Raw genomic sequence first — 115,343 nt, forward strand, 5'->3', positions numbered from 1 at the left:
CACCCAACCGCGTCCCACCAAGACGCCCCGCCCCAACCGCGTCCCACCAACCCCGCGCCACCAACCCCGCGCCACCAACCCCGCCCGGGCCTATGTGCTGTTGTGCGGTCGGGCGGTGTGCGGCGGGGCGTACGTGGTGTTGCGCGGCTGGGTGAATGCAACGACGCCTCGGTGGTTGGCCGGGGGCATACGTGCGGTGGGGCGGCGTGCGGTGGGCGTACGTGGTCGTGTGGCCGGATGTACGTGGTGTTGTGGGAGATGGGGGGAGTGGGGCGACGGCTAGGTGGGGTCGGTGGGTAGAGGAGGCGGCCGTGCTGTGAGCGGGTCGGTGCGGATGTGATGGAAGCGGCTGGGCGTGTGCGTCGTGGAGTGCGGGGGACTGGCGGGGTCGATGTTCCGCGGGCATGCGGCCGAGGCGGAACGCAGTGGTGCTTCCCGGTGGATGTGACTCGTGGGTAACATCGGGGGATGGGTAGTCAGGTGTTGGGGTTGTGGGAGCGGTTGCGGGGCGTACCGGGTGGCGTGTGGGTGTTTTCTTTGGGGTTCGCCTGGAAGGCGCCGTACTTTCGGTCGGTTCGGCCTCGGTTTGTGCAGGTGGGGGCGAACTATGCGGCGTTGACCCTGCGGAAGCGGCGGGCGGTGCTGAATCATCTTGGGACCGTGCATGCGATTGCCGTGTGCAACGGGTTGGAGGCGGCGATGGGGGCGCTGGCGGAGGCGACGGTGCCGGCCGGGAAACGATGGTTGCCGAAGGGGATGGAGGTTTCGTACCTGGCCAAGTCGACTTCGGATCTCCTCTGTACGGCGGAGACCGATCCGGGCGCGTGGGAGGGCGGTCCGGATGTGCCGGTACGGGTGCGGGCGACGCGCGACGACGGCACGGTCGTGGTCGAGGGCACCATCCACCTCTGGGTGACCGACAAGAAGTAGGTGACCCAGAGGCGGGCCGAGAGTCCGCGCACGGTTCACCTGCCTGATCTACAACAGCTGGGCGTCCAACGAGCGCAGGACAGCGCGCCGCGCGCGTCGGCTCAGGGGCCGGCCCCTCGGTTGATTGGTTGGCCCCTGAGAATCTCGCGGCCAAACCCACCAGCTCGGGGGCTGGCCCCTCAGACGTCGCAGGACCGGGGCGGGACGGGACGGCGCGGAGCGGGACGGAGCGGGGCGGGACGGCGCGGGGCGGCGCGGTGTGGGGCGGCGCGGTGCGGGACGGCGCGGTGCGGGACGGCGCGGGGCGGCGTGGGGCGGAGCGGGGCGGTGCGGGGCGGTGCGGCGCGGGGCGGCGTGGGGCGGGACGGCGCGGGGCGGTGCGGCGCGGGCGTTGGCTCAGGGGTCGGCCCCTCGGTTGATGGGTTGGCCCCTGAGAATCTTGCGGCCGAACCCACCAGCTCGGGGGTTGGCCCCTCAGACGTCGCAGGACCAGGGCGGGACGGGACGGAGCGGGACGGGACGGAGCAGGACGGGACGGCGCGGGGCGGAGCGGGGCGGTGCGGGGCGGTGCGGCGCGGGCGTTGGCTGAGGGGTCGGCCCCTCGGTTGATGGGTTGGCCCCTGAGAATCTTGCGGCCGAACCCACCAGCTCGGGGGTTGGCCCCTCAGACGTCGCAGGACCAGGGCGGGACGGGACGGAGCGGCGCGAGACGGCGCGGGACGGCGCCGCGCGGGCGTCGGCTGAGGGGCCGGCCCTTCAGTTGATGGGTTGGCCCCTGAGAATCTCGCGGCCAAACCCACCAGCTCGGGGGCTGGCCCCTCAGATGGCGCAGGACCGGGACGGGATGGCGCGGCGCGGCGCGGGTGTGTGGGTGGGCGGCGAGTGCCAGGCGCTGGGTGGTGGCGTGGGGTGGGTGGTTGGGGGTGGGTTGTCTGGGGAGGGCTGGGTTGGGTGGTGGGTGGTTGGGGTAATTGGGCGGCGGGGGTGGGGTGGGGACGTAGGGTCTGGGGGTGACTGGGTTGCGGGTGGTGGATGTTGTTGCGGAGCAGTTGGATGCTGTGTGGGAGGTTCGGGGTCGGTCGTTTGGGCCGGGTGGGGACCGGGAGGAGTGGCAGAAGAACGCGCGTCCGTTCATAGAGGACGGGCGGTTCCTCGGAGTGGTTGATGGGGATCAACTGGTTGCTGCCGCGCGGATCTGGCCGTTTGAGCAGTGGTGGCACGGGCGGCGCGTACCGATGGGTGGTGTGGCCGGTGTTGTGGTCGCGCCGGAGTACCGGGGGCGGGGTGTCGGCAGTCTGCTGATGCGGGGCGTACTGGACCGCTGCGCCGACAAGGGGTACCCGCTGACAGCGCTCTACCCGGCGACGACTGTGCTGTACCGGCATCTGGGGTACGAGTTCGCCGGCAACAGGTACAAGTACACCTTCGAAGCGGCTGATCTGCGGACGCTCGGTGGCAAGAATGTGCCGGTACGGAAGGCGACGAAGGCCGATGCGCAGCTGCTGATGGATCTGGCCGGCCAGTCGCATCAGGCGCGCCGGTCGAGCGGGCCGTTGATTTGGCCGTTGAGTGAGATCGAGTCGTGGCTGGACGACGCGGACAACTTCGCGTACGTGGCCGATGATGGGTTCGTGGTTTACAACTGGTCCGACGGCAACCTGGCGGTGGACGAGCTGATCGCCGGGTCCGAGGAGACCGCTCGCGCGCTGTGGGCGACGGTCGGGTCGGGGGCGTCGATCGCGAAGAGCGTGCATGCGTACTGTGCGCCGTTCGATCCGATTCATCTGACGGCCGAGCATGAGGCGGAGGCGGATACGCGGATCAACCGGTGGATGCTCCGGCTGGTCGACGCTCCGGCCGCGATCGCGGGGCGTGGATTCCCGGCGGGGGTGTCGGCGGAGATCAACCTGCGCATCGACGATCCTGAGCTGCCGAAGAACACCGGCGACTGGCGGCTCTCGGTCGCCGACGGCGCCGGGCGACTCACTCCCGCAGAGTCGTCGGCGAGCACCGCGCGGCTCACCCCAGCAGAGCTGTCGGCGAACACCGCGCGGCTCACGCCAGCAGAGTCGCCTGCGAACACCGCTCGGCCGACGCCGGGCGACCCGTCCGGCGACCCGATCCGCCTTGGGCCACGCGGCCTCGCGGCCTTGTACGCCAGTACGCCAATGGCCACCCTCCGCAGCGCAGGCCTCGCCACCGGCGGCGCATCCGCGCTCGAGTCCGGCACAGCTGCGCGCGGCGCAGGCGCCGTCGGCGCATCCTCTGCCCCGGGCGAAGCAGCAGTGGCCGGAGGCGCGGGCGATGCGGCCGTGCACGCGGGTGGTCCGCAAGCGGCCGCGATTGCGGGTGGGGCGGGAGCGGTCGTGCAGGCGGGTGGCGTGGACGCGGTGCTGGATGGGGTGTTCGGGGGAGCCGAGCCGTACGTGCTCGACTACTTCTGAGCCGCACCCGCGCGACGGCTTCTGAGGCGTACGCCCGCATCTACTTCCCAGGCGTACGTCCACGGCAACTTCTGAGCCGTACGCAGCGACGCCTGCTGTGGTGTCCGGGCTGGACAGCTTCCGGGCCGGTGTGTCGATTTCTGTCCGGGTGTGGCCTCCGACTAGGGTTGTCGAACAAACGTTCGGAGGTGGTCCATGCGGGTGCTCGGCGTCGACCCGGGACTGACTCGGTGTGGCCTCGGGGTGGTCGAGGGGACGCCGGGGAAGCCGCCGGCGCTGGTTGCCGTGGGCGTGATCCGGACGCCGGCCGAGCTGGACGTATCGAAGCGGCTGGTCCGGATCGAGGCCGAGCTGGAGGAGTGGATCGAGCGGCATCAGCCGGACGCGGTCGCGGTCGAGCGGGTGTTCGCGCAGCACAACGTGCGGACGGTGATGGGTACGGCGCAGGCGTCCGGGGTGGCGATGGTGGTTGCCGCGCGGCGCGGGTTGCCGGTGGCGCTGCATACGCCGAGTGAGGTGAAGGCGGCGGTCACCGGGTCCGGGCGGGCGGACAAGGAGCAGGTGACGACGATGGTCACCCGGATTCTGCGGCTGAGCGAGCGGCCGACGCCGGCTGACGCGGCGGATGCGCTGGCGCTCGCGATCTGTCATGTTTGGCGCGGTGCTGTGACCAGCAAGCTGCAGCAGGCCGCCGCGAGCCGGTCCAACCTGGAAGCCGCCGCCGAAGCACAGTCCCGTCTGCAGGTCGCACGCCTTAGAGCCGCAGTCGCCGCCCAGCAAGGAAAACGATGAGCACCGGGCAACGCACCGCCTGCACGCCAAAAGCCGAAGAGGGACGGCAGGCGGCGGGGGATGCCGCGGGTTGGGGCAGTGGTGGGTTTGGTTTTGAAGGGTTTGGTGGTTGGTGATGATCGCGTTCGTGCGGGGGCCGGTGGCGGCTGTCGGGGTCGACAGTGCTGTGGTCGAGGTCGGCGGGGTCGGGCTGCTGGTGTACTGCGATCCGGGCACGCTGGCCGGGCTGCGGCCGGGGCAGGAGGCCCGGATTTCCACCTCGATGGTGGTCCGTGAGGATTCCCTGACGCTGTACGGGTTCGCCGACGACGACGCCAAGCAGACCTTCGAGCTGCTGCAGACTGCCTCGGGTGTGGGTCCGAAGCTGGCTCAGGCAGCCCTCGCGGTGCTGAGTCCGGACCAGCTGCGGCACGCGGTCGCGACAGAGGATCTCGCCGTGCTGGTGAAGGTCCCGGGCATCGGTAAGAAGGGTGCGCAGCGGATCGTGCTCGAGCTGAAGGACAGGATCGGCGCGCCGTCCAAGACGGTGACGGGCCGGCCGCTGCAGGCGCAGGAGGCCTGGCGGGATCAGGTGCAGGCTGGGTTGGTCGGCCTCGGCTGGTCCGCACGGGACGCGGAGGACGCGGTCACCGCGGTCTCGCCACTCGCCGCCGACAACCCCAACCCGTCAGTACCCGACCTGCTCCGCGCCGCCCTCCGCGTGCTCTCCAAGGCGTAATCGATGGAAGACAACGTACGGCCGCTGGTTTCCGCGGATGCCGTCGACCTCGAGGAACGAAAGATCGAGTCCGCGCTGCGCCCGCGTACGCTCTCCGAATTCGGCGGGCAGCGGCGGGTCAGCGAGCAGCTCGAGCTGGTACTGCACGCGGCCCGCGGCCGGAACCGTACGCCTGACCATGTGCTGCTCTCCGGCCCGCCCGGGCTCGGGAAGACGACGCTCGCGATGATCATCGCCGCCGAGATGTCCGCGCCGCTGCGCGTGACCAGCGGCCCGGCGATCCAGCACGCGGGTGACCTGGCCGCGATCCTGTCGGGGCTGAGCGAGGGCGAAGTGCTGTTCCTGGACGAGATCCACCGGATGTCTCGGCCGGCCGAAGAGCTGCTGTACATGGCGATGGAGGACTTCCGGGTCGACGTGATCGTCGGCAAGGGGCCGGGCGCGACCGCGATTCCGCTGGAGATTCCGCCGTTCACGCTGGTCGGCGCGACCACCCGGGCCGGGCTGCTGCCGGGTCCGCTGCGGGACCGGTTCGGGTTCACCGGGCATCTGGAGTTCTACGAGGCGGCCGAGCTGGAGAAGATCGTGAACCGGTCGGCGGCGCTGCTGGAGGTCGACATCACCGCGGAAGGCGCGACCGAGATCGCGTCCCGTTCCCGCGGTACGCCCCGGATCGCGAACCGGCTGCTCCGCCGGGTCCGCGACTACGCCGAGGTCCGCGCGGACGGAATCATCACGCTCGCGCTGTCGAAGGCGGCCCTGGATCTCTACGAGGTCGACAAGATGGGCTTGGACCGGCTCGACCGGTCGGTGCTGGATGCGCTTTGCCGGCGGTTCGGCGGTGGTCCGGTCGGTCTTTCCACGCTCGCGGTTGCGGTCGGCGAAGAACGTGAGACCGTGGAGGAGGTGGCCGAACCGTTCCTGGTCCGGTCGGGCTATCTGGCGCGTACGCCGCGCGGCCGCGTCGCGACGCCCGCCGCCTGGCGGCACATCGGCCTCAAGGTACCGAAGGGCGCGACCTTCGCGGACACGCTCTTCGAGACCGACGAGGACTGAAACGCCGGCCAGGACCAACCGGCCAGGACCGAATCGGCCGGAACCGAAGAAGTTTCGACCGCAACTGAACAGCGGAGCGCCGGGAACGACTGCCGGTGCCGGTACGTAGACACTGAGTACACCTTGAGTCGCCCCGCATTGACACCGCGTGGCGAGTAACGCAAACGTGACCCGGTGTCATGAGGCACTTGTTGCCGCTCAGGGTTAGACTCCCCGGTGGCCTGACCTGCAGGTCATTCCGCTGCGACCTGCGCGCTTCAGCAGAGCGTGCCGGACGCCCGTACACCCGACCCGACGAAGGATTTTGAGACCCGATGCAACTCCTCGCCGTACCGATGGCCTCCTCCGGGGGTGGCGGCATCACGCTGCTGCTGCCGCTGATCCTGATCGTCGGAATGATTTGGTTCATGAGCCGCACGCAGCGCAAGCAGCGTGACCGGCAGGCAAAGACGGTCGCCGCGCTCACCCCGGGTACCAAGGTGATCACCACCAGCGGGATGGTCGGCATCGTCGAAGAGACCGACGACGAGTACGTGACGCTGGAGATCTCCGACGGCGTGCTGATCCAGGTCGTCAAGGCCGCGATCGGCCGGGTGATCCCGGAAGAGGACACCGCCGACGAGGTCACCGCTGCCGAGGCCACCCCGGCCGCCGCCGACGACGCCGACCAGGCTGACCACGCTGCCGGCAAGCCGGAGGCCGAGAAGGTCGACGTCCCGGACACGGCGCGCGACCAGGCCGCGGAGAAGGCGGACGGCAAGGTGCAGGACGCGCCGAAGCTGCCGCCGACGCACACCGAGAACTGATTTCCGTCCCAACGGCCTGCGGCGCGATGTTCGGCGTCCTGTGATGATCCGAAGCCTGTGATGATCCAGTGACGGTGTGGCGCGCCCAGAAGTACAAAGGTTGAAACTGACGTGGCAACGAGTTCACCCACCCGCCCCGGGCGGAGCCTGATCGCCTTGGCGGTGGTCGTGGTCCTGCTGTTCGGGATCATGGCGCTGACCAAGACCTGGAAGCCCAAGCTCGGCCTGGACCTGCGGGGTGGTACCACCATCACGCTGACCGCCAGCACGCTCGACGGCAGCGGGAAGGTGACCGCCGACCAGCTGAACGAGGCCAAGAACATCATCGGCCAGCGGGTCAACGGTGCCGGTGTCGCGGAGTCCGACATCACCACCTCCGGTGGAACCCACATCAATGTGGCGGTCCCCGGTGCCACGAAGGAATCCCTGGTGGATCAGGTCGGCCAGACCGCCCTGCTCTACTTCCGGATCGTCTACAGCGCGGACCAGGTCGCCCCGGCGCCGACGCCGAGCACGACCCCGAAGCCCAGTACGACCCCGAAGGCCAGTACGACGCCGAAGCCGAGTGCCACGGTCAAGCCCGGCACTCCGAGCAGCACGCCGAAGGGCCGGGCCTGGAGCAGCGTGCTCGCCGCCGCGACGCCGACGCCGACTCCGAGCGCCACGCCGAAGCCCAGCACCACGCCGAAGCCCAGCACGCCGGCCGCGACGCCAAGCACGCCGGCCACGGACGGCGATCCGCTGAAGTACACGCCGGATGCCGCCACGCAGGCCGGGTTCGCGGCGTTCAAGTGCGGTGACAAGCAGAGCGACGCTCCGGACAAGCCGCTGTTCTCCTGCGACCGGAACAAGCAGTACAAGTACCTGCTCGGCCCGGCGATCATGGCCGGTACGGACCTGTCCGACGCCAGCGCCGCGATCCCGCAGAACGGCCTGCAGTGGCAGGTCAACCTGAAGTTCACCGGTGCCGGTGGCGACAAGTTCCTGAAGGCCACCACCGCGATCTCGCAGCGCGGCCAGGGCCAGAACCTGTTCGCGATCGTGCTGGACGGCGAGACCATCTCGACCCCGAGCGTGAACAACCCGATCCCGGGCGGTCAGGCCGAGATCACCGGTACGTTCACCGAGGCCGAGGCCCGCGACCTGGCGAACGTGCTGAAGTACGGTTCGCTGCCGGTCAAGTTCGACATCTCCTCGGTGGAGACGGTGTCGGCGCAGCTCGGTGGCGACCAGCTGTCCGCGGGCATCTGGGCCGGCCTGATCGGCCTCGGCCTGGTGGTGCTGTTCTGCTTCCTGTACTACCGCGGCCTCGGCCTGGTCGTCGTCCTGTCCCTCGGCGCCGCCGGTGTCCTGACCGGGGCGCTGGTGATCCTGCTCGGCAAGGCGATCGGGTTCACCCTGACGCTGGCCGGTATCGCCGGCCTGATCGTTGCCGTCGGCATCACCGCGGACTCGTTCATCATCTACTTCGAACGGCTCCGGGACGAAGTGCGGGAGGGCCGCAGTCTGCGCTCCTCGGTGGAGACCGGCTGGGCCCGCGCCAAGCACACCATCATCGCGGCCGACTCGATCTCGCTGCTCGCCGCGATCGTCCTGTACGTGCTGGCGATCGGCAGCGTCCGTGGCTTCGCGTTCACGCTCGGCCTGACCACGCTGATCGACCTGGTGGTGGTCTTCCTGTTCACCAAGCCGGTGGTCACGCTGCTGGCCCGGACCGACTTCTTCGGCCACGGACACAAGCTGTCCGGTCTCGATCCCGAGCATCTCGGCGTCGAACGCCTGCCCGGGCAGACGAAACCGTCGGCCCGGCCGGTGCGGAAGCCGAAGACGCCGTCGACGCGCAAGCCGGTGGGAGGCGAGATCTGATGTCGAAGCTCGGACAGATCGGTGCCAAGCTGCACCGCGGTGAGGTCTCCTACGACTTCATCGGTCACCGCAAGTTCTGGTTCGGCCTCTCGATCGCGCTGGTCGTGATCTCGCTGGGCGGCCTGTTCGCCCGCGGCCTGGCGCTCGGTATCGAGTTCCGCGGCGGCGTCGAGTACGAGGCGAAGACCCAGGTCACCGACGCCACCGTGCAGAACTTCGGCGATGTGGTGAAGGCGACCAACGCCAAGGGCCTCGGCGACCCGGTCGTGACCACGATCAACAACGACAAGGTCCGGATTCAGACCAAGCCGCTGGACCAGAACGACATCGGCCGGGTCCGGGACGCGATCGCCAAGCAGGCCGGCGTACCGTCCGATCAGGTGACGTCCCAGCAGATCGGGGCGTCCTGGGGCCAGCAGATCGCCGACAAGGCGATCGTCGCGCTGATCGTGTTCCTGGTCCTGGTGTTCGCGGTGATCTGGCTGTACTTCCGGGAGGCGAAAGCCTCGATGGCGGCGATCATCGCGCTGATCCACGACGTCACGATCACCGTCGGGGTGTACGCGCTGATCGGCTTCGACGTGACGCCCGCGACCGTGATCGGCGTCCTGACGATTCTCGGTTACTCCCTGTACGACACCGTGGTCGTGTTCGACAAGGTCCGCGAGAACACTCGCGGTATCACCGGGTCGAACCGGTTCACGTACTCGGACGCCACCAACCTGGCCGTGAACCAGACGGTGGTCCGGTCGATCAACACCACGGTCACCGCGCTGCTTCCGGTCGGCGCGATTCTGGTCGTCGGTACGGTCGTGCTCGGTACCGGCCCGCTGAAGGACCTTTCGCTGGCACTGTTCGTCGGTATCGCCGTCGGTGCGTACTCGTCGATCTTCATCGCCCCGTCGCTGCTCGCGGTCTTCAAGGAGCGCGAGCCGGGCATGCAGGCGCTGAGCAAGCGGGTGGCCTCGAAGAAGGCGCAGGCAGCTGCCGCCGCGGCCGCTCCGGCGGCGGTTGCGACCGCCGGCGCCGCGTCCCGTACCGCGGTCCAGGACACGCCGCGGAAGGCGGAGCGGGCCACTGGCTCGGTGCCGACGCCGTCGTCGCGGCCGATGAAGGCGACCGCGGCCGGACGCCCGCAGCCCACCCGCAAGCCGCGCTCGAAGCGCGGTAAGTGATGCGGACGCTGGAGCAGGTCCTCACCGACGGCATCCGGGACATTCCGGACTACCCGAAGCCGGGGGTGGTGTTCAAGGACATCACCCCGCTGCTGGCCGACCACACCGGGTTCACCCAGGTGGTGGAGGCGCTGGCGGCGTTCGGCAAGGACGACGACGGGAACCCGGTCGTCGACAAGGTGGTCGGGATCGAGGCGCGCGGGTTCATCCTGGCCGCCCCGGTCGCGCTCGCGCTCGGCGCCGGGTTCGTGCCGGTACGAAAGAAAGGCAAGTTGCCGGCGGCGACGTACGAGGAGTCGTACGCGCTGGAGTACGGCGAGGCAACGATCGAAGTACACCAGGACGCGTTCGTACCCGGTGATCGCGTGCTGGTCATCGACGACGTACTCGCCACCGGTGGCACCGTCGAGGCGTGCCTGCGGCTGATCCGCCGCTGCGACGCCAAGGTGCTCGGCACCGCGGTTCTGCTCGAGTTGTCGTTCCTGCCGGGACGTGAGCGCCTGCAGGGCGAGGAAGTCAGCTCTCTCCTCACCGTCTGAGTCACCCTTCACCAGCTGAGACACCGGATCCGGCCGCGTCAGACCGACGCGGCCGGATCGTTGCCTTCCGGTAAGTATTTTCCGAACAGGCCGTGACGTTTCGTTGACCCGGCGTGTTATCCACAGGTGGGTCTGCCGCGTTGGGCGCGGGCCTCTAGACTGGTGGTCTGTCGGCGGAGGGACACAACGTGGGCGAAGACCCGGCGATGACTTCAGCGGTACCAAATGCAGTACCGCCGGAGCCTCCGCGCGCGCCGTCACCGGTGCGCCCGGCGCCCGTGTCGTCGCCGCCCCCCGGCCAGCAACCGCCACGGATCGCTCCGGCCCGGGTCCGCGCCCGGCTGGCCCGCCTCGGCGGCACCCGGCATCCGAACCGGGCACCGATGCTCGAACCGCTGTTCCGGGTGGTCCGCGCGACCCACCCGAAGGCCGATCTCGGCATGATCGAGCGGGCGTACCGGACGGCGGAGAAGTACCACACCGGCCAGATGCGCAAGAGCGGTGACGCGTACATTACGCATCCGCTCGCCGTCGCCACCATCCTGGCCGAGCTCGGTATGACCGCGACCACGCTCTGCGCGGCGCTGCTGCACGACACGGTCGAGGACACGCCGTACACGGTCGAGGATCTGACCCGTGACTTCGGCGAAGAGATCGCGATGCTGGTCGACGGTGTCACCAAGCTGGACAAGGTCCGGTACGGCGAGTCCGCGCAGGCCGAGACCATCCGCAAGATGGTGGTCGCGATGTCTAAGGACATCCGGGTCCTGGTGATCAAGCTGTCCGACCGGCTGCACAACATGCGTACGCTCGGCTCGCTCCGGCAGGAGAAGCAGGAGCGGATCGCCCGCGAGACGCTGGAGATCTACGCCCCGCTGGCGCACCGGCTGGGTATGAACACGATCAAGTGGGAGCTCGAGGACCTGGCGTTCTCGACCTTGCACCCAAAGGTGTACGACGAGATCGTCCGCCTGGTCGCCGAGCGCGCGCCGTCCCGGGACGAGTACCTGGCGACGGTGATCGACCAGGTCCACGAGGACCTGCGCTCGGCGAAGGTGAAGGCCACCGTCACCGGCCGGCCGAAGCACTACTACTCGATCTACCAGAAGATGATCGTCCGCGGCCGCGAGTTCGGCGACATCTACGACCTGGTCGGCATCCGGGTCCTGGTCGAGTCGGTCCGGGACTGCTACGCCGCCCTCGGCATCATGCACGCGCGCTGGAACCCGGTCCCGGGCCGGTTCAAGGACTACATCGCGATGCCGAAGTTCAACATGTACCAGTCGCTGCACACCACGGTGATCGGTCCGCAGGGCAAGCCGGTCGAGCTGCAGATCCGCTCGTTCTCGATGCACCGCCGGGCCGAGTACGGGATCGCCGCGCACTGGAAGTACAAGGAGGACCCGACCTCCGCGGTGCCGGCCACGCCGAGCACCGACATCGGCGGGCCGAACGACATGCCCTGGGTGCGGCAGCTCGTCGACTGGCAGCGCGAGACGTCGGACCCGTCCGAGTTCCTGGACTCGCTGCGCTTCGAGATCAACAACGCCGAGGTGTACGTGTTCACGCCGCGCGGTGACGTGATGTCACTGCCGGTGGGATCGTCGCCGGTCGACTTCGCGTATGCGGTGCACACCGAGGTCGGGCACCGCTGTATCGGCGCCCGGGTGAACGGGCGGCTGGTGCCGCTGGAGAGCACGCTCGAGAACGGTGACGTCGTCGAGGTGTTCACCTCGAAGGCGCAGGGCGCGGGGCCGTCGCGCGACTGGCTGACGTTCGTCAAGAGCCCGCGGGCGCGGAACAAGATCAAGCACTGGTTCTCCAAGGAGCGCCGGGACGAGGCGATCGAGCACGGCAAGGACGCGATCGCGAAGCAGCTCCGCAAGGAGGGCCTGCCGCTGCAGCGGCTGCTGTCGCACGAAACGCTGACCGCAGTGGCGAACTCGCTGCGCTACCCGGACGTCACCGGTCTGTATGCCGCCGTTGGCGAGCAGCATGTGAGCGCGCAGGCGGTCGTACGCCGATTGATCGAGACGTACGGTGGCGAGGAAGGCGCGGCCGAGGACCTGGCCGAAGGCTTGCGGCTGCCGCAGTCGCGCGAGCGGCGGAAGCGGACCGCGCGCGGCGACGCCGGGGTGATCGTCAAGGGCGCGACCGACGTGCTCTCGAAGCTGGCCCGGTGCTGTACTCCGGTGCCTGGTGACGAGATCATCGGCTGGATCACCCGGGGCGCGGGCGTCTCCGTACACCGGGCGGACTGCGCCAACGTGGAGAACCTGAAGACCCAGCCGGAGCGGATCGTCGAGGTCGAGTGGGCGCCTACTGCTCAATCGGTGTTCTTGGTGGCTATCCAGGTCGAGGCGCTGGATCGGGCGCGGTTGCTGTCCGATATCACGCGAGTGTTGTCGGACTACCACGTGAATATTTTGTCGGCGGCGCTGACTACTACGCGGGACCGGATTGCGAAGTCTCGGTTTACGTTTGAGATGGGCGATCCGACGCATCTGGGTCATGTGTTGAAGGCCGTGCGGTCGGTGGAGGGCGTGTTCGACGTTTACCGGGTGACGCAGTAGGTTCGCTCGCTGGTTGGGCGGGGTGCTCGGTGCGGTACCTCCGTCCGCGTTTGGGCGGGCGGGGGAGACTGCGGGTATGGGTGGTTTCGGGCGACGGGTGTTGTTGATCGGTGGTGCTGGGGCGCTGGCGGGATGTGGTGCTTCCAGCGGCCACACTTCAACGCCTTCACCTTCTAGGGCGCCGGGCAGTTCGCCGGACTTCTCACCCTCGCCCTCACCGGTCTCCTCACCCTCGGCGTCTGCGTCCTCGGCACCTTCCACGTCCGCGCCGGCTGTTGCTTTGCCTGCGGTCCGGGCGTGGACTCCCGGTGCGGGTGAGATCGAGCCGGAGGCGAAGGCGGTTGCCGTCGCGGCGGTGGTGAAGCTGCTGCATCCGGCCGGTACGCGGGCCGCGGTCGACGTGATCGACGCCCAGTACGGCGGCATCCTGACCGACACGGCCAGCGTGCTCGTACCGTGCCGCGTCTACACCATCTCCGGCGGCAAGCTGATGACCGGCGGCACCACAGTCGACGTACGCCTCAGCAAATCCAACGGCACTTGGCGAGTCACCGCACTGCACCCGGCCCAGCCCGGCAAGGCGATCACCGGACTGTCGACCGCGGCCCGGCAGGTGCTGAGCAGCGGGCAGATCACCCTCCCGCCCGCCTCAGCCGCCGACATCCGCTCCGGCCAGGTCCACGACAGCGTCCTGACCACGATGCTGGAACTCGCCAAGACGTACCGAATCGGCATCAGCGTGATCCGCTCCGGCCATCCGCTCGACGTCTTCGGCACGACCCGCCCGAGCGATCACCCGCGCGGCCGAGCCTTCGACACCTGGCAAATCAACGGCCATCCGGTGGTGTCGCCAACGACTTCTCGATCGCTTGTCACCGGCTACATGCGTGCGGCCGAATCCATTGGTTCGTACAACGTTGGCGGCCCCTATCAGTTGAGCGGCGCCGCGTTCTTCTCCGACCGTACGCATCACGACCACGTACACGCCGGCTTCCGCAGCTAGTCCCATTCCCAAGCGAGGCCGATCGTCCCGGCGGTGGCGGCGGGCTCGATCAGGTGGGCGCGGTTGTCCGGGGTGAGCAACAGTTCGCGGTGTACGAGGTTGGGGCCGCCGCTGTGGCGACGGCGTAGTTCATGGACGCGGACCGGGAGCGCCGTACGCTCGAACTGCACCTCCAGTACGTAGTGCATGCCGCCCCATTCGCTGAACCGTTGATAGTCGGTGGACGGCAGGCCGGTACGGTCCTCGATCTCGTAATGCACGACCGCGGTTTCACCGATCGCGAGCACCCGGTCGAGGAGCAGTTCGCCGAGCAGCGCGCCGGCTTCGGGGGAGCGGGCGATCCGGCCGGTACGGCATCCGCTCAGCGCCCGCAGGGTGAATCCTTCGGCATCGGAGCCGGGTTCGCCTTGGTGCGCGATGATCAGCCGATCGACCGGTTGGACGGCGACCACGCTCTGGATCACGCGCCGCCGGTACGCGCTCCGGTCCGCACCGAGACAGACCTCCTCCAGTACGGTGACGTTGCGCAGCCGGCCGTGGGCGTCGCGGCGGAGCCGGTCGAGCATCCGGGTGAGCGCCTCGGCGTAGTGCACAACCGCGTACGGCTGTGGTGCCGTGCTCGGCTCGCCGCGATGCAGCGGAATCCGTACCGTCAGCCAGCCGGTGGGCAGCCGGAGCAGCTCCTCCAGCGCGGTGATGATGGCCAGCGAGTCCTCGCGGGGGATTCGCCGGCCGCTCTGCCAGGTGCTGAGGGTCGCGACGCCGACGTGCAGGCCGCGGTCGGCGAGGTGCGTACGAAGACGGCTCAGCGCCAGCCCACGCTGGGCGATCGCCTGCCGCAACGCGTCCGCGAACGACGCATCCGGGGTGACTTCGGGGGCTGAGGGTGCTGAGGCTCGGGTCATGGGCGGACTCCTTTGGGGCAGTGTAAACATTCACAGCACTGTCCGGCACTGGTTCGTCACGCGCTGTTCACGGTCCGTCGACGTTCACAACCGGCCGTACGCCCCGGGTCAGGCGCTTGCCGCCGCGTACCGGCGTCCTGACGATGGACTCCGCCCAACTCTCCGCTCGAAGGAGGACCCATGCGAAGGCTCCGCCCCAGCCGCCCGCGCCGCCCACTCTGGTCGTTGCTGATGGCCACAATCCTCGGCCTGGCGACGCTCGCGCCACTCGCCCCGACGGCCTCGGCCGCACCCGGCAGCTGGTACCTGAACGTCACCGGCCAGGCCCAGCAGAAGACGAACTGGTGCTGGGCAGCCACCGGCAACAGCATCGCCGCGTACTACGGCCGCTCGTACTCGCAGAACCAGTTCTGCAACCTGGCGTTCGGGTACAACACGAATGCGACTTGTCCGAACAATCAGGCTTCGCTCGCCAATGACCAGCGCGCGTTCGGCGCGATCGGGATCAGTACCGGGAACTACGTTTCGTCCACGCTCAGCTTCAGCACCATCGTCACCGAAATCGCGGCCGGGCGACCGGTGATGACGCGGATCGGGTGGAGCTCGGGTGGCGGTCACATGATGGACATCATCGGGTACGACTCGTCCGATTCCACCATCGAGTACTACAACCCGTGGCCGGACGACTCCCGCTACAACTACTCGACGTACAACTGGTACCGCTCGAACTCCCAGTTCACCTGGACGCACTCCCTCTACCGGATAGGAGCCTGACATGCCCACCCGCAAACCGCTCCGTCCCACCGAGCTCCGGCCCGTGGCGCTCCGGTCCACCGAGCTCTGGTCCGCGGCGCTCCGGTCCACCGTGCTCCGGCCGAGGCTGTCCCGGGTCCGTCCGAAGAACGTCTTGTTCCGACGGGCGGCTGTCGTGACCGGCGTCCTCGCGGCGGCGCTCACCCTCACCTTCGCCGCCGCGGCCCCCGCCAACGCCGCCGGCCCGAACCCGATCTCCCCGACCGAGTTGTCAAAGGCAACAAACGCCGCTTACTCCGGCGCCGCGATCACCCTGCTGGGCAAGGTCCCCACGGACTCCGGCGCCGCCGCCACCCGGACCGCCAAACCAGGCCCGGTGACAGTTGCCCAAGACACCCACCCGATCTACGCCCTCAACCCAGCCTTCATCCGCGACCCCGAGGCACCAGTAGCAACCTTCTGGTACGCCGCCACCTCAGCCACCAAGTCCGGCCGCCCCCTGACGATCTTCACCGTCCCCGACCAAGCCGGCACCTGGCACCCGGTCAACGTGGCCTCCGGCAACACCGAATCCCGCATGACCAAAGCGGCCCAAGGCACCCTCGTCTTCACCGAACCCCAGATCGGCGCCTGGTACGCCCTGACCCGCACCCAAGTCCGCCCCCTCAACCCCGCCGCCGTGAACGCAACCGGCCCCAACCCCATCTCGATCGCCACCTACCAAGACCTCGTCCACACCCGCTACTCCGACAAACTCCCCAACACCCCCTACAACACCCAAGGCCTAGCCGGCGGCTACACCCCCACCCACCCCACCACCACCTCCGAAACCTCCGCCGCCACATCTGCCGAAACGTCCACCTCCACCGCCGGCACCGCCCCCTCCGCGTCCCTTGCCAACCCGGCCCCCTCCAACCCCGCCCTCCCACTAACCGCAGCCGCCCTCACCCTCGCCACCACCACCCTCATCCTCATCCGCCGCCGCAAACCCACCCACCCCTAACCGCACCCCACGTACTACCCGTCGTGGTACCGAACGACGGGTAGTACACCCGCAAACGCCACCCCCACCCGCCCCTGCCACGCTCAGCCGCCCGGGCTCGGGCCTACCACTACCCGTCCTTCGGTACCGCACCACCGCAGCAGGCGATTGGTGTACGTAACGACAGGTAGTACACCTGCGTACGACGTACGCGCAGCCCACCGCCAGCCTCAGGTGTACTAGGTCCACCCGAGTACCACCTGTCCTTCGGCGCATGTCCCGAGCTCAAGGCGCACCGGCTGGGTGGTTGGTGGTTACCAGCGGCGGGGGAGGCGGGGGTGTTGGCAGAGGAAGGCGCCTACGGCTAGTTCCAGGGCGGGGTAGGAGCCCCAGAGGTCTGGGCGGTGGACTTGGATGATGTGCCAGCCGAGGGAGTCGAGTTCGGTGCGGCGGGTTTCGTCGCGGAGTTGCTGGCGCGTGGAGGAGTGCCACTGGTCACTGTCGTACTCCAGCCCGAGCCGGCGCCCGTCCACGGGGCGATCCGGGTACCCGAGATCCAGGTGATACACCCGCCCCTTCCCCTCGACACGAACCTGCAGCTCGGGGCGGGGGAAACCGGCGTCGATCAGGCGGAGGCGCATCCAGGACTCAGCCGGTGACGCGGCCCTGCGGTCGGCCCAGCGGAGCACGTCCTGGCCCTGGCCGTAGCCGGGTCGGCCCTCGTACGCGGCGGAGGCGGCGCGGAGCGCCCAGCGGTCGGCCTTGCCGGAGCGGAGGAACGCGTCGACGGCGGACAGGGCGAACGGTCGTGGCAGGCACATCGCGAGCTCGACCGCGGTGGCGATCGGGCTGGTCACCCGGAGGCCTTGCACCTTCACCGTGTCGACCGATCGCTGCGTCCACTGGGGCTCGACCAGTCCGGTGGGTCCGAGGACGGTCGTGTCGAGCCCGTGCAGCCAGGCGGCGGCCGGTCCGCACACGACCGCGTCCGGCGGTACCACGAGCTCCATCGCCTCGGCTCGCAGCTCGGGCGAGTCCGGTACGCGTACGTCGACGTACACGCCCTTCATGATCTGCCGGATGTCTCCCTGGGCCAGCAGCCACTTGAGCTTGCCTCGAACCTGCTTGGCGCGGAACGGCAGGCCGCAGAAGAAGTACGGGAAGTCGGCGGGGAGCATCTCGACATGATGGACCCAACAAGCCGGATCGTGCCGACGGTTATCCACAGGTGCGCGGGCCGCACGCGACGCCGACCCACGTGCGGTCGTCCAACCAGCTGAACCAACCAGCTGAACCAACCAGCTGAACCAACCAGCTGAACCAACCGGCTGAACCAACCAGCTGATCCGACCGGCTGGAGTCGGTTAGATGGGGGTCAGCTGAAGTCGTTGAGGGCGTTTTGGGCTTGGGTTAGCCATTCTCGGCGGGCGGCGATGGCCTCCCGTGCTTCGGTGGCTTTGCGGGTGTTGCCCTGGGACTCGTACTTGGTGGCTTGTTTTTCCAGGTCTGCGATCAGGGACTGGAGTTGTTTGACGGTGGCTTCGGCGCGGGCGCGGGCTTCGGGGTTGCTGCGGTTCCAGACTTCGTCCTCGGCGGACTTGACGGCTTGTTCGACGGCGCGCAGGCGGCTGTCGATGGCGCGCATCGAGTCGCGCGGGACCTTGCCGATCTGGTCCCAGCGGTCCAGGTAGTCGCGGAGCTGGTCGCGGGCCGCCTTGGCGTCGGTGACCGGGAGGATGCCCTCGATCTCGACCAGGAGCGCTTCCTTGGCCTGCAGGTTCTCGACCTGTTCGGCGTTCTCCTCGGCCTGGACGGCGTCGCGGGCGCCGAAGAACAGGTCCTGCGCGGCCCGGAAGCGCGCCCAGAGCTTGTCGTCGACTTCGCGCGGCGCGGGGCCGGCGGCCTTCCACTGCCGCATCAGGTCCCGGAAGCGGCCAGAGGTCGGACCCCAGTCGTTGGACGAGGCGAGCGTCTCCGCCTCGGCTGCGAGCCGCTCCTTCACGACCGCGGCCTCCTCACGCTTGGAGGAGAGCTCGGCGAAATGCTGCTTGCGGTGCCGCGTGTACGTCGTCCGCGCCGACGAGAACCGGTGCCACAGCTCGTCATCGGATGACTTGTCCAGCCGGGGAAGGGCCTTCCACTCGTCGAGCAGTTCGCGCAAACGAGTAACACCGTGCCGCCAGTCCGTACCGGCCGCGATCGTCTCGGCCTCGGTGGCGATCTTGGTTTTCGCGGAGCGGGCTTCCTCGACCTTCGCGGCGCGTTCGGCCTTGCGGCGTTCGCGCTGCTGCGCGACCAGCGGGGACAGCGCCTCGAGCCGGCCGCGGAGGCCGTCCAGGTCGCCGACCGCCTGCGCGTCCTCGAGGGCGCTGCTGACCTTCTTCACCGCGGCGCGGGCGTCGTCCGGCGAGACCGTGCCGGCCTGGACGCGCTGCTCCAGCAGCTCCACCTCGAAGGCCAGCGCGTCGTACCGGCGGGTGTAGAAGGCGAGCGCCTCCTCGGGGTTCGCGTCCGGCCACTGGCCGACCGCCCGTTCACCGTCCTTCGTCCGTACGAAGACCGTTCCGTCCTCGGCTACCCGGCCCCAGTTCTCTCCGGCCACAACTCGCCCCTTCCGGCGGTATGCACTGCGCTCATGCCCATTCTGGTCAGTCCCCGGTCCAACCGCGCGAACAGGGCCTGTCCGGGCGCGTCGAGCCAGTATCTCGACGCTCAGCCTTTCATCCTCGCCTCCTGGCGCGCTGCGCGTCGCTCGGCGGGCACAGCGCCGCGTTGGAGGACGAGGCACGGAGAAACCCACTCCGAGCCTCGTCCTCCGCCTTGCGCTGCACTCCGCCGAGCAACTGCTCGCAGCTGCCAGGAGGCGAGGATCAAAGGCCTATCCCTGAACAATCACAAACTCCCAGCTCAGGCGCAACGGTGTTGCGTCACAATCCGGTTCGTTCTCACCGTACGCAGACCGGTAGCCTTGGTGGGTCCCGAACCGTTCCAGGAAGGTCTGTCGTGCTCATCGCCGGGTTCCCCGCGGGGTCGTGGGGTACGAACTGCTACGTCGTCGCCACCGGCCAGGGCGCGGAATGCCTCGTCATCGACCCCGGAATGGACGCTGCCCCGGGGGTCGAGCAGGTGGTCCGGGAGAACAAGCTGAAACCGGTCGCGGTGCTGCTCACGCACGGTCACATCGACCACATGTTCTCGGTGCTCCCGGTCTGCGGTACGTACGACGCGACCGCCTGGATTCACCCGGACGACCGGCACTTGCTGGCCGATCCGATGGCCGGGATCAGCCCGGAGACGGCCCGGATGCTGCTCGGTGGCAAGCACGAGTTCGCCGAGCCGGACGACGTCGCCGAGCTGACCGACGGGCAGCGCGTCCAGCTCGCGGGCCTGGACTTCACCGTCGACCACACCCCCGGGCACACCAAGGGTTCGGTCACGTTCACCACGCCGTACGACGGGCCGGAGGACGTACCGGCTGTGCTGTTCTCCGGGGACGTGTTGTTCGCCGGGTCGATCGGCCGGACGGATCTGCCTGGCGGCGATCATCCGGCGATGCTGCATACGTTGGCCACCAAGATCCTGCCGATGCGCGACGAGATCGTCGTCCTGCCGGGTCATGGTGGCCAGACCACGATCGGCCGGGAAAAGGCGACCAACCCCTACTTGCAGGACCTGGAGATACAGAACATATGAGCAAGGCCAAATGAGTAAGATCAGCCCATTGAGTGGGTTCCCCGAATTCCTGCCGAGTGAGCGGATCGTCGAGCTGGCGTTCCTGGACACCATCCGGGAGACGTTCGAGCTGCACGGTTTCGCGTCCGTCGAGACCCGTGCGGTCGAGCCGGTCGAGCGGCTGTCCAATCAGGGCGAGGACGCCGACAAGGAGATCTACGGCGTACGCCGGCTGGCCGCGAACGCCGACGAGGACGCGGCCCTCGGACTGCACTTCGACCTGACCGTGCCGTTCGCCCGGTACGTGCTGGAGAACAGCGGCAAGCTGGTCTTCCCGTTCCGGCGGTACCAGATCCAGAAGGTGTGGCGGGGTGAGCGGCCGCAGGAGGGCCGGTACCGCGAGTTCACCCAGGCGGACATCGACATCATCGACAGTGGCGAGCTGCCGTTCCACTACGAGGTCGAGCTGCCGCTGGTGATCGCGGACGCGTTCCGCAAGCTGCCGATCCCGGCGTTCCGGATTCAGGTGAATACGCGGCAGATCCCGGAAGGCTTCTATCGCGGCCTGGGCATCGAGGACATCGTCGGTACGCTCCGGATCGTCGACAAGCTGGACAAGATCGGCCCGGACAAGGTCACTGACCTGCTCACCGCGTCCGGACTGTCGGCAGAGACCGCGAAGCAGGTGCTGCGGCTGGCCGAGATCTCCAGCACGGACGCGTCGTTCGCGGATCAGGTGCGCGCGCTGGGCGTCCAGCACGACGTACTCGACGAGGGTCTCGAGCGGTTGTCGCAGATCATGACAGCGGCCAACGAGCACGCGCCGGGGCTGCTGGTGGCGGATCTGAAGATCGCCCGCGGTCTCGACTACTACACGGGTACGGTCTATGAAACGCAGCTGATCGGCGACGAGGGGTACGGGTCGATCTGCTCCGGCGGACGGTACGACTCGCTCGCGTCGGACGGCAAGACCACGTACCCCGGGGTCGGGATCTCGATCGGCGTGTCGCGGCTCGTGCACCGGTTGATCAGCAAGGGCCTGGTGAGCGCGAGCCGGCGGACGCCGACCGCCGTCCTGATCGCGCTGAACACCGAAGACGACCGGGCCGAGGCGATGCGGACCGCGATCCAGCTCCGCGGCCGGGGGATTCCGGTCGAGGTGGCGCCGGCGGCGGCGAAGTTCGGGAAGCAGATCAAGTTCGCCGATCGGCGCGGGATTCCGTTCGTCTGGTTCAGTACCGGGAACGGCGCCGAAGTGAAGGACATCCGGAGTGGTGAGCAGGTGCCGGCCGATGCCGCGACCTGGGCGCCGCCCGCCGAAGACGTACGACCGAGCATCATCGAAGAGGAGAAGTCGTGATCCGTAACCGTTCCGCAGGAACGCTCCGCGCATCCCACGCCGGCGAGACCGTGATCCTGGCGGGCTGGGTGGCGCGGCGGCGCGATCACGGCGGCGTGGCGTTCATCGACCTGCGCGACTCCAGCGGCACCGTCCAGGTCGTGATCCGGGACGAGGAGGCCGCGAGCGGGCTGCGGTCGGAGTACTGCCTGAAGATCGTCGGCGAGGTCTCCCCGCGCCCGGAGGGCAACGCGAACCCGAACCTGCCGACCGGCGAGATCGAGATCATCGCCAGCGAGGTCGAGGTACTGAACGAGGCCGCGCCGCTGCCGTTCCCGGTCGAGGAGCACCACGCGACGCCGGTGAACGAGGAGATCCGGCTCAAGTACCGGTACCTGGACCTGCGCCGGCAGGGCCCGGGTGCGGCGATCCGGCTGCGCAGCGAGGTGAACAAGGCGGCCCGGGACGTACTGGCGAAGCACGACTTCGTCGAGATCGAGACGCCGACGCTGACCCGTTCGACGCCGGAAGGCGCCCGCGACTTCCTGGTCCCGGCCCGCCTGCAGCCGGGCAGCTGGTACGCGCTGCCGCAGTCGCCGCAGTTGTTCAAGCAGCTGCTGATGGTGGCCGGCATGGAGCGGTACTACCAGATCGCGCGCTGCTACCGGGACGAGGACTTCCGCGCCGACCGGCAGCCGGAGTTCACCCAGCTCGACATCGAGATGAGCTTCGTCGACCAGGACGACATCATCGCGCTCGCCGAGGAGATCCTGGCCGGGCTGTGGAAGCTCGTCGGGTACGAGGTGCAGACGCCGATTCCGCGGATGACCTACGGCGAGGCGATGGCCCGGTTCGGGTCCGACAAGCCGGATCTCCGGATGGGCCTCGAGCTGGTCGAGTGCACCGAGTACTTCAAGAACACGCCGTTCCGGGTGTTCCAGGCGCCGTACGTCGGCGCGGTCGTGATGCCGGGCGGCGCCGACCAGCCGCGGAAGCAGCTGGACGCGTGGCAGGACTGGGCGAAGCAGCGTGGTGCTCGCGGTCTGGCCTATGTCCTCGTGGGGCAGGACGGCGAGCTGGCCGGCCCGGTCGCCAAGAACCTGTCCGAGGAAGAGCGCGCCGGGATCGCCGATCACGTCGGCGCGAAGCCGGGCGACTGCATCTTCTTCGCCGCCGGTCCGGTCAAGTCGTCGCGGGCGCTGCTCGGCGCGGCCCGGCTGGAGATCGGCCGTCGCGGTGGGCTGCTCGACGAGTCGGCTTGGTCGTTCGTGTGGGTCGTGGACGCGCCGCTGTTCGAGCCGGCCGACGAAGCCACAGCGGCCGGGGATGTCGCAGTCGGTTCCGGCGCCTGGACCGCCGTACACCATGCGTTCACGTCGCCGAAGCCGGATTCGCTGGAGACGTTCGACACCGACCCGGGCTCGGCGCTGGCGTACGCGTACGACATCGTCTGCAACGGCAACGAGATCGGTGGCGGGTCGATCCGTATCCACCGCGAGGACGTGCAGAAGCGGGTCTTCAAGGTGATGGGCCTGACCGACGAGGAGGCGACCGAGAAGTTCGGCTTCCTGCTCGACGCGTTCAAGTTCGGCGCGCCGCCGCACGGTGGGATCGCGTTCGGCTGGGACCGGATCACCGCGCTGCTGGCCGGGACCGAGTCGATCCGGGACGTGATCGCGTTCCCGAAGTCGGGCGGTGGGTTCGACCCGCTGACCGCGGCGCCGGCCCCGATCACGGCGGCCCAGCGCAAGGAAGCCGGCGTGGACGCGAAGCCGGAGAAGAAGGGCGAGTAGCAGCTTTTTGGCCGATTGCCGTACATCGCTGGATGTACGGCAATCGGTCGCGCGCCTGACGACAAGAGACTGTTCGGTCACTTAGCGTCATGAGGTGACTTCTTCGAATCGTCCGCGGGTCCTGCTGGTTGTTCTGGGTGCGATCGTCGCTCCGGTGGCTGGTCTGCTCGCGATGCTGCTGATGGCAGCCGTGGTGCCGGTGCCTGTGGTGTTCCTGGGCGCCGGTTTGTTGGTGCTGTTCCTGGTCGGCTGGGGGATGGCTCGGCTCGGGCGGTTGCGCGCTGCGGTGCTCTTCGCGGCCGGGTGGTCGGTGGCGTTGGCGCTCGTGTTCTCGTTGGTGTTCCTGCGTCCGTTCCCCGCTCAGCCGGTGGCGGCGGTGCCTGCTGGGGTGGCGTTTTGGTCATTGCCGGACGGGACGCGGCTGGCGTACGTACACAGTCCGGCTACGGGCGGTGTACGGCAGCCGGTTCCGGTGGTCTTTTTGCATGGTGGGCCTGGTACGCCGCATGAGGGGTTGCCGTACGGCACGAAAGAGCTGAACGCGGCTGGGTATGACGTGTACGGGTACGACCAGATCGGTGCCGGACGGTCCACTCGGTTGAAGGACGTCACCAAGTACACGGTGGCACGCAATGTGGCCGATCTGGAGGCGGTGCGGACTGCTATCAAGGCGGATCGGATCATTGTGATCGGGCAGTCCTGGGGTGGGTCGCTGGCGGCGCAGTACTTGGCTGCGCATCCGGATCGGGTTGAGAAGGTGGCGTTCACTTCGCCGGGGGAGATTTGGCCGAAGGCGCATCCGGAGACCGAGGTTTCGCCGTGGAATCGGCTGACCGGGGCGGACAAGAAGCGGTACGACTCGTTGGTGTCGGCGCCGCGGTTCTTGTTCCAGGCGGTCTTGCTGGGCCTCAATCCGCGGGCGGCGCATGCGGTGGTGGGGGATGCGGAGGCGGATTCGCGGTTGCATGAGATCGCGTTGACGGGGCGGGGGTTGGGTGGGTGCGCGGGCGGTCCGGAGGGTACGGGGCACAACAATCCGCAGGGGTTCTATACGAATCAGCTGACGAATGCGGATTTCGATCAGATTGCCGATCCGCGGCCGGTGCTTCGTACGCTCAAGACGCCGGCGCTGGTGTTGCGGGCGGAGTGTGACTACGTACCGTGGGTGGATACCCGGGAATACCGCGACACGTTGCCTGGAGCAACGATGGTGTACATCCCGGGGGCTGGGCACGGGATCACTGGGCAGGCTGGTCCGGCGTACTTGAACGCGATCATGCGCTTCCTGGCGGGGCAACCGCTGACCGCCTACAAGGGCGAGGCTGACCCGGCCGGCTGAGCACGCCGTCGGATCGGTACCGAAGGACGGGTAGTGGTGCGGCCGGCAGCCGCCGAACGCGGGTGCCGCACGCTCAAGGTCGTGCAGAGGTGGGGACGACTACCCGTTCTTCGGTTCGCGGTGGCGCCGGCGGTTGGGGTCGGCCAGGCCGGCTTGGTGGCCGAGGATTGCCAGTTGGACTCGGTCGCGGGCCGACAGCTTGGTGAGGATGCGGCTGACGTGGGTTTTGGCGGTGCCGAGGCTGATGTGCAGGTCGGTGGCCAGCTCGGCGTTGGTGCGGCCGCGGGCGACGAGGGCCAGGACTTCGCGTTCGCGGTCGGTCAGGCCGGCTAGTAGGCGTTCCGTGGCTGGGTCGGTGCGGGGTGCGCCGGGTGGGGTCCAGGTGGTGGCGATCCGGCGGGCGATACTCGGGGCGAGCAGTGCGTCGCCGGCCGCCGCGGTACGGATTGCTTGCAGGAGTGCGGGTGCTTCGAAGTCCTTCAGCAAGTACCCGCTGGCGCCGGACCGGAGCGCGATCATCACCGAGTCATCGGTGTCGTAGCCGGTCAGCACGATGATCTTCGTACCGACGAGTGCGGGGTCGGCTGTGATCGCTCGGGTCGCCGTCAGTCCTTCACCGCCGGGCATGCGGATGTCCATCAAAACCACATCCGGCCGAAGCTCCCGCGCCAACCGCACCCCCGAAGGCCCATCCGCCGCCTCCCCAACTACTTCAAGATCTCCCTCCGCCGAAACGAGCGCGCGCAACCCACTTCGCACCAACTCCTGATCATCAACAACCAAAACCCCGATCACAAACCCTCCACCCCCAGCACCATCCTTCCGCCCAGACCGGTCCGCTGGTTTGGGACAGTCGCGCGTACGCGGAAGCCGCCGCTCGGTCCGGCACCGAGCTCCAACCTGCCGTCCACCAGCGCAAGCCGCTCCCGCATCCCGCGCAACCCATGCCCACCAGCACTCAACCTGTCAGCATCGGGTCCGGTGCCGTTGTCGGTGATTGTCAGGTCGAGTGACTCCGGCTGCCACGTCAGCTCGACCTGCACGGAGCTGGCCTGGGCGTGGCGGCGGGTGTTGGTCAGGGCTTCTTGGGTTATGCGGTAGAGGGTGACGGCGATCAGGGGATCGCAGGCGCGGGGTTTGCCGGTGACGTGGTACGTGGCGGGTGGGCCGTCGACAGTGCTGGATTCCACCAGGGCGGGTAGATCGTCCAGACCTGGCATCGGGCCAGTTTCCTCGCTTCGGAGTACGCCGAGCAGTTCCCGGATCTCCCGCGACGCCCCAGCACCCGCAGTACGGATCCGCTGCAGCGCCGCCCGCGCGTCGTCCGGCTGACTGTCGAACAACTGCAGCCCGACCATCGCCTGCATCGACACCGCCTCGATCGACTGGGTGATCACATCATGCAGATCACGCGCGATCGCCAGCCGTTCCTCGGTCACTCGTCGCTCGATCGCCTGCGCGCGAGCGGTACGCTCCGCCTCCGCCCGCGCGTTCATCGCCGTACGACGGAATGCGAGCGCCCGCCCAATCGTGAATGCCAGGACCAGCCACCCGATCGTTCCGACCAGATCACTCCCGGCCCGAGTCGTCACGGCCGCGATGACGAACGCCGGAAGCGCAGCAAGCGCCGTCCAGCCGATCGCCCGCAGCCGCAGGTCCAGCGCGCCAACGGTGCCCACGGCAACAGCAAATGACAGCAGGAACGGACCGTCCAGCAGGGGAGTGATCGGCAACAACTGGCCGGCAGCGCCGAGCAGACCGATCAGCCCGGTCACGGGCAGCGGTGCGTACCGGCGCCACACCAGCGGCACACTCACGATCACGGCGTACGCGACGGCTGCCAACTGCTCGCCGGTCGACGCGGAATGCCCGCGCAACGTGACAACGCCGACCAGCGCGACGAACCCGGCGAGGCCGGCGTCAACGAGTCGGTGTTTCGCCATGACGATCCCGAGTGTACGACGGCCGCCGCGCCGGAGCGGCTGTGAAACGGCAAAGGAAAGGGTTGAGGTCTTCGAGTGTTTGGAGGAAACTGGCGGCGTTGTGGAAATGCTTGGTTAGGTTTTCACGACAACCGCCCCCTCCTACCGCCCCAGGAGTTGTTCGATGCGTCGTTTTCTGACAGCTGTGCTCGCCTGCCTAGGCATCACCGCGACCGCTCTGGTCGCCACACCCGCGTACGCGACCGGTTTCAGCACGTACGGCAGCGGCGTCAACGTCCGCTCCGACGCGTACCTGTCGTCCGCGGTCGTTCGTACGCTCAGTGGACCCACCTCGATCGACGTCGACTGCCAGAAGCACGGCGACCGGGTCAGCAACTCGGACGGAACCAGCGAGTGGTGGGCGCACGTGCCCGCGCTCGGCGGCTACGTGACCGTCGTGTACATCTCGGTGCCCGAGGACAAGCTCCCCGGCGTCCCCGAGTGCGGTACCGACAACCCGCCGCCGGCCGACGGCGACATCACGCTGGCCGACGTCCAGGCCATGTTCGGTACGCGGATCGCGAACCCGTCCATTGTCGAGACCGGGCTCCCGTCGCTGAACCAGGCGATGCGGGACGCGAACATCAACACCCCGTACCGCAAGGCCGCCTTCCTCGCCACGCTGGTGCACGAGTCGCGGCTGGAGTACAACATCCGCGAGATCGGCGACACCCGGCTGTACGGCGGCCGCGGGTACATCCAGCTCACCGGTGACTTCAACTACGGCCCGGCCGGTCAGTACTTCGGCATCGACCTGCTCGGCAACCCGGATCTCGCGATGTCGCTGCAGTGGAGCGCACCGATCGCCCGCTGGTACTGGACAGTTGCCCGCAACATCAACCCGTACGCGGACAATCTGGACATGGGCCGGGTGAACGCGGCAATCGGCTACCCGGCCGGCGCGGAGGACCAGCGGCGCTGCGACTCGTTCAAGAACGCGATCCGCTACCTGACCGGGTCGGTTCCGTCCGGTGTGATCTGCACTCGCCCGTCGCCGCTGAAGGGTGACACCAGCAAGCTCACCCGCACCCAGTTCGACGCGCTCGCCAAGAACGGCGGGGGTCTGGGCTAGCCCCTTGTAGGAGGGTTTCGCGGCGGAGGCGGGAGCTTTTTGCCCTGTCTTTGCCGAGAAACCCTCCTAGCTTCGATCAGGTGGTCGGTGTGGCGACGACCCAGGTTTGGTCGGGGGTCAGGTACGCGGTGCGGTGCAGGCCGGCTTCGGCCAGTTGACGGGCCAGCTGATCCTCGGTGAGATTCTGGGTGAGGATGTGCTGCGACCAGGACTTGCCGCCGACGGTGTGGGTGAGAGTCGCGGACTGGCGGCCGTCGGGGAACTCCTCGAGGTCGGAGATCACCATCGTGCCGCGGTCGCTCGTCATCACGACCGGTCCGCGCAGCATGCCCGGAGTCTGCTGCTGCAGGATGACCGAACCACCGGGGCGTACGTGGTAGGCGCACGTTTGCAGTAAGCGCAGCCGCTCCGCGTCGTCGGCGACGTTGATCAGGTACGACATCATCAGCACAAGATCGAACCGCCGCTCCAACCGAAGCTCCCCAATCGTCGAACAGACCGTCTCAATGCCCGCCGCCCCGCCGGGCGGCTCGGCCGGCAGTGAGGCGGCTGGTGTCTCGGCGGGCGTCGAGGTGGCTGGTGTCTCGGCCGGCAGTGAGGCGGCTGGTGTCTCGGCCGGCGTCGAGGTGGCTGGTGACTTGGCGGGCGTCGAGGTGGCTGGTGTCTCGGCGGGCGTCGAGGTGGCTGGTGACTGGACCGGCGGCAACGGGGCTGGTGACTCGGCCGGCGTCGAGGTGCCTGGTGACTGGGCCTGCGGCGACGTGGCTGGTGACTGGGCCGGCGTCGAGGTGGCTGGTGACTCCGCGGTTGGTGACTGCGCGGTTGGACCGGTGGGCGGTTGTGTGGGTGGAGGCCCGGAGGATGGTTCGCGGACTCGGGCGATCATGTCGGGGGACTCGTCGACCGCGACCACGTGGTGGCCGAGTGCGGCCAGTGCGCGGGTGATCCGGCCGGTGCCGCAGCCGAGTTCGAGCACGGTGCTGCCTGGATCGATTGCCCCGTTGATCAGTTCGTCCTCGCCGTGCACCGGCGTGACCTCGTACAACTCGACCGCGCTGCCGTCCGGCGTGTGCGGTCCCGGTCCACTGCCACCCTGTCCGACTCTCATCTCTCCACCCTCGCTGGAGCCCCACCCCGCGCCGATTCTTTCGGCTCAGACCGAATGTCCGCGCGATCAGACAGAAGGTCCGAGCGATCACGTCGAATGTCCGCGCGATCAGACCGACGGTGGCGTGATCAGACCGAATGTCCGAGTAGCCAGACCGAAGGTCCGGGCGATCACGTCGAATGTCCGCGCGATCAGGCCGACGGTGGCGTGATCAGGCCGACGGTCCGGTGACGAGTGTGACTGTTCCGTCGATCGTCGTCGCGAGCTCTGCCGCCGACTGGCCGGCGCGCTCGCGGACCCGGAGCCCGAGCACGAGCGTGAACACCAGGTCCGCCACCTGCTCGACGTCCAGGCCGGCCGCAAGCTCGCCCGTACGCCGCCCGCGATCCAGCAGCGCCGTCAGCGCTTCGCGGGTGGTGCTGAACGCGGCGCCGACCCGCTCGCTCACCCCCGCGTCGGCGGTGCCTAGCTCGGTCGCCGAGTTCACCACCAGGCAGCCGCGCCCGTCCACGTGGCTGACGGTCCACACCAGCCAGTCGCGCAGTACCTCCGCGACCGGGCCGTCGGCGCCGAGCCGTTCCGCGGCCTCGGCCGACCGACACCCGGTCGGCCAGCCGCTGGACGGCCCGCCCTTCATCCCCGGCTCCGCATGCTCCGTCTCGCGGTAGTGATCGAGCGCGCGCAGGAACAGCGAATGCTTGTCCGTGAACGTGCGATACAGACTGCTCGACGTCAGCTCCAGCTCACTCCCGAGATCCCGCACCGAGGTCGCGTTGTACCCGCGCCGCCAGAACACCCCGGCCAACACCACCCCGTTTGAGGGGCCGACCCCTCAGCCAACGGGTTGACCCCCAAGAACCCCCCGGCCAAACCCACCACCTCAGGGGCCAACCCCTCAGCATGCGCAGTACCGGCCCGGGTCGGCGCGGCGCGGGCATCGTTTGAGGGGTCGGCCCCTCGGTTGATGGGTTGGCCCCTGAGAATCTCGCGGCCAAACCCACCAGCTCGGGGGTTGGCCCCTCAGACGTCGCAGGACCGGGGTGGGGACGGCGCGAGACGGCCGTTATCTTCGGTGGGGTCGGCGCCGCCAACGTCTTCGGCGTACCGCTCGGCACCGTGGTTGGCAACTGGGTCGGCTGGCGGGCTGCCTTCGCCGGGCTCGGGGGTCTTGTCCTGCTGACGTTGCTCGCCTTGCGGCCCCGGCGCCGGCGGCGTTCACCGGCTGATGATGGTGCTGCCGCGGCTGGTCGCCGATGAGCCGATTGCGGTCCGCAAGCTGGCTCGCCAGTTCGGCATCCCGGGCGTACGCGTCGGCATCCTTGTCACGGTCCTGGTCGTGACGGGGCATTTCACGGCGTACACCTTCGTGAGCCCGGTGCTGCAGGATCTCAGCGGTGTCGACGAAAAGCTGGTCGGCCCACTGCTGTTCGGCTTCGGTATCGCCGGTCTGACCGGCTACTTCATCGCGCCGTGGGGGCTCGCCCGGGGCGTACGCGCGACCGTCGCCGTGATCGTCATCGCACTGGCGGCGATCCTGCTCACCTTCCCCTGGCTCGGAACCGGGGCGGCCGGCGGGATCACGCTGTTGATCCTGTGGGGACTCGTGTACGGCGGGGTGTCGGTCAGCTTGCAGACGTGGATGATCCGGGCCGCGCCGCGAGCCGTCGAGGCGGTGTCCACGCTCTGGGTGGCGATGTTCAACCTGGCGATCGGGATCGGCGCCTTCGGCGGCGGCCTCGTGGTCGACGCGCTGCCGCTGCGGGGCGTACTGCTGGCGGCCGCGTTCTTGTCCTCCTGGCCGGCGGGACGGTCGCAGTCGCGCGAGTCAGGTTCTAAGCTCGCAGCATGGGTGGCATCGTCGTGCCGGTGGAGTTGTTGCCGCGGTTGCGGCTGGCACGAGATGTTGCTGACCGCAACTATGCCGGGCCGCTCGACCTGGCCGGGCTGGCGGCGACCGCCGGGGTGTCCAAGTACCACTTCCTGCGCTGTTTCGCGGCGACATACGGCGAGACGCCGATGCAGTACGTCACCCGCCGCCGGATCGAGCGTGCGACGGACCTGCTCCGCGCGACGAACCTGACGGTGACGGAAGTGTGCACGCTGGTCGGGTACAGCAGCCTGGGTTCGTTCTCGCAGCGGTTCACCGAGCTGGTCGGGATGCCGCCGACCGAGTACCAGCGGACGCAGACCGGCGCGCGGATCCCGGGCTGCTTCGTGTTCATGCTCGGTCTGAACTCCGCAATTCCGGAGAAGCCGCCGGCCGATCCGGACCGCTAGCGTCGGTACGACCGACGATCTGGAGGAACTGTGATCACCAACATCAGCCTGTTGAGTGTCTTCGTGACCGACATCGACGAGGCGAAGGCGTTCTACACCGAGAAGCTCGGGTTCGTGCTGAAGGACGACATCCACCTGCCCGGGTACCGCTGGTGCACGGTGTACCACTCGAGCCACCCGGAGCTGGAGCTCCAGCTCGCGCTGCCCGGCCCGCCGCTGGACGAAGAGTCGGCGGACGCGGTGCGGCGGATGATGGCGAAGGGCAATCTGCACGGGTTCGGGATCGCGACCGACGACTGCCGGAAGACGTTCGCCGAGCTGAGCGCGAAGGGCGTCGAGTTCATCCAGGAGCCGTCCGACCGTCCGTACGGGGTGGAGGCAGTGCTCCGCGACAACTCCGGCAACTGGCTGGTCCTGGTCGAACAGAAGAAGTACAGCGCCGGCGACTTCTCCTGACGCGGTGGGTGGGCGGCGGGTGGTGGGGGTGTACGGCATGCTTGGCGGATGCAGATTTCTGTCGATCCGGTCGGGCTGACGCCGCCGTACGAGCAGGTGCGTTCGCAGATCGAGACCCTGATCCGGACCGGCGAGCTGGCCCGCGGCACCCGCCTGCCCACCGTCCGCCAGCTCTCCCTGGACCTCGGCCTGGCCGTGAACACGGTCGCCCGCGCGTACAAGGAACTCGAAGCCGACCACCTGATCGAAACCCGCGGCCGCAACGGCACCTTCGTCCTCGCCTCCCGCAGCCGGGTGGACGACGAGCCTTCCCAGTCAGCCGCGGCCGCGCTCGCCCAGGCCGCGCACCGCGCCGAACTCTCCCTCGCCGAAGCCACCGAACTCCTCCGCCGCGCCTGGTAGCTGCTTGTATCAACCGCATGTGGACATGACTCCGCGGAAGTAGCAGGTGTTCGTTGGGGGCGCCGGTGTACTAGGGGGAGTTATGGCTGACAGCATGACTGTGTTGCGGAAGGCCGGGCCGCCGGGGGTGAAGCGGAACATCGCGGTGCTGGGGGACGGGTTCACCGCGGTGGATCAGGTCGCGTACAACAACTGGGTGCAGACGACGCTGATCGACGGCGTCTTCGGGCACGACTACTTCAGTGAGGACGCGTCCGCGTACAACATCTACCGGGTGAACCTGGAGTCGGTGGACTCAGGCGTGAGCACCCGGACGTACGACGAGCACGGTACGCCGACCGATCCGTCCGACGACACGATCTCGGCGCAGACGGTTCACGACACCGCGCTGGGGATGATCTTCAGCGGGTCCTGGGCGCACTGCTGGCTGGAGTACGGCACCGACACCGAGACACGGATCCAGGCCGCGCTGAACAAGTGGGTGCCGGACTGGAACGAGTTGCTGGTCGTACTGAACAACCCGAACTACGGCGGTTGTGGTGGCGGCGGCCGGGCGCACGTACCGATGGGTGTGAACTGGACCGTGATCGCCCACGAGTTCGGTCACGGGATCGGCGGTTTCGCGGACGAGTACTCGGCCGGTGGGGCGTACAGCGGCAGTGAACAGGGCTGGATCAACCTGACCACGATCACCGACCGCGCGACCACCAAGTGGGCGAACCTGATCGCCCCGTCGACCCCGCTGCCGACCGGTACCGGCTCCGCCGCGAACTACAACAACGGACCGCGGCCGGCGGACTGGAACAGCAACACCGACGTCGGGCTGTTCGAGGGCGGCGGCACGCTGAACACCGGCATCTACCGGCCGGTCGAGAACTGCCGGATGAACGGCAACACACCGCCGTACTGCCCGGTCTGCTACACGTCCATCAAGACCGCGCGGGACCACGAGACCGGTCACCACTTCCGCAACGCGTACGCGGGGCGCTTCTACGGCACCGGTCACAGCGACCTGCTGCTCCACCACGGCACGTCGATCCAGCTGTTCCGTGCGGACGGGACGGCGCTGGAGCACACGTACAGCGCGGTCGAACGGGTGCCGGGGTCGTGGCAGTTCATGCCGAACGACCAGGTGTATGTCGGCGACTTCGACGGTGACGGTACGGACGAGGTGGCGATCTTCAACGGCGTGGACTGGGTGATGCCGTACCTCGGGTTGCTGAAGTCGGACGGCGCCGGCGGTCTGCGGCTGGTCGCGCGGTACGACGGGGACATCCCGGGCTGGGGCGGTTTTGCTGCCCATGACCGGTTCTTGGTCGCTGATGTGAACGGTGACGGGCGCGACGACCTGGTCGTGGTGAACACCGATGACTGGTCGATGCCGTACGTCGGTTTGCTGCGCTCGACCGGGAACGGGTTCTGGGTGAGTCAGCGGTATGACGGTGACATTCCGGGCTGGGGTGGATTGGCGCGGCACGACGAATTCTTCGTCGGTGATTTGACCGGCAACGGCAGCGATGATCTGGTCATCTTCAACGGTGACGATTGGGCGATGGCGTACGTCGGATTGTTCCGCGCCGGGTCGTCCGGTTATTCGATGATGCATCGGTATGACGGCGATATCCCGGGCTGGGGCGGACTTGCACAGCACGACCGGTTGATTCTCGGTGATTTCGACGGGGACGGGAAATGCGATGTGTTCGTCTTCAACGGGGACGACTGGGCGATGGCGTACCTGGGGATGTTCCGGTCGACCGGGTCGGCGTTGGCGTACGTGCACCGGCATGATGGTGATGTGCCTGGATGGGACGGTTTGGGGCGTCACGATCAGTTCTTCGCGGCTGACATCGACGGCACCGGACGGTGCGATCTTTGGGCCTGGAACGACCAGGATTGGGCGACCGAGTACCTGGGGCGGATGCTCAGTTCCGGGGTTGCGCTGAAGGCGGATTACGTCGGTGACTGGGTGGGCGAATGGAACCTGGGATCGGTGGATCGGTTCGAGCCGGCGCGGCTGACCGGGCGGCGCGGGCGGCCGCAGTTGTTCGTACACAACACCGATTGGTTCGGCGTGATCGACGGGCGGCGGGGGATTATGTTGGATCGCATCTACTACCGCTGGATTCACAACTACCGCTACGGCCGGAACTGGTAAGGGGGCCCGACAATGAAACAACCCAAAGGCAGCAAACGAGACCAGCGCATCACCCCGGACCGCCGGCCGTCCAAACCCCCAGCAGGCGAAACCCGCCGCCGACACGCGGCAGTCCCACCACACGCTGGGCGGGTCAAAGCAGATCCTTCACGACCGGAGCAGTCCGGCGCGGGACGGGCGGAGGGTGCGGGCACGGAGCGTGCGATCCGTCGTGAGCCGGGACGGGCCGCGAAACCCGCCTTCGACCCCAAGGCGGCGGCGTCGGCGCGACCAGGCGAGCATCGGGCCGAGCAGCAGGCCGGAGCGGCGGCCGGACAATCCCCGCAGGAGCGGGCCGGTGCGGCGGCTGGACAATCCCCGCAGGAGCAGGCCGGTGCGGGGGCCGCACAATCCCCGCAGGAGCGGGCCGGTGCGGCGGCTGGGCAGCCGCCGGTTGGCGGTTGGGGGGATCAGGTGGCGGTTGAGTCGGGGCGTAGTGGGGTGGCGGGGGAGCAGTATGTGCGGTTGCGGATTCGGGTGCGTGGGGATCGGTTGACTGTGCTGGACAGTCATCTGGTGGACGGTCCGCTTGCGCAGACGGCTGCCTTCCAGGGCGCGAACGCGTATGAGGTCACGTACCAGGACCGCCTGCTCCACGCAGGTACCGTTGCCGACCCGAACACCCAGCGCTCCTTCCCCAACCCGCAAGGACCGGCCGAGCAGCAAGGGCACAACGTCACCCCACGCGAGGTGTACGAGTTCATCGCGCGCGTGCCGGCGGCCGACGTCACTCCGGACACGCGGACGGGAATCCGCGTCCGCCTGCACCAGATCCAGGAACCGACCACGACGGACCGCCTCGGCGCCGCCCCGCTGGCCGCGCAGTTCGAGGGCCGGATCACCCCGGTCGCCGAACTCGTCGGCCTGCCGGAGTCCGCGCTCCCCGAGGCGATCGACGCCCGCGGCGGCCGCACCGGCACCGGCCGCTGACCCGCCGCCGACCAGCTGCCGACCAGCTGCCGACCAGCTGCCGACCAGCTGCCGACCAGCCGCGGACCAGCTGCCGAGCGGCCGATGGTCCGCCGCTGACGGGCCGCCGGCCGCCGACCGGCCGCCGACCCGCCGCTGACCGGCCGCCGACCCGCCGCTGACCGGAGCTGCGTTCACCTGATGGTGACCGTGAACAGGTGAGCACTTGTTCATGGTCACCAGCGGGTGTGCACGCCCCACCGGAAACGATTCCAGAAAGTCGTCACCCGGACGCGACGAGCTATGTACACACTGTCGCCGCGTTGCTACATTCCCCGCAGATTTGACATCGATGTCAACCTCAGGGAGTGGTCACGATGGTTTCGAGACGGACGTTCCTGGCGGGCAGCGGTGCGGCGACGGTGGGTGGGTTCGGGCTGGTACCGGGCCGCGCGACCGAGGCGCAGGCTGCGGTTTCATCGACGTCCGGCAGCCCCGCTCGGCTGCTGCCGGTGTTCAACCGCCCACGACACCTGGACTACGGCGACGTCAGCAAACTCAGCGGGGGAGACCAGACCTTGCTGACAACGTTGCAAGGCGTCGTCAACCGTACTGAGCCGGAGCTGTACTTCATCTACGACACCGGGACCACCAGCGTCCCGGACGCCAAATGGCTGGCCGACATGCGCCTGCCGACCAAGCTGTACAAGAACCCGCTCGACCTGGTCGCCAAGTACCGGAACCGGATCCGCGGCGCGATCGTCCACGATCCGGCCGTACCGGACTCGCTGAACGTCGCGACCACCCTGGCCGGCCTGGAGAACGCGGTCGTCGCGGACGCGGATCAGGCCAAGGCGCACGGTCTGAGGATCGTGAAGGACCTGCGCGGGATGTTCGACGACGATCGCGTGAAGACGTACCGGTGGCAGCTGGACAACCTGTTCCCGCGTGTCACCAAGCAACTGCTGGCGGGTCTGCCACCGACTCGCGTGGTCGACGTGGAGAACGTCCAGTGGCTGGAGATCGCCCGCGAGACCAAACAGATCCGCGACTCGTCCAACCGCGGCACGTACAACCTGGACGTTTCCGCCAAGCTCGGCAAGGAGGCTGTGTACGTACGGTTCGCGGACTCGTTCGCCGACGACGGATGGGGTGCGTCGGTACGGCACGTGGTGGTGACCGCTAACGGTACCGAGTTCGCCCGCTTCGAGCCGAACAGTCCGGAAGAGGAGCCGTACCTCTTCGACGGATCGCACTCCTCGATCGGCGGTGAGGCCAACCGGTTCGCCGACGGCGGCAACTACTGGATCTACCGCTTCCAACCACCCGCTGGTACTACCTCCCTGGTCGTCACCGTGGAGATGTGGAACCAGTACCTGGTGTCCGCTACCGACACCGCACCGACCCGGATCGAGCCGTTCGCGTACTTCCGGGACTACGTGGTCGCCACCAAGGCCATGGTCAGCTGGTTGCCACCTGGTGGTGCTACCGGTGACCTGTTGATCGAGCACTTCACGAAGTACCCGACGCTGGCCCCGTACATGGGCTGGTTCGCGAACGACGTCTCTGGTGAGTGGGATGGCGTGGACCTGGCTTCGAAGGGCGGCTCGCCAGTAGTAGCGGCCGACTTCTACATGAACGGCACTGTGCACGCCGGCTTCACCGCACCGATCTCCGACAAGCCGCGTCCGATCAAGCGGATCAGCAAGCCACAGAACAAGGTGTACCTCACGCTGACGTTCGGGGAGGGCGACAACATCCAGTACTGTCAGCGGCGGCTGCGGGACATCTGGGATGACCCGAAGCGCGGCCTGGTACCCACCAACTGGACGATCAGCCCACTGCTGGCCGAGACAGGTCCTGGTCTGTACAGCCACTTCCAGCGGACTGCTACGGCCAACGACCTGCTGGTCTGTGGACCGTCCGGTGGCGGCTACACGTACCCGGCGTCGTGGAAGGCGAGTGAATTGACGCAGTACCTCAAGATGACCGGTGGATTCATGCAGCGGACCGGACTGGACGTGGTGTACGCGTACAGCGGCCGCCAGAACGACCAGTGGGTGCTGCTGTCGACGGAGATCGCCGAGGGGTACGCCAAGTACACACCGACCAAGGGGATCATGCAGACGTGGGACGGCGACCCACTGACAACCCGCCAGGGCGGTATCCCCGTGACTGGTGGCTGGGGCGCACCCGGTAAGGCTGCGGAGTTCAAAGCCGCACTGGACCAGCGGATAGCCGGCTGGGACGGTGCGAGCCCGCTGTTCATCTCCGGACTGATCGGTGCGTGGTCGTGGACGCCGTCCGACATGGCTGAGCTCGGGGCACTGCTGAGCGGTCCGTACGAGCTGGTGCTGGCTAACGCGTTCTACGACCTGCTCAACCGCGTACTGGCGTAAAGAGGTTGCGGTGGTGGAGCAGGATGAGCAGATGACCCCCGACGAACTGCTCGACGTGTTCCACCGCCGCATCCGCCTGCCGGACGCTGATGCGATCCCAGGGTGGAAACAGGAGCATGTCGGCCTGGTGCATCGGTCGTACGTGGAAGGTGGCGAAGGCGCCGGGTTCGTCGAGACACCACGTGGTCTCGGCGCTGATCCGGATGCGGTCATCGCGCAGGAGCTCGCGTTCTTCCGGGAGCGCGGTCTGCCGTTCGAGTGGAAGACGTACGCGTACGACGAGCCGCACGACCTGGGTGAGCGGCTTCTCCAGGCTGGGTTCAGTAAAGGGGACCCGGAGACGCTGATCCTCGGTGAGGTGGACCGCATCCTGGAGCGCCCGTACGCACTGCCGTCGAAGGTGCGGCTGCGTGAGGTGGAGGGGCCGGACGACTACCACCGGATCGGCGTACTGACTGACACGCTCTGGAACAACGGCCTGGAGCGGATCGTGGAGCGGCTGGCGGGCGAGGCACGGATGTTCCCGGACCGGTTGTCCGTCTTCCTGGTCGAGGACGCGCTGAAGGGACCGGACGGGCTGGCGTTGTCGGCGGCGTGGGTCCGGTTCCACCCCGGCACCGGGTTCGCCAGTCTGTGGGGCGGCGGGACGCTGCCGGAGTGGCGGCGGCAGGGCCTGTACAGCGCGCTGCTCGTCCACCGCGCCCGGCTCGCGAAGGACCGCGGCTACGAGTTCCTCCGCGTCGACGCCTCCGAAGACTCCCGCCCGATCCTGCAAAAACTCGGCCTGCACGCTGTTACAACCACGACTCCGTATGAGTGGACACCCTGACCTGACCTGCGGAACGACACACGAAGGCTGTACGTTGCCTGCATCATGGCCCTGAAAATCGCTTCCCGCTTCCGCCGGCTGCTGCAGCGCCCCGGCTCGATCGATCTCGGCCCGTACGAGCGGCTCACCCAGCTGGTCGGCGAGGCGGAGGAATCCGTCCAGTCCCTGAGCGACGAAGAGCTCACCGAGGCGGTCGCGGAGCTGCGCACCACCGGCGGCCTGCACGAGGACGAGCAGATCGAGTTCCTCGCGCTCGCCCGGGACGCTGGCAAGCGGGCCATCGGCGAGCGGGCGTTCGACGGCCAGGTCGTCGGTGCGCTGGCGATGCTGCAGGGCCGGATCGTCGAGATGGCGACCGGTGAGGGCAAGACGCTGGCCGGTGCGATCGCCGCCGCCGGGTACGCCGTCGGTGGCCGCAAGGTGCACGTACTCGCGGTGAACGACTACCTCGCCAAGCGCGACGCCGAGTGGATGGGCCCGGTGTACGAGCTGCTCGGCGTCACGGTCGGCCATGTCGGCCAGGCGTCGACGCCGGAAGAGCGGCGCACCGCGTACCAGGCCGACGTCTGCTACGTAGCGGTGAACGAGATCGGCTTCGACGTGCTCCGGGACCGGCTCGTCACGGATGTGGCCGACCGGGTCACCGTGGAAGCCGACGTGGCGCTGGTCGACGAAGCGGATTCGGTGCTCATCGACGAGGCCCGCGTCCCGATGGTGCTCGCCGGTGCGACCCGGTCCGAGGCGCTCGATGACGACGTGGTGCAGCTGGTGCGTACGCTCCGGGCCGGCGTCGACTACGAGATCGACGGCGACGGGCGCACCGTCGCACTGACCGACAAGGGCACCGACAAGGTCGAGGCGGCGCTCGACGGGATCAACCTGTACGACGACGAGAACCTGGACCGCCTCACTCAGGTCAACGTCGCGCTGCACGCCGAGGTGCTGCTGCGCAAGGACGTCGACTACCTGGTCCGCGACGGCAAGGTCAGCCTGATCAACAACAACCGCGGCCGGGTCGCCAAGCTGCAGCGCTGGCCGGACGGTCTGCAGGCCGCGGTCGAGGCGAAGGAAGCGGTTCCGGTCAGCGACTCCGGTGAGGTGCTGGACAGCATCACCGTGCAGGCGCTGATCAAGCGGTACAAGTCGCTGTGTGGCATGACCGGTACGGCAGTGGTGGTCGGTGAGTCGCTCGCGGAGTTCTACGAGGTCGATGTCGCGGTCGTGCCGCCGAACAAGCCGAACATCCGCAAGGACGACGAGGACCGGTTGTACCTGACCGTCGCGCAGAAGAACGAGGCGCTGGTCAAGCACATCGGTGTCGTCCACGAAACCGGCCGGCCGATCCTGATCGGTACACACAGTGTCGAGGAGTCGGAGCAGCTGAGCGATCTGCTGCAGGCGGCCGGGATCGAGCACGTGGTGCTGAACGCAAAGAACGATGCCGAAGAGGCGGCGATCATCGCGGAAGCCGGCGTACCCGGGACGGTGACCGTGTCGACGCAGATGGCCGGGCGTGGTACCGACATCCGGCTCGGCGGCAAGGACGAGACGCACGACAAGGAGAAGGCGCTCGAGCTCGGCGGGCTGTACGTGATCGGCACCGGTCTGCACGCTTCGCGGCGGCTCGACGACCAGCTCCGCGGTCGCGCCGGGCGGCAGGGTGACCCGGGCGGCTCGCTGTTCTTCGCGTCGCTCGCCGACGACCTGGTCACGCGGTACTCGGTGTCGTCCGGTCTGCGGCCGCATCCTGATGACACCGGGCGGCTGACCGACCGGAAGTCGATCGCGATGCTCGAGCATGCGCAGCGGGTGGCCGATGGCGCCAACGCCGAGCTGCACCGTACGACCTGGCAGTACAACCGGTTGACCGGGCAGCAGCGCGCGATTCTGCTCGAGACGCGCGAGAAGGTACTGACCGAGGATCTGGCCGCGACTGAGCTGGCCGAGCGGGCGAAGGAGCGGTACGACGAACTGGTCGACGAGGTCGGCGAGGACGTCGTCCAGAGCGCGGCGCGGCGGATCGCGCTCGGGCATCTGGATCGGCGGTGGACCGATCACCTCGCGTACCTGGCTGATCTGCGTGAGGGGATTCACCTCCGGTCGCTCGCCGGTGGGATCGTGCACTTGAAGCCGATCGACGAGTTCAACAAGTCGGCGATCGCTTCGTTCGAGACGCTGATCGAGGACGCCTGGAAGGACGCGGCCGAGACGTTCACGGACGCGGAGATCACCGCCGACGGTCTGGACGAGGAGGCCAGCGGGATTCCGCGGCCGACCGCGACCTGGACGTACCTGGTCAACGACAACCCCTTCGGCACCGAAGCCGACCGAATCCTCGGCCGCCTCCGGAACGCGATCAAGCCCGGCTCGGGAGCCGAGCCGGAGGAGATCCTCGCCGAGGAGTTCGACGAGGACGACCTCCCGGAAGAGCTCCGCGACGCGGACGACCTTCCCGAGGAACTGCGCGACGCGGACGAGAGCGGCTCCGGCGACGACGACCTTCCCGACGAGCTGCGCGACGCGGACGACAAGCCCAAGCGGTAGGGCCTGGGGATTCGACTTTGGTCTAGGGGTGCACGGCCGTCGGCCCGATGCCGGTCGGCGCCCGGTCGCGGGAGGCTCGGGGCATGCCTCGAACGAACCGTGGTCCCTGGTTGCTGATCGTCGACATCGGCGTACCGCTGGCGCTCTTCTACGGGCTCCGGGCACTCGGCGCGAGTGATCTGGTCGCACTGCTCGCCGGGATCATCCCGGGACTGATCAGTTCGGGGATCTCGCTGGTTCGCGAACGCCGTACCGATCTCGTCGGCATGGCCGTCATCCTCAGCATGGTGGGCAGTTCCGTGGTCGCGGTGATCGGCGGCGACGCGCGGTTGCTGCTCGTACGCAACGCCTGGATCAGCCTCCCGTTCGCCGGCATCACGTTGTGGTCACTGCGGCACCCGCGACCCATCTGCTACACCGTCACCCAAGCGATGATGCCGCGCCGGGCGGCCGTGATGGACGAGCTGTGGGAGACGAACCCCAGCTTCCGGCACGCGTGGAAGTGGATCACGATCTACTGGGGGATCGCGTCGATCGCGGATGCGGTCATCCGGGTCGTGCTGGCGTACACGCTGCCGATCTCGATCGTCCCCGCGACCGACCCGATCATCACGGTGCTGACCATCCTCGTACTGCAGATCCCGACCCAGGTGCTGCTCCGGCGAACCGGCACCTGGCACCAGGTCTTCGGCCCCCGCCGCCCAACCATGGCCTAGGGGTTGGCCCCTCGGGTGAAGGGTTGCCCCCTGAAAATCCGAGTGGTCAACCCTTCCGTTCAGGGGTCAACCCGCTTGGTTGCGGCGGGCGACTTTCCGGAAACAATCTGCCGCCGGGTTCCGCGAAGGTGCGGTTGGGCGCGGGTTCGTTAGTGTCGGTGGGGGTGGTTAGGCTGCTGGGGTGAGTGACGGGTTGTTCGATCTGCCGGGGGCGCCGGCGCCGTCCCGCGGTGGCGGGAGTCTGGCCGACATGGATCACACGGCGGCGCCGCTCGCCGTGCGGATGCGGCCGCGTGGGCTGGACGAGCTGGTCGGGCAGCAGCATCTGCTCGCGCCCGGGTCGCCGCTGCGTCGGCTGGTCGAGGGCGATCAGCCGATGTCGCTGCTGCTGTGGGGCCCGCCTGGGACGGGCAAGACGACGATCGCGGCCGTGGTTTCGCACCAGACGAACCGGAAGTTCGTCGAGCTGTCCGCGGTGACAGCGGGCGTGAAGGACGTACGCCAGGTGATCGACGGCGCCCGGCGTGATCTGGCGCGGGCAGCCGGACCGGTGGAGACCGTGCTGTTCATCGACGAGGTACACCGCTTCACGAAGGCACAGCAGGACGCGCTGCTGCCGGGCGTGGAGAACCGGTGGGTGACGCTGGTGGCCGCCACCACCGAGAACCCGTTCTTCTCGGTCATCTCACCGCTGTTGTCGCGCAGTTTGCTGCTCACGCTGGAGTCGCTCACCGACGACGACATCTCCAAGCTGCTGGACCGGGCGCTGGCCGACGAGCGCGGGCTGAACGACGAGTTCGTCCTCGCCGACGACGCCCGCGACCACCTCCTCCGAATGGCCGGCGGAGACGCCCGCCGAGCCCTCACCTACCTGGAAGCCGCCGCCGGCGGAGCTCGCGCCAAGCACGAGCAGACCCTGAAGTACAAGGAAGCAAGCGCCGCGGAGCCGAACAGCACGCCGCGCGGTGGGGGATCGGGAGCGGCAGCGCAGACCGCTGGAACGCAGACCGCTGGAACGTCGGCCGATGCACCGGCGATGGGCGACGTCCCGGGCGAGGGGGCGTCGTCCGGTCGGGTCCCGGGCGAGGTGGCGTCGTCCGGTCGGGTCCCGGGCGAGGCGGCGTCGCCCGGTCGGGTCTCGGGCGAGGCTGCGTCAGCGGGCGCGGCGCCGGGCGAGCGGGCGCAGGATGACGTGGCGCCGAGCGGCGATGTGCCGTCGGGCGAGGTGTCGTCGGGCGAGGTGTCGGCAGGAGTGACGCGGCACGGTGGCGGGGTGTCGCCCGGCGTCGGGCCCGATGGTGGAGCGTCCGAGCAGGCAGGGTTCGGTCAGGGAGCCTCTGACTCGGCGACGTCTGGTGGGGTGGGCCGTGCGGTTATTGACCTGGTGACGTTGGAGACGGCGGTCGATCGGGCGGCGGTGCGGTATGACCGGGCCGGGGATCAGCATTACGACGTGGCGTCGGCGTTGATCAAGTCGATTCGTGGGTCGGACGTGGACGCGGCGATGCACTACCTGGCGCGGATGATCGTGGCGGGGGAGGACCCGCGGTTCATCGCGCGGCGGCTGGTGATTTCGGCGAGTGAGGACATCGGGATGGGTGACCCGACCGCGCTCGGGGTGGCCGTCGCGGCGGCCGACGCGGTGCAGCTGATCGGGATGCCGGAAGCGCGGATCAACCTCGCGCAGGCGGTCGTCGCACTCGCCCTCGCCCCGAAGTCCAATGCGGTGATCACCGCCGTCGATGCCGCGATCGCGGACGTGAAAGCCGGCAAGGTCGGCCCCGTACCGCCGCATCTGCGGGACGCGCACTATGCGGGCGCCAAGAAGATCGGCCACGGCGCCACGTACCAGTACTCACATGACGATCCACGCGGCGTGCTCCCCCAGCAGTACGCCCCGGACGTCATCGACGGCACCGACTACTACACCCCCACCCGCCGCGGCGGCGAGTCCGCGTACGCCGACCGAGTCACCGCAATCCGCAAAATCCTCCGCGACCGCAAGTAGCCCAAACGCAGCCCGCCGGGCAAGGCAGCTGGGCTGGTTGTCGAGCGCGGGCCACACGCGTGGCCGGTGAGCGGGCGGTGCCGCCCGCGGCTGCGCTGGCCGCAGGTGCGCCCTGGTCCGGGGATATCCGTCTCTTGTGACCGATGTGTGGCGGGTGGCTGGGTTGTGGTGTGCGGGTGGACAGGACGTGTGGGTTGGGTGGGTAGTGCACTTGAGCGTGAAGGCGTCGGAGTGTACGGCGTCTCGGGGGTGCACTACCTGTCGAGCTGCCGATTGTCCGCTGTGCGGCCGACGACGGTCGCGGTTGCAGGTCGGTGCCTCGCAGCTCCCCTCCCGGTCACTGACCCACATATCAATCACAAGAGCGGGATCTCCTCTGCTGTTGTGGGTTCTCCACTCGTGTACCAGTGGAGAACCCACAACAGCGGTGGATATCCACCGGTGTGCGGCGGGCTTCGCGGTTGGTGGGGGCGGGGTTGGTGTTCGAAGGTCGGACAGGTTGGGGGTGCGTAGGTGGGGGAATCTGCTGGGTGGGGTGATTGAGGTGCCTGGGCGCGATCGTGTACGCGGGGCGTTTTCGCTGGTGGGGTGGGGGTTTTGGGCGCGGGGAGGTGTGGGTGAGTACTGGGTGGTTGGGGGTGGGTACTGACGGTGAGCTTCGGCTGCGGCGATCTGGTGGGTAGGGTGCTGCACGGCCTGGGGTGAAAGGTTTGGTTGTGAGGCAGCCTCGTCCACGGCATGTCCGGCGGCGCCCGTTGGTGCTGAAGTTGTGCGCTGGTACGGCAGGTGCGGTTCTGCTTGCTGGCGTTCTTTACCTGGTTCCGTTCGGTTCGCAGCAGGCGCGGGAGTCGGCGAGCACACCGCCGGTGAGCAGTACGTCCGGGCCGACGGCGGAGCGTACGGAAGGTACATCGCGATCCACCGCCCGCCCGTCCCTCCCGGTCGGCAAGCCCTTCAGCCAGTCACCAGGTGATTCCACCTCAACACCCACCGACAGCTGGCCCCCGCCGACAACAGCCCCCGGTGCGCCCGGCGACCGCTCCACCGGCGACCGCTCCACGCCCGGCGGCCGCTCCACATCCGGCGGCCGCTCCACATCCGGCGACCCGTCCACGCCCCGCGACCGCTCCACGCCCGGCGGCCCGTCCACGCTTGGCAACTCCGCTACTCGCGGCCCCGCTCAGCCGACCACGACCCCCGGCGGCCCGACCACCTCGGCCCCGACCCCACCCTGGAGCCCGACCCGCCCCGCGCCAACCACCCCCGCGCCCAGCCACACCTTCTTCCCCACCCCACCAACCACCCCCGCACCGAGCCCAAGCCCCACCCCAAGCCCGACACCCCAACCCACCACCCCGACCCAGCAACCAACCCAGCAACCGACCTCATCCCCAACCCAACCCCCGGCGCCCAGCCCGACCCCGAACTCCAGCACCACCCCCGCCCCCAGCCCAACCCCCAGCACCATCCCACCACCGGGATCACCGGGCTGACGGCAATGCGCTGAAAAGGCAGCTGGGAAGAGGTACCACCGGGTGCACAGCGAGCCGGGGTGTACTGCGCCGGCAGCTACTGCGCCGAGGACTGCTGCCCTGCCGGAGCCGCGCTACCGGAGCCGCGCTACCGGAGCTGGATGGTGCGGAGCTGCTGCGCCCCGGAGGTGCTACACCGGGAGCTGCTGCGCTGTGGGAGCTGCGCCGTCGACAGTTGCTGTGCTGACATCCGCTCCGCCGCCGGGAGCTGTTGGGCTGGCTGGAGTTGCACGGCCGGAGTTGGATGGTGGGGAGTTGCTGCGCTGCCGGCAGGTGCTACGACAGGAGCTGCTGCGCCGTCGACAGTTACTGCGCGTCGACAGTTGCTGTGCTGACATCTGCTTCGCCGCCGGGAGCTGTTGCGCTGGCTGGAGTTGCACGGTCGGGAGCTGCTGCGCTACCCGAGCTGCACGGCGGAAAGTTGCGCGGAGGGAGGGTGCGCGGCGGGAAGCTGCGGCTGGGGAACTGTTGTGCTGCCGGGGCTGATGTGTCAGGGGATGCGTCGGCGGGAGTTGTTCGGATGCGAGGTGGTTGCTGGGTGGAGAGGGGGGCGGATGCTCCTGTGTGGTGGTGGGTTATGTGGGGTGGTGTTGACTGGGTGGAGTGGTTTGGTGGGGGACTGTGATGTGCGGGATGGTGTCCTGGGGCTGGGTGGGATATGGGCGCGCGATAAGGTCGGGCGGTCCAGGAGGTCGCTAGCGGAAGGCGGATCGTTTTCATGAGCGTCGGTGAAGTCGCGGGGCTGATAGCTGCCTGCGCGCTGCTCATTCTGGTGGGTCTGCTGGCCTATCCGATCCTGAAGCTCGGCAAGGTGTTCGACGAGACCCGGATCATGGTGAAGGGTGTTTCGGACTCCAGCGTGCCGCTGCTCGGCGAGGTGACCACCACGGTCGCGACCACGAACGCCCAGCTGGCGAAGGTGGACACGATCACCGACAACGCGACCACGGTGACGACGAACGCGGCGGCGCTGATGTCGCTGTTCTCCGCGACCGCGGGCGGTCCGCTGGTGAAGGCGGCCGCGTTCACGTACGGGGTCCGGCGCGCGCTCGGTGAGCAGCAGCGCAAGGACGTGTCCCGGCGGGTCAAGGACGAGATGAAGGCCGAGCGGAAGGCACGGAAGCGGTGAAGCGGATCTTCTGGCTGATCATCGGGATCGCCGTCGGCGTGTACGCCGTCACCAGACTGAAGAAGAAGGCTCAGATCCTCGCTCCGGAGAGTGTCCAGGAGTCCACGGCCAAGCTGGCCGCGGCGGTCCGGCACTTCGGCGACCAGGTCCGTGAGGGCATGGCGGAGCGGGAGACCGAGCTCCGGGACGCGCTCGGCATCGAGCAGACCAACGATCGTGAGGACTACCGGTAACACCCATGGAAACCAGTGAGATCAGGCGGCGGTTCCTGCAGTTCTTCGAGGACCGCGGCCACACCGTGGTGCCGAGCGCGCCACTGCCGTCGCCGGACCCGAACCTGTTGTTCAACGTGGCCGGCATGGCCCAGTTCGTGCCGTACTTCGTCGGTCAGCAGACCCCGCCGTACCCGCGGGCGACCAGTGTGCAGAAATGCGTCCGGACGCTCGACATCGAAGAGGTCGGCAAGACCACCCGGCACGGCACGTTCTTCCAGATGAACGGCAACTTCTCCTTCGGCGATTATTTCAAGGAGAAGGCGATCGAGTACGCCTGGGAGCTGGTCACCAAGCCGCAGAATCAAGGCGGCTACGGCTTCGACGAGTCGGTCCTGTACGCGTCGGTGTACTACGAGGACGACGAGGCGATCGAGATCTGGAAGCGGGTCGCGGGGCTGCCCGACGACCGGATCGTCCGGCTCGGCATGAAGGACAACTTCTGGTCGATGGGCATCCCGGGTCCGTGCGGCCCGTGTTCGGAGATCCTGATCGACCGCGGCCCGGAGTTCGGCGCGGACCGGGACTGGGAGGCGGGCGACCGCTACCTGGAGTTCTGGAACCTGGTCTTCATGCAGAACATCCGCGGTGAGGGTGGCGGCAAGGAGGGCTACCCGATCCTCGGCGAGCTGCCGAAGAAGAACATCGACACCGGTCTCGGTCTGGAGCGGGTCGCGTACCTGCTGCAGGGCGTCGACAACATGTACGAGATCGACGAGATCTACCCGGTGATCGAGAAGGCGTCCGAGCTGAGCGGCCGCAAGTACGGTGCCGAGCAGGTCGACGACGTCCGGTTCCGGGTGATCGCGGACCACGTCCGCAGCGCGCTGATGCTGATCGGCGACGGCGTGACGCCGGGCAACGAGCAGGGAGGGTACGTACTGCGCCGGCTGCTCCGCCGGGCGATCCGTTCGATGCGGCTGCTGGGCTACGAGGACCCGAGCCTGGTGGAGCTGCTTCCGGTCAGCCTGGAGCAGATGAAGAAGTCGTACCCGGAGCTGGTCACCGACTTCGGCCGGATCAGCCAGGTCGCGTACGCGGAGGAGGAGGCGTTCCGCCGTACGTTGACGGCTGGTACGACCATCTTCGACGTGGCGGTCCGCGACACCAAGGCGTCCGGCGCGCACCAGCTGGAGGGCGCGAAGGCGTTCCAGCTGCACGACACGTACGGCTTCCCGATCGACCTGACCGTCGAGATGGCCGCCGAGCAGGGCCTGAACGTCGACACCGAGGGCTTCCGCGGCCTGATGAAGGAGCAGCGCGAGCGGGCCAAGGCGGACGCGCGCGCGAAGAAGGCCGGTCACGCGGACACCTCGGGCTACCGGGAGCTGCGCGAGAAGGGCGTCACCGAGTTCACCGGGTACCAGGAGCTGGCCAGCGACTCGCAGGTGCGCGGTCTGCTCCGGGACGGCGCGGTCGCGCAGTTCGCCGAGCAGGGCGAGACGGTCGAGGTCGTGCTCGAGAAGACGCCGTTCTACGCCGAGTCCGGTGGTCAGATCGCCGATGAGGGCGTGATCGTCGCCGACGGCGTGAAGCTGAAGGTGCTGGACGTGCAGCGCCCGGTCAAGGGCCTGATCGTGCACAAGGCCGAGATCCTCGAAGGCGTCCTGCGCCCGGGGCTGGACGTGCACGCCGCGGTGGATCACGAGTGGCGCGTCTCGGCCTGCCAAGCACATTCGGGTACGCACGTCGTACACGCCGCGCTTCGTCAGGTGCTCGGCCCGAACGCGCTGCAGAGCGGTTCGTACAACAAGCCCGGGTACCTGCGGCTCGACTTCGCCTGGTCGTCGGCGCTGGACCCGGCGACCCGGTCCGAGATCGAAGAGGTCGCCAACCTGGCCGTACGCCAGGACCTGCCGGTGTCCGCGCAGTACATGACGCTGCCGGAGGCCCGTGAGTGGGGCGCGCTGGCGCTGTTCGGTGAGACGTACGACGAGCAGGTGCGCGTGGTCGAGATCGGTGGACCATGGTCACGTGAGCTCTGTGGTGGTACGCACGTGAAGCACTCGTCGCAGGTCGGCGCGGTGACGGTGACCGGCGAGTCGTCGGTCGGCGCGGGCGTCCGCCGGATCGAGGCGTTCGTCGGCATGGAGGCGCTGCACTACCTCGGCCGCGAGCGGGCGCTGGTCCGGCTGCTGAGCGAGAACCTGAAGACCCGCCCGGAGGAGCTTCCGGCCAAGGTCGCGGACCTCGCCGAGCGGTTGCGTACGGCGGAGAAGGAGCTGGAGCGCGTCCGGGCGGCGCAGGTGCTGCAGGCCGCGGCCGAGCTGGCGAGCGCGCCGAAGGACGTGTTCGGCGTCCAGTACGTCGGGCACCGCGCGCCGGACGGCGTGAACGGCGGGGACCTGCGCAAGCTGGCGCTGGACGTCCGCGGCCGGATCCCGAACGACAAGCCGGCCGTGGTCGCGGTGCTGAGCGTGAACGACGGCAAGCCCGGCGTGGTGATCGCGCTCAACGACACCGCCCGCGAGTGGCGGCTGAAGGCCGGTGACCTGGTCCGGGTCGCGGCCGAGAAGCTCGGCGGCCGGGGCGGCGGCAAGGACGATGTCGCGCAGGGTGGCGGTACCGATCCGGCCGGTGCCGAGGCGGCGCTGGCGGCGGTCGAGCACGCCATCGGTCACCAGGTGACAGGCTAGATGAGACGTGGCGTGCGGATCGCGCTGGACATCGGGGACGCCCGGATCGGCGTCGCCAGCAGCGATCCGCACGGAATCCTGGCCACTCCGGTGGAGACGGTCCGGCGTGGACCGGGCGATCTGGATAGGATCGCGGCACTCGCCGCCGAACTGGAGGCGTTCGAGATCGTGGTCGGGCTGCCGCGTTCCCTGTCCGGGGGCGAGGGTCCGGCCGCGGTGAAGATCCGGGAGACGGCGGAACAGGTGCGGGCCAAGGTGCACGAAGGCAACGCGGCGACGACGGTGCGGCTGGTGGACGAACGGTTCACCACGGTCACCGCCGAACGGATGCTCCGGGAACGCGGTAAGAAGGGTTCCAAGCGGCGCGCGGTGGTCGACCAGGCCGCCGCCGTCGTGATCCTGCAGCATGCGCTCGACGTCGAGCGCGAGACCGGCAACCCGCCGGGGAGGCCCCTGTGAACGGACCATCGGTGGACTCGGACCTGAACGAAAGCGACGGCCTGGACGAGCGAGAAGGCAGCGACGGCAGTGACCTCGGCAGCGGCCTCGGGCTGCGCGCCGAGTCGCGGGTCGAGCGCCGCGCGAACCGGCGCCGGGCCCGGTCCCGGCGGGCCTTCGGCTGTTTCGCCGGCCTGGTGTCGCTAATCGTCGTCGGCGCCCTGGTGGCCGGCGCGGTGCTCGGCTTCGGCAAGGGCAAGGACGCGCTCGCGAACCTGTTCTCCGCGCCCGACTACAAGGGCGAGGGCACCGGCACGGTGACGGTGCAGATCACCGCCGGCCAGAGCGTCTCGTCGATCGCGGACACGCTGGAGAAGAAGGAAGTCGTGAAGAGCGCCCGCGCGTTCGAGCGGGTGGCCCGCGACGATCCGCGGTCGCTGCAGATCCAGGCCGCGACGTACACGCTGCGCCAGCACATGTCCGCGAAGGCAGCGCTGACGCTGATGCTGGACACGAGCAAATCGGTGCTGGTGATGCGGATCAGCTTCCCGGCCGGCAAGACCAAGGCCGAGATCGCGCAGATCCTGCAGAACTCGAAGCTGAAACTGCCGGCGAACGCGGCCTCGACCGCGCTGAACAATCCGGCCTCGCTCGGCCTGCCCGCGTACGCGAAGGGCAACCCGGAAGGTTTCCTCTACCCGGGGACGTACGACGTGCCGAAGGGCGCCAACGCGTACACGATGCTCAAGCTGCTGACCGCGAACTACGCCAAGAACGCCGCGTCGCTGGATCTGGTGAACACCGCGTCACGGAAGAAGCTCGACCCGTACCAGGCGGTGATCGTGGCCAGCATCATCGGCGCCGAGACCAACCGCCCGCAGGACTACGCGAAGGTCGCGCGGGTCATCTACAACCGGCTCCAGGCCGGGATGAAACTGCAGATGGACTCGACCATCCACTACGTGGTCGGCCGGGACGGTGGCGTGTTCACCACCCCGGAGCAGCGGCAGACGGACTCGCCGTACAACACGTACAAGTACAAGGGCCTGCCGCCGACGCCGATCAACTCGCCGACCCGGGACGAGTTGCGCGCGGCGATCAACCCGGCGGCGGGTTCCTGGCTGTACTTCACGCTGGTCAACCTGGACACCGGCGAGACCGCGTTCGCGAGCTCGGCCGCGGAGCATCAGGCGAACGTGAAGAAGCTGCAGACCTGGTGCCAGGCGCACAAGGGCCGGTGCTAGGTGACGCGGTGTGCGGTGCTCGGTTCGCCGATCGCGCATTCGCTGTCGCCGGCGATGCACCGGGCCGCGTACGCCGAGCTCGGGCTGGACTGGTCGTACGACGCGTACGAGGTCGAGGAGAACGAGCTGCGCGGTTTCGTCGCGTCGCTCGGTGCCGAGGTCCGCGGGCTTTCGCTGACGATGCCGTTGAAGCGCGTCGCGCTGGAGCTGGCTGACACGGTTGATCCGGTGGCGGAGCTGATCGGTGCCGCGAACACGATGCTGTTCGAGCCGGACGGCACACGGTCCGTACACAACACCGACGTCCCTGGGTTGGTGAACGCGTTCGCCGAGCGTGGGATCACCGCCGCGGAGAGTGCGGTCGTACTGGGCGGTGGCGCGACTGCCGCGTCGACGCTGGCCGCGCTGCGCGGGATGCAGGTCGCCGAGGTGACCGTTGTGGTGCGCGACGTGGCGAAAGCGGAGCGGTTACTCGACCTGGCCGCGGAGTTGGGACTCCGGACGTCGGTCGCGGACTTCAGCCAGGTCGAGCAGATCGGCGGTTTCGACCTGTGTGTTTCGACGTTGCCCGGTGGCGCGGTCGATCCGTGGGCGGAGCATTTCGCCGCTGTCGCGCCGGTGGTGTTCGACGTCGCGTACCACCCGTGGCCGACGCAGCTGGCGATCGCGGCGCACCGGATCGGTACAGAGCTGTTGAACGGACTTGACCTGCTCGTGCATCAGGCGACCCTCCAAGTGGAGATGATGACGGGTAGGTCGCCGGCTCCTCTGGCGGCCATGAGGGTGGCCGCGCGTGAGGAGTTGGGGGATCGTGAGTCTGCTTGACCGCCGTACCGTACTGAAGGCCGGAGGCGCCGCCGCCGCGGTGACACTGACCGGTTGCAAGGCCAAAGAGGACGCGGCAGGGGCCACCAGCCCGCCGCAGTTGACCAGCAGCATGACGTCCAGTTCGGGCAGCCCAGCCAGCTCGGCGGCGTCGGCCAGTGAGTCGGCGCCGACGCTCACCGCCGCGCCGAACTGGAACTCCTTCGCCCGTTCGCTGAAGGGCCGGCTCTACTTGCCGGCTTCATCCGGGTACGCGGCCGCGCACCAACTGTTCAACCCGCGCTGGGACAGCGTCCGGCCGGCCGCCGTGGTGAAGGCGGCGGATGCGGCCGACGTCCAGAAGGCGATCAACTTCGCCCGTGCCAACAAGCTGGTCCTGGTCCCGAAGAGCGGCGGTCATTCGTACGTCGGCGCGTCCACGATCGCGAACGGGATGCAGGTCGACGTCGGCGCGATCCGCGGCATGAGTTACTCGAACGGCATCCTCACCGTCGGCGCGGGCGCGCGGCTGTACGACGTACACGCCTTCCTGGACCGGTACGGTCGCTCGCTGCCGACCGGTACCTGCCCGACGGTCGGCGTCGCGGGCCTCACCCTCGGCGGCGGGATGGGTATCCACACGCGGACGTACGGGCTGACCTGTGACCGGGTCGTGTCGATGGGCGTCTTCACCGCGGACGGCCGGTCGCACAACGTCAGCGCGACCTCCGACCCGGAGCTGTTCTGGGCGTTGCGTGGTGGCGGGGGCGGCAATCTCGGCGTGGTGACGACGTTCCGGTTCGCCACCATTCCGGCGACGAAGCTCGGCTTCTTCCGGCTGACCTGGCCGGAGTCGCAGGCCGCGGCGGTGGTGCGGGGCTGGCAGAAGTTCGCGCAGAGCGCGCCGACGACCTCGTGGGGCAATCTGCATATCGATGCCAAGAGCAACGGTACGTTGTCGATCCACGTGCTTGGTGTCTCGACCACCGGCAACGCGTCGGCCGCGGCGGCGCAGCTCGAGTCGTTCGTCGGCGCGAAGGCCTCGGCACGAACGATCACGGTGAAGTCGCATATGGAAGCGGTGAAGTACCTCGGCGGCGGCACGACCAGTCCGCGGACCGGGTTCCTCGCCGGCTCTGACGTACTCAAGGGCCCGATGGATGCCGCGACGATCACCGCGCTGCTCGGTGCGGTGAAGGCGGCGGCGCGGGCGAAGACGCCGGCGTCGGCGATCCTCGACCCGCTCGGCGGACAGGCCGCGAAACAGCCGGCGGGCGGTTCGTCGTGGCCGTGGCGGAGTGCTCTCGGCGTGGTGCAGTGGTACTCGTCGGCGCAGGGCACGACCGCGCAGACCTTCATCGCGAACGGGCATCGAGCGGTCCGCGCGGCGTCGGCGGGCGCGTACGTGAACTATCTCGAAGCCGGCCGCGCGGTCACGTCGTACTACGGCGCCAGCTCCGCGAAGCTCGCCGCCACGAAGAAGAAGTACGACCCAACCAACTTCTTCCACACCCCGTACACCTTTGCGTAGCTAGTCTTCGGCCCGTGAGGCTTTGGCGAGTGGTCGCGGGTGTGCTGGCAGCTGGATTGGTGGCGGCTGGGGTGACGCCCGCGTGGGCGTGTGCTTGCGGTGGGTTCCTGCCGGACGTGGAGTCGCGGGCCAGGGCGTACGGCGAGAACGCGCTGGTTGAGCACTCCGGCGGGACCGAGCGGATCACGCTGTCGATGGCGGTCAACGGTTCCGCGAAGAAGGCGGCCTGGATCATGCCGGTGCCTGCCGCCGCGAAGGTCGAGTTGGGGGACGGCGATCTGTTCTACCGGCTGGACCGGATGACCCGGCCGAAGATCGTGCACCGGACGACGTACTGGCCGTTCCGCAACCTCGGGATCATGGGCTCCGGCCGCAACACGGCAGGAGCGCCGGCGCCCGGCGCCGGGGTGAACGTTCGGCAGGAGATGCTGCTCGGGCCGTTCGCGGTGGCCAGGCTGGACGGGTCGAGCGGGACCGCAGTGACGAATTGGCTGCGGACGAACGGGTACGTCGTGCCGCCGACGCTCGCGGCGAACCTGACTCCGTACCTGACCGAGAAGTGGGAGATCGTCGCGGTCAAACTGGCCCCGAGACAGGACGGTGAGCCCCTGACCGGGGCGACCCCGCCGCTGCGGCTGACGTTCGCGTCGGACCGGATCGTGTACCCGATGAGGCTGAGCAAAGGCGCCACGACCTCCCAGCGCGTGACGGTGTACGTCGCCACCGAGCACCGGGTCGACGCCACGAAGCTCCCGGACCCGGCGGTCCAGCCGGAGCTGCTGTTCGCCGGCCGGGTGCAGGACCAGGCGCTGCCGAAGCCGGCTGACTACCTGACGGCCTACACGGTCAACTACTCCGATCCGGGGCGGATCACCGACGACTTCACCTTCGCACCCGCGGCGAACGATGACGCGTACCAGCGGGTGCACGTCATCACCCGGAACGAGGGCCTCTGGAGCACGATCGGCGTAGTCTTCGGCGGTCTCCTGCTGATCGGCGGCGGCGCGGCGCTGCTGGCCAGACGCCAGGTCCGCCGAGCGGCGCGACGTGCGGAGTCCTGACATCGTCTAGGCTCCTGGGTCGTGCCGGACAACGGGTTGCTTGCTGCGGGGATCGGGGTGGTCGGCTGCGGTTCCGTCGCGGCTGTGCTCGGGCCGTGGCTGCTGCGGCGGATTCCGGAGCCGGTGCTGGACGAGGGCGAGACGAAAGTCCCGTACGCGTCGCTGGCCGGGCGACGCGGAGCGATCTGGTGTGGCGTACTGGCGGCCGCGTCCGGCGGACTGCTCGGTTGGTTGCTCGGACTCGACGCGGTACTGCCGACGTGGCTGATGCTGGCGGTCGCCGGTGCGATCCTCGGGTACATCGACGCGCGGACGCGGTTCCTGCCGTCGGCGATCATCTGGCCCACGTACTTGGTGGTCGTGCTCGGCCTGGTCGGTGCGGCGCTGGCGACGGGGGAGTGGGGCTCGTTGCGGCGCGCGGCGATCGCCGGCGTGATCGGGTTCGTGGTGTTCTACGTGCTGTGGTTCGCGTTTCCGCGCGGCGTCGGGTTCGGCGACGTACGCCTGTCGGGTGTCCTCGGCCTGGCGCTCGGCTGGCTCGGCTGGGGTCAGTTCGCGTCCGGTCTGTACGGCGGGTTCTTCTTCGGCGCGGTCGTCGGCATCGTACTGATCGTCACGCGGGTGATGACGCGCAAGCAGATGGTCCCGTTCGGGCCGTTCATGCTGGTCGGCGCGCTGGCCGGCGTACTGCTCGGGGCTCCGTTGGAGCGGTTGTACGCCGGATAGCTGATCCACACACTCAGCCAGATGGTTGATGTGCGAGCACGGCCGGGCTTCCTAGGGTCGAAGCATTCGAACTCTCGGGAGGGAATCTCAATGCCAGTAAGCCGTCGTGGTCTGTTGGCCGGAACCGCGGTCGCCGGTGCGGCCCTCGCTGTACCAGGCACCGCTTCCGCCGCCTCGCCCAGCTCCGGCCCAGGAATCGGCCCGGGAATCAGCGACAAGATTCTGCCGGACGATGCGCGGTATCAGGACCTGGTCCTGCGCGGAACGAACCGCCGCTTCGTCGGCACCCCGCAGTACGCACGGGTGATCCGCTCGACCGCGGACGCCGTCGCGGCCGTGCAGGAGGCGGTACGCAGCGGTAAGCGCATCGCGGTCCGTGGGGGCGGGCACTGCTTCGAGGACTTCGTGGACAGCAGCGACATCGAGGTGCTGCTGGACATGTCGACGTTCGACGCGGTGACCTGGGACCAGCAGTACCGGGCGTTCTCGATCGGCGCGGGCGCGGTTCTGGAGACCGTGTACAAGGATCTGTTCTACGGCTGGGGCGTGACCGTGCCCGCCGGCGGCTGCCTCGGTGTCGGCGTCGGCGGTCACTTCAGCGGTGGTGGGTACGGGCCGCTGTCCCGCAAGTTCGGCTCGGTCGTCGACCATCTGTACGGTGTGGAGATCGTGGTCGTCGACGCGCGCGGCCGGGCCCGCTCGGTGGTGGCGACCCGCGACAACGCGCACAGCGACCTGTGGTGGGCGCACACCGGCGGCGGAGGCGGCAACTTCGGCGTCGTCACCCGGTACCTGATGCGCTCCGCCGGACCGTCCGGCCGGACGCCGGCCGAATCGTTGCCCAAGGCACCGGCCGCGCTGCGGTCGACGGTCCTGGTGTACGACTGGAAGACCACCACCCAGGCCGGATTCACCCGGATCGTCCGCAACTGGTTCGACTTCTACGAGCAGCACAACACGGCCGACTCGCCGTACGCGACGCTCTATGCGCCGTTCATCCTCGCTCACACCAGTGCCGGGGGTTTCCTGCTCTCGGCCCAGCTCGACGCGGCCGCGCCGGATTCGGCTGGTCTGATGGACGCGTTCAACACGGCGATGATGGCCGGCGTACCGGACCCGAAGCCGCAGGTTCTCGACCAGGGGGTCGGGCCGTTCCTGCACCTGACGATGCAGCGATCGATCGAGGACACACCGAACCCGCAGCGGGGGAAGTACAAGGCCGGATACCTGCGAAAGGGGTACTCCGACCAGCAGATCCAGGCGATCTACCGTGGGCTGACCGACAGCGCGTACAAAGGCAAGGGATCGTCCCTGCTGCTGGTGCCGTACGGCGGCAAGGTGAACACCGTCCCGTCGAACGCGACCGCCTCCGCGCAGCGGAACGTGATGGCGAAGATGGTGCTCGCGGCCGGGTGGGACGACGCCGGCGAGGACAAGATGCACGTCGACTGGCTGCGCAAGGTGTACGAGGAGATCTACAAGGACACCGGCGGCGTACCCGTACCGAATGCGGTGAACGCGGGGTCGTACATCAACTACCCGGATGTGGATCTGGCGGACCCGGCGCACAACAAGTCGGGTGTTCCGTGGCACGACCTGTACTACTTGGGCAACTACCCGCGGCTGCAGCAGGTCAAGGCGAAGTGGGACCCGCGGAACGTGTTCAAGCACAAGCTCTCGATCGAGCCGCGGTGACTCACCAGCCCGGGTAGCGGGTGGTCCATGCGGTGAACGGACCCCAGTCGCCGTGCAGGCGAGCGCCCTCGGTGAACTCCAGCGCGAAGTCGTCGGCGAGCTGGAGGATGGCCGGCCGGCCTTCGACGGTGAAGACGAGCTCCGCGGGGAGAGCCGTCTCACCGTGCAGGGTGCCGAGCAGGTTCCCGCAGATCGCGCCGGTCGAGTCGCTGTCGCCGGAGTGCGTGACGGCCAGCGCCAGTGCGTCCAGGAACTGGCCGGGTTCCGGGTACGCGAGGGCCGCGTAGACCGCGATGGCGAGCGCCTCTTCGGCGATCCAGCCGCCGCCGAGGCGCTCGACGGTGACCGGGTTGGCGGGCGCGGTCGCGGCCAGGTGCCGGGCGAAGGTGAGCGCCGCGCTGGTCTCGTCGTGGCCGTCGTGCTGGACGAGGATGCTGATGGCTCGGGTCAGCGCCTCGTCCAGGCCGGCGCCGGCGCAGAGCTCGTGGACGATCGCGGCGAGGGCGCCGGCGGCGAGTTTGCCGGTCGGGTGCCCGTGCGTGTACCCGGCGGCGGCCGCGGCCGAGTCGAACACCCACTCGGTCGGGTAGACGGCCGGGAGCAGGCCGAACGGCGCGACCCGCATGACGCCGCCGCAGCCCTTCGAGTCGTTCACCGCCGGTGCACCGAACTGCGGAATCCGGTCGCCGCCTTTGCGTGCCTCGGTCAGTGCGTGCAGGCAGGTGTTGCCGGGGGCGCGACGGGCGTACAGCCAGTGCTCACCCTGCAGCCAGCCGTCCCGCTCGCCGCTCGGGCCGGACATGGTCTGGGTGTCCAGCCACCGGTCGTACGCGTGCTGGACGACCGCGACCGTGAAACCGAGCCCACGGTCGGTCCGTACGCTCGCTCGGATCAGCCCTTCGGCCGTGAACAGCGTCATCTGCGTGTCATCGGTGATCGTCCCCGGCGGCCAGCCGGCGCCACCGTCCACGAAGGTCCGGACCAGCTCCGGGTGCTTCGCCAGGATCGACCGGCTGTCCTCGAACTCGACCGGCCCACCCAGCGCGTCCCCGATCGCCCCACCCAGCAGACACCCCCGCACCCGCGCCCGCCACGTCTCCTCGTCCTGCCGCTTCATGCCAGGACCCTATCGGGGGTAGCGCTGGCACCACCCCCAAGACGGGTCTCAGGGCCAGTTCGCGCGGCGCCTTCGGCTTCTACTGTCGTTGTACAAGGCAACCGAACCGAAGAAGGAGCGCACGATGACCCCCGCATTCCGTCGTCTCGCCGGCCGGCTGGCAGTGGCGGCCGTCGCCACCACCGCCCTCACCGGCGCCGCGATCGCCGGTGGTCAGGCAGCCAACGCCAGCACCACCTGCGCCGACTCCCCGATCATCAAAACCCTCGACATGGTCCTCTCCGTCCGCACCGGCCCCACCCCCGACAGCCGCACCTGCCGCTGACTTGGCAATTCTGTCCAGTCTGTCTAGACTGTTTCCGACAAGGAGACGGTGATGACGGTTACGGCGGGACAGTGGCAGCTGCAAGAGGCGAAGCAGCATTTCAGTGAGCTGATCCGGGCTGTCCGCACAGAGGGTCCACAGTTCGTCACCAAGCACGGGCAGCAGGTCGCCGTCGTGCTGGACATCGTGGACTACCGGCGGATGACTGGAGTGGAAGTGGTGGACTTCAAGAGTTTTCTGGGCGCGGCTCCAGATCTGAGCGAGCTCGATCTCGAGCGCTCGCCGGCTCCCGCGCGGACGGTCGACTTCGAGTGAGCTACCTGCTCGACACCAACGTCATCTCGGAGTTCCGCCGGAAGTCGCCGAACGCGGGTGCGAGCGGCTGGCTGGAGACGGTTCGCTCCGGGCAGTTGTTCCTCAGCGTGCTGGTCGTCGGCGAGCTCCGGCAAGGGGTCGAGCGGCTGGCCCGCCGCGACCCGAAGCAGGCTGCGGCGATCGAGAGCTGGTGCGAGCGCCTGGTGAAGGGATACTCCGACCGGATCGTTCCGATCAGCCAGGAGATCGCCGATACGTGGGGCCGGCTGAACGCGGCGACCCCGTTGCCGGTGGTCGACGGGCTGATGGCGGCAACCGCGCTCGTGCACGACTGGACTCTCGTCACCCGGAACACTGCCGACGTCGAACGCTCCGGCGCGCGGGTGCTGAATCCGTTCGCATCCTGAGCAGTGGTGAGCGGTGGTGACTGCTGGTGAGTGCTGGTGAGTGCTGGTGAGACCGCTGTCCGGGTGGTGGGTTGGGCGTGAAAGGATTGGGGCATGCTGCGTTGGCTCACGGCCGGCGAGTCGCACGGACGGGCGCTCGTCGCTGTACTTGAAGGTCTTCCCGCCGGAGTAGAGGTCACGACTGAGGACGTGGCCGATGCTCTTGCCCGTCGGCGGCTCGGTTACGGCCGGGGTGCCCGGATGAAGTTCGAGCGGGACGAGGTGACCTTCGTCGGCGGCTTCCGGCACGGGCTGTCGCTCGGTAGCCCGTGCGCGATCCAGGTCGGCAACACCGAGTGGCCGAAGTGGGAGCAGGTGATGAGCGCCGACCCGGTCGACGCCGACACGCTCGCCGGCCTGGCCCGGAACGCGCCACTGACCCGCCCGCGGCCCGGTCACGCTGACCTGGCCGGCATGCAGAAGTACGGCTTCGACGAGGCCCGCCCGGTGCTCGAGCGGGCCAGCGCCCGCGAGACCGCGGCCCGGGTCGCGCTCGGTGAGGTCGCGGCCCGGTTCCTCCGGCAGGCGTACGGCGTGACGATCGTCAGCCACGTTGTCGAGCTCGGTACGGTGAAGGCGCCGTACGGCGTGATCCCGACGTATGCGGATGTGGCGAAGCTGGACGCCGACCCGGTGCGCTGCCTGGACCCGGACGCGAGCAAGCAGATGGTCGCCGAGATCGACGTCGCGCAGAAGGCCGGCGACACCCTCGGCGGTGTGGTCGAGGTGGTCGTGGACGGTCTCCCGCCGGGCCTCGGCAGCTACGTGCACTGGGACCGCCGGCTGGACTCCAAGCTGGCCGGCGCGCTGATGGGCATCCAGGCGATCAAGGGCGTCGAGGTCGGCGACGGCTTCGACCTGGCCCGGACGCCGGGTTCGCAGGCGCACGACGAGATCGTCGCCGAGGACGGTACGGTCCGCCGCACCAGCGGGCGCTCGGGTGGTACCGAGGGCGGCATGAGTACGGGCGAGACGCTCCGGGTCCGCGCCGCGATGAAGCCGATCGCGACCGTTCCGCGGGCGCTCCGCACCATCGACACCGCCACCGGTGAGGCCGCCGCCGCGCACCACCAGCGGTCGGACGTCTGCGCCGTACCGGCCGCCGGGATCGTCGCCGAGGCGATGGTGGCGCTGGTGCTGGCCGAGGTCGCGCTGGAGAAGTTCGGCGGCGATTCGGTCAAGGAGACCGCGCGCAACCACCAGACGTACCTGGCGAATCTGCCGGCCACGATCACCCCGCGGGAGTGGGAGTGAGCCCGAGAGCCGTCCTGGTCGGCCCGCCCGGATCGGGCAAGTCGACGATCGCCGCGGTGCTGTCCACGCGGCTCGGCGTCAAGCACCGCGACACCGACGCCGACATCGAGGCGACCGCGGGCAAGCCGATCTCGGACATCTTCGTCGACGAGGGCGAGCCGCACTTCCGCAAGCTGGAGCGGGAGGCGATCACGGCCGCGCTGCAGGCCGACGGTGAGATCCTGTCGCTCGGCGGCGGCGCGATCCTGGACGCCGAGACCCGCGCGGACCTGGCCGGGCAGCACGTCGTGTTCCTGGATGTCAGCCTGACCGAAGCGGCGAAGCGCGTTGGTCTGAGCGTTGCCCGCCCGCTGCTGCTCGGGAACGTACGGACCCAGTTGCGCAATCTGATGGAAGCCCGCCGCCCGTTCTACGACGAGGTCGCCACGCAAACCGTGAGTACTGACGGCAAGACCCCCGAGCAGATCGCCGACGAGATCCTGGAGAAGCTCGGATGAGTACGACCTGCATCCGCGTCGCAGCCGCCGCGCCGTACGACGTGGTGATCGGCAACAACCTGCTCGGCGAGTTGCCCACCCTGCTCGGCGATGACGTGCAGCGGGTCGCGGTGATCCATCCGCGCGCGCTGCGATCCACCGGCGACGCGATCCGCGACGATCTGACCAGCGCCGGGTACACGGCACACGCGATCGAGATCCCGGACGCCGAGGAAGCAAAGAGCGCCGAGGTGCTCGCGTACTGCTGGTCGGTGCTCGGGCAGGCCGGCTTCACCCGGTCGGACGCGGTCGTCAGCGTCGGCGGCGGGACCACCACCGACCTGGCCGGCTTCGTCGCGGCGACCTGGCTGCGCGGCGTCAAGGTCGTACACATCCCGACCACCTTGCTCGGCATGGTCGACGCGGCAGTCGGCGGCAAGACCGGCATCAACACCGCCGAAGGCAAGAACCTGGTCGGCGCCTTCTGGGAGCCGGCCGGCGTACTGTGCGACCTCGCCGCGCTCGAGACCCTGCCGGCGAACGACTACGTCAGCGGCCTGGCCGAGGTCGTGAAGTGCGGTTTCATCGCCGATCCGGTAATCCTCGATCTGGTCGAGAAGGACCCGGCCGGCGTCACCAGCCCGGCGTACGCGGCAACCGAGGAGCTGATCGCCCGCTCCATCCAGGTGAAGGCGGACACCGTCGGCGCCGATCTGCGCGAGCGGACCACCGCGGCAGGCGGCGCGATCGGCCGCGAGGCGCTGAACTACGGCCACACCCTCGGCCACGCGATCGAGCGAGTCGAGCGGTACAAGTGGCGCCACGGCGCCGCGATCAGCATCGGCATGGTCTTCGTCGCCGAGCTCGCCCGCGCCGCCGGCCGCCTGGACGACGCCACCGCCGACCGGCACCGGACGGTACTGGAGTCCCTCGGCCTGCCGGTCACATACCGCGCCGACGCCTGGCCGCACCTCCAAGACGCGATGAAGCTCGACAAGAAAACCCGCGCCGACCGCCTCCGCTTCGTAGTCCTGGACGCCCTGGCCAAACCAACCATCCTCGAGTCCCCCGACCCAAGCCTCCTAATAGCCGCCTACACCGAACTAACCTAACCCGCCCCACCCCACCCGCGCACCACCGTCCCACCCCACCCGCGCGCCGCCGTCCCACCCCACCCGCGCGCCACCGCCCTGCGCCGCGCCGCCCCGGTCCTGCGCCGTCGTCCCGCGCCGCGCCGCGCCGCGCTCTCCTGTGCTGTCCCGCCCGGTCCCTGCACCGCCCCCACCCCGCCCCCGCGCCGCCCCCGCGCCGCCCCGCGCGGGCCCGCCCGGTCCTGCGACGTCTGAGGGGCCAACCCCTGAGTTGGTGGGTTTGGCCGCGAGTTTCTCAGGGGCCAACCCATCAACCGAGGGGCCGACCCCTGAGCCGATGCCCGCGCCGCACCGCACTGCACCGCCCCACGCCGCCCCCACGCCGTCCCACGCCGTCCCGCGCCGTCCCGTCCCGGTCCTGCGACGTCTGAGGGGCCAACCCCTGAGTTGGTGGGTTTGGCCGCGAGATTCTCAGGGGCCAACCCATCAACCGAGGGGTCGACCCCTCAAACGATCGCCGCGCCGCGCCGTCCAGCGCCGTCCAGCGACGCCGCCCTCGCGTCGCCCTCGCGTCGGCCGCGCCCTCGCGTCGCCCTTGCGCCGCCCTTGCGCCGGTCCGCGTCGGCCCGGCCCGGGCCTGTGTCGGCTGAGGGGTTGGCCCCTGAGGTGGTGGGTTTGGCCGGGAGATTCTTGGGGGTCAACCCGTTGGTTGAGGGGCTGACCCCTCAGACGGGGTGGTGGTGGTGCGGGTGGGGTGGGTGGGCGGTCACATGGTGGGCAGGGGGTTGTTGGTGGGGGGTGGGGCGGTGAGGATGCTGAGATTGCTTCGGAAAGGGCTTTCCATATGTTTGATCGTAAGCATCGGATTGCGATTGTCGGGACCGGTGGGATCGCTGGGTCGCATGCACGGGCCGTTCAGTCGTTGCCGGATCGGGCTGAGCTGGTCGCGGCCGTCGACGTGGACCTCGGTCGGGCGAAGGAGTTCGCCGCCCGCTGGGACATCCCCGCGACGTACCCGGACCTGACTGCCCTCCTCGCCGCCGAGGAGGTCGACCTCGTTCATCTGTGTACGCCGCCGAGCTCGCATGTACCGCTCGCGGTGGAGTGCCTCGCGGCGGATGTCGACGTGTACTTGGAGAAGCCGCCGACGCTCTCCCTGGACGAACTCGACATCTTGCTGGCGGCGGAGCGGAAGTCCGCGGCGCAGGTGGCCTGCGTCTTCCAGCATCGGTTCGGATCCGGCGCGGTCCGGCTGCGTGAGTTGCTCGTGGACGGTGTACTCGGCCGGCCGTTGGTTGCCCTGTGCAACACAGCCTGGTATCGCGATGACGAGTATTTCGCGGTGCCGTGGCGCGGGACGTTCGACGTCGAAGGCGGCGGTCCGACGATGGGGCACGGCATCCATCAGTACGACCTGCTGCTGTCGATCCTGGGTCCTTGGCGGAAGGTGACCGCATTCGCGGCGCGGCAGGCGCGGCCGACGCAGACCGAGGATGTGTCGATGGCGCTGGTGACGTTCGAGAACGGCGCGGTCGCGTCAATCGTCAACTCGCTCGTGTCGCCGCGGCAGACCTCGCAGTTGCGCTTCGACTGCGAGCACGCGACCGTCGAGCTCGAGCATCTGTATGGCTACAAGAACCCCGACTGGACCATCACGCCCGCGCCGGGCCACGACGAGGTCGCGACGGCCTGGTCGACTGACTTGCCCGATGTGGCGAGCGGGCATTCCGCGCAGCTCGCTGCGATCCTGGACGCCAAGTCAGCGGGTACGCCGGCCCCGGTCGCCCTCGCCGAAGCGAGGAACACGATTGAACTGGCGGCGGCCATCTACGCGTCAGCGTTCACCGACAAGCCGATCCACCGCGGCGAGCTCGCCCCCGGCACCCCGTACGCGCACCGCATGGGCGGCCCCGGCGCCCCTTGGAGCCAACTCGGCCGGAAGGGCACCGGCGCTCCCTGGAGCTAACTCGGCCGGAAGGGTCCCGGCGGAGCTAGCTCGGCCCGCAAAGCCCCAGCTGACTCGGCCGGGTGGGCCTCGGCGCCCCTGGAGCTAACTCGGCCGGGTCGCCCCAGGAGCTAGTTCCATCGGCAGCGGTTGGTTGTGTACGACGTGCAGTCGCGACACCGCGCGGGTGAGTACGACGTACAACCGGTTCAGCCCGCGCGGTTCAGCCGCGATGATCTCGGCAGGCTCTACGGCGATCACGTGGTCGTACTCGAGCCCCTTCGCGAGCGTTGCCGGGACCGCGGCCACCCGGCCGTCGTCCTCCGGAGCCGACACCTCGATCCCCGCCGCCTTGAGCGCGTCGGTCAGCCCCGGGAGCTGGTGATCAGCGGCGATGACCCCGATCGATCCCTCGGAGCCGAGCGCGTCCCGGACGGCGGTCACGCACGCGACGGCGAGGTCGTCGGCGGCCGTGATGGTCAGCCGCCCGTCGGAGCGGAACGAGGTGGTCGGCGGGACATCGACGTGGAGCGCGGTGAGCAGGCGGTTCGCCAGCTCGACAACGGTCGCCGGCACCCGGTAGCCGGTGCTCAGGGCAACGATCTCCGCGGCCGGTTTGCCGAAGTGCGTGAGCTGCGTACGCCAGTCGGTCGCGGCCCATGGCGTCGTACCTTGGGCCAGGTCGCCGAGGACGGTGATCGAGCTGTGCTCACTGCGCCGGGCGATCGCGCGGCACTGCATGGGGGAGAGGTCCTGCGCTTCGTCCACGATCACGTGGCCGTACGTCGCGCCGCGCTCCAGTAGCGCGCTGACCTCGTCGAGCAGTACGGCATCCGCCGCCGTCCACCGCGCGCTCTTGGCCTTGCGCGGTCGCGGCCAACTGATGGACCGCTGCTCGTCCTTCGACAGCAGGCCATCTGCGGCGGCCGCCAGCTGATCGGCGTCGCTGAGCAGTTCGGCCATGACCTCGTCCGCCTTCAGGTTCGGCCAGACCGCGTCGACATCCGGCGCCACTGTCCGTGCCATCCGGCGGAGCCAGGCGCCGTTGCAGTTCTGCCCGCGCGCTTCGGCCTGCCGTTGCAGCGCGGCGACCACTCGCGCGATCACGCGTTCCCGTCCGGTCAGGTACGTCGTCGCGTAGGCCTCTGCTTCGATGACCATCTCGGCGAACTCGTGCTGATTGACGCGCCACTTGTACGACTGATCGCTCGCCACGACAGCCTGGTCCGGCCGGCCGATCCGCGCGTACACGGCGTTGCGCAGTACGCCCGCCATTCGTACGTCGTGCTTGACCACGGCAGCGGCTGGTTGATCCGTCGCGCGGACCTCGCGATCCAGAAGCTGCTCGACCGTCGTCTGCTCGACGTCCACCTCGCCGAGCGTCGGAAGGACGGCGGAGATGTAGTGCAGGAACGCCCGGTTCGGTCCAAGGACGAGTACGCCGTTGCGCTGCAGGCGGGACCGGTACGCGTACAAGAGGAAGGCCGCGCGATGCAGGCCGACCGCGGTTTTGCCGGTTCCCGGTGCGCCTTGGATGCAGACCGATGCGTCGAGTCCGGTCCGTACCAGGGTGTCCTGTTCGGGCTGGATGGTGGCGACGATGTCGCGCATCGGGCCGACGCGGGCGCGTTCGATCTCGCGCCGCACCAGTTCGCCGGTCGCGGACGGCACGCCCGTACGCAGGTGCTCGTCCTCGAAACTGGTCAGCGTGTTCGCGGACCAGCCGAACCGGCGCCGGGTGTCGATGCCGCGGGGCTGCACTGCGGACGCCTGGTAGAAGCCGGCCGACACGGGCGCGCGCCAGTCGATCACCATCGGCGGTCGGCCGATCGCGTCCGCGATGTGCCGGCGGCCGAGGTAGTACGTCTGCCGGCTGTGCTCACCGGCCTCCGCGCCGTAGCTGATCAGCCCGAAGAACGGCGGGTCGTCGCCCTCCTCGGCCAGGTCCCGGGCCAGCGTCTTCAGGTAGAACCCGAGGCTCTCGGCGGTGAACCGGTCTCCCCAGGTGTATTCGCCGACCGCCACGTTCTCCCGCGCCCCGCTGACCATTCGCCGCAGCGCCGCCCGGCACTCGTCGGCGTACGCCCGCTCCGCGTCGATGTCCCGCATTGCTCTCCTCCGCAAAAGATTAACTCGGTCAATCTTTTGCCTAGGTTAACATGTCCGTGTGACCGGACTTCGCGAGCGCAAGAAGCAGCAGACGTACGACGCGCTGTCCCAGGCGGCGATCGCGCTTTTCCTCGAGCACGGCTTCGACGAGGTCGGTGTCGCGGACATCGCGGCGGCCGTCGACGTGTCCAAGCCGACGCTGTTCAAGTACTTCCCGACCAAGGAAGACCTGGTCATGCACCGGATCGCGGACCACCGGCAGGAGGCGGCGCGGATCGTCGAGTCCGCGCCGGAGCCGCCGGTGCAGGCGCTGCGGACGCACTTCCTCACCGGTCTCGCCAAGCGCGAGCCGACAACCGGGCTGAACGACCATCCGCAGGTGCTCGCGTACTACAACCTCGTCTTCACCACTCCGGCGCTCGCGACCAGGTTGCGTCAGTTCATGGACGCCGACGAGCGGGCGCTGGCCGGCGTACTGGGTGGTGATCTCGAAGCGGAGCTGCTGGCCGCGCAGGTGCTGTCGACGCAGCGCATCCTCGCGTACCGGAACTGGCGCGCGCTCTCCGAAGGGCAGTCGGCCACCGCCCGGTACACGACCGCGGTGGCGGAGGCCGAGACCGCCTTCGCCCGGCTAGGGTGAGTGCCGTGACGGATGCGAGCAGGCGAGTGCTGGTGCTGAACGGGCCGAACCTCGGGCGGCTGGGGTCGCGGGAGCCGGAGAAGTACGGCACGACGACCTTTGCCGAGCTGGTCGGCGTGTGCGAGAAGACCGGCGCCGAGCTCGGTTTCGAGGTCGAGGTACGGCAGACCGACGACGAGGCGGAGCTGGTCGGCTGGCTGCACGAGGCGGCCGACGGCAGTACGCCGGTCGTACTCAATCCAGCGGCGTTCACGCACTACTCGTACGCGCTGCGGGATGCGATCGCGCAGCGGACCGCTCCGCTGATCGAGATCCACCTGACCAACCCGGCGACCCGCGAGGAGTTCCGGCACACCAGTGTGGTGGCCGGCGTGGCCACCGGAACGATCGCCGGCTTCGGCCTCGACTCGTACCGGTTGGCGCTCCGCGCACTTACCAGCCTGGAGTCATAACCAACGTGCCCTTTCGGGCATCGAGTAGGTATGACGGAACAACGCATACCGGTCTGGGTGCAGGCGCTGGACCCGCTGTCGCAGGTCGGGTTGGTTCACACGCTCCGGGTACGGCCGGAGGTCTGTCTACTCAGTGACGACGAGTTGGACGTACTGGTAGCGCGGCGCACTGCCCCGCCAGGGGTGGCCCTGGTCGCCGTTGATGCACTGGATGCCAGTGCGATTCAGGTACTGCGTGAGGTCACGCGCCGCGGCTGCCAACGCACCGTACTGATCGGAGGCGACGAGGTACTACTCGGTGCGGTCGACCTAGGCGTGTCCGGCGTACTGCGGCGAGCTGACGCGACACCTGACCGAGTAGTGCGCCTCGTGCAGGCCGCTGCCGCGAATGACGTCAGCCTGCCGCCCGTACTGCTCGGCCGGCTGTTGGGCACCGTGTCGCGCCTGCCCGCCCCACCGAAGCAGTCGGTGCTGTCCGACCGCGAGACACAGGTGCTCCGTCTTGTTGCCGATGGCAAAGACACCCAGGAGATCGCCCGCACGCTGTCGTACTCGGAGCGAACCGTCAAGAACGTCCTGCACGACGTGACCAGCCGCCTGCAGCTACGAAACCGCTCGCACGCAGTCGCCTACGCCCTGCGGCAAGGGCTTATCTAGCACCCGTCGGCGGCCACGGAGCTGGGCTGATACCAGCGCCGCCAGGACGATCAGGCCGCCCAGCGCTTGCAGGGCGATCAGGTGCTGGTTGAGCACCAACCAACCCAGTGTGGTCGCTACAACCGGGCTGAGCAGGCCCAGGAAGGTCACCTCGGTCGGGGCGAGCTCCCGCAGGCCGCGGAACCAAAGGGCGTACGCGACAGCTGAACCGAAGAGGGCCAGGTACGAGTAGCCGGCCAGGTTCCGGAGGGTGAGTGCGGGGATGCCGCCCTCGACCAAGAACGCCACCGGGATCAGTACTAGCCCACCGGCAACCAGTTGCCAGCCAGTAGTTGCCAGTAGGGGAGCGGGAGACGTCCAGCGCTTGCTGAGTACGACGCCGAACGCCATGACGACCGCACCGCCTACAGCCGCGAGTACGCCCCACATGTCGAGCTGTGCGGTTGCGCGGAGCACTAGTAGGCCCACACCGAAGACACCGGCCATCGCAGTGAGGACAGTGCGTACGGAGAGGCGCTGGCGGAGCAGTCCGGCCGACAGGAGGGCAACCAGCAGTGGCTGGATCGCACCGACTGTTGCGGCGACGCCACCAGGCAGCCGGTAGGCACCGACGAACAGCAGTGCGTTGAAGGCGCCGATGTTGAGTGTGCCGAGGACTAGTGCGCGCCACCACCAGCTACCGCGCGGCAGCACCCGGGTGATCGCGACTAGAAGGAGTCCGGCCGGCAGTGCACGGAGCAGCGCGGCCAGGAGAGGGCGGTGTGGCGGGAGGAGTTCAGTGGTGACCAGGTAGGTCGTACCCCAGAGCATCGGCGCGATTGCCGTCGCCAGCAGGAGGATGAAACGTCGATTGCTTAGCACTAAGACAAAGTATCTCACCGCTAAGCAACTTTCAAATCTCTCATCGCTAAGCAATCCGGCGGTAGGGTGGGTGGATGGCAGATCACGTCGACCTGGTGCTCGAGCAGTGGCGCGAGCGGCGGCCCGATCTCGACGCCACCCCGATGGGGGTGATCGGGCGGATGAGCCGGCTCGGCGCGCTCTTCGACGCCGAGCTGCGGCGGAATTTCGCGAAGCACGACCTGGACCGCGCGTCCTTCGACGTGCTCGCGACCCTGCGGCGCAGCAACGCCGAGCACAGCCTGACGCCGGCCGGCCTGATGCACTCGTCGATGGTCACCTCGGGCGCGATCAGCCAGCGGCTCGACCGGCTGGAGGCGCGGGGGCTGGTCACGCGGGCGCCCAGCGAAACCGACCGCCGCGGCGTACTGGTCACCCTGACCGACGCGGGACTGCAGCTGATCGACAAGGTGCTACCGACCCATGTCGACACCGAGCAGCAGCTCCTGGCCGGACTGTCCGCTGCCGAGCAAGAGCAACTGGCAGGTCTGTTGAGAAGCCTGCTGGAGTCGCTCGGGGACAAGCGGGACTGAGCCGCCATGGGACCGGGTGACGACTCGCGGCAGGCGGCGTCGTTGCGTGCGGCCCTGATCCGGCACCTGCTCGCGGAGGGCACGCTGCACGACGAGTGGGTCGCGGCCGCGTTCCAAGCGGTGCCTCGGCATCTGTTCGTACCGCAGGCGCCGCTGGACGTCGCGTACGCCGATGACGTCGTGCTGATGAAGCGGGACGAGACAGGTGCCGTGATCAGCTCGGTGTCCCAGCCGAGCATCATGGCGCTGATGCTGGAGCAGGCCGCGGTCCGGCCGGGTGATCGCGTACTGGAGATCGGCTCGGGTGGTTACAACGCCGCACTGCTCCGTGAGCTGGCTGGTCCGGGCGGTGCGGTGACGACTGTCGACATCGACCCGGAGGTGACGGACCGGGCGCGGGCATCCCTCGACGACGCGGGGTACGGCGACGTACGCGTGGTGCGGGCCGATGGCGCGTACGGTGATCCGGCCGGCGCTCCGTACGACCGGATCGTGGTGACAGTGACCGCGTGGGACATCGCGTCCGCCTGGCTGAGTCAGCTTCGGCCGGACGGGCGCATCGTCGTACCACTGCGGTTGCGGGCACAGACGCGGTCCATAGCGTTTGACCGGGTCGGTGACCATCTGGAGAGCCGGTCCACGACGCTGTGCGGATTCGTCAGCATGCAGGGCGCTGGTGCGCACTACGAACGGAGCACTCCGTTCGGGGAGACCGGCCTGACGTACGACGAGGACCAGGAGAACGAGCCGCGTCCGCCGGAGGACGTACTGAAGCTGCCGGCGAAGCAGGTGCGGTCAGGAGTGCACGTGGGCCGGGAGGAGCCGCTGCTGGACCTCTATCTCTGGCTGGCGAGCACACTGCCCGGGTACTGCGTGATGACCGGAGGGGAGTGGTCGTGGGTTGCTGCGGTGACTACCGCGGACAGTCTGGTTTACCTGACCACTCGGGGCCGTCCGGGTGACACACAGGTTGAGCTGGTGTGCGTGGGGCACGGTGCAGGTGCTGGTCGACTGACGAGCCGGATGCTGGAGCAGGTTCGGTTGTGGGACCGGGGAGTGCGGCATGGGCCCGGACCGGCGTTTCAGGTGCATCCGGTTGGAGCCGCGTTGCCGCCGGGGTTTCACGTCCCCCGGCGGGACAGCTACGTCACTGTGAGCTGGGGGGAGTAGTCCCAGGGCGCGGTGGGTTGCCGACGGTCTGCCAGAGCTCGTCGATGTCGGACCGGTCGTCCGGCTCGGGCTTGTCCACCCAGCCGCTGGCCCAGACGTTCTCATCCCGGTCGTCCAGGTTGAAGATCGACTCCGAGATCGCGGCCGAGCCGATGTACCTGGTGTCGTCCTGCTCGGAGTCCTCGGCAGCAGTCGTGGCGGTTGAGCTCGTGGACGCCGGCGTGGTCTTCGGTGCGACCAGCGAGCGCGCGTACGTCTGCGCTTCGAGGATGCCCAGGTCGCGCTCGTCACTCAGCAGCCGGATCGCGCCGACCTCGTTGCCTGCCTGCATCAGGGCCCGCACCTGGGCGTCGAGATCCTGCTGCGGCCGCGGCAGGTTGTTCTGCGGCGGCACATGCGCGGGCGGCTGCTGCTGGTACTGCACGGGCTGCTGGTACTGCAGCGGCTGCTGGTACGGAGCAGGCTGGTACTGGGCCGGCTGGTACTGGGCCGGCGGCGCGTACCCACCTGGCTGCTGTTGCGGCGCGGCCGGCTGGGTGTACTGGCCCTGGTGCTGCTGGGGTGGCTGGTTCAGGCCCTGCTGGGCCTGCAGGCGCTCGATCAGGGCCTGCATCTTCGGGTTCGGCTGACCGTTCGGCCGGGTGGACTTCTGCCGGGCCTTGGTGATCAGGCTGACCACGATCATCACCACGACGAAGATCACGAACTCCGTCATCGCTCGCCTCCCGGGGCCTCGGTGGACGGGTCTGAGGTGTCAGCCTACGGGTCACCGGGTCAGCTGTCCCGGAGCGAATCGGAGGAAGCGGCCTCCGAACGCTACAATCTGCTGTTACCGCTGATCGATTTCGAAGGGCTTACCCGCGTGGCAACGACGAACGACCTCAAGAACGGCATGGTGCTCGACCTGGACGGGCAGCTTTGGTCCGTCGTCTGGTTCCAGCATCACAAGCCGGGCAAGGGCGGCGCCGTCGTCCGCACCAAGCTGAAGAACGTGCTGTCCGGCAAGGTGGTGGACAAGACCTTCAACGCCGACGTGAAGGTGGACATCGCCACCGTCGACAAGCGCGACATGACGTACCTGTACAACGACGGCGTGGCGTACGTGTTCATGGACAAGTCGACGTACGAGCAGCTCCAGATCCAGCCCGACGTGGTCGGTGAGGCCTCGCACTTCCTGCTGGAGAACCAGGACGCGATCGTCGCCGTGCACGAGGACCTCCCGCTGTACGTCGAGCTCCCGGCCTCGGTCGAGCTCGTGGTCGAGTACACCGAGCCGGGTCTGCAGGGCGACCGGTCCAGCGGCGGCACCAAGCCCGCGCGGCTGGAGACCGGGTACGACATCCAGGTCCCGCTGTTCCTGACCACTGGCGAGAAGGTCAAGGTGGACACCCGCACGGGTGACTACCTCGGTCGCGTCACCTCCTGAGCACCGGAAAGCTGACAACCGAACATGTCTGCCCGTAGCAAGGCCCGCAAGCGCGCACTGGACGTGCTGTTCGAGTCAGAGGTCAGGGGGCTGCCGGTCGGTGGCACCCTGGCCGACCGGGTGGCCGACAACGACCCGCCGGTGAACGAGTTCACCGTGGCGCTGGTCGAGGGAGTGGCGAAGCACAGCGCGCAGATCGACGAGCTGCTCGAGACGCATTCGGTCGGCTGGAGCCTGGACCGGATGCCGGCGGTGGACCGGAACATTCTCCGGATCGGCACGTACGAGCTGCTGTTCGACGACCAGGTGCCGGACGTGGTGGCGGTGAGCGAAGCCGTGGCGCTGGCGCGGGACCTGTCGACCGACGAGTCCCCGGCGTTCGTGAACGGCCTGCTGGCCCGGCTGCTGCAGTTGAAGCCCACGCTCGGCGGCTGAAGGCACGAGCTGGGGCGGCCGAGGAACGAGGGGGGCGAGCCCTCTCCTGAACCTCAGGTTGGATCGCAAGGTGGATCTCAGGCCCGGTGACCGTCTCGTTACGGTCCCGGGCCGGCGTTGCGTCCCCGTGTACTGATCTGCCGGCGAAGGCGGGCGGCCGCGGGCCAGCTGCTACAAGCCCCGACCGTCTAGTGCCTCCGTCAGGCGCCGGCGGCCTCGGACGACTCCTCGACGTCACCCTTCGCCTCGGGGTTCAGGACACCCCAGGAGATGAAGCGCTCGGTCAGCGTCGTCGGCGACTCGTCGTAGATCACCGCGAGGGTCCGCATGTCGTCCTGCCGGATCGACAGCACCTTTCCGTTGTAGTCCCCGCGCTGAGCCTGGATCGTGGCGGCGTACCGCGTCAGCGGACCCGCCTCGCTCGCGTCGAGGTGTTGCAGGGCCTCCAGGTCGAGAATCAACCGGGGCGGAGCGGCAGCCGCGGCCGCCGCGCTGGCGGAGCCTGGCAGCAGCTCCCGGATCGGCACGCCGTAGAAATCGGCGAGCTCGGCGAGCTTCTGGACCGTGACGGCTCGATCGCCACGCTCGTACGAGCCGACGACGACCGCCTTCCAGCGACCCTTGGACTTCTCTTCTACGCCATGCAGCGACAAACCTTGCTGCTGGCGGATGGCGCGCAACTTGCCACCCAGTGTCTTCGCGTATTCGCTAGGCACGCTGGTTCTTCCCTCCGACTAGTTTCTGTCATGTCCGGCCCTCCGGAACGGTCCGGACGCTAAACCCCCCTCGATTACACAGAGTAACAATATTCCGGGCCAGAGGCCAGCGTCAAGACGGCGTGTCACATCCGATACCATGTCAAGCGGTCCGAACGTCCTTTAAAGACCTGTCCAGAGAGGCAGGAAAGGAGGAACGGTAGCGATGAGCCCTGCCCAGAGCGCAGAGCAACCCGAGGTCACCCGGCCGGCCGCACGCGGCAGCCGCGAGGTCCTTGACGCTTCCGACATATCCCGGGCATTGACCCGGATCGCGCACGAGATCCTCGAGCGCAACCGCGGCGCCGACCCGGTCGTCCTGCTCGGCATCCCCACTCGCGGGGTCCCGCTGGCGCAGCGCGTCTCCGCCCGCATCCAAGCGGTCGAGGGGCAGAGCGTGCCCACGGGGTCACTCGATGTGACCATGTACCGCGACGACATCGGCCTCAAGCCGCCGCGCGGTCTCGAGCACACCGACATCCCGGCGGACGGGATCGACGGCAAGGTCGTGGTCCTGGTCGACGACGTGCTCTTCTCCGGCCGCACCATCCGCGCGGCGCTGGACGCGCTCGGCGACCTCGGCCGCCCACGCGCGGTCCAGCTCGCCGTCCTGGTCGACCGTGGCCACCGGGAGCTGCCGATCCGCGCCGACTACGTGGGCAAGAACCTGCCCACCTCACTGGTGGAGCGGGTCACCGTGCACCTGAACGAGTTCGACGGCGAGGACGCCGTCCTGATCGCCGACAAGGGGGTGCAGGGCTGATGAAGCACCTGTTGAGCGCGGCCGACCTGAGCCGCGACGAGGCGCAACACATCCTCGACACCGCCGAGGAGATGCGGTCGCTGGCCGACCGCCCGATCAAGAAGTTGCCCGCGCTGCGCGGCCGGACCGTGGTGAACCTGTTCTTCGAGGACTCCACCCGGACCCGGATCTCGTTCGAGGCGGCCGCCAAGCGGCTGTCGGCGGATGTGATCAACTTCTCCGCCAAGGGCTCCAGCGTGAGCAAGGGCGAGAGCCTCAAGGACACCGCGCTGACGCTGCAGGCGATGGGCGCGGACGGGGTGGTCTGCCGGCACGGTTCGTCCGGCGCGCCGCACTTGCTGGCCTCGTCGGGCTGGCTGACCGGCTCGGTCGTGAACGCCGGTGACGGTACTCATGAGCACCCGACGCAGGCGCTGCTGGACGCGTTCACGATGCGCCGCCACCTGGGTTCGCTGGAGGGCCGCCGGATCACGATCGTCGGCGACGTACTGCACTCCCGGGTGGCCCGCTCGAACGTGCTGCTGCTGTCCACGCTCGGCGCCGACGTCACGGTGGTCGCCCCGCCGACCTTGCTCCCGGTCGACATGTCCCAGTGGCCGTGCGCGACCTCGTACGACCTGGACTCGGCGTTGCCGAAGAGCGACGCGGTGATGATGCTGCGGGTGCAGCGGGAGCGGATGAACGACGCGTTCTTCCCGAGTGCCCGCGAGTACACCCGGCGGTACGGGCTGGACAAGAACCGGATGGCGCAGCTGCCCGACGAGGCGATCGTGCTGCACCCCGGCCCGATGAACCGCGGGATGGAGATCAGCGCCGAGGTCGCGGACTCGACCCGGTCGGTGATCGTCGAACAGGTCACCAACGGCGTCGCGATCCGGATGGCCGTCCTGTACCTGCTGCTGTCCGGAAGCAATGAAGGAGAACCCACCGCATGAGCTCATACTTGATCACCGGCGCCAAGGTACTGGGCGGTGAGGTGGCGGACCTGCTGATCGGCAACGGCGAGATCGTTGCCACCGGCACCGACCTGGACGCGCCCGCGGACGTCACCACGATCGACGCCGCCGGGCTGGTCGCGCTGCCCGGCCTGGTCGACCTGCACACCCACCTGCGCGAGCCCGGCCGGGAGGACGCCGAGACGGTCTTCACCGGCACCCGCGCGGCTGCCAAGGGCGGATTCACCGCGGTGTTCGCGATGGCCAACACCGACCCGGTCGCGGACACCGCCGGCGTGGTCGAGCAGGTCTGGCGCCTCGGCCGTGACGCCGGGTACGCCGACGTGTACCCGATCGGCGCGGTCACGGTCGGCCGGCAGGGTACGCAGCTGGCTGAGCTCGGCGCGATGGCGGACTCGGCGGCCCGGGTCCGGGTGTTCTCCGACGACGGCGACTGTGTCTGGGACGCCGCGCTGATGCGCCGCGCGCTCGAGTACGTGAAGGCGTTCGGCGGTGTCATCGCGCAGCACGCGCAGGAGCCACGGCTGACCCAGGGCGCGCAGATGAACGAAGGCGCGCTCTCCGGCGTACTCGGACTGACCGGCTGGCCGAGTGTCGCCGAGGAGGCGATCATCGCCCGCGACATCCTGCTGAACGCGCACGTCGGGTCGAAGCTGCACGTCTGCCACCTGTCCACGAAGGGTTCGGTGGAGATCGTCCGCGCCGCCAAGCGCCGCGGGTTGGAGGTGACGGCCGAGGTCACGCCGCACCACTTGCTGCTGACCGAGGACCTGGCCGCCTCGTACAACCCGGTCTACAAGGTCAACCCGCCGCTGCGTACGAAGGCCGATGTCGAAGCGGTCCGGGAGGGCCTCGCCGACGGAACAATCGACATCGTCGCCACCGACCACGCGCCGCACCCGGTCGAGGACAAGGACTGCGAGTGGAGCGCGGCCGCGTTCGGGATGACCGGACTAGAGACGGCGCTGAGCGTCGTCCAGCACGCGATGATCGACACCAAGCTGCTCACCTGGGCCGATGTCGCGGACCGGATGAGCTACCGGCCGGCCGCGATCGGGCAGGCGTCCGAGCACGGACGGCCGCTCGAGGCGGGTGCCCCGGCGAACATCGTGCTCTACGACCCCACAGTCGAGCAGACCGTCGTACCGGACGCGTCGGTTTCGCTGTCGCGGAACACGCCCTTCGAGGGGATGACATTGCCCGGCAAGGTCGTCGCGTCCTTCCTGCGCGGGGTGCCGACCGTACTGAACGGTGAGCTGACCCAGTGAAGGCTGCACTGGGCATTCTGGGCACGCTGCTGGTCCTGGCGGCTGCCTACTTCGGCATGTTCCGGGGCTGGCGCAACCGCCAGTCCCGGCAGGCCGATCTGGCGCCGCTGCCAGTGGTTCCCCCAGAATCCGGCGCGGCGAAAACTCGTGGTACCGAGGGCGTGTACGTCGCGACCACCGCCGCCGGCGACTGGATGGACCGGATCGCCGTGCACGAACTCGGGGTCCGCAGTGTCGCGGACCTGGCCGTCAGCGCGGACGGCCTGATCTTCCACCGGCAGGGCGCGGCGGACGTGTTCATCCCCGCGGACCACCTCACCGGGGTCCGGACCGACCGTGGCATCGCCGGCAAGGTGACCGCGGAGAAGTCCGGCCTGGTGGTGGTCACCTGGACCCATGACGGCCACCAGTTCGACACCGGGTTCCGCCCGCGTCGCAAGGCCGACACCGCCGCCCTGACCGCATCCATCTCGACCTTGATCGGAGCACAATGAGCCAGCCAGCGCTGCTCGTCCTCGAGGACGGCCGGTCGTTCACCGGCACGTCGTACGGGGCGACCGGAGAAACGTTCGGCGAGGCGGTGTTCACCACCGGGATGACCGGTTACCAGGAGACACTGACCGACCCCTCGTACCACCGGCAGATCGTCACCCAGACCGCGCCGCACATCGGGAACACCGGCATCAACGACGAGGACGACGAGTCGCAGAAGATCTGGGTCGCCGGGTACGTCGTCCGTGACCCGGCCCGCGTCCCGTCGAACTGGCGCGCCACCCGTTCCCTCGACGATCAGTTGCAGGCGCAGGGGATCGTCGGCATCGCCGGCATCGACACCCGCGCCCTGACCCGGCACCTGCGCGAACGCGGCGCGATGCGGGCCGGGATCTCCACCGAGATCCTGGACCCGGACGAGCTGCTGAAGAAGGTGCTGGAGCAGCCCGCGATGGCCGGCGCCGACCTCGCCGAGCAGGTCACCACCGCGGACGCGTACGTCGTCCCGGCCGAAGGCACGAAGCGGTTCACCGTGGTCGCGCTCGACCTCGGTATCAAGTCGATGACCCCGAAGCGGATGGCCGAGCGGGGCATCGAGGTGCACGTACTGCCGGCCACCGCCTCGCTGGAAGAGGTACTGGCGGTGAACCCGGACGGCATCTTCATGAGCAACGGCCCGGGTGACCCGGAGACCACCGAGCACCCGACCACGCTGCTCGAACAACTGCTGGACCAGGGCAAGCCGTACTTCGGGATCTGCTTCGGCAACCAGGTGTTCGGCCGGGCGCTCGGCCTCGGCACGTTCAAGCTCAAGTACGGGCACCGCGGCATCAACCAGCCGGTGCTCGACCGGGCGACCGGCAAGGTCGAGATCACCGCGCAGAACCACGGCTTCGCGGTGGATGCACCGCTGGACGGGCCAGTCGAGACGCCGTACGGCACTGCCGAGGTCTCGCACGTGTCGTTGAACGACAACGTGGTCGAAGGGCTCAAGCTGACCGGCCGTGACGGCCGGGTGCTCGCCTTCTCGGTGCAGTACCACCCCGAGGCGGCGGCCGGCCCGCACGACTCGGCGTACCTCTTTGACCGCTTCGTTGAGCTGATGGAAGGACGGAACTGATGCCGCGGCGCACAGACATCGAGTCGGTGCTGGTGATCGGCTCCGGCCCGATCGTGATCGGCCAGGCCTGCGAGTTCGACTACTCCGGTACGCAGGCCTGCCGGGTCCTGCGGGAGGAAGGTTTCCGCGTCGTCCTGGTGAACTCGAACCCGGCGACGATCATGACCGACCCGGAGTTCGCCGACGCCACGTACGTCGAGCCGATCACGCCCGAGTACGTCGAGAAGGTGATCGAGAAGGAGCGCCCGAACGCGCTGCTCGCCACCCTCGGCGGCCAGACGGCGCTGAACGCGGCGATCGCGCTGCACGAGAACGGCGTGCTGGAGAAGTACGGCGTGGAGCTGATCGGTGCCTCCGTCGACGCGATCCAGCGCGGCGAGAACCGCGAGTCGTTCAAGCACATCGTCGAGAAGCTCGGCGCCTCGGTCGCCCGGTCGGTGATCTGCCACACGATCGACGACGTGATGGGTGCCGCCGAGCAGCTCGGGTACCCGCTGGTGGTGCGGCCGTCGTTCACGATGGGTGGCGTCGGCAGCGGGATGGCGTACGACGAGGCCGACCTGCGCCGGATCGCCGGCGCCGGACTCCATGCCAGCCCGACCACCGAGGTCCTGATCGAGGAGTCGATTCTCGGCTGGAAGGAGTACGAGCTGGAGGTGATGCGCGACAAGGCCGACAACGTCGTGATCATCTGCTCGATCGAGAACGTCGACCCGATGGGCGTGCACACCGGTGACTCGATCACGGTGGCGCCGGCGATGACGCTGACCGACCGCGAGTACCAGGTGATGCGGGACCTGGCGATCGGCATCATCCGCGAGGTCGGGGTGGACACCGGCGGCTGCAACATCCAGTTCGCGGTGAACCCGGCGGACGGCCGGCTGATCGTGATCGAGATGAACCCGCGGGTGTCGCGGTCCTCGGCGCTGGCGTCGAAGGCGACCGGCTTCCCGATCGCGAAGATCGCCGCGAAGGTGGCGATCGGGTACACGCTGGACGAGATCCCGAACGACATCACCCGGCAGACCCCGGCCAGCTTCGAGCCGACGCTGGACTACGTGGTGGTGAAGGTGCCGCGGTTCGCGTTCGAGAAGTTCCCGGCCGCGGACTCGACGCTGACCACGCACATGAAGAGCGTCGGCGAGGCGATGGCGATCGGCCGGAACTACACCGAGGCACTGCAGAAGGCGCTCCGGTCGCTGGAGAAGCCGGAGGCGCGGTTCTCCTGGGCCGGTGCGCCGGGCGAGCTCAGCCCGTTGCTGGAGGCAATCAAGACGCCGCGGGACGGCCGGCTCCGGCTGGTGATGGACGCGATCCGGGCCGGTGCGACGCCGGAGCAGATCTTCGACGCGACCAAGATCGACCCGTGGTTCGTGGACCAGCTGTTCCTGATCCACGAGACCGCGCTGCAGGTGGCCGCGGCGCCGCGGCTGACGCCGGACGTGATCAAGCTGGCCAAGCGGCACGGGTTCTCCGACCTGCAGCTGGCCGAGATCCGCGGCCTGACCGAGGATGTGGTCCGGGGCGTACGGCAGGCGCTCGGCATCCGGCCCGTGTACAAGACGGTGGACACCTGCGCGGCCGAGTTCAAGGCAGAGACGCCGTACCACTACTCGTCCTACGACGAGGAGTCCGAGGTCGCGCCGCGGTCCGAACCGGCCGTCCTGATCCTCGGCTCGGGCCCGAACCGGATCGGCCAGGGGATCGAGTTCGACTACTCCTGCGTGCACGCGTCGATGGCGCTGCGCGAAGCCGGCTACTGCACGATCATGGTGAACTGCAACCCGGAGACGGTCTCGACCGACTACGACACCTCCGACCGGCTCTACTTCGAGCCGCTCACCTGCGAGGACGTGCTCGAGATCGTGTACGCCGAGTTGCAGGCCGGCCCGGTCGCCGGAGTCATCGTCCAGCTGGGTGGCCAGACCCCGCTCGGCCTGGCGCAGCGGCTCGCCGACGCGGGCGTACCGATCGTCGGGACGTCACCGGAGGCGATCCACCTGGCCGAAGAGCGCGGCGCGTTCGGCAAGGTGCTCGCGGACGCGGAGCTGCCGGCGCCCAAGCACGGCACCGCGCTGTCGCCCGGCGAAGCGCATCTGATCGCCGAGGAGATCGGCTTCCCGGTGCTGGTTCGTCCCTCGTACGTGCTGGGTGGGCGCGGGATGGAGATCGTGTACAGCCCCGCCGAGCTGAGCGCGGCGCTGGAGCGGCTCGGTGGTGGCGAGGCGTTCGAGCACCCGGTGCTGATCGACCGCTTCCTCGACGACGCGGTCGAGATCGACGTCGACGGCCTGTACGACGGCAACGAGCTGTTCCTCGGTGGCGTGATGGAGCACATCGAAGAGGCCGGCGTGCACTCCGGTGACTCGTCCTGCGCGCTGCCGCCGATCACGCTCGGGAACGCGGACATCGAGAACATCCGCCGCTCCACCGAGGCGATCGCGCGCGGTGTCGGCGTCCGCGGGCTGCTGAACGTGCAGTACGCGCTCGCGGGCGATGTGCTGTACGTACTCGAGGCGAACCCGCGGGCGTCCCGTACCGTCCCGTTCGTGTCGAAGGCGACCGCGACGCCGCTGGCGAAGGCGGCGGCCCGGGTGATGCTCGGCGCGACGATCGCCGAGCTGCGGACCGAGGGGCTGCTGCCGGCGTCCGGTGACGGTGGCACGCTGCCGCCGACGACGCCGATCGCGGTGAAGGAAGCCGTGATGCCGTTCAACCGGTTCCGGACCATCGACGGTACGTCCGTGGACACCGTGCTTGGGCCGGAGATGCGGTCCACCGGCGAGGTGATGGGGATCGACGACACGTTCGGTACCGCGTTCGCCAAGTCGCAGGCGGGGGCGTCGCAGCCGCTGCCGGGCGCCGGGAAGGTGTTCGTCTCGGTCGCGAACCGGGACAAGCGGCACATGATCTTCCCGGTCAAGCGGCTCGCCGATCTGGGCTTCCAGATCTACGCGACCGAAGGCACCGCGGATGTGCTGCGGCGCAACGGGGTCGAGGCCGTGACGGTCCGGAAGAGCAGTCAGGGGCCGGGGCCGAACGGTGAGCCGACGATCGTGCAGATGGTTCAGGACGGTGAGCTGAACCTGATCGTCAACACGCCGATCGGGATCACCCAGGGCGGTTCGCCACGACTCGACGGGTACGAGATCCGCAGCGCGGCGGTGGCACGCAACATCCCGTGCATCACCACCGTCCAGGGCCTGGCCGCCGCCGTCCAGGGCATCGAGTCCCAGCGCGCCGGCAACATCGGCGTCCGCTCCCTCCAGGACTGGGTCACCAGGATCAACGGTGCCTGAGCAGTCGGTACAGGCGGTACGACGCCGGTCCGCGTACGAGCGGTTCGTACGCCCGGTGCTGTACCGCCTGGGCAAAGGCGACGCGGAGGTAGCCCACGAGCAAACCCTCAAGGCCCTCCGCCTCCTCGGCCAAATCCCGGGCGCACCCCGAGCAGGCACCCGCCTGTTCGGGGGCGCCTCCGGGCGGACGGTATTTGGGGTGCGCTTTCCGTCTCCTGTCGGACTAGCGGCGGGAATGGACAAGAACGGGGTTGCTCTGCGTGCTTGGCCCGCCGTCGGGTTCGGGTTTGTGGAGGTCGGCACCGTCACCGCGCACCCGCAGCCCGGTAACGAGAAACCGCGCCTGTTCCGCCTGGTAGAGCACGAAGCCGTGATCAACCGGATGGGCTTCAACAACCTCGGCAGCGCAGCCCTCGCGGACCGCCTGGCCGCGTACGGCGAACTCGGCTACCCGCTCGGCATCTCGATCGGCAAATCGAAGATCACCCCACTGGAAGAAGCGGTCGAGGACTACGTAACCTCCCTCCGCCGCCTCTACCGCTACGGCGACTACTTCGCGGTCAACGTCTCCTCCCCGAACACCCCCGGACTGCGCGAACTGCAAGACGCCGCGCACCTCCGCGACCTACTAAACGCCCTCCACACCGAGGCTGCATCGCTCAGCGTCGGAGGGCTGGCACCCAAACCGATCCTGGTGAAGATCGCCCCCGACCTGACCACCTCGGCGATCGACGAGCTGCTGCAGGTCTGCACCGACGTCGGCGTCGCCGGCATCATCGCCACCAACACCACCATCGGCCGCCCCGGCGTCACCGGCCACCCGCTGGCCGGCGAAACCGGCGGCCTGTCCGGCCGTCCACTCGCCGAGATCTCGGCGAAAGTGGTCGCCCACATCCACGCGGAGACCGGGGGAGCGCTTCCGATGATCGGCGTCGGCGGCATCCTCGAACCGTCCGACGCGACCCGGCTGTTCGACGCCGGCGCCAGTCTCGTCCAGGTGTACAGCGGGCTGATCTACCGCGGCCCCGGCCTGATCCGCCAACTCAACAGGAGCTTGCCATGAGCAACAACAAACCGTTCGGCGCGCGGCTGCGGTCGGCGATGGACGCCCGCGGCCCGCTCTGCGTCGGCATCGACCCGCACGCGCACCTGCTGGACGCCTGGGGCCTGCCGGACACGGCCGAAGGCCTCGCCGCCTTCACGTACGGCGTCGTCGACGCGCTCGCCGACCGGGTAGCGGTGTTCAAACCGCAGTCCGCGTTCTTCGAGCGCTTCGGCTCGGCCGGGATCGCGGTCCTCGAACAGGCCACGATCCAGCTTCGCGAGGCCGGCGCCCTGGTGATCATCGACGCGAAGCGCGGTGACATCGGTACGACGATGGCCGGGTACGCGTCGGCGTACCTCGCGGAGAAGGGCCCGCTCGCCTGCGATGCGCTGACAGTCAGCCCGTACCTCGGCTTCGGCTCATTGCAACCGGCGATCGACGAGGCCCGCGCGGCGGGTGCCGGGTTGTTCGTACTCGCGCTCACGTCCAACCCGGAAGGACCGCAGTTCCAGTCTGCCCGCACCGCCGACGGTGTCACGGTCGCCGGTGCCGTCCTCGACGGTCTGCGCGAACTGAACGCCGACGCGGACGACCTCGGTTCCTTCGGCGCGGTCGTTGGCGCCACCATCAGTTCGACCGCGGAGAACCTGGACATCAACGGCCCCCTGCTGGCCCCCGGCCTGGGCGCCCAGGGCGGCACCGCGGAGGGCCTCACCAAGGTCTTCGGCGCAGCAGTCCGCAACGTAGTCCCGTCCAGCTCCCGCGAAATCCTCGCCGCCGGCCCCAACCCCACCGCCCTCCAAGAAGCAGCCGCCCGCACCAACGACGCGTACAGAACGGTCCTGGGCTACTAACCAAATCTGCATCTCGACAGGAGGTGTCCCGCCTCCCCGACCACGGTCAGGCTCAGCGAATGGCCCGATCAGGCCGAACCACCCCACACCTCCTGTCGAGCTGCAGGTCGAGGTGCCGGATCGGTTCGAGGGCCGGGCGGCGTACGTCGAGGTGCACACGGTCGGCGCGTACTTCCGGCAGCAGCTCGGATGGGATGTGGAGCGCGAGCCGACCGCGGGGGAGTGGTTGACGTTTCCTGAGCCGAACCTGTTGATGGTGACCGCGGGCGCGGTGTTCCACGACGGGCTCGGTCTGCAGGGCGTACGCGATCGGCTGGTCCAGGACCTGATGCGGCTGTGCTTCCTGATGGAGCGCACGTACGCGCCCTACTCCAAGTGGTTCGGCACCGCTTTCAATCGATTGGACTGCGGCCCGGCGATCGCGCCGCTGCTCCAAACCGTGCTGCACGCAACGACCTGGCAGGAGCGCGAGGCGGCGCTGAGCCGGGTTTATCGGGCGGTGGGGGAGTTGCACAACAAACGAGTGATCACCGCGCCGGTGGAGCTGGGCGTCGAGCGGTTGTGGGATCGGCCGTTCGAAGTCGTCTGGGGTGACTTCCCGGGTGCGCTGGCGGCCGGCATCCAGGACCCCGAGGTACGCCGCCTCGCCGACCGCTGGCCCGTCGGTGGGATCGATCAGCTCCGCAACGTCCTGCACCGCACGGCAGACCGCCGTCACTTGCTCTGGCTGCTCGACTCCCGGTAGAGCTCCGCGAGCAACCGCACGGCCGCCTGGATCGCCGGATGGGGATCGTCACGAGGCCAGATCAGGTGCACGTCGACCGGCGGCGCATCCCGCAGCGGCCGGTAAGCCACACCATCACGCCGGTACTGCGTAGTGGTCGCCTCCGGCGTGACGCCGACACATCGACCCGACGCGATCGCGGCCAGCCAATCGTCCACATCCTGCGTGTACTCGATCACCGGCCGCGCATCCGCCGGCCAAAGATCAGCGGTTGTGCTCCCCGTACGCCGATCGATCACGAGCGTACGGTCCCGCAACTGCGCCAGCGTCAGCCCCCGCTTGCGCGCGAGCGGATCATCCGCCGGCAACGCGCAGTACCGCCGCTCCTGCGTCAGCAAGACCTGCCCGAACCGTTTCAAGTCCAGCTGCGTACGAACGACCGCGAGATCGCACAGCCCCTCAACCAGCCCACCCGTCGTCGTGTTGGTACGAATCAACTGCAGCTCGACGCCCGCATGCGCCGTCGCCCACCGCCGCTGAAACTCGCGCGTATGACGACCGAACGCCGACCACGCGTGCCCGACCCGCAGCCGCGTGTGACCGGTGGTCGCCTCCGTGACCAGCTCGTCGAGCTCCGCGAGGATGTGCCGCGCCCGCGCCAGCACGCGTACGCCGGCCGCTGTCGGGGTGAGCGATCGGCTCGTCCGGTGCAGCAGCCGTACGCCGAGCTCGCGCTCAAGGGCCAGCAGGTTGCGTGACACCGCCGCCTGTGAAACGCCCAGTGCGATCCCGGCGTCGGTGAATGTGCCGGAGTCCACGATCTCCACCAGGCACCGCAGCTGCCGGATATCCATGACTTCAGCGTATAGATCCGCCGGACGATGCATTGTGCGGATCTCACCGCCGGGCCGACCCTGGTGATCGTGAGGCGAAATCGGCTGGCCGGGGTGGCGATGATGCTCGGGAGCGGGCTCTCGACGCAGATCGGCGCGTCCGTCGCGGCGCTGGCGTTCCCGGTGATCGGCCCGGCGGGCGTGGTCGCGATCCGGCAGTGGGTCGCCGCCTTCGTACTGCTCGTGGTCGGTCGCCCGCGGCTCCGCTCCATCACGGCCCGGCAGTGGCGGCCCGTGATCGGCCTCGCGATGGTCTTCGCGGTGATGAACCTGTCCCTCTACACCTCCATCGACCGCGTCGGCCTCGGCCTCGCGGTGACGCTCGAGTTCCTCGGGCCGCTCTCGGTCGCGTTACTGGCTTCCCGCCGCGCGCTCGACCTGATCTGCGCGCTCGCGGCCGCGCCGGCGGTCATCCTCCTGACCCGGCCCCAAGCCACGACCGACTACTTCGGCATCGGCCTGGGTTTGCTCGCCGCGATCTGCTGGGCGTTCTACATCCTGCTCAACCGTACGGTCGGCAGAGAGTTGCCCGGCGCAACCGGTTCGGCCGTGGCGGCTGGGTTGTCAGGACTCGCGTACGTGCCGGTCGGCGTGGTCGTGTTGCTGCATCACCCGCCGACGATCGCCGCGGTCTCGTACGCGCTGGTGGCCGGCCTGATGTCGTCCGCGGTGCCCTTCCTCCTTGATCTGTTGACGTTGCGCCGCGTACCGGCACAGTTCTTCGGCGTGTTCATGAGCGTCAACCCCGTACTGGCCGCGCTTGTCGGGCTGGTCGTACTGCATCAGCGGCCGGCCCTCCTGGACTGGATCGCGATCCTGGTGATCGTGTCCGCGAACGCCGTGGCGATCTCCTTCGGAGGCGACGCGGCAGATCACAAGCCGGTTCCAGTCGAGCCGTGCGATGTTCTTCACGGCGCGCCGGAGCTCGCGATGACCCCGGCGTTCGGAAAGGTGTCGGCGGACGGGGAGCAACGGGCTTCCCGCGCGACCAAGTGAAGGAACACGATGCGGAAGCTGGCAGCCCTCGCGGCCGTTGTGACGATGAGTGTTGGCGCCCTGACGGCCTGCTCGGGCGGCAACTACTGCGACAACCTGAAGGGCTACGTCGACTCGGCGAAGGACCTCGACATCAAGAACGCCGACGCGGTGGGCAAGATGCTGGACCAGGCCAAGAAGGTGTCCAAGTCGGCGCCGGACGACCTGAAGGACGACTGGAAGGTCGTCATCGACTACGCCGACAAGGCGCAGAAGGCCAAGGGTGACACCAACAAGCTGATGGAGCTGGCGAAGAGCGACGGCTCGAAGATCCAGCCCGCGATGGAAGCGATCACCAAGCAGGCGAAGGACACCTGCAAGATCGAGATCAAGTAGCTGATCCCCGGCAGCTGATCTCCGGTAGCCGATTACCGGCAGCTGTTCACCGGCGACTGTTCGCCGGACGCTGACTCCGGCGGTGATGGGACGCTCTGCCCATGCCGTCCCATCGCCGCCTGTCAGCGGAACGTATACGTTTCCGATCGGTTGGTCACACCCGGTAGCGTCGGTGTGATGAAGCGATCTCTTGCCCTCCTCGCCACCGTGGCCGCCGGCGGCAGCGTACTGACCGCCTGCACCGAAGAGCAGGCGTACTGCGTGGACCTGGCCAAGTACGGTGCCAAGGCCGTCGACGTCGACCCGCAGAAGCCGGTCGACTACGTGAAGATCCTGGACGACGCGAAGAAGCTTCAGGAATCCGCGCCGGCCGACGTGAAGGACGACTGGGGCGTGGTCGTGGCGTTCGCGGAGAAGGCCAAGCAGGCCGGTTCGGACACGGTCGAGCTGGCCAAGCTGAGCAAGCAGACCGGCGGCGTGATGACCGCGTACAAGAACATCACCAGCCAGGCCAAGGACAGCTGCAAGGTCGATCTCCCCGCCCTGAACTGAGCCGCGGCCCAACCTCGGGCTGAACCCGTGTTAGGTTCCCTTGCGAAGCCATACAACGGGACAGGTGAAACGGTGCCACTTCCTTCTTTGACTCCGGAGCAGCGAGCGGCGGCTCTGGACAAGGCCGCGGCGGCGCGGCGCGAACGAGCCGAGATCAAGAACCGGATCCGGCACTCGGGGGCGTCCCCGACGGAGGTGCTCCACGAGGGGCAGAAGAACGACGTGATCGGCAAGATGCGGGTCAGTCAGCTGCTGCAGTGCATCCCCGGGGTCGGCAAGGTCCGCGCCCAGCAGATCATGGAGCGGGCCGGGATCTCCGAGACCCGGCGGGTCCGCGGCCTGGGTTCGAACCAGATCGCGGCACTCGAGCGCGAATTCGCCGAGTGAGCCGGACCGAAACTCTGTCCGGCTCGTTGGACACTGGTGTGACGATGACCACGCTTCCGAACGAACCAGCCTCGAACGACGCCGAACCGAACAGCGCCGGGCCGAACGGCGCCGAGCCGAACAGCCCCCGGCCGAACAGCGCCGAGCCGAACAGCGCCGAGCCGAACGGGGCCGGGCCGAACGACCCGGACGGTACCGGCGCGCGGCCGCCGGCCCGGCTGACCGTGCTGGCCGGACCGACCGCGGTCGGCAAGGGCACGGTCGCCGCCGACATCCGGGAGCGGTTCCCGGACATCTGGATCTCGGTCTCGGCGACCACCCGCAAGCCGCGGCCGAACGAAGTCCACGGCGTGCACTACCTGTTCGTGTCGGACGCCGAGTTCGACCGGATGATCGAAGCCGGTGAGCTGCTGGAGTGGGCGGTCGTGCACAAGGCGGCCCGGTACGGTACGCCGCGGCAGCCCGTACTGGACAAGCTCGGCACCGGCCGGCCCGCGCTGCTGGAGATCGACCTGCAGGGCGCGCGGCAGGTCCGGGAGACCATGCCCGAGGCCCAGTTCGTGTTCCTGGCGCCGCCGAGCTGGGACGAACTGGTCCGGCGGCTGGTCGGTCGTGGCACCGAGACGGCCGCGGAGCGCGAACGCCGGCTCGAGACCGCGGTGCTGGAGCTGGCGGCCGAGAAAGAGTTCGATGTGACGATCGTGAACGCGTCGGTTCGGGCGGCGGCCGATCAGTTGGTAAAGTTGATTCGATCACCCAACATCTCTGGAAAGAGCTGAACTTGTCTGGCAACCAGCCCGTCGCCATCGGCATCACCTCGCCGCCGATCGACGACCTGCTCACCCGCACCGACTCCAAGTACAAGCTGGTGCTGTACTCGGCCAAGCGCGCGCGGCAGATCAACGCCTACTACTCGCAGCTCGGCGAGGGCCTGCTCGAGTACGTCGGACCGCTGGTCGAGACGCACGTCCAGGAGAAGCCGCTGTCGATCGCGATGCGCGAGATCAACGAGGGTGTGCTGACCTGCACCGACATCGACCCCGAGGCCGAGGCGGAAGCCGCCGCGGCCGCCGAGAAGTCCGAGTAACCCGCCGGGGATCGCGGTGCCCAGGCACAAGCCGAATGTCGTCCTCGGCGTCGGCGGCGGGATCGCGGCCTACAAGGTCTGCGATCTGCTCCGGCGGCTGACCGAGTCCGGGCACAGCGTCCGGGTGGTGCCGACCGCGGCCGCGCTGGAGTTCGTCGGCGCGGCGACCTGGGCGGCGCTGTCCGGGCAGCCGGTCACCGCCGACCCGTTCGACCACGTCGAAGAGGTCCCGCATGTCCGGATCGGCAAGGCGGCCGAGCTGGTCGTCGTCGCGCCCGCGACCGCGAACCTGATCGCCAAGGCCGCCCACGGCCTGGCCGACGACCTGCTCACGAACACGCTGCTGACCGCCCGCTGCCCGATCCTGTTCGCGGCCGCGATGCACACCGAGATGTGGGAGCACCCGGCCACCCAGGCGAACGTGGCGACACTGCGGTCCCGCGGCATCACCGTCCTCGAACCGGCCGTCGGCCGGCTCACCGGCGCCGACACCGGCCGCGGCCGGCTGCCGGAGCCGTCGGAGATCTTCGCGATCAGCCAGCTGATGCTCGCCGACGAGGCGGCCCGCGCGGCCGGCCAGTCGGTCGCCGACCTGACCGGCAAGCACGTACTGATCAGCGCCGGCGGCACCCGTGAGCACCTCGACCCGGTCCGCTACCTGGGCAACTCGTCGTCCGGCAAGCAGGGGTACGCGCTGGCCCGGATCGCGGCCGCCCGCGGTGCCAAGGTCACGCTCGTCGCGGCCAACTCCGAGCTGCCCGACCCGGCCGGCGTCCAGGTCGTACCGGTCACCAGCACCCGCGACCTGTACGACGAGATCACCGGCCGCGCCGCCGACGCCGACGCGATCGTGATGGCCGCCGCGCCCGCCGACTTCCGGCCGGCCGACGTCGCGGAGCACAAGATCAAGAAGACCGCCGACGGTTCCGTACCCGCCGTCAGCCTGGTGCAGAACCCGGACATCCTGCAGACCATCTCGCACGACCGCGCCCGCCCCGGCCAGGTCATCGTCGGCTTCGCCGCCGAAACCGGCGACGCCCAGCACTCCGTCCTGGACCTCGGCCGCGCCAAACTCGAACGCAAAGGCTGCGACCTCCTCGTCGTCAACGACGTCTCCGGCGGCAAAGTCTTCGGCAGCGACCTCAACGAAGCCGTAATCCTCGACCGCACCGGCACCGCCCTCCCCGTCCCCTCCACCAGCAAAGACGCCCTAGCCGGCATCATCTGGAACCTGGTAAGCACCCACTGGCCCTGACCCCCGCCCGCGCTCTGCCTGCCCACGAGAGTGGAGGTGCCGCCATGGACTGGAACGACCTCCCGAAGATCGAGTGCCTGCGCGGTAACGATGCGGAGATGCTGCAGTTCGCCGTGGATCGCGCGCGCCAGCAGTTCGCCTGGAAGACCGGTGGCCTCAGCACCGAGCAGTTGCGCCGCCGGCATCCGCCCTCGACGACCCGCAGGACCTGTACGACCTGTGGTACCGAGCCGCAGAACGCTCCCGAACCGCCTGGGCGCAGCTGAGCGCAGACGACGGCCTGGACGTCGTCATCGATGACCAGAATCCTGAATGGTCACAGAATCGCCGACGGATCCTCGCGGACCTGCTGGAGGAGTACCTCAAGCACACCGGGCACGCCGACGTACTGCGCGAAGCCATCGACGGCCTGAGAGGCAACGACCCCGACTGACCCCGGCCGGCAACTCCTGCCCGTGCGACCACCGGCCGCACCCTGACGCAACACGAGTGAGTATCCGGACAACCCTTCGAGCCGTGGTCGAGTGTTCACGGTCCGGCAGTTGCCCGCGGCCGGCAGTTTGAGGCGCCGACCTGCGACCGCGACCGTGCTCGGTCGCGCTTGCAGCGGACAATCGGCGGTTCGACAGGTAGTGCACCCGTGAGACGGCGTACACCTCGGCCCCTTCACGCTCAAGTGCACTACCCACCCCACCGAGACCTCCTGTCCGCCCGCACACCCCAGCCCACAACCCGAGCCGCCCACCCCGCCCCGCACCGCGCTCACAACACACGCTGCACCCTCCGGGAACACCCCGCGCCACCTGAGCCCCGCAACACGAGTGGATATCCACTGCTGTTGTGGGTTCTCCACCGGTGTAACGGTGGAGAACCCACCAGGCGGGTGGATATCCACTGGTGTGGTGCGGGGGAGAAGAGGTCAGGAGTTGTCCGCTTTGGTGGTTAGGGTCGGGGTATGGAGATCAGGTGGGAGGCCGTGGTTGGGCGGCGGATGCGGCGGCACTTTTTGGTTGAGCCTGCGGAGACGGTGGTGGAGGCGGTGCGGGCGATGTGTGGGGCGCATGCGCAGATCGCGGCGGCCGGGGAGGTGTCGGTGGCGTTGCGGGTGGCCGGCGCTACGCGAGCGACCGTGCAGCAGGAAGTGGCGGGTGGGCGGCCGGGGCTGGTGAAGACGTTTGGGGCTCGGGGGACTGTGCATTTGTTGCCGGTTGAGGATTTGGGGATGTGGACGGGGGCGTTGGGGGCGTTGCCGTCGGTGTCGCAGCCGCAGGGGGCTATTCGGATGAGTGCGGACGAGGTCGCGCAGGTGGTGGCGGCGATTGGTGAGGCGCTTGCGGATGAGGATCTGACGGTCGACGAGCTGTCCGCGGAGGTGATCCGGCGTACGGGGCCGTGGGCGCATGAGCCGACATTGCCCGCGTTTCAGGGGGAGTGGTCCCGCTGGCGGCAGGCGATCTCGGTCGCGGCGCACGCTGGCGTACTGTGCCATGGGCCGATGCGCGGACGGCTCACTACGTACTCGAATCCGCACCGCCGGCAACCGTTCGAGGTGATGCCGGCCGAGAAGGCGCTGACCGAACTGCTGCATCGGTACCTGTACGCGTACGGTCCCGCGACGCCGCAACAGTTCGCCCGCTGGCTCAAGGTACCGACGACCGCGATCAAGCCGTACTTCGCGGATCTCCCGTACGGGCAACTGGCTGACCAAACCGTCTGGTACGCGCCGGGTGATGGTGATTTCACAGACGAGCGGGTGGAGGGCGTACGCCTGCTGCCGTACTTTGATGCCTATGGGGTCGGCAGTTACCCCCGCGAGCTGCTCTTTCCCGGAAAGGCGTTCGCCCGGGCGACCGCCCGCGGTCAGGCCGGCAATTACCCGCTGCTGCTGGTCGACGGCATCGTCGCCGGTGTCTGGCACCAGAAGAAGTCCGGCCGCACGCTGCAGTTCACGGTCGAGGCGCTCACCCCACTGAACAAGCGCCGCCGCCGACTGCTCGAGCACGAGGTCGGCCGCCTGGGCGAGATCCTCGACGGCACACCGACCCTCACCCTCGGCAAGGTCACAGTCGGCGCCCACGCCTGACCAACAACACCTCACTCGATCCCCACCACTCCATCCCCCCAATGCTTCACCACCCCCAACAACCCACCCGCGCACCTCACCACCCGCGCACCTCACCGCACCCGCACCCCGCATCCGCGCTCGGCACCCCCGCGCTCGCACCCCCGCACAGCACCCCGCACCCGCGCTCCGCACCCCGCACCGCGCACCGCACCGCGCACCGCACCGCGCACCGCACCGCGCACCGCACCGCGCACCGACGTGTGCCCCGCACCCGCGACTGCCACAACTCACTCCGCTGCGACGCCGCGCTGCCCGCACCGCACCCCCAGCGGCACGCGGCAACGCCTGATTCGGCAACGGTTGTCCGGAATGTGGGCGGCTATCTTGGAGTGTGGATGTTTTCGGAGCGGCGGACGGGTCTGGGGGGAAACTGCTGGCATACTTCCCAAGATGCATCGTCATCCGCCGGTGCATGGGGGGATCGTGCGGCTGTGCCAACCCGCGGTCGTGCGGCAGACGAGGAATCCGAGGGAGAACTGTGGCGAGCCGCCTTTTCACGTCCGAGTCCGTGACCGAAGGTCACCCGGACAAGATCGCTGACCAGATCAGCGACTCCATCCTCGACGCGCTGCTGGCCGAGGACCCGAAGAGCCGGGTCGCGGTCGAGACCCTGATCACCACGGGTCTGGTCGTGGTCGCGGGTGAGGTCACCACGACGGCGTACGTCGACATTCCGGGGATCGTGCGCGCGCGCATCCTGGAGATCGGCTACGACTCGTCCCTGAAGGGTTTCGACGGCGCGTCCTGTGGGGTGCAGGTCGCCATCGGGAGCCAGTCACCGGACATCGCCCAGGGCGTCGACACCGCGTACGAGTCGCGCTCGTCGGCGTCGGCGGACGCGCTGGATCTGCAGGGCGCCGGCGACCAGGGCCTGATGTTCGGGTACGCGTCGAACGAGACGCCCGAGCTGATGCCGCTGCCGATCACGATCGCGCACCGGCTGTCCGAGCGGCTGTCCGAGGTCCGCAAGAACGGCACCCTGGCGTACCTGCGACCCGACGGCAAGACCCAGGTCACGGTCGAGTACGACGGTGACAGGGCGGTCCGGATCGACACCGTGGTGGTGTCCAGCCAGCACGCCGCGGACATCAACCTGGACTCGATGCTGACGCCGGACATCAAGAAGCACGTCGTCGACCCGGTGCTGGAGCAGTTCGACATCGATTCGACCGACTACAAGCTGCTGGTGAACCCGACCGGACGGTTCGAGATCGGTGGCCCGATGGGCGACGCCGGGCTGACCGGCCGGAAGATCATCATCGACACGTACGGCGGGATGGCGCGGCACGGTGGTGGCGCGTTCTCCGGCAAGGACCCGTCCAAGGTGGACCGTTCGGCCGCGTACGCGATGCGCTGGGTGGCGAAGAACATCGTCGCCGCCGGGCTCGCGGACCGGGTCGAGTGCCAGGTCGCGTACGCGATCGGCAAGGCCGCGCCGGTCGGTTTCTACGTCGACACGTTCGGTACCGAGAAGGTGCCGGTGAACAAGATCGCCGAGGCGGCCCGCGAGGTGTTCGACCTGCGCCCGGCGGCGATCATCCGCGACCTGGACCTGCTCCGGCCGATCTACGCCCAGACCGCGCGGAACGGTCACTTCGGCCGTACCGGCGCGGACTTCACCTGGGAGCGCACCGACCGGGTCGAGGCCCTGAAGGCGGCCGTCAACAAGTAGGCACGGCGCCCGGCCCGGCTGTCACCTGGCGGCCGGGCCGTCGCTTGTCCACAGGTAAGGCGTCGGCCTCCGACGGTGTGTCGTCGCGGCCGACTAGAGTTTCCCGGTGACATCGAACGGCGACTCCCCGCAGCAGTTGACGCTGCTGCGCGACACCGTTCGCAAATCACGGACCAAGGAACCGGCCGGGATCACCGAGACGTTGCCGGTGGCGCGGATCGCGGTCGATGTCTCGTTGCCGCATCTGGACCGGCCGTTCGACTATCTCGTCCCGGACGACCTGGCCGCGGCGGCGCAGCCGGGCGCGCGGGTGAAGGTGCGGTTCGCCGGCAAGGACCTGGCCGGGTACGTGCTGGAGCGGCTGGATGCGTCCGATCACGACGGCAAACTGGCCCGGCTCCGCAAGGTCGTTTCGCCGGAGCGGGTGCTGACGCCGGAGATCGCGGACCTGTGCCGTGCGGTCGCCGATCGGTACGCCGGGGTGCTCGCCGATGTCACCCGGCTCGCCGTGCCGCCGCGGCATGCGAAGGTCGAGGGCGAGGCGCTGCGGTGCGACCAGCCCGCGCGGCCGCCGGTGTCCACCTCGCGTTCCGAGTGGTCGCCGTACCCGGCCGGTTTCCTCGATGCGATCTCCCGCGCGGAGTCGCCGCGCGCCGTCTGGACCGCGGTGCCCGGGGCCGATTGGACGCTCGCCTTCGCGCAGGCCGCGGCCGTCTGCGCCGCGTCCGGTCGTGGCGCGCTGCTGCTCGCGCCCGATGCGCGTGATCTCGAACGGCTCGCTGCCGCGTGTACGTCCGTGCTCGGCGAGACCGGCTTCGTCACGTTGTCCGCGGACCTCGGCCCGACCGCCCGGTACCGCGCATTCCTCGCCGCCGTACGCGGTTGTGCGCGCGTCGTCATCGGTACCCGCGCCGCCGCCTTCGCGCCGGTCGCGGACCTGGGCCTGGTGGCGATGTGGGACGACGGCGACGAGTCGTACGCCGAGCCGCGCGCACCGTACCCGCATGCCCGGGAAGTCCTGCTTTTACGGGCGTTTCGGCAGCAATGTGCCGCGCTGCTCGGTGGGTACGCGCGGTCGGCGGAGGCGGCGGCGTTGCTGGAGTCCGGTTTCGCGCACGAGCTGATCGCGGACCGAAAGGCGATCCGCGCGGCCGCGCCGTCCGTACACATCGCGGGGGAGTCGGACATCGACCTCGCGCGCGACCCGAGTGCGCGGGCGGCACGGTTGCCGTCGCGCGCGTTCGAGATCGCGCGGGACGGGTTGCGTACGGGTCCGGTGCTGGTGCAGGTGCCTCGCGCTGGGTACTTGCCGAGCCTGGCTTGCCAGACCTGCCGTGCCCCGTCGCGCTGTGCGACGTGTGGCGGGACGTTGCGGCGTACGGGCGGGTCCGGCCCGGCGAGCTGCGGTATGTGTGGCCGTCCCGCGACCGACCACCGGTGCCCGGAGTGCGGTGACACCCGGATGCGCGCGGCGGTGATCGGCGCACGTCGTACGGCGGAAGAGCTGGGCCGTGCTTTCCCCGGCGTCGTGGTTCGTACTTCGGGTGGTGACAACATGCTCGATGTCGTGTCCGACGCGCCCGCACTGGTCGTGAGTACGCCAGGCGCCGAGCCTGTCGCGGAAGGTGGTTACAGCGCCGCGCTGCTCCTGGACACCTGGCTGATGCTTTCGCGCCCCGACCTCCGCGCGCCTGAAGAGGCTGTCCGCCGCTGGTTCAACGCCGCCGCCCTGGTCCGCCCGGCCCGCGACGGCGGCACCGTGATCCTGGTGGGCGACCCGTCCGCGCTGCCACTTCAAGCCATCGTCCGCTGGAGCCCCGAAGGCTACGCATCCCGCGAAATCGAAGACCGCCGCACCGCCCGCCTGGCCCCCGCCGCCAAACTGGCCGAACTGACCGGCCCCGCCGACTCCGTCAACGACCTGATCACCCGCCTCCGCGACATCGTCCCCGCCTCCGCCGGCCTGGAAGTCCTAGGCCCGGTGGACATCGACGACGAAACCGTCCGAGCCGTAGTCCGCACCCCCCGCGCCCACGGCCCGACCCTCGTCCGCTCCCTCAAAGAATCCCAATCAGCCCGAACCACCAAGAAGAACCCGGGCACAGTCCGCATCCAGGTGGACCCCCCAAGCTTCGGCTGACTGTCAGGCTGTGGATCACCGGGTCTTGTGCTTGGTGTGGGTCAGGTTCGGGCAGAAGCGTTTCTGGCGCTATTGCAGGAAAAGGCTCCGACAACCCTTCGGGAACACCCCGCTCCACCTGACCCACACACCAGTCGCAAGAGCCTGTGGATAACCAAGCAGCGGATGAGCTGCAACTGGATACGCTCAAGCAGGAAGGGCAGGGGCGGGTCAGGCGGGCGTGGCGAGGGACGTTGCGGCCGTGAGTAGTTGGTGGCCGAGGGGAGTGCGGTGGTACAGGACGGTGCGGCCGTCGCGGCGGGAGGTTACTACGCCCGCGTTGCGGAGGATGGAGAGGTGGACGCTGAGGGTGGGGGCGGAGACGCCCAGTTGGTGGGCCAGGTGGGTGGTGGACATGGGGAGGTCCAGGTGGCTGACGATGGCGGCTCGGGTGCGGCCTACCAGGTCGGCCAGGGGTGAGTCGGTGGTGTCTTGGGTGTCTTCCCAGAGGCGGCCCAGGCCTCGGGGTGGGTACGTGATCGTGGGGACGTGCGGCGCACCGGTGACTGCCAGACCGGCGGGCCAGGTGAAGACGCACGGGACCAGGAGTACGCCTTGGCCGGTCATCGGTTCGCCGTCGCAGCAGAAGGGGCGGTTGATCTCGATTCGGTCGCTGCTGTAGCTGATCGATGGATGGAGGTTGCGGAACAATCGCTCGATGCCGCCGCTGGCCAGTTCGTCCAGGCGGAAGGCGAGGTCCTCCTGCAGGAGCGCGCGCATCCGTCGCCAGTCGGGCTCGATCGCGCGCTGCCAGTACGTGGCCAGCGCCGCGGTGATCAGCTCGAGCGCCTTCGCGGGCCGAGCGATCAAGTCGGGGAGCATGGGGTGGGGCGTGTCGTGGTGCAGCCGGCTGAGCTCGTCCACCACCAGGTCGTGCGGTGTCGCGGCGATCGCGGCCAGGCCCGACTCGAAGCTGGTCGAGCGCCGCGGCGGGGCAGGAGTGAGAAAGTCGGGGATGTACCCGTACGACGGAATCAATGCCCTGAGCAACGTCAGGTCGTCGCCCTCGATCACCGGCCGTACCTTCTGCGTCCACGGCCCGTGGACGCTCCGCGCGGTGTTGTTGCTGAGCGCCCGCACGCTCGTCACCGCCTCCCACACCGGCGACAGCGCGAACCTGATCCGCCCGACGTCGCCGGCGCTCAACCTGATCGTGATCACCGGCCCAGCGTAGACGATTAGGCCTGACCCTAATCATCGACAGCGCGCTGAGCCGGGCCCGACAGTTGATCCCATGAGTGCAGTCGCCGTCGGCAGCCCGGCCTCCACCGTCCTCCCGCGGGCGTTCTGGGCGCTCTGGGTGTGCCAACTGGTCAACCGGCTCGGCAGCTTCGTCCAGCCGTTCCTCGTCCTCTACCTCACCCACGACCGGCACCTGTCCGCCGGCACGGCCGGAGCCGTCGCGGCCGCCGTCGGCGCCGGTACCGTGGCCGCGCAGCTCGTCGGCGGCATGCTCGCCGACCGCGTCGGGCGCCGGCTCACGATGCTGATCTGCTTCTTCGGCACCGGCGCCGCGCTGATCCTGCTCGGTTCGGCCCGCGAGATGGTGATGATCTGGATCGCGGCGTTCCTGGTCGGCCTGCTCGGCGACCTGTTCCGCCCGGCTGTTCAGGCCACCGTCGCCGATCTGCTCCAGCCGAACGAGCGGGTCCGCGCGTACGGACTGCTGTTCTGGGCGATCAACCTCGGCTTCTCGGTCTCGACCGTCAGCGCCGGCGTCCTGGCGTCCATCGGGTACGGGCTGCTGTTCTGGCTGAACGCCGCGACCTCGGTGATCGCCGGTGTGGTGATCTGGACGATGGTCCCCGAGACCCGCCCAGTACTCGACGCAGGTACGCCCAGCAGGCCGCTGCTCGGCGTCGTACTGCGTGACACCGTGTTCCTGTTCATGATCCTGATCCAGATCGGGTACGCGACCATCTACTTCCAGGGCTACTCGACCCTCCCGCTGGCGATGGCCGCGGACGGATTGCGATCCGAGACGTACGGTCTGGTGATCGCCCTGAACGGTGTCGTGATCGTGCTCGTCCAGCCGTTCCTCGGTCGCTGGCTGGTGAAGCTCGACCGGCCGAAGCTGCTGGCCGCATCGATGCTGGTGGTCGGGCTCGGCTTCGGCCTGGGCGCGGTCGTGCACAGCTGGTGGGGGTACGGCCTGTCGGTCGTGGTGTGGACGATCGGCGAGATCGGGTTCGCCGCGGTGATCGGCGCGGTGTTCGCCGACCTCGCACCGATCGACCTGCGCGGCCGGTACATGGGTCTGTCCGGGATGGCGTTCGGCATCGGCACGGTGATCGGTCCGCTCGCCGGTACGAATGCCCTACAGCACCTCGGGGCGACGGCCACCTGGATCGGTTGTGGCGTACTGGGTGTGCTGATCTTCATTGGCCAATACGCACTGGCTCCGGCACTGCACGCCCGCGCCGTGACCAACATGGCCAACGTTGTGAACGCATGAGGTGTGCGGTCGCGAACGTCACCAAGACAACCGCGACCGCCACCCACACCGCCCGGTCAACCCCAACCGGGTGATGCAGGAAGAGCGACCCGAACGCGGCGACGCCGAACGTCCCACCGAACTGCTGCACCGCGTTCAGCAACCCAGCAGCTGAGCCGGTCTCATGTGGTTCGACCCGGTGCAACGCCTCGGTGAAGAACGCGGTGGTGAACAGTCCCACTCCGACGCCACCAACAGCCAGTCCAAGCGCCAGCGCGTACGGCGTAATAGCCAGCCCGGCTACTAGTACGCCAAGCCCCGCGTACATGAGCCGGGAACCGAACCGCGCTACCAGCCACTGGCCCGCGACGAGTGACGCGGCTCCGGAGGCGGCGGACCACGGCAGTAGCGTCAGGCTGGAGTGCATCACGCTGTGGTGCAAGGTGAGCTGCTGGTGCAGTACGACGACCAGCGTCACACCACTCAGCACTCCGAAGAACAGCGTCGACGTAATCAGCGCTGGTGCGAAACCGCGATGCGCGAACAGGCTGGTCTCGATCAACCGCCCACTACTCCGCCGCCGCTGCTGGAGTGCACAGGCACCGAGTACTGCGACACCGGCTCCGAGTAGCAGCCAGTCGCGCGACTGCAGTACCGGATAGACGATCAGGGCCGTACCGACTGTCAGCAGCACTGTCCCGACAGCATCGATGCCCGGCGGGCGAGGGGAGGCCGACTCCGGGAGCAGTCGTGACAGGGCCAGAACGGCTAGCCCGAGCGGTACGTTGACCAGGAAGACCGCGCGCCAGGAGCTGACTTCGGTGATGAACCCGCCGAGCAGTGGCCCGGAGATGCCCGCCAGGCCCATCACCGGTCCGATCGTGCCGAGGGCCTTGGCGAGTTGCGGGCCGGTGAAGCTCGACTTGATCAGCCCGATCGTCTGCGGAATCACCAGCGCGGCCGCGGCGCCCTGAACCGCCCGCGAGCCGATCAGGAGGCCCGCGTCGGACACCAGCGCGCACATGGCTGACGCCAGCACGAAGGCGGTGACACCGACAACGAAGGTCCGGCGCCGCCCGTATCGGTCGCCGAGTCTGCCGCCGGTGATCAGTAGCGCCGCGAAGGGGAGGGTGTACGCGGCGCTGAACCACTGGATGTCCGAGGTACGGCCGCCGAGCTCACTGTGGATCACCGGCGCCGCCACTTGGACGATCGTGGCGTCGAGCAGATTCATCGCTTCGGCCACCAGGAGCGCGACCAGGCCGATCCATCGCTTGTTCGTCATGCCGCTACGATCGGTCTCGGGCAACTGAACCTTCCACGAATCATTGGCAGGTTGGTGAAATATTCCATCGAGGCGGCACTTGGGTCATGATCTATCCATGATCGACGCGATCGACCGGGCCTTGATTCATGCGTTGCAGCTGGACAGCAGGGCGCCGTACAGCCGGATCGGGGAGGTGCTGGGGATCTCGACGCAGACTGTCGCGCGGCGGTTCAACCGGCTTCGTGCGGAGGCCGGGCTGCGGGTGGTTGGTCTGGCTGACACGCACGCGGCCGGTCAGGCGCAGTGGTTGCTCCGGCTGACCGCAGCACCGCAGGCCGCGCAGGAGCTGGCCGGCGCGCTCGCCCGGCGGCCTGACACGAGCTGGGTCAAGCTGGCGTCCGGTGGCACCGAGATCGTCGCCACCGTGCACAGCTCCCCAACCGACAGCAACGCCCTTCTCTTGCACGACATCCCCCGCACAGCCGGCATCACTGCGGTCTCCGCGCACTACCTCCTCCACCTGTACGTCGGCGGTCCAACCGCCTGGCGCGGCCGAGTCAAGAGCCTTACCCACGAACAACAAGCAGCACTGCTGCACAGCACACCGGATCGTGGTGTGGTGCGAGAGTTGAATGCCGGCGATGCGAAGCTGCTGACTGCTCTCGGTGAGGATGGACGGATGACGCTCGCGGACCTCGCGGTGCGTACCGGCTGGTCCGCGGCGACTGTTTCGCGGCGGCTCGACGAGCTGCTGCAGAGCGGCGCGCTCTACTTCGACGTGGACGTCGATCCGGTAGCGCTCGGGTACACCACCAGCGCGATGCTCTGGCTCTCGGTGCAACCCGCGTACCTGGACGCCGTCGGGCGCGCACTGGCCGAACACGACGAACTGCCCTTCGTCGCCGCCACCACCGGCCGGACGAATCTCGTCGGGCAGGCACTCTGCGACAGTCCACGCGCGCTGCACTCGTATCTGGTCGACCGAGTCGGCGCGATCGGCCACATCACCGCCATCGAAACCACCCCAGTGCTGCGTACGGTGAAAGCGGCCGCGCCCTTCTCGTAGGGTTGCGGGCATGACTGAGGCGACGATCGACGCGGTGGTGTTCGACATTGGCGGCGTACTTCTGGACTGGAGCCCGACCTACCTGTACGCGGACCTGATCCCGGACGAGGCCGAGCGGACGCACTTCCTGACCAACATCGCGAGCCCCGCCTGGAACCACAAGCAGGACGAAGGGCGGCCGTGGGCGGAGGCGGTCGCGGAGCTGACCAGCCTGCATCCGGAGCACGCCGAGTGGATCGCCGCGTACGACCACGGCTGGCTGAAGATGGTCAAGGGCGTGTTCGAGGACACTGCCGCGGTGCTCGGCGAGATCCAGGCGCTGGGCCTGCCGACGTACGCGCTGACGAACTTCTCCGGGGAGAAGTGGGAGGTGGCGAAGGATGCGTTCCCGGTGCTGACCAGCTTCGACGGCGAGGTGGTGTCCGGCGTCGAGCAGACCGCGAAACCGGGCGAGAAGATCTATCGCGTCCTGATCGACCGCTTCGGTCTCGACCCGGCGCGGACCTTCTACACCGACGACATGGCGTACAACGTCGACGGTGCCCGCGCGGTCGGTTTGGACGCCGAGGTGTTCACCGGCGCAGCGGACCTGCGTACCCAGCTCCGTGGCCGCGGCCTGGCACTACAGTGAGCCGGTGACCTCCGTGCCAGAAGATCGCTCGCCGGCTGCCCGTGAAGGCGACCGCGACGCCGCTGTGCAGCGCGTGCAGGAGGCCTACACCGATGGGCTGCTCACGCACGAGGAGATGGACGAGCGGCTGCACCAGGTGCTGTCCGCGAAGACCGGGCAGGATATCGAGGTGGCGCTCGCATCGCTGCCCGTACCTGACCCGGGCCGTTCGGCCACCATCGCGGCGGCGACCGGCCGGATCAAGCGCACCGGCGCGTGGCGGGTGCCGCGGAAGCTCAAGGTCAACTCCGAGTTCGGCCGGGTCAGGCTGGATCTGTCCCGGGCGATCTGGGAGTACCCGGAGCTCGACCTCGAGCTGAACCTCGGCACCGGCAGCGCGAAGATCCGGGTACCGCGGGATGCGGTCGTCGAGCTCGAAGGACTGACGACCGCGTTGAAGGACTCGCCGTACCAGCCGCCGAGCCGATCCACCGGTACCGGGCCGCGGATCCGCGTCACCGGTGTGATCGGCTTCGGCAAGGTCAAGATCCGGCACGCCCGGCGCTAGTGTCCTGAGTCGACCGCACGGTCAGGCGACTGCGGCCGCGATGGTTTCGGTGTACGTGGGGGAGCTGGACAAGTGCGCCGCCTCCACGTACACGGTGTTGTCCTGACACGTCATCGGAGTCAGCGCGACGCCCGGCGCGGCACCGTACAAGCGTTGTGGGGTGCTGAGACCGGGACGCCAGCGGTTGATCTGATAGGACTCGACGCCGGCCGAGCTGACCGTCCGCGTCTCCCAGAGAATCCAGTTGCCGCAGGCAAGGATCGTGTCGGTGATCACGGTGCCGAGCGGGCGGGCGGGGGAGTCGCCGGACTCCCGGACGTACGCCTTGCTCTGGTACTGATCCGGGTCGGACGCGCCGACCTCTGACCAAACTGTTGCACCGCGCAACGATGCGCCACTCCACTGAATGCAGTTCGTTGCCGCAGGCACCGGCTTCACCGCGCCGCCGGACAACGGCGTGGTGAGGACACGTTTGCACCGGCGCGCGGTCTCCGGAGCGACGATCTCGCTGAACGTGACCGCGTCCGCCGACACCACCGGATCGGCGATGTAGCCGGGCGCGGGGACGCAGGTGACGCTGCGGTACTTCAACGTCGCCAGGTCGGCGATGATCAGGCAGGACCGGTTCTTCGCATCGGTCGAGCTGTACGCGAACGTGCCGTCGTACGCGCCGATCTCCGGCTCGGACACCGGCGGCAACCCGGCCGGCGCGGCTGACTTTCCGGTACTGAGGTCGTAGCGGACCACCTTGATCTGCGGATCAGGCCCGTCGGAGCGGATGTCTTGGATCAACGCCCAGTGATCGTCGATGACGACGGGGGACTGGGCGACGAAACCGGCGGGCGGTACGTGGCGGACGATCACCTTCTGGGTGGCGCGGTCCGCGATCGTGGTCGTACCCGCCTCGTCGCTGCCGCGGGTGACGACGTACTTGCGTTGCCGGGTGACCAGGTGCTGACCGTCGACCGGCTGCCGGAGCACGTTCGCCCAGGTAGGCAAAGCCGTCCCCGAGTCGCTCGGTTTCGCGGGGGTCGGCGGTGACTGCGACGGCGACTGTGATGGTGTTGTGCTGCTCGGGGACGGGCTGCTCTCCGGTTTCGAGGAGGAGCAGCCCGCCACGAGCAGGACCAGAAGGGTGCCTACGGCAACTGTACGGCGACGCATCGTGGTGGAATCACAGCCCGATGTTCTGGAAGGAGTTCGCCAAGGTGGCGTTGAACAGGGCGCTGGCCGGGATGTTCTTTGGGCCGTCGGTCACGTTGCCGCGGCTGTTGAAGCGGCGCTCGTTGAACACCTCGAAGATCGCGATGGTCCCGTTCGCCTTGTTGTACCCGCGGCCGACCTGGTAGTGACCGCTGTGGTTGAAGGCCAGGTACGGGAAGTACCGCTTGAGCAGCTGGACGTGCTCGATCACCGGAGCCTTGTACACGCCGAGGTGCTTCTGGTGCACCTCGAAGAAGGTCTGCGCGTTCCAGCCGGAGACGTTCTGCACGATGTACGTACCGGCCGACTTGGGCCAGCCCGTCTTCAGGTTGGTCTGCTGCACCATCGCGGAGATCGCGGTACCGCCGGTGGTCGACCCGAGGTCCTTCGCCCAGGACGCCTGGGTGTCCTTCTGGTTGTCATCCGCCCAGTCGATCGACTGGAAGGTGGCCGGCCCACACCAGTACCCCTTCTCCTGGGAGGTCTGGTACCCCTTCATGATGTACGCCGACGCCGGCGCCGCCAGCGGCGCAGCCGGGGTTTGCGGCCCGGCCGGAGTTGTAGACGGGGTGGGTTTGGGAGAAGAAGGTCCAACTGTCGGAGCCGTCCGAGTGGGTGCGGGTGAGGCGGTTGGTTCTGGGTTCGGTGGGGGTGTGTTGGCTTCGGCGATTTCGCGGAGTTCGCGGGCCTTTTCGCGGCCGTTCCAGGCGGCTCGCATTTCGTCGAGTTCCACCGTGACGCGGCTGCTCTTCGGCAGTGCGGCGCGCTGGGCGACGAACGCGGCTGCGGTCAGGTCGCCGGTGGGGATGTCCTGCTCGGCGTTCACGTCGTCCGCGGCGCGCAGGTCGGGCTGGCTCATCAGCGCATGCCGCTGCGCACCGGTCGGTACCTTCTCGACGAACCCGAGCCCGAGACAGTAGTTCTCGGTGTCGAGCTTGAAACACCGCAGCATCGAGGCAGCCTGCGCGGAGGTGTCCGCCGACCGCAGCTGCACATCACCGGGCGAGGTGCGCGTGACCTCGGTCACCACGTCACTCCACGACTTGGCCGCCGGCGGCTCATCCGACGAGGTGCCGGGACCGTCGGTCGGATCACTCGTCGGCGAGTACGACGGCGCGCCGGTCGCCGCACCGGCTGGAGACTGCACAGCCGACGGATCTACAGCCGAGGGATCACCGGCTGGAGATTGCACAGCTGAGGGATCACCGGCTGGGTCGCCGGTCGGCGCCGCGGATTGGGCTGGATCGCCGGTGGTTGCCGGTGTGGGGCGTCCGGTGTACTCGCGGTAACCGGGGTCTTGGGGCTGGTAGGCCTGGGCGGTGAGGGGCGCCTGCGCAAGCAGGGCACCCAGGAGGATCAGAGTTGCCCCCCGTGCTGCAGTGAGCATTGGGTCTCCCGAGCGGCGTGTGACGGCAGTGACTGAGGGTACGCCTGGGACCACAGTACGTGCTTGAGGCAACAATGGGGAGAGGGCCTGCCCCCTGAATCACAATGCGGCCCGCACTAGACTTGCCCGGTCCCGGTCCGTGGAAGCTGTGTGGAGAGTCTGTGTCGGTTCAACCCATCCGCCTGTTCGGCGACCCTGTGCTGATCACCAAGGCAGCTCCGGTCGTCGATTTCGACGCCGAGCTGCGCCGCCTGGTCGCGGACGTGACCGACACCATGCAGGACGCGCCCGGATCGGGCCTGGCTGCGCCGCAGATCGGCGTCGGCCTGCGCGTGTTCACGTACCACGTGGAGGGCGAGCTCGGGCACCTGATCAACCCCGAGCTGTCCCTGTCGGCCGACGAGCAGTTCGGCCCCGAGGGCTGCCTCTCGATCCCCGGCCTGACCTTCGACTGCCGCCGCGCCCAGTCGGTGATCGCGAAGGGCTTCAACATGTACGGCGACCCGGTGGTGATCGAAGGTTCGGACCTGCTGGCCCGCTGCATCCAGCACGAGACTGATCACCTGGACGGCGTCCTGTTCGTGGACCGGCTCGACCGCGAAACCCGCAAGCAGGCGATGAAGGCGATCCGCGAGGCCGAATGGTCAGGTCTCGCGGGGCTGTCCGGTCAACCACAGATCAAGGTCTCGCCCCACCCCACGAACGGATTCGGTCTGTGAGAGTCGTCTTCGCCGGCACGCCGGAGCCCGCGGTCACCGCGCTCGAGGCGATCGTTGCCAGCCGCCACGAGTTGGCCGGCGTCGTCACCCGCCCGGACGCCCCCGCGGGCCGCGGCAGAAAGCTGGTCGCGTCGCCGGTCGCGCAGTACGCGGAGGAGCTCGGCGGCATCGAGATCCTGAAGCCGGTGAAGCCCAGCGACCCGGAGTTCCTGGCCCGGTTGCGGGAGATCGCGCCGGACTGCTGCCCGGTGGTCGCGTACGGCGGTCTCCTGCCGCAGGCTGCGCTCGACATTCCGCCGCACGGCTGGATCAACCTGCACTTCTCGGTGCTGCCCGCCTGGCGTGGCGCCGCGCCGGTGCAGCACTCGATCATCTCCGGCGACGACGTGACCGGCGCGAGTACGTTCCGGATCGTGAAGGCGCTCGACGCGGGTCCTGTGTACGGCGTACTCACCGAACCGATCGGCCCGGAGGACACGTCCGGCGACCTGCTGCACCGGCTCGCGGTGTCCGGCGCGAAGCTGCTGGTGGACACGCTCGACGGGATCGAGGCCGGTGTACTGGAGGCGCGCGAGCAGCCGACCGATGGGGTGACGCTGGCGCCGAAGATCAACGTCGAGGACGCCGAGCTGGATCTGACCGCGCCGGCGCAGCGGGTCGATCGGCTCGTCCGCGGGTGCAATCCGGCGCCGGGTGCGTGGACGACGTTCCGGGGCGAGCGGCTGAAGGTGCTGGCCGTACGCCTCACCGACGACGAGCTGAAGCCGGGTGAGCTGCAGGCGACGAAGTCGAGCGTGAAGGCCGGGACCGGGAGCAAGGCGGTCGAGCTGGTGACGGTGCAGCCGCAGGGCAAGAAGCCGATGGCCGCGGCGGACTGGGCGCGCGGCATCCGGCTGACCGACGAGGATCGGCTGGGTCCGAGCGCGTGAGTGACAGGACTCCGCGTAATCGCGGCGCCCAGCGTGGTTCGGCCCAGCGTGGTCAGGCACAGCGTGGTCCGGACCGGGTCCGGAAGGTCGCGTACCAGGTCGTCCGGCAGGTCACCGCGGAAGGTGGGTACGCGAACCTCGCGCTGAACAAGGCACTTCGCGAGGCACGGCTCGGCGGGCGGGACGCCGCGTTCTGTACGGAGCTGGTGCACGGGACCTTGCGCTGGCAAGGCACGTACGACGTGTTCCTGGCGCGGAGTGTTTCGCGGCGGCTGGAGGATCTGGACCCGGAGCTGCTGGATCTGTTGCGGCTCGGTAGTCATCAGCTGCTGAACATGCGGGTCGACTCGTACGCGGCGGTTTCCGAGATGGTCACGCTGACGCGTTCGGAGCTTGGTCAGAAGCGTACGGGGCTGGTGAACGCTGTCCTTCGGAAGATCAGTCAGCGGTCGCTGGAGCAGTGGATTTCCGCTGCTGCTCCGTCGATCGAGGAAGATCTGATCGGTCATTTGGCGGTGGCCGAGGCGCATCCGCGGTGGGTGATCGAGGCGTTCGATCGGGCGCTCGGTGATGCCGCTGGTGGGCTGGAAGATCTGCTTGCCGCCGACAACGAGCCGCCGCGGGTGACGCTGGTGGCTCGGCCCGGGTTGTCCGATGTGGATGAGCTGGGGGGTGCGGGCGCGGTACCGGCGCGGTGGTCGCCGTACGGCGCGGTGCTGGAGGGTGGTGGCGATCCGGGGCGGATCGAGGCGGTCGCAACTGGTCGAGCGGGCGTTCAGGACGAAGGCTCACAGCTGGTCGCACTCGCCCTCGCGGCGGCGAAGGTCGAAGGCGAAGACTCCAATTGGCTCGACCTGTGCGCTGGTCCGGGTGGGAAGTCCGCGCTGCTCGCGGCGCTGGTCGACCAGCAGGGCGGACGGTTGACGGCGATTGAGCCGTTGAAGCATCGGGCTGATCTGGTGCGGGGGAACTTGCGGGCGATTCCGGGTGACCACAAGGTGCTGGTGGGGGACGGGACCAAACCGACGTGGCCGGCGGGGTCGTTCGATCGGGTGCTGGCTGATGTGCCGTGTACTGGGCTGGGCGCGCTGCGGCGGCGACCCGAGGCGCGGTGGCGGCGTACGCCGGATGATGTCCGCGAACTGCGCCCGCTCCAAGAGGACCTGCTCGACTCGGCGATCACCTCGGTCCGCGCGGGCGGTGTCGTCGCGTACGTCACCTGCTCGCCGCACCCGGACGAAACCCGCGCGGTGGTCGACGCGGTCCTCGCCCGGCGCAACGACGCGAGCCTGGAGGACGCCCGCGACCTGTTCCCCGGCGTACCCGATCTCGGCGCCGGACCCGACGTCCAGCTCTGGCCGCACCTGCACGGCACCGACGCCATGTACCTGGCCCTGATCCGCAAAGCCTGATCCGAATGCATGACCTGCCGTCAGGCGCTACCCGGCGAACGGTCATGATAGTGACGTGACAACAACCGCCACCCGCCCAGCCGTCTCGACCCGGCGGCACCACGTCGTCGGCCTGGTTTCCGCCTTCGGGATCGGCATGCTGGTCGCCGTCCAGTCGCGCCTGAATGGTGAGCTCGGCGGTGTCCTCGGCGACGGCGTACCCGCCGCACTGGTCTCGTTCGGCTCCGGCCTGCTGATCCTGCTGATCGTCAGCGCGCTCGTACCACGCGTACGCCACGCCCTCACCAGCGTCTGGACCACCATCCGCAACCCCGCAGGCGGCCTCCGCTGGTACCAGTGCCTCGGCGGCATCGCCGGCGCCTACCTGGTCGTGACCCAGTCGTTCACCGTCTCCATCATCGGCGTCGCCGTCTTCACCGTCGCGATCGTCGCGGGTCAGGGTTTCGCCAGCCTGATCGTCGACCGCGCCGGCCTCGGCCCAGCCGGTCCGCAACCAGTCACACCCCTCCGCGTAGTCGGCGCGCTGGGTGCCCTCGCCGCGGTCGTCCTCGCGGTCTCCGACCAACTCAGCCACACCGGCCTGCTGCTCGCGATCCTCCCCGCCATCGGCGGCCTCGGCACCGCCGTCCAGCAGGCAATCAACGGCCGCGTCGCCCGCACCGCCTCTCCGGACGGGTACGGCGCGATCGCCGCCGGAGTCGTGAACTTCCTCGTCGGGTTCGGCGCCCTGCTGCTCGCCTTCGTGGTCGACCTGATCGTCCGCGGCGCCCCGCACCACCTGCCCTCGGAACCGTGGCTCTACCTGGGCGGCGCCTGCGGCGTGATCTACATCAGCGCGGCCGCCGCGGTCGTCCGCGTGGTCGGCGTCTTCATCCTGGGCCTCGCCACGATCGCCGGACAGCTGATCGCCAGCCTCGCCGTCGACCTCTGGCTCCCGGCCGCCGACAAGGCAGTCACCTTGCCGGTCGTCACGGGCACCTTCCTCGCGCTGGTCGCGGTCATCGTCGCGGCAGTGCCTAACCTTGTGAAGCGCGCCGCCTGAGTACGCCCTGCGACACGGCCACCCCGAGCAGTACGACCAGGCCGCCGGCCGGTTGGTACCAGGTGATGTGTTCGCGGAGAACGATCACACCGACCAGGATCGAGAACACCGGTATCAGGTACGTGACCATCGACGACCGGCTGGCTCCGATCAGGCGGATGTTGCGCATGTTCAGCACGAACGCGAGCCCGCTGCCGAGCGCGCCGAGCGCGATCACGCTCAACAGCACCTCGGGGGACAGCGACCACGGCGCGGGCGGCGCCTGGTGGGTCACCAGCGGCGCGACGATCGCCAGCTGAACTGTTGCGCAAAGCAACAGAGTGGCCGAGAGCGCGGTCCCGGACAGCGTCGTTCCGGCCAGAAAGCGTTTCTGGTAAGGGATCGCGAGTCCGTAGAACACGGCCGCGAGCATGCACAGTCCCTGCCCGACGAGGTCCGCGCCGCTGTTCACCCGCCAGGCACCGAGGACGATCAGCATGCCGATGAAGCCGATCAGCAGCCCGGCGCCGCGCTGCAGCGAGAACTTCTCGGTCCGGAAGATCAGCACCGCGATCGGCAGCACGATCAGCGGCGTGATGCCGTTCCAGATCCCGGCCAGCAAGGACGGGATGCGTTCCTCGCCGTACCCGAACAGGGTCCACGGGATCGCCGAGCCGATCGCGCCGGCGACAAACGAGTGCGCCCAGATCCGCGGCGTACGCGGCAGCCGCTCGCGCTTGAACAACAGGATCGCCAGCAGGACGACGGCGCCGGTGAGTACGCGCCCGAGGGCCAGGTAGAGCGGGGGCAGTTCGCGAACGCCCACCGAGATGAAAAGGAAGCTGCAGCCCCAGATGGCGGCCAGCGCCAGCATGGTCGGAAGCCAGGCTTTGACGGCCGGCCGGTCGATCGTGCTGTCAGGAGTCGTTACCATGCTCACTCCTGACATCCTGCACTACCGGACCGACAGTTCGTGCATCTTTATCCGGATTCGGGCAGCAGGGACGACAGCACGGTGAACGACGGCACGGTGAACGACGGCACAGTGGAAGGATGGCGGGCATGAGTGGCTTCGACGTGGTGGCGGTCCGCAAGCAGTTCCCCGCGCTCGACGAGGGCGCCGCGCATTTCGACGGTCCGGGCGGTTCGCAGACCCCGCAGGTGGTCGCCGAGGCGGTCGCGCGGACGATGACGTCCGCGCTCGCCAACCGCGGCCGGCTGACCGCGGCCGAGCGGCGCGCGGACGAGATCGTGCTCGCCGCGCGGGCGGCGATGGCCGACCTGCTGGGCACCAGCGCGCAGGGCATCGTGTTCGGCCGGAGCATGACGCAGCTGACGTACGACTTCGCCCGGACGCTCGCCAAGACCTGGAACGTGGGCGACGAGGTGATCATCAGCCGGCTCGACCACGACGCGAACGTCCGGCCGTGGGTGCAGGCTGCTGACGCGGCCGGCGTCACGGTCACCTGGCTCGGCTTCGACCGCGAGACCTCCGAGCTGGACGACATCGCCCCGCTGCTCACCGACCGCACCCGGCTGGTCGCGGTCACCGGAGCCTCCAACTTGCTCGGTACCCGGCCGGACACGAAGCGGATCGCGGAGCAGGTTCATGCCGCCGGTGCGCTGCTGTACGTCGACGGTGTCCATCTGACCGCGCATGTCCCGATCGACGCCACGTACGCGGACTTCTACGCCTGCTCGCCCTACAAGTTCTTCGGCCCGCACCTGGGCGTACTGACCGCGGCGCCCGATCTTCTGGAGACGCTCTACCCGGACAAGTTGCTTCCGTCGACGGATGTCGTACCGGAACGATTCGAGCTCGGCACGTTGCCGTACGAACTGCTCGCCGGCACCACCGCCGCAGTCGACTTCCTGGCCGGACTCGGCGGTACGGGCGCCACCCGCCGCGAGCGACTGATCAGCTCGCTCGAACTGGTCGAGGCGTACGAGGACGCCCTTCGCGATGACCTGGAAGCACGTCTCGCCGCCCTTCCCGGTGTCACGCTGTACGGCCACGCGGCGCGCCGTACGCCGACCCTGCTCTTCACGGTCGACGGCCACAGCCCAGCCGCCGTAGCGGAGCACCTCGCCAAGGCGGGGGTGAACGCCCCGGCGGGTTCGTTCTATGCGTACGAGCCGGCGCGCCAGCTCGGCCTTGGTCCGGAAGGCGCTGTCCGCGCCGGCCTCGCGCCCTACACTGACCAGTCCGACGTCGATCGCCTGGTGGCCGCGGTCACCGCCTTGACCGGCGCGAGCGGGACTAACTAAAGTCTCTGGGGAAAGTCGGCTTGGAGGGGGATCTGGTGAGGGAACCGAGCGCTGTCTTCGTCCAGGTGGACCCCTCGGACAAGCTGACCCGGTCGGCGCCTGGCGTCGAGGTGAGCTGGGCGGACGGCACGGTCGAGGTGACCGCGACGCGGATCAGCCGGGTCGCGCTGCGCTGGACCTCGCGACTTCCGGTCGGTGCGCTGATCCTCGGCGACGCCTGGGAGCGCTCGTACGGCGACCTGCAATGGCGCCACCAGCAACCCGAGCGCCTGCTGCCGTGGTACTTCCTCGCCCATGACCCGGGCACCGGTGAAACCACGGGCGCCGGCGTCGACGTACAGCCGAATGCGTTCTGTTCCTGGACGGTCGACGGTGACGGCTTCACCCTCTGGCTCGACCTGCGGAACGGCGGCGGACCAACGCAGTTGAACGGCCGGACCTTGCGCGCCGCGACCGTACGCGACTTCGAGGACGCGGGCACGCCCTGGCAGACACTGCATGCGGCGGTCGCCACCATGAGCACCCGGCTACCGGCGCGACCTGAGCCCGCGCCGGTGGCCGGGCCGATCGTCGGCGCGAACAACTGGTACTACGCGTACGGCGAGAACTTCGACGAGAAAGCCGTCCTCAAGGACGCGACCACGATCGTGGAACTCGCGGACGGTCACCCGGTCAAGCCGTTCAGCGTTGTCGACGACGGCTGGTATCCGGGCGGGATCGCGTCCGGGGGACCGTGGGACCGCGGTACGCCGGGTGTCTTCGATGACCTCGCGGGTACAGCGGCCTCGATCAAGGCGATCGGCGCGCGACCCGGTTTGTGGTTCCGTCCATTGCTGGTGCGCGAGCCCAGCCGGTTGGCGTCGGCGGGTCCGCATGACAAGCCGGGCCGTGCGCTCGACCCGTCCCGTCCGGAAGTGCTCGACGGCGTACGCGCGGACCTGCAACGGTTCAAGGACTGGGGTTTCGAGCTGGTCAAGCACGACTTCAGTACGTACGACGTGTTCGGCGACTTCGGCCCCGCGATGGGATCTCGGCTGACCGATGACGGCTGGCAGTTCCATGATCCGGCCCGGACGACGGCCGAGATCGTGCTCGCGTTCTACCGGGAGATCCGCGCCGCGGCGGACGGGGTCGTGCTGATCGGCTGCAACACCGTCGGGCATCTCGCGGCCGGTCTGGTCGACGTGCAGCGCACTGGCGACGACACCTCCGGCCGCGACTGGGAGCGGACCCGGAAAATGGGCGTGAACACGCTCGCGTTCCGGCTGCCACAGCACAACCGCATCTTCGCCGTGGACGCCGACTGCGTGCCGTGTACGCCGGAAACGCCCTGGGAACTGAACGCCCAGTTCCTCGACCTGATCGCCCGCTCCGGCACCGCGCTGTTCTTGTCAATCGACCCCGCCGCGCGCAACGAACGGACGGATCAGGCGTTGCGGGACGGCATCCGGCTGGCGCTCGACGGTGGAACGCCGGGTGGCCTCGAACCGACCGACTGGCTGGAGAACACCACCCCGAACGCGTGGCGCGCGGGCGACGAGACCGTTCAGTACGACTGGTCCCGTCCGTGGGGTGCGGACCCGCGTGGCTAGGCGAGGTACGAACCTCGATCGCGTCGGCGGATTCAATGACGCCGTCGTACTGGATGCGATCCGGCGGAGCGAGCAGCTCAGCCGGGTCGAGCTGGCCGAGGCGACCGGCCTGTCCGGCCAGGCGATCTCGAACATCGCACGCCGGCTCCTCGACGCCGGTCTGGTCCGGGAAGCCGGCCGCCTCCGTGGCGCCGGCCTGGGCAAGCCGCGGACCCTGCTCGAGCTGGAGCCGACCGGTCAGTACGCGGTCGGCGTACACCTCGATCCGTCCGTCGTCACGGTCGTGCTGCTCGATCTGACCGGTGAAGTGGTCGCACGACGGCCGGTCAATCAGATCGCGGACGAGCCCGGCATTCTCATCGACGGCATCGCGAAGACGATCGAGGACGCGATCAGCGAGGCCGGCGCGCCGCGCGATCGCGTCACCGGGGTCGGCATCGCGGCACCAGGTCCGATCGATGTCGAGCGCGGCATGATCGTCGACCCACCGAACCTTTCCGCCTGGCATCGCGTCCCGTTGCGCGACGAGTTGCAGGGGCGTACGGGCTTGCCGGTCGTGCTCGACAAGGACGTGACCGCCGCCGCCTCCGCGGAGAAGTGGGCCGGGCAGGGCGGCAGCTTCGTGTTCTTCTATCTCGGGACCGGGATCGGCGCCGGGCTGGTGATCGGCGACGAAGTGGTCCGCGGTTCGTCCAGCAACGTCGGCGAGATCGGTCACGTGATCGTCGACCCCGATGGTCCGGTCTGCTATTGCGGGCGGCGCGGTTGTGCCGGCGAATCGAGTCAGCCGCGGTACCTGGTGCAGCAGGCGCTTCAGGCCGGAGTGCTTGCCCAGGGCATCGATCTGGACGACCGGCAGGCTGTGGACGCGGCGTTCTCGCGGTTGTGCGGGCTGGCCGCGGACGGTGCCGGCGTACCCAGGGAAATCATTGTCGCGCTGGCCGGGCGGATCGCCAAGGTGGTCGAGGACATCGCGAACCTGCTGGACTTGGAGCGCGTGGTGTTCGGCGGCCCGCACTGGGAGCAGCTCGCGCCGGTGCTCGGCGACGCGGTGCGGTCCGCGCTCGACGGCCGGTTCCTGCTTCGGGCGGTGCATCCGTTCGAGGTCACCGGTACGGCGCTCGGCGCGGATGTCGGTGCGATCGGTGCCGGCAGCCTGGTACTGGATCAGACGTTCTCTCCCAACCCCTCGTTGGCACTTGTCGGTGAAAGGTGATGTGTTCATGATCGACCCCGAGGTCCTCGCCCGCGCCACGGCGGCCGTCCAGCGGGCCGCCGGTGACGAGGTGATCGCGGAGATGTTCCGGCGCTCGATGGCCGAGAACCTGCCCGCGGTCGCGGAGCGGCTGCCGGACGGGACCACGTTCGTGCTCACCGGCGACATCCCGGCGATGTGGCTGCGGGACTCGGCCGCGCAGCTGCGCCCGTACCTGCTGCTGTGCAAGGACGATCCGGGGCTGCAGGACGTACTGATCGGGGTGCTGCACCGACAGCTCGAGTACGTGGTGCTCGACCCGTACGCGAATGCGTTCAACAAGGAAGCGAACGGCGCCGGGCACGTCACCGACGAGACCGAGATGTCGCCGTGGGTGTGGGAGCGGAAGTACGAGATCGACTCGTTGTGCTTCCCGCTTGAGCTGGCGTACCGGCTGTGGCGGATCACCGGGCGGGCGGATGTGATCGACCACCGGTACCGCGCCGCCGCCGAGGCGATTATCGAGTTGTGGACGGTCGAGCAGGATCACGAAGCGCGGTCGCCGTACCGGTTCCAGAGGCATGACGATCGGGCGTCGGACACGCTGGTACGGGACGGGCGCGGGCGGCTGACCCAGCCGACCGGGATGTCGTGGAGCGCGTTCCGCCCGAGTGACGACGCGACCGAGCTGGGATTCAACGTACCCGGCAACATGTTCGCGTCGGTGGTGCTCGGCTATCTGCAGGAGATCGCGACCGAGGTCCTGCGGGACGAGCCGCTCGCGGATCGTGCGAAGGCGTTGAAGGCGGAGATCGACGAGGGCATCGCTCAGTACGGCACTGTCGATCATCCGGTGCACGGGCGCGTGTTCGCGTACGAGGTCGATGGTCTCGGTGATGCGCTGCTGATGGACGACGCGAACATGCCGAGCCTGCTGGGGATCCCGCTGACCGGGTACGCGGCTGCCGACGATCCGACCTACTTGGCGACCCGCAAGCTGCTGCTCAGCCCCGAGAACCCGTACTACTACAGCGGAACCGCCGCCGCGGGCATCGGCAGTCCGCACACGCCCCCGCGCTACATCTGGCACATCGCCCTGGCTGTGCAGGGCATCTCCAGCACGTCCCCGGCCGAACGCCAGCACCTCCTGCAACTCCTCCGCGACACCACCGGCAACACCGGCCAGATGCACGAAGGCTTCGACGTGGACGACCCCACCCAGTACACCCGCGAGTGGTTCTCCTGGGCCAACGCCATGTTCTGCGAACTAGCCCTGGTCCACGCGGGCCTGGGCTAGGCGACTTCTCCGGCAGCTCGACAGTACGTATATGCCCACTGGCCCGCCCTACAGGTGCTGCACCCGCCTGGGCTCGCTCGCAGCGGGCGTATACGTACAGTCGAGCTGCTGGAGTCCTTAAGTGCTGGGACTGCTCTCCAGCGGTTGGGTGTTGCCGGCTGCCAGTGCGTCGGCGACGTGTTGTACGCCGCTGCGGATGAGGTTGCCGTACGGGTTGTCCGGCAGCTGGTCGAGGTGCTTGCGGGCTAGTTCCAGGTGCTCGTACGCGGGCTCGGTCTGTTGCAGGCGGCGGTAGTCGTCGGCGAGGTTGAGGTGGAGGGACGGCAAGGTCAACCCAGCCAGCCGGGGCGTACGAGGCCGGTTTGGTAGGCGAGTACTACCAGTTGGGCGCGGTCGCGTACGCCGAGTTTGATCATTGCCCGGCTGACATGGGTTTTGGCGGTTGCGGGACTGAGTACGAGCCGGGCGGCGATCTCGTCGTTGGACAGCCCCTCACCGACCAGAGCCACGATCTCCTTCTCGCGCTCGGTCAGTACGTCCAGTTCCTTGCTGGCATGTGGTTGCCGGCTGCGCGAAGCGAACTCGGCCACCAACGTCCGCGTCACCCCAGGCGACAACAGCGCATCGCCCCGGGCAACCACCCGCACCGCCTGCAGCAACTCGACCGGCTCCGTGTCCTTCACCAAAAACCCACTGGCCCCAACCCGCAGCGCCTCGAAGACGTACTCGTCCAGGTCGAACGTAGTAAGAATCACCACGTGTACGCCGGCGAGCTCCGGGTCCGCACCGATCTCCCGGGTCGCCTCCAACCCGTCGGTGCCGGGCATCCGGATGTCCATCAGCACCACATCCGGCTTCTCGGCCCGCGCCACCGCGACCGCCTCGGCGCCGTCCGACACCTCACCGATCACCGTGATGTCGTCCTCGGCGTTCAGCAGCGACCGGAACCCGGCCCGTACCAACGCCTGATCGTCCGCCAGCAACACCCTGATCATGCGGGGAGCCTATGCCAGCCCCGCGTCATGGGCGAGCAGCGCGATCTGGGTGCGGTTCCCGAGCTCCAGCTTGGTCAGGATGTGCGAGATGTGCGCCTTCACGGTCGCCAGGCTCATGAACAGCTCGGTCGCGATCTGGGCGTTCGCCTTGCCCTGGGCGACCGCCAGCATCACGTCGTACTCGCGAGGTGACAGCCGCTCCAGCTTCTGCTGCGCGATCGTGTGGGCGTCCGCCTGCGTCGCGGCGCGATCCATCAACCGCCGCGTGATCGCGGGGGAGAGGATCGGATCACCGGCTGCGACGCGCCGGACCGCCTCGACGATCTGCGGCGGTGGCGTGTCCTTCAGCAGGAACCCACTGGCCCCGGCGCGCAGCGCGTGCAGGACGTTCTCGTCGGTGTCGAACGTGGTCAGCACGACGACCTCAGGCGGATTGGTCCGCGCCCGCAGCCGCTTGGTCGCGACGATGCCGTCCACGCGCGGCATCCGCAGATCCATCAGTACGACATCGGGGAAGTGCGCATCGACGGCGGCAGGTACTTCGTCACCGTCCGCGGCCTGGCCGACGACGGAGATCCCGTTCGCTCCGTCGAGCATCATCTCAAGGCTGGCGCGGACCAATGCGTCATCGTCCACCACCAGG

Annotated in this window: 108 protein-coding genes (1 of these 108 cut by a window edge); 86 read left to right on the top strand and 22 right to left on the bottom strand. The window is 68.8% G+C overall.

Annotated elements, in window-relative coordinates; translation table 11 throughout:
• Positions 1 to 468: 468 nt before the first annotated feature.
• The 11 genes from ABD260_RS28125 (at position 469) to ABD260_RS28175 (ending at position 13,902) form a co-directional block, all read left to right on the top strand.
• Positions 469 to 930 carry a hotdog fold domain-containing protein gene (locus tag ABD260_RS28125; RefSeq protein WP_344238151.1) on the top strand — a complete coding sequence of 154 codons (462 nt, stop codon included), beginning with the start codon at positions 469 to 471 and terminating at the stop codon, positions 928 to 930.
• A gap of 1,010 nt (positions 931 to 1,940) precedes the next feature.
• Entirely contained in the window at positions 1,941 to 3,374 is a 1,434-nt protein-coding gene (locus ABD260_RS28130; RefSeq protein ID WP_344238153.1) for a GNAT family N-acetyltransferase, read from the top strand.
• Positions 3,375 to 3,569: 195 nt separating this feature from the next.
• The gene (gene ruvC, locus ABD260_RS28135) at positions 3,570 to 4,166 is read left to right on the top strand and encodes a crossover junction endodeoxyribonuclease RuvC (protein ID WP_344238155.1); all 597 of its coding nucleotides are present in this window, start codon (positions 3,570 to 3,572) and stop codon (positions 4,164 to 4,166) included.
• A gap of 115 nt (positions 4,167 to 4,281) precedes the next feature.
• On the top strand, positions 4,282 to 4,884 hold the full coding sequence (gene ruvA, locus ABD260_RS28140; protein ID WP_344238157.1) for a Holliday junction branch migration protein RuvA: 603 nt from the start codon (positions 4,282 to 4,284) through the stop codon (positions 4,882 to 4,884).
• A gap of 3 nt (positions 4,885 to 4,887) precedes the next feature.
• A complete protein-coding gene (gene ruvB / locus ABD260_RS28145; RefSeq protein ID WP_344238159.1) occupies positions 4,888 to 5,940 on the top strand; it encodes a Holliday junction branch migration DNA helicase RuvB in 1,053 nt (350 codons plus the stop codon).
• Between the two features lie 314 nt (positions 5,941 to 6,254).
• Positions 6,255 to 6,746 (top strand): preprotein translocase subunit YajC, encoded by a 492-nt coding sequence (gene yajC / locus ABD260_RS28150; RefSeq protein WP_344238161.1) that lies wholly within the window; start codon positions 6,255 to 6,257, stop codon positions 6,744 to 6,746.
• A 111-nt stretch (positions 6,747 to 6,857) separates the two neighbouring features.
• Positions 6,858 to 8,612, top strand: a complete 1,755-nt coding sequence (gene secD, locus ABD260_RS28155) for a protein translocase subunit SecD (protein ID WP_344238163.1) — start codon at positions 6,858 to 6,860, stop codon at positions 8,610 to 8,612.
• Positions 8,612 to 9,787 carry a protein translocase subunit SecF gene (gene secF, locus ABD260_RS28160; protein WP_344238165.1) on the top strand — a complete coding sequence of 392 codons (1,176 nt, stop codon included), beginning with the start codon at positions 8,612 to 8,614 and terminating at the stop codon, positions 9,785 to 9,787. The genes secD and secF overlap by 1 nt, the downstream gene beginning before the upstream one ends.
• Positions 9,787 to 10,326 (top strand): adenine phosphoribosyltransferase, encoded by a 540-nt coding sequence (locus ABD260_RS28165; protein WP_344238167.1) that lies wholly within the window; start codon positions 9,787 to 9,789, stop codon positions 10,324 to 10,326. Before secF ends, ABD260_RS28165 begins: the two co-directional genes overlap by 1 nt.
• 383 nt (positions 10,327 to 10,709) lie before the next feature.
• Entirely contained in the window at positions 10,710 to 12,899 is a 2,190-nt protein-coding gene (locus ABD260_RS28170) for a RelA/SpoT family protein (protein WP_344238382.1), read from the top strand.
• A gap of 280 nt (positions 12,900 to 13,179) precedes the next feature.
• Positions 13,180 to 13,902 carry a hypothetical protein gene (locus ABD260_RS28175; protein ID WP_344238169.1) on the top strand — a complete coding sequence of 241 codons (723 nt, stop codon included), beginning with the start codon at positions 13,180 to 13,182 and terminating at the stop codon, positions 13,900 to 13,902.
• On the opposite strand, the gene ABD260_RS28180 is transcribed toward ABD260_RS28175, so the two are convergent.
• A complete protein-coding gene (locus tag ABD260_RS28180; protein WP_344238171.1) occupies positions 13,899 to 14,807 on the bottom strand; it encodes a hypothetical protein in 909 nt (302 codons plus the stop codon). The two genes, ABD260_RS28175 and ABD260_RS28180, sit on opposite strands and share 4 nt — an antisense overlap.
• A 180-nt stretch (positions 14,808 to 14,987) precedes the next feature.
• Between ABD260_RS28180 and ABD260_RS28185 the strand changes: the two genes are divergently transcribed.
• Both ABD260_RS28185 and ABD260_RS28190 read left to right on the top strand, forming a co-directional pair.
• Positions 14,988 to 15,581 (top strand): papain-like cysteine protease family protein, encoded by a 594-nt coding sequence (locus ABD260_RS28185; RefSeq protein ID WP_344238173.1) that lies wholly within the window; start codon positions 14,988 to 14,990, stop codon positions 15,579 to 15,581.
• Between the two features lies 1 nt (position 15,582).
• Positions 15,583 to 16,563: a hypothetical protein gene (locus ABD260_RS28190; protein WP_344238175.1), complete on the top strand. Its 981-nt coding sequence runs from the start codon at positions 15,583 to 15,585 to the stop codon at positions 16,561 to 16,563.
• Positions 16,564 to 16,856: 293 nt separating this feature from the next.
• On the opposite strand, the gene ABD260_RS28195 is transcribed toward ABD260_RS28190, so the two are convergent.
• On the bottom strand, positions 16,857 to 17,720 hold the full coding sequence (locus tag ABD260_RS28195; RefSeq protein ID WP_344238177.1) for a hypothetical protein: 864 nt from the start codon (positions 17,718 to 17,720) through the stop codon (positions 16,857 to 16,859).
• A 197-nt stretch (positions 17,721 to 17,917) separates the two neighbouring features.
• Positions 17,918 to 19,144, bottom strand: coding sequence for a DUF349 domain-containing protein (locus ABD260_RS28200; RefSeq protein WP_344238179.1), 1,227 nt, complete (start codon positions 19,142 to 19,144; stop codon positions 17,918 to 17,920).
• A 401-nt stretch (positions 19,145 to 19,545) separates the two neighbouring features.
• Between ABD260_RS28200 and ABD260_RS28205 the strand changes: the two genes are divergently transcribed.
• The 4 genes from ABD260_RS28205 to ABD260_RS28220 all read left to right on the top strand — a co-directional run bounded on the left by ABD260_RS28205 (position 19,546) and on the right by ABD260_RS28220 (position 24,685).
• Entirely contained in the window at positions 19,546 to 20,235 is a 690-nt protein-coding gene (locus tag ABD260_RS28205; RefSeq protein WP_344238181.1) for an MBL fold metallo-hydrolase, read from the top strand.
• A 10-nt stretch (positions 20,236 to 20,245) separates the two neighbouring features.
• The gene (gene hisS, locus ABD260_RS28210) at positions 20,246 to 21,574 is read left to right on the top strand and encodes a histidine--tRNA ligase (protein ID WP_344238183.1); all 1,329 of its coding nucleotides are present in this window, start codon (positions 20,246 to 20,248) and stop codon (positions 21,572 to 21,574) included.
• Complete coding sequence (gene aspS / locus ABD260_RS28215; protein ID WP_344238185.1) at positions 21,571 to 23,346, top strand: aspartate--tRNA ligase; 1,776 nt, start codon at positions 21,571 to 21,573, stop codon at positions 23,344 to 23,346. Before hisS ends, aspS begins: the two co-directional genes overlap by 4 nt.
• A gap of 94 nt (positions 23,347 to 23,440) precedes the next feature.
• Positions 23,441 to 24,685, top strand: coding sequence for an alpha/beta fold hydrolase (locus ABD260_RS28220; protein WP_344238187.1), 1,245 nt, complete (start codon positions 23,441 to 23,443; stop codon positions 24,683 to 24,685).
• 99 nt (positions 24,686 to 24,784) lie between these two features.
• Here ABD260_RS28220 and ABD260_RS28225 read toward each other — a convergent pair whose 3' ends face one another.
• Both ABD260_RS28225 and ABD260_RS28230 read right to left on the bottom strand, forming a co-directional pair.
• Complete coding sequence (locus ABD260_RS28225; RefSeq protein WP_344238189.1) at positions 24,785 to 25,480, bottom strand: response regulator; 696 nt, start codon at positions 25,478 to 25,480, stop codon at positions 24,785 to 24,787.
• Positions 25,477 to 26,628, bottom strand: coding sequence for a sensor histidine kinase (locus ABD260_RS28230; RefSeq protein ID WP_344238191.1), 1,152 nt, complete (start codon positions 26,626 to 26,628; stop codon positions 25,477 to 25,479). The genes ABD260_RS28225 and ABD260_RS28230 overlap by 4 nt, the downstream gene beginning before the upstream one ends.
• 163 nt (positions 26,629 to 26,791) lie before the next feature.
• Between ABD260_RS28230 and ABD260_RS28235 the strand changes: the two genes are divergently transcribed.
• Complete coding sequence (locus ABD260_RS28235) at positions 26,792 to 27,739, top strand: glycoside hydrolase family 19 protein (RefSeq protein WP_344238193.1); 948 nt, start codon at positions 26,792 to 26,794, stop codon at positions 27,737 to 27,739.
• Between the two features lie 76 nt (positions 27,740 to 27,815).
• Here the strand turns inward: ABD260_RS28235 and ABD260_RS28240 are convergent, their stop codons facing one another.
• Positions 27,816 to 28,847 (bottom strand): class I SAM-dependent methyltransferase, encoded by a 1,032-nt coding sequence (locus tag ABD260_RS28240; protein ID WP_344238195.1) that lies wholly within the window; start codon positions 28,845 to 28,847, stop codon positions 27,816 to 27,818.
• Between the two features lie 211 nt (positions 28,848 to 29,058).
• Positions 29,059 to 29,643 carry a TetR/AcrR family transcriptional regulator gene (locus ABD260_RS28245; protein WP_344238197.1) on the bottom strand — a complete coding sequence of 195 codons (585 nt, stop codon included), beginning with the start codon at positions 29,641 to 29,643 and terminating at the stop codon, positions 29,059 to 29,061.
• Between the two features lie 429 nt (positions 29,644 to 30,072).
• Here ABD260_RS28245 and ABD260_RS28250 point away from each other — a divergent pair, with 429 nt between their 5' ends.
• The 11 genes from ABD260_RS28250 (at position 30,073) to ABD260_RS28300 (ending at position 43,581) form a co-directional block, all read left to right on the top strand.
• Positions 30,073 to 30,927: an MFS transporter gene (locus ABD260_RS28250; protein WP_344238388.1), complete on the top strand. Its 855-nt coding sequence runs from the start codon at positions 30,073 to 30,075 to the stop codon at positions 30,925 to 30,927.
• On the top strand, positions 30,810 to 31,124 hold the full coding sequence (locus tag ABD260_RS28255; protein WP_344238384.1) for a helix-turn-helix transcriptional regulator: 315 nt from the start codon (positions 30,810 to 30,812) through the stop codon (positions 31,122 to 31,124). The genes ABD260_RS28250 and ABD260_RS28255 overlap by 118 nt, the downstream gene beginning before the upstream one ends.
• Before the next feature lie 30 nt (positions 31,125 to 31,154).
• Positions 31,155 to 31,580, top strand: a complete 426-nt coding sequence (locus ABD260_RS28260; protein WP_344238199.1) for a VOC family protein — start codon at positions 31,155 to 31,157, stop codon at positions 31,578 to 31,580.
• 48 nt (positions 31,581 to 31,628) lie between these two features.
• Positions 31,629 to 31,982 carry a GntR family transcriptional regulator gene (locus ABD260_RS28265; RefSeq protein WP_344238200.1) on the top strand — a complete coding sequence of 118 codons (354 nt, stop codon included), beginning with the start codon at positions 31,629 to 31,631 and terminating at the stop codon, positions 31,980 to 31,982.
• A gap of 94 nt (positions 31,983 to 32,076) precedes the next feature.
• The gene (locus ABD260_RS28270; RefSeq protein ID WP_344238202.1) at positions 32,077 to 34,137 is read left to right on the top strand and encodes a M64 family metallopeptidase; all 2,061 of its coding nucleotides are present in this window, start codon (positions 32,077 to 32,079) and stop codon (positions 34,135 to 34,137) included.
• 12 nt (positions 34,138 to 34,149) lie between these two features.
• Positions 34,150 to 35,106 carry a hypothetical protein gene (locus ABD260_RS28275; RefSeq protein ID WP_344238204.1) on the top strand — a complete coding sequence of 319 codons (957 nt, stop codon included), beginning with the start codon at positions 34,150 to 34,152 and terminating at the stop codon, positions 35,104 to 35,106.
• A gap of 356 nt (positions 35,107 to 35,462) precedes the next feature.
• Entirely contained in the window at positions 35,463 to 37,484 is a 2,022-nt protein-coding gene (locus tag ABD260_RS28280) for a GxGYxYP domain-containing protein (RefSeq protein WP_344238206.1), read from the top strand.
• Positions 37,485 to 37,494: 10 nt separating this feature from the next.
• Positions 37,495 to 38,313: a GNAT family N-acetyltransferase gene (locus ABD260_RS28285; RefSeq protein WP_344238208.1), complete on the top strand. Its 819-nt coding sequence runs from the start codon at positions 37,495 to 37,497 to the stop codon at positions 38,311 to 38,313.
• 45 nt (positions 38,314 to 38,358) lie between these two features.
• Positions 38,359 to 40,857 carry an accessory Sec system translocase SecA2 gene (secA2, locus tag ABD260_RS28290; RefSeq protein WP_344238210.1) on the top strand — a complete coding sequence of 833 codons (2,499 nt, stop codon included), beginning with the start codon at positions 38,359 to 38,361 and terminating at the stop codon, positions 40,855 to 40,857.
• An 83-nt stretch (positions 40,858 to 40,940) separates the two neighbouring features.
• Positions 40,941 to 41,573 carry a VC0807 family protein gene (locus ABD260_RS28295; protein ID WP_344238212.1) on the top strand — a complete coding sequence of 211 codons (633 nt, stop codon included), beginning with the start codon at positions 40,941 to 40,943 and terminating at the stop codon, positions 41,571 to 41,573.
• Between the two features lie 181 nt (positions 41,574 to 41,754).
• The gene (locus ABD260_RS28300) at positions 41,755 to 43,581 is read left to right on the top strand and encodes a replication-associated recombination protein A (protein ID WP_344238214.1); all 1,827 of its coding nucleotides are present in this window, start codon (positions 41,755 to 41,757) and stop codon (positions 43,579 to 43,581) included.
• A gap of 811 nt (positions 43,582 to 44,392) precedes the next feature.
• Here ABD260_RS28300 and ABD260_RS28305 read toward each other — a convergent pair.
• The gene (locus ABD260_RS28305; RefSeq protein WP_344238216.1) at positions 44,393 to 44,731 is read right to left on the bottom strand and encodes a hypothetical protein; all 339 of its coding nucleotides are present in this window, start codon (positions 44,729 to 44,731) and stop codon (positions 44,393 to 44,395) included.
• A gap of 1,100 nt (positions 44,732 to 45,831) precedes the next feature.
• On the opposite strand from ABD260_RS28305, the gene ABD260_RS28310 reads away from it, so the two are divergent.
• From ABD260_RS28310 to ABD260_RS28355, 10 genes are all read left to right on the top strand, one after another.
• The gene (locus ABD260_RS28310; RefSeq protein ID WP_184831693.1) at positions 45,832 to 46,242 is read left to right on the top strand and encodes a DUF948 domain-containing protein; all 411 of its coding nucleotides are present in this window, start codon (positions 45,832 to 45,834) and stop codon (positions 46,240 to 46,242) included.
• The gene (locus tag ABD260_RS28315) at positions 46,239 to 46,475 is read left to right on the top strand and encodes a DUF6167 family protein (protein WP_344238219.1); all 237 of its coding nucleotides are present in this window, start codon (positions 46,239 to 46,241) and stop codon (positions 46,473 to 46,475) included. Before ABD260_RS28310 ends, ABD260_RS28315 begins: the two co-directional genes overlap by 4 nt.
• Positions 46,476 to 46,480: 5 nt before the next feature.
• Positions 46,481 to 49,150 (top strand): alanine--tRNA ligase, encoded by a 2,670-nt coding sequence (gene alaS, locus ABD260_RS28320; protein ID WP_344238221.1) that lies wholly within the window; start codon positions 46,481 to 46,483, stop codon positions 49,148 to 49,150.
• Positions 49,151 to 49,609: a Holliday junction resolvase RuvX gene (ruvX, locus tag ABD260_RS28325; RefSeq protein WP_184831700.1), complete on the top strand. Its 459-nt coding sequence runs from the start codon at positions 49,151 to 49,153 to the stop codon at positions 49,607 to 49,609.
• The gene (mltG, locus tag ABD260_RS28330) at positions 49,606 to 50,832 is read left to right on the top strand and encodes an endolytic transglycosylase MltG (RefSeq protein ID WP_344238223.1); all 1,227 of its coding nucleotides are present in this window, start codon (positions 49,606 to 49,608) and stop codon (positions 50,830 to 50,832) included. The genes ruvX and mltG overlap by 4 nt, the downstream gene beginning before the upstream one ends.
• On the top strand, positions 50,833 to 51,657 hold the full coding sequence (locus ABD260_RS28335; protein WP_344238225.1) for a shikimate dehydrogenase: 825 nt from the start codon (positions 50,833 to 50,835) through the stop codon (positions 51,655 to 51,657).
• Positions 51,644 to 53,167 (top strand): FAD-dependent oxidoreductase, encoded by a 1,524-nt coding sequence (locus ABD260_RS28340; RefSeq protein WP_344238227.1) that lies wholly within the window; start codon positions 51,644 to 51,646, stop codon positions 53,165 to 53,167. Before ABD260_RS28335 ends, ABD260_RS28340 begins: the two co-directional genes overlap by 14 nt.
• Positions 53,168 to 53,181: 14 nt before the next feature.
• Complete coding sequence (locus ABD260_RS28345) at positions 53,182 to 54,228, top strand: DUF2330 domain-containing protein (protein ID WP_344238229.1); 1,047 nt, start codon at positions 53,182 to 53,184, stop codon at positions 54,226 to 54,228.
• Positions 54,229 to 54,249: 21 nt separating this feature from the next.
• A complete protein-coding gene (locus ABD260_RS28350; RefSeq protein WP_344238231.1) occupies positions 54,250 to 54,954 on the top strand; it encodes a prepilin peptidase in 705 nt (234 codons plus the stop codon).
• 90 nt (positions 54,955 to 55,044) lie between these two features.
• On the top strand, positions 55,045 to 56,649 hold the full coding sequence (locus ABD260_RS28355) for a BBE domain-containing protein (RefSeq protein ID WP_344238233.1): 1,605 nt from the start codon (positions 55,045 to 55,047) through the stop codon (positions 56,647 to 56,649).
• 1 nt (position 56,650) lies between these two features.
• On the opposite strand, the gene ABD260_RS28360 is transcribed toward ABD260_RS28355, so the two are convergent.
• Entirely contained in the window at positions 56,651 to 57,766 is a 1,116-nt protein-coding gene (locus ABD260_RS28360) for an ADP-ribosylglycohydrolase family protein (protein WP_344238235.1), read from the bottom strand.
• Positions 57,767 to 57,890: 124 nt separating this feature from the next.
• On the opposite strand from ABD260_RS28360, the gene ABD260_RS28365 reads away from it, so the two are divergent.
• From ABD260_RS28365 to ABD260_RS28395, 7 genes are all read left to right on the top strand, one after another.
• Complete coding sequence (locus tag ABD260_RS28365; protein WP_344238237.1) at positions 57,891 to 58,091, top strand: hypothetical protein; 201 nt, start codon at positions 57,891 to 57,893, stop codon at positions 58,089 to 58,091.
• Positions 58,092 to 58,142: 51 nt separating this feature from the next.
• Positions 58,143 to 58,406 (top strand): type II toxin-antitoxin system Phd/YefM family antitoxin, encoded by a 264-nt coding sequence (locus ABD260_RS28370; RefSeq protein WP_344238239.1) that lies wholly within the window; start codon positions 58,143 to 58,145, stop codon positions 58,404 to 58,406.
• Positions 58,403 to 58,813, top strand: a complete 411-nt coding sequence (locus tag ABD260_RS28375; RefSeq protein WP_344238241.1) for a type II toxin-antitoxin system VapC family toxin — start codon at positions 58,403 to 58,405, stop codon at positions 58,811 to 58,813. Before ABD260_RS28370 ends, ABD260_RS28375 begins: the two co-directional genes overlap by 4 nt.
• A 93-nt stretch (positions 58,814 to 58,906) precedes the next feature.
• Positions 58,907 to 60,106, top strand: coding sequence for a chorismate synthase (aroC, locus tag ABD260_RS28380; protein WP_344238243.1), 1,200 nt, complete (start codon positions 58,907 to 58,909; stop codon positions 60,104 to 60,106).
• On the top strand, positions 60,103 to 60,603 hold the full coding sequence (locus ABD260_RS28385) for a shikimate kinase (RefSeq protein WP_344238245.1): 501 nt from the start codon (positions 60,103 to 60,105) through the stop codon (positions 60,601 to 60,603). The genes aroC and ABD260_RS28385 overlap by 4 nt, the downstream gene beginning before the upstream one ends.
• Positions 60,600 to 61,694 (top strand): 3-dehydroquinate synthase, encoded by a 1,095-nt coding sequence (gene aroB, locus ABD260_RS28390; protein WP_344238247.1) that lies wholly within the window; start codon positions 60,600 to 60,602, stop codon positions 61,692 to 61,694. Before ABD260_RS28385 ends, aroB begins: the two co-directional genes overlap by 4 nt.
• Before the next feature lie 823 nt (positions 61,695 to 62,517).
• Entirely contained in the window at positions 62,518 to 63,639 is a 1,122-nt protein-coding gene (locus ABD260_RS28395; protein ID WP_344238249.1) for a Gfo/Idh/MocA family protein, read from the top strand.
• 84 nt (positions 63,640 to 63,723) lie between these two features.
• On the opposite strand, the gene ABD260_RS28400 is transcribed toward ABD260_RS28395, so the two are convergent.
• Positions 63,724 to 65,727 carry a HelD family protein gene (locus tag ABD260_RS28400; RefSeq protein ID WP_344238251.1) on the bottom strand — a complete coding sequence of 668 codons (2,004 nt, stop codon included), beginning with the start codon at positions 65,725 to 65,727 and terminating at the stop codon, positions 63,724 to 63,726.
• Between the two features lie 58 nt (positions 65,728 to 65,785).
• Between ABD260_RS28400 and ABD260_RS28405 the strand changes: the two genes are divergently transcribed.
• From ABD260_RS28405 to ABD260_RS28415, 3 genes are read left to right on the top strand one after another with little or no spacing between them, the layout of a single operon-like run.
• Entirely contained in the window at positions 65,786 to 66,367 is a 582-nt protein-coding gene (locus ABD260_RS28405) for a TetR/AcrR family transcriptional regulator (RefSeq protein ID WP_344238253.1), read from the top strand.
• 5 nt (positions 66,368 to 66,372) lie between these two features.
• Positions 66,373 to 66,819 carry a type II 3-dehydroquinate dehydratase gene (gene aroQ / locus ABD260_RS28410; protein ID WP_344238255.1) on the top strand — a complete coding sequence of 149 codons (447 nt, stop codon included), beginning with the start codon at positions 66,373 to 66,375 and terminating at the stop codon, positions 66,817 to 66,819.
• A 30-nt stretch (positions 66,820 to 66,849) separates the two neighbouring features.
• Complete coding sequence (locus ABD260_RS28415) at positions 66,850 to 67,476, top strand: helix-turn-helix transcriptional regulator (protein WP_344238257.1); 627 nt, start codon at positions 66,850 to 66,852, stop codon at positions 67,474 to 67,476.
• Here ABD260_RS28415 and ABD260_RS28420 read toward each other — a convergent pair.
• Entirely contained in the window at positions 67,423 to 68,337 is a 915-nt protein-coding gene (locus tag ABD260_RS28420) for an EamA family transporter (protein ID WP_344238259.1), read from the bottom strand. The genes ABD260_RS28415 and ABD260_RS28420 overlap by 54 nt on opposite strands.
• A 74-nt stretch (positions 68,338 to 68,411) precedes the next feature.
• On the opposite strand from ABD260_RS28420, the gene ABD260_RS28425 reads away from it, so the two are divergent.
• Together ABD260_RS28425 and fxlM are read left to right on the top strand one after the other, a co-directional pair.
• Complete coding sequence (locus tag ABD260_RS28425; RefSeq protein WP_344238261.1) at positions 68,412 to 68,909, top strand: MarR family winged helix-turn-helix transcriptional regulator; 498 nt, start codon at positions 68,412 to 68,414, stop codon at positions 68,907 to 68,909.
• Positions 68,910 to 68,915: 6 nt separating this feature from the next.
• A complete protein-coding gene (gene fxlM / locus ABD260_RS28430) occupies positions 68,916 to 70,079 on the top strand; it encodes a methyltransferase, FxLD system (protein ID WP_344238263.1) in 1,164 nt (387 codons plus the stop codon).
• On the opposite strand, the gene ABD260_RS28435 is transcribed toward fxlM, so the two are convergent.
• Positions 70,057 to 70,794 carry a hypothetical protein gene (locus ABD260_RS28435; protein ID WP_344238265.1) on the bottom strand — a complete coding sequence of 246 codons (738 nt, stop codon included), beginning with the start codon at positions 70,792 to 70,794 and terminating at the stop codon, positions 70,057 to 70,059. The two genes, fxlM and ABD260_RS28435, sit on opposite strands and share 23 nt — an antisense overlap.
• Before the next feature lie 147 nt (positions 70,795 to 70,941).
• On the opposite strand from ABD260_RS28435, the gene efp reads away from it, so the two are divergent.
• Positions 70,942 to 71,505 carry an elongation factor P gene (efp, locus tag ABD260_RS28440; RefSeq protein WP_344238267.1) on the top strand — a complete coding sequence of 188 codons (564 nt, stop codon included), beginning with the start codon at positions 70,942 to 70,944 and terminating at the stop codon, positions 71,503 to 71,505.
• A gap of 24 nt (positions 71,506 to 71,529) precedes the next feature.
• Positions 71,530 to 71,940: a transcription antitermination factor NusB gene (gene nusB, locus ABD260_RS28445; protein ID WP_344238269.1), complete on the top strand. Its 411-nt coding sequence runs from the start codon at positions 71,530 to 71,532 to the stop codon at positions 71,938 to 71,940.
• 200 nt (positions 71,941 to 72,140) lie between these two features.
• On the opposite strand, the gene bldD is transcribed toward nusB, so the two are convergent.
• A complete protein-coding gene (gene bldD / locus ABD260_RS28450) occupies positions 72,141 to 72,656 on the bottom strand; it encodes a transcriptional regulator BldD (protein WP_130388461.1) in 516 nt (171 codons plus the stop codon).
• A gap of 205 nt (positions 72,657 to 72,861) precedes the next feature.
• On the opposite strand from bldD, the gene pyrR reads away from it, so the two are divergent.
• From pyrR to ABD260_RS28495, 9 genes are all read left to right on the top strand, one after another.
• On the top strand, positions 72,862 to 73,458 hold the full coding sequence (gene pyrR / locus ABD260_RS28455; RefSeq protein ID WP_344238277.1) for a bifunctional pyr operon transcriptional regulator/uracil phosphoribosyltransferase PyrR: 597 nt from the start codon (positions 72,862 to 72,864) through the stop codon (positions 73,456 to 73,458).
• A complete protein-coding gene (locus tag ABD260_RS28460; RefSeq protein WP_344238279.1) occupies positions 73,458 to 74,393 on the top strand; it encodes an aspartate carbamoyltransferase catalytic subunit in 936 nt (311 codons plus the stop codon). The genes pyrR and ABD260_RS28460 overlap by 1 nt, the downstream gene beginning before the upstream one ends.
• Entirely contained in the window at positions 74,390 to 75,682 is a 1,293-nt protein-coding gene (locus ABD260_RS28465) for a dihydroorotase (RefSeq protein WP_344238281.1), read from the top strand. Before ABD260_RS28460 ends, ABD260_RS28465 begins: the two co-directional genes overlap by 4 nt.
• A complete protein-coding gene (locus ABD260_RS28470) occupies positions 75,679 to 76,176 on the top strand; it encodes a PH-like domain-containing protein (RefSeq protein WP_344238283.1) in 498 nt (165 codons plus the stop codon). Before ABD260_RS28465 ends, ABD260_RS28470 begins: the two co-directional genes overlap by 4 nt.
• The gene (gene carA / locus ABD260_RS28475; protein ID WP_344238285.1) at positions 76,173 to 77,294 is read left to right on the top strand and encodes a glutamine-hydrolyzing carbamoyl-phosphate synthase small subunit; all 1,122 of its coding nucleotides are present in this window, start codon (positions 76,173 to 76,175) and stop codon (positions 77,292 to 77,294) included. The genes ABD260_RS28470 and carA overlap by 4 nt, the downstream gene beginning before the upstream one ends.
• Complete coding sequence (carB, locus tag ABD260_RS28480; RefSeq protein WP_344238287.1) at positions 77,294 to 80,593, top strand: carbamoyl-phosphate synthase large subunit; 3,300 nt, start codon at positions 77,294 to 77,296, stop codon at positions 80,591 to 80,593. The genes carA and carB overlap by 1 nt, the downstream gene beginning before the upstream one ends.
• Positions 80,586 to 81,656 carry a quinone-dependent dihydroorotate dehydrogenase gene (locus ABD260_RS28485; protein ID WP_344238289.1) on the top strand — a complete coding sequence of 357 codons (1,071 nt, stop codon included), beginning with the start codon at positions 80,586 to 80,588 and terminating at the stop codon, positions 81,654 to 81,656. Before carB ends, ABD260_RS28485 begins: the two co-directional genes overlap by 8 nt.
• Positions 81,653 to 82,492, top strand: coding sequence for an orotidine-5'-phosphate decarboxylase (gene pyrF, locus ABD260_RS28490; RefSeq protein ID WP_344238291.1), 840 nt, complete (start codon positions 81,653 to 81,655; stop codon positions 82,490 to 82,492). Before ABD260_RS28485 ends, pyrF begins: the two co-directional genes overlap by 4 nt.
• A gap of 112 nt (positions 82,493 to 82,604) precedes the next feature.
• A complete protein-coding gene (locus tag ABD260_RS28495; protein ID WP_344238294.1) occupies positions 82,605 to 83,237 on the top strand; it encodes a DUF4037 domain-containing protein in 633 nt (210 codons plus the stop codon).
• On the opposite strand, the gene ABD260_RS28500 is transcribed toward ABD260_RS28495, so the two are convergent.
• Complete coding sequence (locus ABD260_RS28500; RefSeq protein WP_344238296.1) at positions 83,207 to 84,070, bottom strand: LysR family transcriptional regulator; 864 nt, start codon at positions 84,068 to 84,070, stop codon at positions 83,207 to 83,209. The two genes, ABD260_RS28495 and ABD260_RS28500, sit on opposite strands and share 31 nt — an antisense overlap.
• 69 nt (positions 84,071 to 84,139) lie before the next feature.
• Between ABD260_RS28500 and ABD260_RS28505 the strand changes: the two genes are divergently transcribed.
• From ABD260_RS28505 to ABD260_RS28555, 12 genes are all read left to right on the top strand, one after another.
• A complete protein-coding gene (locus ABD260_RS28505) occupies positions 84,140 to 85,105 on the top strand; it encodes an EamA family transporter (RefSeq protein ID WP_344238298.1) in 966 nt (321 codons plus the stop codon).
• A gap of 9 nt (positions 85,106 to 85,114) precedes the next feature.
• Positions 85,115 to 85,480 carry a hypothetical protein gene (locus ABD260_RS28510; RefSeq protein WP_344238300.1) on the top strand — a complete coding sequence of 122 codons (366 nt, stop codon included), beginning with the start codon at positions 85,115 to 85,117 and terminating at the stop codon, positions 85,478 to 85,480.
• Positions 85,481 to 85,657: 177 nt separating this feature from the next.
• Complete coding sequence (locus ABD260_RS28515) at positions 85,658 to 86,032, top strand: hypothetical protein (protein WP_344238302.1); 375 nt, start codon at positions 85,658 to 85,660, stop codon at positions 86,030 to 86,032.
• Between the two features lie 72 nt (positions 86,033 to 86,104).
• Entirely contained in the window at positions 86,105 to 86,419 is a 315-nt protein-coding gene (gene mihF / locus ABD260_RS28520; protein WP_131463267.1) for an integration host factor, actinobacterial type, read from the top strand.
• A 44-nt stretch (positions 86,420 to 86,463) separates the two neighbouring features.
• Positions 86,464 to 87,198: a guanylate kinase gene (gmk, locus tag ABD260_RS28525; RefSeq protein ID WP_425553408.1), complete on the top strand. Its 735-nt coding sequence runs from the start codon at positions 86,464 to 86,466 to the stop codon at positions 87,196 to 87,198.
• A 2-nt stretch (positions 87,199 to 87,200) separates the two neighbouring features.
• The gene (gene rpoZ / locus ABD260_RS28530) at positions 87,201 to 87,506 is read left to right on the top strand and encodes a DNA-directed RNA polymerase subunit omega (protein WP_112238107.1); all 306 of its coding nucleotides are present in this window, start codon (positions 87,201 to 87,203) and stop codon (positions 87,504 to 87,506) included.
• Positions 87,507 to 87,522: 16 nt separating this feature from the next.
• Positions 87,523 to 88,761, top strand: a complete 1,239-nt coding sequence (gene coaBC, locus ABD260_RS28535; protein ID WP_344238307.1) for a bifunctional phosphopantothenoylcysteine decarboxylase/phosphopantothenate--cysteine ligase CoaBC — start codon at positions 87,523 to 87,525, stop codon at positions 88,759 to 88,761.
• A gap of 44 nt (positions 88,762 to 88,805) precedes the next feature.
• Entirely contained in the window at positions 88,806 to 89,027 is a 222-nt protein-coding gene (locus tag ABD260_RS28540) for a DinB family protein (protein WP_344238309.1), read from the top strand.
• Positions 88,970 to 89,194, top strand: a complete 225-nt coding sequence (locus tag ABD260_RS37660; RefSeq protein WP_425553409.1) for a mycothiol transferase — start codon at positions 88,970 to 88,972, stop codon at positions 89,192 to 89,194. The genes ABD260_RS28540 and ABD260_RS37660 overlap by 58 nt, the downstream gene beginning before the upstream one ends.
• 522 nt (positions 89,195 to 89,716) lie before the next feature.
• Complete coding sequence (locus ABD260_RS28545; RefSeq protein WP_344238311.1) at positions 89,717 to 90,844, top strand: winged helix DNA-binding domain-containing protein; 1,128 nt, start codon at positions 89,717 to 89,719, stop codon at positions 90,842 to 90,844.
• Positions 90,845 to 91,364: 520 nt separating this feature from the next.
• Complete coding sequence (metK, locus tag ABD260_RS28550; protein WP_344238313.1) at positions 91,365 to 92,558, top strand: methionine adenosyltransferase; 1,194 nt, start codon at positions 91,365 to 91,367, stop codon at positions 92,556 to 92,558.
• A gap of 106 nt (positions 92,559 to 92,664) precedes the next feature.
• Positions 92,665 to 94,698 (top strand): primosomal protein N', encoded by a 2,034-nt coding sequence (locus ABD260_RS28555; protein ID WP_344238315.1) that lies wholly within the window; start codon positions 92,665 to 92,667, stop codon positions 94,696 to 94,698.
• A gap of 210 nt (positions 94,699 to 94,908) precedes the next feature.
• On the opposite strand, the gene ABD260_RS28560 is transcribed toward ABD260_RS28555, so the two are convergent.
• Positions 94,909 to 95,898, bottom strand: a complete 990-nt coding sequence (locus ABD260_RS28560) for an ArsR/SmtB family transcription factor (RefSeq protein ID WP_344238317.1) — start codon at positions 95,896 to 95,898, stop codon at positions 94,909 to 94,911.
• A 73-nt stretch (positions 95,899 to 95,971) separates the two neighbouring features.
• Between ABD260_RS28560 and ABD260_RS28565 the strand changes: the two genes are divergently transcribed.
• Complete coding sequence (locus tag ABD260_RS28565) at positions 95,972 to 97,192, top strand: MDR family MFS transporter (protein ID WP_344238319.1); 1,221 nt, start codon at positions 95,972 to 95,974, stop codon at positions 97,190 to 97,192.
• Here ABD260_RS28565 and ABD260_RS28570 read toward each other — a convergent pair.
• Positions 97,116 to 98,456 (bottom strand): MFS transporter, encoded by a 1,341-nt coding sequence (locus ABD260_RS28570; protein ID WP_344238321.1) that lies wholly within the window; start codon positions 98,454 to 98,456, stop codon positions 97,116 to 97,118. The two genes, ABD260_RS28565 and ABD260_RS28570, sit on opposite strands and share 77 nt — an antisense overlap.
• 97 nt (positions 98,457 to 98,553) lie before the next feature.
• On the opposite strand from ABD260_RS28570, the gene ABD260_RS28575 reads away from it, so the two are divergent.
• Genes ABD260_RS28575 through ABD260_RS28585 form a run of 3 tightly spaced genes read left to right on the top strand, consistent with a single transcriptional unit; the run spans position 98,554 to position 100,682 of the window.
• Positions 98,554 to 99,504, top strand: a complete 951-nt coding sequence (locus ABD260_RS28575; RefSeq protein WP_344238323.1) for an Lrp/AsnC family transcriptional regulator — start codon at positions 98,554 to 98,556, stop codon at positions 99,502 to 99,504.
• A gap of 10 nt (positions 99,505 to 99,514) precedes the next feature.
• Complete coding sequence (locus ABD260_RS28580) at positions 99,515 to 100,135, top strand: HAD family hydrolase (RefSeq protein ID WP_344238325.1); 621 nt, start codon at positions 99,515 to 99,517, stop codon at positions 100,133 to 100,135.
• A gap of 4 nt (positions 100,136 to 100,139) precedes the next feature.
• A complete protein-coding gene (locus tag ABD260_RS28585; protein ID WP_344238327.1) occupies positions 100,140 to 100,682 on the top strand; it encodes a DUF1707 SHOCT-like domain-containing protein in 543 nt (180 codons plus the stop codon).
• Between the two features lie 21 nt (positions 100,683 to 100,703).
• Here ABD260_RS28585 and ABD260_RS28590 read toward each other — a convergent pair whose 3' ends face one another.
• Complete coding sequence (locus ABD260_RS28590) at positions 100,704 to 101,681, bottom strand: hypothetical protein (RefSeq protein ID WP_344238329.1); 978 nt, start codon at positions 101,679 to 101,681, stop codon at positions 100,704 to 100,706.
• 175 nt (positions 101,682 to 101,856) lie between these two features.
• Positions 101,857 to 103,032, bottom strand: coding sequence for a C39 family peptidase (locus tag ABD260_RS28595; RefSeq protein WP_344238331.1), 1,176 nt, complete (start codon positions 103,030 to 103,032; stop codon positions 101,857 to 101,859).
• Between the two features lie 401 nt (positions 103,033 to 103,433).
• On the opposite strand from ABD260_RS28595, the gene def reads away from it, so the two are divergent.
• From def to ABD260_RS28615, 4 genes are read left to right on the top strand one after another with little or no spacing between them, the layout of a single operon-like run.
• Positions 103,434 to 103,991 carry a peptide deformylase gene (gene def, locus ABD260_RS28600; protein WP_344238333.1) on the top strand — a complete coding sequence of 186 codons (558 nt, stop codon included), beginning with the start codon at positions 103,434 to 103,436 and terminating at the stop codon, positions 103,989 to 103,991.
• Positions 103,988 to 104,920: a methionyl-tRNA formyltransferase gene (gene fmt, locus ABD260_RS28605; RefSeq protein ID WP_344238335.1), complete on the top strand. Its 933-nt coding sequence runs from the start codon at positions 103,988 to 103,990 to the stop codon at positions 104,918 to 104,920. Before def ends, fmt begins: the two co-directional genes overlap by 4 nt.
• Positions 104,917 to 106,332: an RsmB/NOP family class I SAM-dependent RNA methyltransferase gene (locus tag ABD260_RS28610; RefSeq protein ID WP_344238337.1), complete on the top strand. Its 1,416-nt coding sequence runs from the start codon at positions 104,917 to 104,919 to the stop codon at positions 106,330 to 106,332. Before fmt ends, ABD260_RS28610 begins: the two co-directional genes overlap by 4 nt.
• A 55-nt stretch (positions 106,333 to 106,387) precedes the next feature.
• Positions 106,388 to 107,374 carry a DMT family transporter gene (locus ABD260_RS28615; protein ID WP_344238339.1) on the top strand — a complete coding sequence of 329 codons (987 nt, stop codon included), beginning with the start codon at positions 106,388 to 106,390 and terminating at the stop codon, positions 107,372 to 107,374.
• On the opposite strand, the gene ABD260_RS28620 is transcribed toward ABD260_RS28615, so the two are convergent.
• The gene (locus ABD260_RS28620; RefSeq protein WP_344238341.1) at positions 107,349 to 108,287 is read right to left on the bottom strand and encodes a DMT family transporter; all 939 of its coding nucleotides are present in this window, start codon (positions 108,285 to 108,287) and stop codon (positions 107,349 to 107,351) included. The genes ABD260_RS28615 and ABD260_RS28620 overlap by 26 nt on opposite strands.
• A gap of 128 nt (positions 108,288 to 108,415) precedes the next feature.
• On the opposite strand from ABD260_RS28620, the gene ABD260_RS28625 reads away from it, so the two are divergent.
• Genes ABD260_RS28625 through ABD260_RS28640 form a run of 4 tightly spaced genes read left to right on the top strand, consistent with a single transcriptional unit; the run spans position 108,416 to position 113,705 of the window.
• Positions 108,416 to 109,621, top strand: a complete 1,206-nt coding sequence (locus tag ABD260_RS28625; RefSeq protein WP_344238343.1) for a cysteine desulfurase-like protein — start codon at positions 108,416 to 108,418, stop codon at positions 109,619 to 109,621.
• A 35-nt stretch (positions 109,622 to 109,656) separates the two neighbouring features.
• Positions 109,657 to 111,213 (top strand): alpha-amylase family protein, encoded by a 1,557-nt coding sequence (locus ABD260_RS28630; RefSeq protein ID WP_344238345.1) that lies wholly within the window; start codon positions 109,657 to 109,659, stop codon positions 111,211 to 111,213.
• Complete coding sequence (locus ABD260_RS28635) at positions 111,206 to 112,429, top strand: ROK family transcriptional regulator (protein WP_344238347.1); 1,224 nt, start codon at positions 111,206 to 111,208, stop codon at positions 112,427 to 112,429. Before ABD260_RS28630 ends, ABD260_RS28635 begins: the two co-directional genes overlap by 8 nt.
• Before the next feature lie 7 nt (positions 112,430 to 112,436).
• Positions 112,437 to 113,705 (top strand): glycoside hydrolase family 125 protein, encoded by a 1,269-nt coding sequence (locus ABD260_RS28640; RefSeq protein ID WP_344238348.1) that lies wholly within the window; start codon positions 112,437 to 112,439, stop codon positions 113,703 to 113,705.
• Positions 113,706 to 113,822: 117 nt separating this feature from the next.
• Here the strand turns inward: ABD260_RS28640 and ABD260_RS28645 are convergent, their stop codons facing one another.
• The 3 genes in view from ABD260_RS28645 to ABD260_RS28655 are tightly spaced (at most 9 nt apart) and all read right to left on the bottom strand, a layout consistent with a single transcriptional unit that may run on beyond the window.
• On the bottom strand, positions 113,823 to 114,038 hold the full coding sequence (locus tag ABD260_RS28645; protein WP_344238350.1) for a hypothetical protein: 216 nt from the start codon (positions 114,036 to 114,038) through the stop codon (positions 113,823 to 113,825).
• Positions 114,035 to 114,700, bottom strand: coding sequence for a response regulator (locus tag ABD260_RS28650; RefSeq protein WP_344238352.1), 666 nt, complete (start codon positions 114,698 to 114,700; stop codon positions 114,035 to 114,037). Before ABD260_RS28650 ends, ABD260_RS28645 begins: the two co-directional genes overlap by 4 nt.
• Positions 114,701 to 114,709: 9 nt before the next feature.
• A protein-coding gene (locus tag ABD260_RS28655) for a response regulator (RefSeq protein WP_344238354.1) crosses the window boundary here: on the bottom strand, positions 114,710 to 115,343 show its 3' portion. The gene runs 26 nt beyond the window's last position; 634 of the gene's 660 nt are visible here — the last part of the coding sequence; its start codon lies off the right edge, out of view — the gene reads right to left on this strand; its stop codon occupies positions 114,710 to 114,712.

This window comes from Kribbella hippodromi, from assembly GCF_039531045.1.
GTDB classification, from domain to species: Bacteria; Actinomycetota; Actinomycetes; order Propionibacteriales; family Kribbellaceae; genus Kribbella; species Kribbella hippodromi.

Bases quoted from the DNA above. Each gene is read 5' to 3' on its own strand.
- ABD260_RS28500 (WP_344238296.1), bottom strand. From the start codon at position 84,070: ATGGATATCCGGCAGCTGCGGTGCCTGGTGGAGATCGTGGACTCCGGC.
- ABD260_RS28125 (WP_344238151.1), top strand. From the start codon at position 469: ATGGGTAGTCAGGTGTTGGGGTTGTGGGAGCGGTTGCGGGGCGTACCG.
- fxlM (WP_344238263.1), top strand. From the start codon at position 68,916: ATGGGACCGGGTGACGACTCGCGGCAGGCGGCGTCGTTGCGTGCGGCC.
- hisS (WP_344238183.1), top strand. From the start codon at position 20,246: ATGAGTAAGATCAGCCCATTGAGTGGGTTCCCCGAATTCCTGCCGAGT.
- ABD260_RS28180 (WP_344238171.1), bottom strand. From the start codon at position 14,807: ATGACCCGAGCCTCAGCACCCTCAGCCCCCGAAGTCACCCCGGATGCG.
- ABD260_RS28465 (WP_344238281.1), top strand. From the start codon at position 74,390: ATGAGCTCATACTTGATCACCGGCGCCAAGGTACTGGGCGGTGAGGTG.
- ABD260_RS28650 (WP_344238352.1), bottom strand. From the start codon at position 114,700: ATGATCAGGGTGTTGCTGGCGGACGATCAGGCGTTGGTACGGGCCGGG.
- ABD260_RS28640 (WP_344238348.1), top strand. From the start codon at position 112,437: ATGATCGACCCCGAGGTCCTCGCCCGCGCCACGGCGGCCGTCCAGCGG.
- ABD260_RS28370 (WP_344238239.1), top strand. From the start codon at position 58,143: ATGACGGTTACGGCGGGACAGTGGCAGCTGCAAGAGGCGAAGCAGCAT.
- pyrR (WP_344238277.1), top strand. From the start codon at position 72,862: ATGAGCCCTGCCCAGAGCGCAGAGCAACCCGAGGTCACCCGGCCGGCC.
- ruvC (WP_344238155.1), top strand. From the start codon at position 3,570: ATGCGGGTGCTCGGCGTCGACCCGGGACTGACTCGGTGTGGCCTCGGG.
- ruvB (WP_344238159.1), top strand. From the start codon at position 4,888: ATGGAAGACAACGTACGGCCGCTGGTTTCCGCGGATGCCGTCGACCTC.
- ABD260_RS28460 (WP_344238279.1), top strand. From the start codon at position 73,458: ATGAAGCACCTGTTGAGCGCGGCCGACCTGAGCCGCGACGAGGCGCAA.
- ABD260_RS28540 (WP_344238309.1), top strand. From the start codon at position 88,806: ATGGACTGGAACGACCTCCCGAAGATCGAGTGCCTGCGCGGTAACGAT.
- ABD260_RS28235 (WP_344238193.1), top strand. From the start codon at position 26,792: ATGCGTCGTTTTCTGACAGCTGTGCTCGCCTGCCTAGGCATCACCGCG.
- ruvX (WP_184831700.1), top strand. From the start codon at position 49,151: ATGAGACGTGGCGTGCGGATCGCGCTGGACATCGGGGACGCCCGGATC.
- ABD260_RS28365 (WP_344238237.1), top strand. From the start codon at position 57,891: ATGACCCCCGCATTCCGTCGTCTCGCCGGCCGGCTGGCAGTGGCGGCC.
- ABD260_RS28295 (WP_344238212.1), top strand. From the start codon at position 40,941: ATGCCTCGAACGAACCGTGGTCCCTGGTTGCTGATCGTCGACATCGGC.
- ABD260_RS28250 (WP_344238388.1), top strand. From the start codon at position 30,073: ATGATGGTGCTGCCGCGGCTGGTCGCCGATGAGCCGATTGCGGTCCGC.
- ABD260_RS28195 (WP_344238177.1), bottom strand. From the start codon at position 17,720: ATGCTCCCCGCCGACTTCCCGTACTTCTTCTGCGGCCTGCCGTTCCGC.
- yajC (WP_344238161.1), top strand. From the start codon at position 6,255: ATGCAACTCCTCGCCGTACCGATGGCCTCCTCCGGGGGTGGCGGCATC.
- ABD260_RS28565 (WP_344238319.1), top strand. From the start codon at position 95,972: ATGAGTGCAGTCGCCGTCGGCAGCCCGGCCTCCACCGTCCTCCCGCGG.
- ABD260_RS28545 (WP_344238311.1), top strand. From the start codon at position 89,717: ATGGAGATCAGGTGGGAGGCCGTGGTTGGGCGGCGGATGCGGCGGCAC.
- ABD260_RS28280 (WP_344238206.1), top strand. From the start codon at position 35,463: ATGGTTTCGAGACGGACGTTCCTGGCGGGCAGCGGTGCGGCGACGGTG.
- ABD260_RS28310 (WP_184831693.1), top strand. From the start codon at position 45,832: ATGAGCGTCGGTGAAGTCGCGGGGCTGATAGCTGCCTGCGCGCTGCTC.
- ABD260_RS28395 (WP_344238249.1), top strand. From the start codon at position 62,518: ATGTTTGATCGTAAGCATCGGATTGCGATTGTCGGGACCGGTGGGATC.
- ABD260_RS28265 (WP_344238200.1), top strand. From the start codon at position 31,629: ATGCAGATTTCTGTCGATCCGGTCGGGCTGACGCCGCCGTACGAGCAG.
- ABD260_RS28580 (WP_344238325.1), top strand. From the start codon at position 99,515: ATGACTGAGGCGACGATCGACGCGGTGGTGTTCGACATTGGCGGCGTA.
- ABD260_RS28415 (WP_344238257.1), top strand. From the start codon at position 66,850: ATGACGGAACAACGCATACCGGTCTGGGTGCAGGCGCTGGACCCGCTG.
- gmk (WP_425553408.1), top strand. From the start codon at position 86,464: ATGACCACGCTTCCGAACGAACCAGCCTCGAACGACGCCGAACCGAAC.
- secF (WP_344238165.1), top strand. From the start codon at position 8,612: ATGTCGAAGCTCGGACAGATCGGTGCCAAGCTGCACCGCGGTGAGGTC.
- secA2 (WP_344238210.1), top strand. From the start codon at position 38,359: ATGGCCCTGAAAATCGCTTCCCGCTTCCGCCGGCTGCTGCAGCGCCCC.
- ABD260_RS28275 (WP_344238204.1), top strand. From the start codon at position 34,150: ATGAAACAACCCAAAGGCAGCAAACGAGACCAGCGCATCACCCCGGAC.
- aroB (WP_344238247.1), top strand. From the start codon at position 60,600: ATGAGTACGACCTGCATCCGCGTCGCAGCCGCCGCGCCGTACGACGTG.
- ABD260_RS28515 (WP_344238302.1), top strand. From the start codon at position 85,658: ATGAAGCGATCTCTTGCCCTCCTCGCCACCGTGGCCGCCGGCGGCAGC.
- carB (WP_344238287.1), top strand. From the start codon at position 77,294: ATGCCGCGGCGCACAGACATCGAGTCGGTGCTGGTGATCGGCTCCGGC.
- ABD260_RS28400 (WP_344238251.1), bottom strand. From the start codon at position 65,727: ATGCGGGACATCGACGCGGAGCGGGCGTACGCCGACGAGTGCCGGGCG.
- pyrF (WP_344238291.1), top strand. From the start codon at position 81,653: ATGAGCAACAACAAACCGTTCGGCGCGCGGCTGCGGTCGGCGATGGAC.
- ABD260_RS28620 (WP_344238341.1), bottom strand. From the start codon at position 108,287: ATGGTAACGACTCCTGACAGCACGATCGACCGGCCGGCCGTCAAAGCC.
- ABD260_RS28240 (WP_344238195.1), bottom strand. From the start codon at position 28,847: ATGAGAGTCGGACAGGGTGGCAGTGGACCGGGACCGCACACGCCGGAC.
- ABD260_RS28575 (WP_344238323.1), top strand. From the start codon at position 98,554: ATGATCGACGCGATCGACCGGGCCTTGATTCATGCGTTGCAGCTGGAC.
- ABD260_RS28230 (WP_344238191.1), bottom strand. From the start codon at position 26,628: ATGGCGAAACACCGACTCGTTGACGCCGGCCTCGCCGGGTTCGTCGCG.
- ABD260_RS28570 (WP_344238321.1), bottom strand. From the start codon at position 98,456: ATGACGAACAAGCGATGGATCGGCCTGGTCGCGCTCCTGGTGGCCGAA.
- nusB (WP_344238269.1), top strand. From the start codon at position 71,530: ATGTCTGCCCGTAGCAAGGCCCGCAAGCGCGCACTGGACGTGCTGTTC.
- ruvA (WP_344238157.1), top strand. From the start codon at position 4,282: ATGATCGCGTTCGTGCGGGGGCCGGTGGCGGCTGTCGGGGTCGACAGT.
- alaS (WP_344238221.1), top strand. From the start codon at position 46,481: ATGGAAACCAGTGAGATCAGGCGGCGGTTCCTGCAGTTCTTCGAGGAC.
- ABD260_RS28625 (WP_344238343.1), top strand. From the start codon at position 108,416: ATGAGTGGCTTCGACGTGGTGGCGGTCCGCAAGCAGTTCCCCGCGCTC.
- ABD260_RS28510 (WP_344238300.1), top strand. From the start codon at position 85,115: ATGCGGAAGCTGGCAGCCCTCGCGGCCGTTGTGACGATGAGTGTTGGC.
- ABD260_RS28355 (WP_344238233.1), top strand. From the start codon at position 55,045: ATGCCAGTAAGCCGTCGTGGTCTGTTGGCCGGAACCGCGGTCGCCGGT.
- carA (WP_344238285.1), top strand. From the start codon at position 76,173: ATGAGCCAGCCAGCGCTGCTCGTCCTCGAGGACGGCCGGTCGTTCACC.
- ABD260_RS28185 (WP_344238173.1), top strand. From the start codon at position 14,988: ATGCGAAGGCTCCGCCCCAGCCGCCCGCGCCGCCCACTCTGGTCGTTG.
- ABD260_RS28435 (WP_344238265.1), bottom strand. From the start codon at position 70,794: ATGACGGAGTTCGTGATCTTCGTCGTGGTGATGATCGTGGTCAGCCTG.
- ABD260_RS28270 (WP_344238202.1), top strand. From the start codon at position 32,077: ATGACTGTGTTGCGGAAGGCCGGGCCGCCGGGGGTGAAGCGGAACATC.
- ABD260_RS28360 (WP_344238235.1), bottom strand. From the start codon at position 57,766: ATGAAGCGGCAGGACGAGGAGACGTGGCGGGCGCGGGTGCGGGGGTGT.
- ABD260_RS28190 (WP_344238175.1), top strand. From the start codon at position 15,583: ATGCCCACCCGCAAACCGCTCCGTCCCACCGAGCTCCGGCCCGTGGCG.
- ABD260_RS28425 (WP_344238261.1), top strand. From the start codon at position 68,412: ATGGCAGATCACGTCGACCTGGTGCTCGAGCAGTGGCGCGAGCGGCGG.
- ABD260_RS28165 (WP_344238167.1), top strand. From the start codon at position 9,787: ATGCGGACGCTGGAGCAGGTCCTCACCGACGGCATCCGGGACATTCCG.
- ABD260_RS28170 (WP_344238382.1), top strand. From the start codon at position 10,710: ATGCTCGAACCGCTGTTCCGGGTGGTCCGCGCGACCCACCCGAAGGCC.
- aroC (WP_344238243.1), top strand. From the start codon at position 58,907: ATGCTGCGTTGGCTCACGGCCGGCGAGTCGCACGGACGGGCGCTCGTC.